General features: G+C 59.7%; 93 protein-coding genes, 4 tRNA genes and 2 pseudogenes. 49 read left to right on the forward strand and 50 right to left on the reverse strand.

The window, feature by feature from the left end; all coding sequences use genetic code 11:
• A pseudogene (locus IB248_RS24310) lies at positions 1 to 113 on the forward strand (IS110 family transposase); the annotation flags it as partial.
• Positions 114 to 136: 23 nt separating this feature from the next.
• Here the strand turns inward: IB248_RS24310 and IB248_RS24315 are convergent.
• The 4 genes from IB248_RS24315 to IB248_RS24330 form a co-directional block, all read right to left on the reverse strand.
• On the reverse strand, positions 137 to 1,063 hold the full coding sequence (locus IB248_RS24315; protein ID WP_192241812.1) for a Gfo/Idh/MocA family oxidoreductase: 927 nt from the start codon (positions 1,061 to 1,063) through the stop codon (positions 137 to 139).
• Positions 1,064 to 1,158: 95 nt separating this feature from the next.
• A complete protein-coding gene (locus IB248_RS24320; RefSeq protein WP_192241829.1) occupies positions 1,159 to 1,950 on the reverse strand; it encodes a polysaccharide deacetylase family protein in 792 nt (263 codons plus the stop codon).
• A gap of 163 nt (positions 1,951 to 2,113) precedes the next feature.
• Positions 2,114 to 3,997, reverse strand: coding sequence for an ABC-F family ATP-binding cassette domain-containing protein (locus tag IB248_RS24325; protein WP_029792495.1), 1,884 nt, complete (start codon positions 3,995 to 3,997; stop codon positions 2,114 to 2,116).
• A gap of 47 nt (positions 3,998 to 4,044) precedes the next feature.
• The gene (locus IB248_RS24330) at positions 4,045 to 5,097 is read right to left on the reverse strand and encodes a GGDEF domain-containing protein (protein WP_026372043.1); all 1,053 of its coding nucleotides are present in this window, start codon (positions 5,095 to 5,097) and stop codon (positions 4,045 to 4,047) included.
• Positions 5,098 to 5,445: 348 nt separating this feature from the next.
• Between IB248_RS24330 and ndk the strand changes: the two genes are divergently transcribed.
• Entirely contained in the window at positions 5,446 to 5,868 is a 423-nt protein-coding gene (gene ndk, locus IB248_RS24335; protein WP_192241813.1) for a nucleoside-diphosphate kinase, read from the forward strand.
• Positions 5,869 to 5,936: 68 nt separating this feature from the next.
• Here ndk and IB248_RS24340 read toward each other — a convergent pair whose 3' ends face one another.
• A complete protein-coding gene (locus tag IB248_RS24340; protein ID WP_018859163.1) occupies positions 5,937 to 6,440 on the reverse strand; it encodes a hypothetical protein in 504 nt (167 codons plus the stop codon).
• Positions 6,437 to 6,988 carry a CGNR zinc finger domain-containing protein gene (locus tag IB248_RS24345; RefSeq protein WP_029792498.1) on the reverse strand — a complete coding sequence of 184 codons (552 nt, stop codon included), beginning with the start codon at positions 6,986 to 6,988 and terminating at the stop codon, positions 6,437 to 6,439. The genes IB248_RS24340 and IB248_RS24345 overlap by 4 nt, the downstream gene beginning before the upstream one ends.
• 63 nt (positions 6,989 to 7,051) lie before the next feature.
• Between IB248_RS24345 and IB248_RS24350 the strand changes: the two genes are divergently transcribed.
• Positions 7,052 to 7,948: a branched-chain amino acid ABC transporter permease gene (locus IB248_RS24350; RefSeq protein ID WP_029792500.1), complete on the forward strand. Its 897-nt coding sequence runs from the start codon at positions 7,052 to 7,054 to the stop codon at positions 7,946 to 7,948.
• Here IB248_RS24350 and IB248_RS24355 read toward each other — a convergent pair whose 3' ends face one another.
• The 5 genes from IB248_RS24355 to IB248_RS24375 all read right to left on the reverse strand — a co-directional run bounded on the left by IB248_RS24355 (position 7,949) and on the right by IB248_RS24375 (position 12,173).
• Entirely contained in the window at positions 7,949 to 8,416 is a 468-nt protein-coding gene (locus IB248_RS24355) for a molybdenum cofactor biosynthesis protein MoaE (RefSeq protein WP_025659807.1), read from the reverse strand. It lies immediately after the preceding gene.
• Between the two features lies 1 nt (position 8,417).
• A complete protein-coding gene (gene moaD / locus IB248_RS24360; protein WP_018116862.1) occupies positions 8,418 to 8,672 on the reverse strand; it encodes a molybdopterin converting factor subunit 1 in 255 nt (84 codons plus the stop codon).
• Entirely contained in the window at positions 8,669 to 9,259 is a 591-nt protein-coding gene (gene pgsA / locus IB248_RS24365; protein WP_018116863.1) for a CDP-diacylglycerol--glycerol-3-phosphate 3-phosphatidyltransferase, read from the reverse strand. The genes moaD and pgsA overlap by 4 nt, the downstream gene beginning before the upstream one ends.
• A gap of 110 nt (positions 9,260 to 9,369) precedes the next feature.
• Positions 9,370 to 11,409 carry an excinuclease ABC subunit UvrC gene (uvrC, locus tag IB248_RS24370; protein ID WP_029792502.1) on the reverse strand — a complete coding sequence of 680 codons (2,040 nt, stop codon included), beginning with the start codon at positions 11,407 to 11,409 and terminating at the stop codon, positions 9,370 to 9,372.
• Complete coding sequence (locus IB248_RS24375) at positions 11,406 to 12,173, reverse strand: SDR family oxidoreductase (RefSeq protein WP_025659805.1); 768 nt, start codon at positions 12,171 to 12,173, stop codon at positions 11,406 to 11,408. The genes uvrC and IB248_RS24375 overlap by 4 nt, the downstream gene beginning before the upstream one ends.
• Positions 12,174 to 12,535: 362 nt before the next feature.
• Between IB248_RS24375 and IB248_RS24380 the strand changes: the two genes are divergently transcribed.
• The gene (locus IB248_RS24380; protein ID WP_018116866.1) at positions 12,536 to 13,168 is read left to right on the forward strand and encodes an outer membrane protein; all 633 of its coding nucleotides are present in this window, start codon (positions 12,536 to 12,538) and stop codon (positions 13,166 to 13,168) included.
• 72 nt (positions 13,169 to 13,240) lie between these two features.
• Here IB248_RS24380 and IB248_RS24385 read toward each other — a convergent pair whose 3' ends face one another.
• Complete coding sequence (locus tag IB248_RS24385; protein ID WP_018859169.1) at positions 13,241 to 14,074, reverse strand: oxidoreductase; 834 nt, start codon at positions 14,072 to 14,074, stop codon at positions 13,241 to 13,243.
• Between the two features lie 113 nt (positions 14,075 to 14,187).
• On the opposite strand from IB248_RS24385, the gene IB248_RS24390 reads away from it, so the two are divergent.
• On the forward strand, positions 14,188 to 15,093 hold the full coding sequence (locus IB248_RS24390; protein ID WP_192241814.1) for a LysR family transcriptional regulator: 906 nt from the start codon (positions 14,188 to 14,190) through the stop codon (positions 15,091 to 15,093).
• On the opposite strand, the gene IB248_RS24395 is transcribed toward IB248_RS24390, so the two are convergent.
• Together IB248_RS24395 and IB248_RS24400 are read right to left on the reverse strand one after the other, a co-directional pair.
• Positions 15,084 to 15,680, reverse strand: coding sequence for a glutathione S-transferase (locus IB248_RS24395; RefSeq protein WP_192241815.1), 597 nt, complete (start codon positions 15,678 to 15,680; stop codon positions 15,084 to 15,086). The two genes, IB248_RS24390 and IB248_RS24395, sit on opposite strands and share 10 nt — an antisense overlap.
• A gap of 58 nt (positions 15,681 to 15,738) precedes the next feature.
• Positions 15,739 to 16,608, reverse strand: coding sequence for a 23S rRNA (adenine(2030)-N(6))-methyltransferase RlmJ (locus IB248_RS24400; RefSeq protein ID WP_113470724.1), 870 nt, complete (start codon positions 16,606 to 16,608; stop codon positions 15,739 to 15,741).
• 83 nt (positions 16,609 to 16,691) lie between these two features.
• Here IB248_RS24400 and IB248_RS24405 point away from each other — a divergent pair, with 83 nt between their 5' ends.
• The 3 genes from IB248_RS24405 (at position 16,692) to IB248_RS24415 (ending at position 20,683) form a co-directional block, all read left to right on the forward strand.
• Positions 16,692 to 18,830 (forward strand): molybdopterin oxidoreductase family protein, encoded by a 2,139-nt coding sequence (locus tag IB248_RS24405; RefSeq protein WP_192241816.1) that lies wholly within the window; start codon positions 16,692 to 16,694, stop codon positions 18,828 to 18,830.
• Positions 18,827 to 19,420, forward strand: a complete 594-nt coding sequence (locus IB248_RS24410) for an NUDIX domain-containing protein (RefSeq protein ID WP_192241817.1) — start codon at positions 18,827 to 18,829, stop codon at positions 19,418 to 19,420. Before IB248_RS24405 ends, IB248_RS24410 begins: the two co-directional genes overlap by 4 nt.
• A gap of 99 nt (positions 19,421 to 19,519) precedes the next feature.
• Positions 19,520 to 20,683, forward strand: coding sequence for an alpha-D-ribose 1-methylphosphonate 5-triphosphate diphosphatase (locus tag IB248_RS24415; RefSeq protein WP_169681052.1), 1,164 nt, complete (start codon positions 19,520 to 19,522; stop codon positions 20,681 to 20,683).
• A gap of 106 nt (positions 20,684 to 20,789) precedes the next feature.
• Here the strand turns inward: IB248_RS24415 and purN are convergent, their stop codons facing one another.
• Entirely contained in the window at positions 20,790 to 21,464 is a 675-nt protein-coding gene (gene purN, locus IB248_RS24420; protein ID WP_169681050.1) for a phosphoribosylglycinamide formyltransferase, read from the reverse strand.
• Positions 21,461 to 22,534 (reverse strand): phosphoribosylformylglycinamidine cyclo-ligase, encoded by a 1,074-nt coding sequence (gene purM, locus IB248_RS24425; RefSeq protein ID WP_169681048.1) that lies wholly within the window; start codon positions 22,532 to 22,534, stop codon positions 21,461 to 21,463. Before purM ends, purN begins: the two co-directional genes overlap by 4 nt.
• A gap of 246 nt (positions 22,535 to 22,780) precedes the next feature.
• Between purM and IB248_RS24430 the strand changes: the two genes are divergently transcribed.
• The 5 genes from IB248_RS24430 to IB248_RS24450 all read left to right on the forward strand — a co-directional run bounded on the left by IB248_RS24430 (position 22,781) and on the right by IB248_RS24450 (position 29,271).
• A complete protein-coding gene (locus IB248_RS24430) occupies positions 22,781 to 23,905 on the forward strand; it encodes an AI-2E family transporter (protein ID WP_018859177.1) in 1,125 nt (374 codons plus the stop codon).
• Positions 23,898 to 24,611, forward strand: a complete 714-nt coding sequence (hdaA, locus tag IB248_RS24435; RefSeq protein ID WP_018859178.1) for a DnaA regulatory inactivator HdaA — start codon at positions 23,898 to 23,900, stop codon at positions 24,609 to 24,611. The genes IB248_RS24430 and hdaA overlap by 8 nt, the downstream gene beginning before the upstream one ends.
• 65 nt (positions 24,612 to 24,676) lie before the next feature.
• Positions 24,677 to 26,881, forward strand: coding sequence for an RNA degradosome polyphosphate kinase (locus IB248_RS24440; protein WP_026372047.1), 2,205 nt, complete (start codon positions 24,677 to 24,679; stop codon positions 26,879 to 26,881).
• Between the two features lie 12 nt (positions 26,882 to 26,893).
• Positions 26,894 to 28,417, forward strand: a complete 1,524-nt coding sequence (gene ppx, locus IB248_RS24445; protein ID WP_018116879.1) for an exopolyphosphatase — start codon at positions 26,894 to 26,896, stop codon at positions 28,415 to 28,417.
• 233 nt (positions 28,418 to 28,650) lie between these two features.
• Positions 28,651 to 29,271, forward strand: a complete 621-nt coding sequence (locus IB248_RS24450; RefSeq protein ID WP_192241818.1) for a YdeI/OmpD-associated family protein — start codon at positions 28,651 to 28,653, stop codon at positions 29,269 to 29,271.
• 87 nt (positions 29,272 to 29,358) lie between these two features.
• Here IB248_RS24450 and IB248_RS24455 read toward each other — a convergent pair whose 3' ends face one another.
• From IB248_RS24455 to IB248_RS24470, 4 genes are all read right to left on the reverse strand, one after another.
• Positions 29,359 to 30,717 (reverse strand): esterase-like activity of phytase family protein, encoded by a 1,359-nt coding sequence (locus IB248_RS24455; RefSeq protein WP_113470729.1) that lies wholly within the window; start codon positions 30,715 to 30,717, stop codon positions 29,359 to 29,361.
• Positions 30,718 to 30,762: 45 nt separating this feature from the next.
• Positions 30,763 to 31,830, reverse strand: a complete 1,068-nt coding sequence (locus IB248_RS24460) for an adenylate/guanylate cyclase domain-containing protein (protein ID WP_026372048.1) — start codon at positions 31,828 to 31,830, stop codon at positions 30,763 to 30,765.
• Positions 31,831 to 31,975: 145 nt separating this feature from the next.
• The gene (gene rnd / locus IB248_RS24465; protein ID WP_113470730.1) at positions 31,976 to 33,121 is read right to left on the reverse strand and encodes a ribonuclease D; all 1,146 of its coding nucleotides are present in this window, start codon (positions 33,119 to 33,121) and stop codon (positions 31,976 to 31,978) included.
• Positions 33,122 to 33,204: 83 nt separating this feature from the next.
• Complete coding sequence (locus tag IB248_RS24470) at positions 33,205 to 34,596, reverse strand: multicopper oxidase family protein (protein WP_169681046.1); 1,392 nt, start codon at positions 34,594 to 34,596, stop codon at positions 33,205 to 33,207.
• Between the two features lie 268 nt (positions 34,597 to 34,864).
• Between IB248_RS24470 and aspS the strand changes: the two genes are divergently transcribed.
• On the forward strand, positions 34,865 to 36,655 hold the full coding sequence (gene aspS, locus IB248_RS24475; protein ID WP_113470731.1) for an aspartate--tRNA ligase: 1,791 nt from the start codon (positions 34,865 to 34,867) through the stop codon (positions 36,653 to 36,655).
• A 59-nt stretch (positions 36,656 to 36,714) separates the two neighbouring features.
• Here the strand turns inward: aspS and IB248_RS24480 are convergent, their stop codons facing one another.
• On the reverse strand, positions 36,715 to 37,881 hold the full coding sequence (locus tag IB248_RS24480; protein ID WP_192241819.1) for a serine hydrolase domain-containing protein: 1,167 nt from the start codon (positions 37,879 to 37,881) through the stop codon (positions 36,715 to 36,717).
• Positions 37,882 to 37,947: 66 nt separating this feature from the next.
• On the opposite strand from IB248_RS24480, the gene IB248_RS24485 reads away from it, so the two are divergent.
• The gene (locus IB248_RS24485; protein WP_018859187.1) at positions 37,948 to 38,592 is read left to right on the forward strand and encodes a TetR/AcrR family transcriptional regulator; all 645 of its coding nucleotides are present in this window, start codon (positions 37,948 to 37,950) and stop codon (positions 38,590 to 38,592) included.
• Between the two features lie 80 nt (positions 38,593 to 38,672).
• Here the strand turns inward: IB248_RS24485 and IB248_RS24490 are convergent, their stop codons facing one another.
• The gene (locus IB248_RS24490) at positions 38,673 to 39,860 is read right to left on the reverse strand and encodes a hypothetical protein (protein ID WP_169681042.1); all 1,188 of its coding nucleotides are present in this window, start codon (positions 39,858 to 39,860) and stop codon (positions 38,673 to 38,675) included.
• A gap of 236 nt (positions 39,861 to 40,096) precedes the next feature.
• Here IB248_RS24490 and parC point away from each other — a divergent pair, with 236 nt between their 5' ends.
• Both parC and IB248_RS24500 read left to right on the forward strand, forming a co-directional pair.
• Positions 40,097 to 42,352: a DNA topoisomerase IV subunit A gene (parC, locus tag IB248_RS24495; protein WP_169681040.1), complete on the forward strand. Its 2,256-nt coding sequence runs from the start codon at positions 40,097 to 40,099 to the stop codon at positions 42,350 to 42,352.
• A gap of 132 nt (positions 42,353 to 42,484) precedes the next feature.
• Entirely contained in the window at positions 42,485 to 43,018 is a 534-nt protein-coding gene (locus IB248_RS24500; RefSeq protein WP_018116890.1) for an SRPBCC domain-containing protein, read from the forward strand.
• On the opposite strand, the gene IB248_RS24505 is transcribed toward IB248_RS24500, so the two are convergent.
• The 4 genes from IB248_RS24505 to hemB all read right to left on the reverse strand — a co-directional run bounded on the left by IB248_RS24505 (position 42,957) and on the right by hemB (position 46,348).
• Positions 42,957 to 43,844: a DMT family transporter gene (locus IB248_RS24505; RefSeq protein ID WP_018859191.1), complete on the reverse strand. Its 888-nt coding sequence runs from the start codon at positions 43,842 to 43,844 to the stop codon at positions 42,957 to 42,959. The genes IB248_RS24500 and IB248_RS24505 overlap by 62 nt on opposite strands.
• Positions 43,845 to 44,621 carry an arginyltransferase gene (locus IB248_RS24510; protein ID WP_018116892.1) on the reverse strand — a complete coding sequence of 259 codons (777 nt, stop codon included), beginning with the start codon at positions 44,619 to 44,621 and terminating at the stop codon, positions 43,845 to 43,847.
• 179 nt (positions 44,622 to 44,800) lie between these two features.
• Entirely contained in the window at positions 44,801 to 45,259 is a 459-nt protein-coding gene (locus tag IB248_RS24515; RefSeq protein ID WP_018116893.1) for an RDD family protein, read from the reverse strand.
• 75 nt (positions 45,260 to 45,334) lie between these two features.
• Positions 45,335 to 46,348 carry a porphobilinogen synthase gene (hemB, locus tag IB248_RS24520; RefSeq protein WP_018116894.1) on the reverse strand — a complete coding sequence of 338 codons (1,014 nt, stop codon included), beginning with the start codon at positions 46,346 to 46,348 and terminating at the stop codon, positions 45,335 to 45,337.
• Between the two features lie 135 nt (positions 46,349 to 46,483).
• Here hemB and IB248_RS24525 point away from each other — a divergent pair, with 135 nt between their 5' ends.
• The 7 genes from IB248_RS24525 (at position 46,484) to IB248_RS24555 (ending at position 53,191) form a co-directional block, all read left to right on the forward strand.
• A complete protein-coding gene (locus IB248_RS24525; RefSeq protein ID WP_169681039.1) occupies positions 46,484 to 46,921 on the forward strand; it encodes a DUF6163 family protein in 438 nt (145 codons plus the stop codon).
• Between the two features lie 130 nt (positions 46,922 to 47,051).
• Positions 47,052 to 47,567, forward strand: coding sequence for a MarR family winged helix-turn-helix transcriptional regulator (locus IB248_RS24530; RefSeq protein WP_018116896.1), 516 nt, complete (start codon positions 47,052 to 47,054; stop codon positions 47,565 to 47,567).
• Positions 47,568 to 48,191: 624 nt separating this feature from the next.
• Complete coding sequence (locus IB248_RS24535) at positions 48,192 to 49,496, forward strand: L,D-transpeptidase family protein (protein ID WP_018859192.1); 1,305 nt, start codon at positions 48,192 to 48,194, stop codon at positions 49,494 to 49,496.
• A gap of 177 nt (positions 49,497 to 49,673) precedes the next feature.
• Positions 49,674 to 50,972 carry a serine hydroxymethyltransferase gene (gene glyA, locus IB248_RS24540; protein ID WP_018859193.1) on the forward strand — a complete coding sequence of 433 codons (1,299 nt, stop codon included), beginning with the start codon at positions 49,674 to 49,676 and terminating at the stop codon, positions 50,970 to 50,972.
• A 9-nt stretch (positions 50,973 to 50,981) separates the two neighbouring features.
• Positions 50,982 to 51,458: a transcriptional regulator NrdR gene (gene nrdR / locus IB248_RS24545; protein ID WP_007531462.1), complete on the forward strand. Its 477-nt coding sequence runs from the start codon at positions 50,982 to 50,984 to the stop codon at positions 51,456 to 51,458.
• A gap of 3 nt (positions 51,459 to 51,461) precedes the next feature.
• A complete protein-coding gene (gene ribD, locus IB248_RS24550; RefSeq protein ID WP_169681037.1) occupies positions 51,462 to 52,571 on the forward strand; it encodes a bifunctional diaminohydroxyphosphoribosylaminopyrimidine deaminase/5-amino-6-(5-phosphoribosylamino)uracil reductase RibD in 1,110 nt (369 codons plus the stop codon).
• Positions 52,571 to 53,191, forward strand: a complete 621-nt coding sequence (locus IB248_RS24555; RefSeq protein WP_018859195.1) for a riboflavin synthase — start codon at positions 52,571 to 52,573, stop codon at positions 53,189 to 53,191. Before ribD ends, IB248_RS24555 begins: the two co-directional genes overlap by 1 nt.
• On the opposite strand, the gene IB248_RS24560 is transcribed toward IB248_RS24555, so the two are convergent.
• From IB248_RS24560 to IB248_RS24570, 3 genes are all read right to left on the reverse strand, one after another.
• On the reverse strand, positions 53,154 to 53,690 hold the full coding sequence (locus IB248_RS24560) for a GNAT family N-acetyltransferase (protein WP_169681033.1): 537 nt from the start codon (positions 53,688 to 53,690) through the stop codon (positions 53,154 to 53,156). The genes IB248_RS24555 and IB248_RS24560 overlap by 38 nt on opposite strands.
• Before the next feature lie 25 nt (positions 53,691 to 53,715).
• On the reverse strand, positions 53,716 to 54,219 hold the full coding sequence (locus IB248_RS24565) for a cupin domain-containing protein (protein ID WP_018859197.1): 504 nt from the start codon (positions 54,217 to 54,219) through the stop codon (positions 53,716 to 53,718).
• Between the two features lie 99 nt (positions 54,220 to 54,318).
• Complete coding sequence (locus IB248_RS24570; RefSeq protein WP_169681031.1) at positions 54,319 to 54,669, reverse strand: hypothetical protein; 351 nt, start codon at positions 54,667 to 54,669, stop codon at positions 54,319 to 54,321.
• A 332-nt stretch (positions 54,670 to 55,001) separates the two neighbouring features.
• Between IB248_RS24570 and IB248_RS24575 the strand changes: the two genes are divergently transcribed.
• From IB248_RS24575 to IB248_RS24585, 3 genes are all read left to right on the forward strand, one after another.
• Positions 55,002 to 55,457 (forward strand): 6,7-dimethyl-8-ribityllumazine synthase, encoded by a 456-nt coding sequence (locus IB248_RS24575; protein WP_016553506.1) that lies wholly within the window; start codon positions 55,002 to 55,004, stop codon positions 55,455 to 55,457.
• Between the two features lie 3 nt (positions 55,458 to 55,460).
• Complete coding sequence (gene nusB, locus IB248_RS24580; protein ID WP_018116902.1) at positions 55,461 to 55,943, forward strand: transcription antitermination factor NusB; 483 nt, start codon at positions 55,461 to 55,463, stop codon at positions 55,941 to 55,943.
• 207 nt (positions 55,944 to 56,150) lie between these two features.
• Positions 56,151 to 58,286, forward strand: a complete 2,136-nt coding sequence (locus IB248_RS24585) for a sodium-translocating pyrophosphatase (protein WP_018859200.1) — start codon at positions 56,151 to 56,153, stop codon at positions 58,284 to 58,286.
• A 70-nt stretch (positions 58,287 to 58,356) separates the two neighbouring features.
• Here the strand turns inward: IB248_RS24585 and IB248_RS24590 are convergent, their stop codons facing one another.
• Positions 58,357 to 58,893, reverse strand: a complete 537-nt coding sequence (locus IB248_RS24590) for an outer membrane protein assembly factor BamE (protein WP_018116900.1) — start codon at positions 58,891 to 58,893, stop codon at positions 58,357 to 58,359.
• A 179-nt stretch (positions 58,894 to 59,072) separates the two neighbouring features.
• Here IB248_RS24590 and IB248_RS24595 point away from each other — a divergent pair, with 179 nt between their 5' ends.
• The 7 genes from IB248_RS24595 to IB248_RS24625 all read left to right on the forward strand — a co-directional run bounded on the left by IB248_RS24595 (position 59,073) and on the right by IB248_RS24625 (position 64,366).
• Positions 59,073 to 59,663, forward strand: coding sequence for a ubiquinol-cytochrome C chaperone family protein (locus IB248_RS24595; RefSeq protein ID WP_192241830.1), 591 nt, complete (start codon positions 59,073 to 59,075; stop codon positions 59,661 to 59,663).
• 10 nt (positions 59,664 to 59,673) lie between these two features.
• Positions 59,674 to 60,228 carry a DUF177 domain-containing protein gene (locus IB248_RS24600; protein WP_018116898.1) on the forward strand — a complete coding sequence of 185 codons (555 nt, stop codon included), beginning with the start codon at positions 59,674 to 59,676 and terminating at the stop codon, positions 60,226 to 60,228.
• A gap of 103 nt (positions 60,229 to 60,331) precedes the next feature.
• Positions 60,332 to 61,378, forward strand: a complete 1,047-nt coding sequence (gene plsX / locus IB248_RS24605; RefSeq protein WP_025661225.1) for a phosphate acyltransferase PlsX — start codon at positions 60,332 to 60,334, stop codon at positions 61,376 to 61,378.
• Between the two features lie 19 nt (positions 61,379 to 61,397).
• A complete protein-coding gene (locus IB248_RS24610) occupies positions 61,398 to 62,369 on the forward strand; it encodes a beta-ketoacyl-ACP synthase III (protein ID WP_192241820.1) in 972 nt (323 codons plus the stop codon).
• Between the two features lie 107 nt (positions 62,370 to 62,476).
• Positions 62,477 to 62,815 (forward strand): integration host factor subunit alpha, encoded by a 339-nt coding sequence (locus IB248_RS24615; RefSeq protein WP_007531489.1) that lies wholly within the window; start codon positions 62,477 to 62,479, stop codon positions 62,813 to 62,815.
• A 217-nt stretch (positions 62,816 to 63,032) separates the two neighbouring features.
• Positions 63,033 to 63,575: a MerR family transcriptional regulator gene (locus IB248_RS24620; protein WP_018859820.1), complete on the forward strand. Its 543-nt coding sequence runs from the start codon at positions 63,033 to 63,035 to the stop codon at positions 63,573 to 63,575.
• 125 nt (positions 63,576 to 63,700) lie between these two features.
• Positions 63,701 to 64,366 carry an HAD family hydrolase gene (locus IB248_RS24625; protein WP_018859821.1) on the forward strand — a complete coding sequence of 222 codons (666 nt, stop codon included), beginning with the start codon at positions 63,701 to 63,703 and terminating at the stop codon, positions 64,364 to 64,366.
• A gap of 4 nt (positions 64,367 to 64,370) precedes the next feature.
• On the opposite strand, the gene IB248_RS24630 is transcribed toward IB248_RS24625, so the two are convergent.
• The 3 genes from IB248_RS24630 to IB248_RS24640 form a co-directional block, all read right to left on the reverse strand.
• A complete protein-coding gene (locus tag IB248_RS24630; protein WP_018116344.1) occupies positions 64,371 to 64,523 on the reverse strand; it encodes a hypothetical protein in 153 nt (50 codons plus the stop codon).
• A gap of 168 nt (positions 64,524 to 64,691) precedes the next feature.
• Positions 64,692 to 65,204 (reverse strand): CAP domain-containing protein, encoded by a 513-nt coding sequence (locus tag IB248_RS24635; RefSeq protein WP_348648622.1) that lies wholly within the window; start codon positions 65,202 to 65,204, stop codon positions 64,692 to 64,694.
• A 99-nt stretch (positions 65,205 to 65,303) separates the two neighbouring features.
• On the reverse strand, positions 65,304 to 65,681 hold the full coding sequence (locus IB248_RS24640) for a hypothetical protein (protein WP_037090569.1): 378 nt from the start codon (positions 65,679 to 65,681) through the stop codon (positions 65,304 to 65,306).
• A 469-nt stretch (positions 65,682 to 66,150) separates the two neighbouring features.
• Here IB248_RS24640 and IB248_RS24645 point away from each other — a divergent pair.
• The 3 genes from IB248_RS24645 to IB248_RS24655 all read left to right on the forward strand — a co-directional run bounded on the left by IB248_RS24645 (position 66,151) and on the right by IB248_RS24655 (position 67,050).
• A tRNA-Pro gene (locus tag IB248_RS24645) sits at positions 66,151 to 66,227 on the forward strand.
• A 217-nt stretch (positions 66,228 to 66,444) separates the two neighbouring features.
• Positions 66,445 to 66,660, forward strand: a complete 216-nt coding sequence (locus IB248_RS24650) for a hypothetical protein (RefSeq protein WP_029792597.1) — start codon at positions 66,445 to 66,447, stop codon at positions 66,658 to 66,660.
• A 177-nt stretch (positions 66,661 to 66,837) separates the two neighbouring features.
• Positions 66,838 to 67,050, forward strand: a complete 213-nt coding sequence (locus IB248_RS24655) for a hypothetical protein (protein WP_018859824.1) — start codon at positions 66,838 to 66,840, stop codon at positions 67,048 to 67,050.
• A gap of 24 nt (positions 67,051 to 67,074) precedes the next feature.
• On the opposite strand, the gene IB248_RS24660 is transcribed toward IB248_RS24655, so the two are convergent.
• Genes IB248_RS24660 through IB248_RS24680 form a run of 5 tightly spaced genes read right to left on the reverse strand, consistent with a single transcriptional unit; the run spans position 67,075 to position 72,006 of the window.
• Positions 67,075 to 67,368 (reverse strand): DNA-binding protein, encoded by a 294-nt coding sequence (locus IB248_RS24660; RefSeq protein WP_018116340.1) that lies wholly within the window; start codon positions 67,366 to 67,368, stop codon positions 67,075 to 67,077.
• Positions 67,369 to 67,378: 10 nt separating this feature from the next.
• Positions 67,379 to 68,641 (reverse strand): O-antigen ligase family protein, encoded by a 1,263-nt coding sequence (locus tag IB248_RS24665; RefSeq protein ID WP_169681029.1) that lies wholly within the window; start codon positions 68,639 to 68,641, stop codon positions 67,379 to 67,381.
• Positions 68,638 to 70,197, reverse strand: coding sequence for an undecaprenyl-phosphate glucose phosphotransferase (locus IB248_RS24670; protein WP_192241821.1), 1,560 nt, complete (start codon positions 70,195 to 70,197; stop codon positions 68,638 to 68,640). Before IB248_RS24670 ends, IB248_RS24665 begins: the two co-directional genes overlap by 4 nt.
• A 57-nt stretch (positions 70,198 to 70,254) precedes the next feature.
• The gene (locus IB248_RS24675; RefSeq protein WP_192241822.1) at positions 70,255 to 71,424 is read right to left on the reverse strand and encodes a glycosyltransferase family 4 protein; all 1,170 of its coding nucleotides are present in this window, start codon (positions 71,422 to 71,424) and stop codon (positions 70,255 to 70,257) included.
• A 6-nt stretch (positions 71,425 to 71,430) separates the two neighbouring features.
• Positions 71,431 to 72,006: a polysaccharide biosynthesis/export family protein gene (locus tag IB248_RS24680; protein WP_025661216.1), complete on the reverse strand. Its 576-nt coding sequence runs from the start codon at positions 72,004 to 72,006 to the stop codon at positions 71,431 to 71,433.
• Between the two features lie 192 nt (positions 72,007 to 72,198).
• On the opposite strand from IB248_RS24680, the gene IB248_RS24685 reads away from it, so the two are divergent.
• A complete protein-coding gene (locus tag IB248_RS24685; RefSeq protein WP_192241823.1) occupies positions 72,199 to 74,343 on the forward strand; it encodes a Wzz/FepE/Etk N-terminal domain-containing protein in 2,145 nt (714 codons plus the stop codon).
• Here IB248_RS24685 and IB248_RS24690 read toward each other — a convergent pair whose 3' ends face one another.
• Positions 74,344 to 75,579, reverse strand: coding sequence for a GNAT family N-acetyltransferase (locus IB248_RS24690; protein ID WP_192241824.1), 1,236 nt, complete (start codon positions 75,577 to 75,579; stop codon positions 74,344 to 74,346).
• 118 nt (positions 75,580 to 75,697) lie between these two features.
• On the reverse strand, positions 75,698 to 75,907 hold the full coding sequence (locus tag IB248_RS24695) for a DUF2842 domain-containing protein (RefSeq protein ID WP_018859831.1): 210 nt from the start codon (positions 75,905 to 75,907) through the stop codon (positions 75,698 to 75,700).
• 113 nt (positions 75,908 to 76,020) lie between these two features.
• On the opposite strand from IB248_RS24695, the gene IB248_RS24700 reads away from it, so the two are divergent.
• Positions 76,021 to 77,124 (forward strand): COX15/CtaA family protein, encoded by a 1,104-nt coding sequence (locus tag IB248_RS24700; RefSeq protein ID WP_029792688.1) that lies wholly within the window; start codon positions 76,021 to 76,023, stop codon positions 77,122 to 77,124.
• A 181-nt stretch (positions 77,125 to 77,305) separates the two neighbouring features.
• Positions 77,306 to 78,037 (forward strand): NYN domain-containing protein, encoded by a 732-nt coding sequence (locus IB248_RS24705; protein ID WP_029792690.1) that lies wholly within the window; start codon positions 77,306 to 77,308, stop codon positions 78,035 to 78,037.
• A gap of 57 nt (positions 78,038 to 78,094) precedes the next feature.
• Here the strand turns inward: IB248_RS24705 and IB248_RS24710 are convergent, their stop codons facing one another.
• Positions 78,095 to 80,935 carry a ribonuclease E/G gene (locus IB248_RS24710; protein ID WP_169681021.1) on the reverse strand — a complete coding sequence of 947 codons (2,841 nt, stop codon included), beginning with the start codon at positions 80,933 to 80,935 and terminating at the stop codon, positions 78,095 to 78,097.
• A gap of 746 nt (positions 80,936 to 81,681) precedes the next feature.
• Between IB248_RS24710 and IB248_RS24715 the strand changes: the two genes are divergently transcribed.
• From IB248_RS24715 to prfB, 3 genes are all read left to right on the forward strand, one after another.
• A complete protein-coding gene (locus IB248_RS24715; protein ID WP_245268031.1) occupies positions 81,682 to 82,836 on the forward strand; it encodes an N-acetylmuramoyl-L-alanine amidase in 1,155 nt (384 codons plus the stop codon).
• 241 nt (positions 82,837 to 83,077) lie between these two features.
• Positions 83,078 to 85,525: a penicillin-binding protein 1A gene (locus IB248_RS24720; protein ID WP_192241825.1), complete on the forward strand. Its 2,448-nt coding sequence runs from the start codon at positions 83,078 to 83,080 to the stop codon at positions 85,523 to 85,525.
• Positions 85,526 to 85,625: 100 nt separating this feature from the next.
• Positions 85,626 to 86,757 (forward strand): peptide chain release factor 2 gene (gene prfB, locus IB248_RS24725; RefSeq protein ID WP_100248113.1). Its coding sequence is split into 2 segments (ribosomal slippage): positions 85,626 to 85,694 and positions 85,696 to 86,757, totalling 1,131 coding nucleotides; the frame shifts between segments, so codons are not numbered across the junction.
• A gap of 109 nt (positions 86,758 to 86,866) precedes the next feature.
• Here prfB and IB248_RS24730 read toward each other — a convergent pair.
• The 4 genes from IB248_RS24730 to IB248_RS24745 all read right to left on the reverse strand — a co-directional run bounded on the left by IB248_RS24730 (position 86,867) and on the right by IB248_RS24745 (position 89,465).
• Positions 86,867 to 87,382: a hypothetical protein gene (locus IB248_RS24730; protein WP_025661208.1), complete on the reverse strand. Its 516-nt coding sequence runs from the start codon at positions 87,380 to 87,382 to the stop codon at positions 86,867 to 86,869.
• A gap of 3 nt (positions 87,383 to 87,385) precedes the next feature.
• Positions 87,386 to 88,159, reverse strand: a complete 774-nt coding sequence (locus IB248_RS24735) for an NAD kinase (protein ID WP_018859839.1) — start codon at positions 88,157 to 88,159, stop codon at positions 87,386 to 87,388.
• A 398-nt stretch (positions 88,160 to 88,557) separates the two neighbouring features.
• Positions 88,558 to 88,851, reverse strand: a complete 294-nt coding sequence (locus IB248_RS24740) for a hypothetical protein (RefSeq protein WP_018859840.1) — start codon at positions 88,849 to 88,851, stop codon at positions 88,558 to 88,560.
• A gap of 95 nt (positions 88,852 to 88,946) precedes the next feature.
• Positions 88,947 to 89,465, reverse strand: coding sequence for an Hsp20/alpha crystallin family protein (locus IB248_RS24745; protein WP_029792831.1), 519 nt, complete (start codon positions 89,463 to 89,465; stop codon positions 88,947 to 88,949).
• A 397-nt stretch (positions 89,466 to 89,862) separates the two neighbouring features.
• On the opposite strand from IB248_RS24745, the gene IB248_RS24750 reads away from it, so the two are divergent.
• Positions 89,863 to 90,315, forward strand: a complete 453-nt coding sequence (locus tag IB248_RS24750; protein ID WP_029792832.1) for a pyridoxamine 5'-phosphate oxidase family protein — start codon at positions 89,863 to 89,865, stop codon at positions 90,313 to 90,315.
• A 223-nt stretch (positions 90,316 to 90,538) separates the two neighbouring features.
• Here the strand turns inward: IB248_RS24750 and IB248_RS24755 are convergent, their stop codons facing one another.
• Positions 90,539 to 91,336, reverse strand: coding sequence for a lytic transglycosylase domain-containing protein (locus IB248_RS24755; protein ID WP_192241826.1), 798 nt, complete (start codon positions 91,334 to 91,336; stop codon positions 90,539 to 90,541).
• A 64-nt stretch (positions 91,337 to 91,400) separates the two neighbouring features.
• On the opposite strand from IB248_RS24755, the pseudogene IB248_RS24760 reads away from it, so the two are divergent.
• Positions 91,401 to 91,502, forward strand: a pseudogene (locus IB248_RS24760) (recombinase family protein); the annotation flags it as partial.
• 236 nt (positions 91,503 to 91,738) lie between these two features.
• On the forward strand, positions 91,739 to 93,412 hold the full coding sequence (gene ilvD, locus IB248_RS24765) for a dihydroxy-acid dehydratase (RefSeq protein WP_192241827.1): 1,674 nt from the start codon (positions 91,739 to 91,741) through the stop codon (positions 93,410 to 93,412).
• Between the two features lie 69 nt (positions 93,413 to 93,481).
• On the opposite strand, the gene IB248_RS24770 is transcribed toward ilvD, so the two are convergent.
• The 3 genes from IB248_RS24770 to rlmB form a co-directional block, all read right to left on the reverse strand.
• A tRNA-Thr gene (locus IB248_RS24770) sits at positions 93,482 to 93,557 on the reverse strand.
• A gap of 325 nt (positions 93,558 to 93,882) precedes the next feature.
• Complete coding sequence (locus IB248_RS24775) at positions 93,883 to 94,038, reverse strand: hypothetical protein (RefSeq protein WP_018859846.1); 156 nt, start codon at positions 94,036 to 94,038, stop codon at positions 93,883 to 93,885.
• Between the two features lie 166 nt (positions 94,039 to 94,204).
• Positions 94,205 to 95,095 (reverse strand): 23S rRNA (guanosine(2251)-2'-O)-methyltransferase RlmB, encoded by an 891-nt coding sequence (gene rlmB / locus IB248_RS24780; RefSeq protein ID WP_018859847.1) that lies wholly within the window; start codon positions 95,093 to 95,095, stop codon positions 94,205 to 94,207.
• Between the two features lie 206 nt (positions 95,096 to 95,301).
• Here rlmB and IB248_RS24785 point away from each other — a divergent pair.
• Positions 95,302 to 95,386: transfer RNA gene (locus IB248_RS24785), tRNA-Tyr, on the forward strand.
• 26 nt (positions 95,387 to 95,412) lie between these two features.
• Positions 95,413 to 95,486 (forward strand) — tRNA-Gly (locus IB248_RS24790).
• Between the two features lie 63 nt (positions 95,487 to 95,549).
• Here IB248_RS24790 and IB248_RS24795 read toward each other — a convergent pair.
• Positions 95,550 to 96,059 carry a hypothetical protein gene (locus IB248_RS24795; protein ID WP_192241828.1) on the reverse strand — a complete coding sequence of 170 codons (510 nt, stop codon included), beginning with the start codon at positions 96,057 to 96,059 and terminating at the stop codon, positions 95,550 to 95,552.
• 266 nt (positions 96,060 to 96,325) lie between these two features.
• Here IB248_RS24795 and IB248_RS24800 point away from each other — a divergent pair.
• The coding region (locus tag IB248_RS24800) for a GTP-binding protein (protein ID WP_003578655.1) at positions 96,326 to 96,449 on the forward strand (124 nt) is incomplete at its 3' end.

The following is a 96,449-nucleotide window of genomic DNA, read 5'->3' on the forward strand; positions in this document are numbered from 1 at the left end:
TGAAAGCGAAAGGAAAGCCCGGAAAGGTCGCTCTCGTCGCGGTCATGCGAAGGATGATCATAATCCTCAATGCCAAAATGAGAGACTATCGAGCAACGGTGATTGACGCCTAACACCGTTGCTTTTTCATTTGAAATCAATCGTGGAAGGCGTCGACGAACTTGCGCCTGCCGAGCATGAAGGCATCGGCAACGTGGCGAAGCGGCGCCAGATCGACGTCGGATTTGCCGGCTTTGACGATTTCCGCAAAGCGCCGGTAAAGCGCGGGGTACTCTTCCTCGGGCGCCGAAAACTTCAGCTCGCCATTGATCGACAGCTTGGAGCCGCCTTCCGCAAGCTCCACATGGCCGGCTTCGGTTTCCGCGAGGATGTCCCAGCTCTGCTTGCCGGTCTGACGCCAGTCGAATTCGGCATGAACCGGCACGCCGTCAGCGTTCTGGAAGTGCAGATCCGCGGCGATCGGCGCATCGCGATTTTCCGGGAATTCGAGCGTTGCGCCTGTCAGGAAGATGGCCTTTGGGAGGATGTGGGTAACGATCGAAAGGGCGTTGATGCCCGGGTCGAAGATGCCAAGGCCGCCGGCTTGCCAGATCCAGTCCTGGTTCGGATGCCAGTGGCGAACGTCTTCCTTCCAGATGACATGAACGCTCTTGATCGTCGTCGACGCGAGGAAGGACTTCGTGGCTTCGACAGCTGCTGCGTAGCGGGAATGCCAGCTCGCAAACAGCGAAACGCCCTTGCTGGCCGCCAGCTTTTCGAGATCGGCCACTTCGCTTAGAGTCGCGCCCGGAGGCTTTTCGAGGAACACATGCTTGGCGGCGGAAAGCGCCTTGTGCGCTGCCTCGTAGCGATACTGCGGCGGCATGCAGAGCGAAACGGCATCGATCGCCGGAACGGCGTCGAGCATTGCATCGATCGTCGTGAAGCTCTGGATGCCTTCGACGGTGCCGTGGCGACTCGCCGTTGCAACGAGCTTGAAGTCCGGATTCTTTGCAATCGAGGGGAGGTGCTGGTCGCGGACGATCTTGCCGACGCCAACGATGGCGAGGTTGATAGGTGACATGCTGGTGCTCGCGTTCGGTGTTTCGCTCAAAAGTATGATTTATTTTGCGCCTGTTTTAGCAGAAAGAAACCGGGGGGCAAGCGTCGATAGGCCCGTCAGATGGACGCCATTTCGGCCGGTGCCGTCGGCTTCTTGAACTGCAGCGTTACGACCTTATACCCCTCGGCCTCAAGGGTTGAAAGGAGCGTCGGCAGCATTGTCGCCGTGCGATTGTGGATGTCGTGCATGAGGATGATGCCGCGGCCCCGCTTGTGCAGCAGGTCCATCGTCCGCTTGGTGACGGCGGCTGGCGATGTATTGAAGTAGTCCTTGCTGTCGACGTCCACATCCATCACCACCATATCGCGCATTGCCACGGCGCCACGAAGCTTCTGGCTATCGGCAAGGTATGGAAAGCGAAAGAAGTTGACGTCGCCGCCGGTCGCCTTGGTCACGGCGGCCTCGCCGGGTGTGATTTCCTTCATGGCCATGTCGAAGGTCAGCGTCGCCAGGTTCTCGTGCTGGTAGGTGTGGCTGCCGATCGCGTTGCCTTCAGACGCGATCTTGCGGGCAAGCTCCGGATGTCGTTCCGCCATTTCGCCGACCATCATGAAGGCCCCCTTGACGCCGAAGTGGTCCAGTGTCGCGAGGACACGGTCCGTGCGGCCGGGGATCGGACCGTCATCGAAGCTGAGGATGACCTCCTTTTCCTGGAGGTGCAGGTCATGAATGGACGCGACGATGAGTGCTCGACCGGCGAGGTGATGCAGGCGGCTGTCGCTCGACATTTGGGGCAGGGCAGCATCGGTCCCCGTTGCCGGGCTGCCTTCAGGCGCGACGATGGAGGAGGTGGTCATTGTGGTGTCAGGCGCAGGATGCCTGGTGGATTGGCAGCCGGCCAGGGCCATGCTCAAGATGGCACCGGAAGGGCAAAGCGATGTATAAAAGGGCTCAACAAATCAGTAATGAAAGTTGAGGCAACCTTGATGATTATGGTTAACGATCGGTTTCGATCGCCCCGGAACGCGTCGAATCGTGCTCAACCCGACAAGCTTCCAGCCATACTTGTGGCTATCCTGCCATCGCTTCTTCGTATTCGGAGGAAAGCTCCAGCCACTGCTCCTCGGCGGCGGTGAGCTTTGCTGCAGCCTCGCCACGTTGCTTGGCCTTTTCCGCAGCCTTCGCAGGCGCCTTTTCGTAAAGCAGCGGATCCGCAAGTTCTGCATCAAGCGCCTGAATCAATTTCTCCAGCTTGCCGGTCAAGGATTCGATTTCGTTGATCTTTTTCTTGAGCGGCGCCAGCGAAGCGCGCTTCTCGGCATTGAGCTTGCGCTGGTCGGCCCTCGAGGCGGGTTCTTCAGCAAGCTGTGGTTTCTCGTCCTTCTTCTTGCCCGATGCGACAACGAGATCGCGGTACTCGTCCATATCGCCTTCGAAGGTCGTGACGGTGCCCTTGTTGACGAGCCACAGCCGATCGACGGTTGCCTCGATAAGGTGGCGGTCGTGCGAAATGAGAATGACCGCGCCCTCGTAATCGTTCAGCGCCTCGATGAGCGCCCGACGGCTGTCGATGTCGAGGTGGTTGGTCGGTTCGTCGAGGATCAGGAGGTTGGGCGCGTGGAAAGCCGCGAGCCCCATCAGCAGGCGCGCCTTCTCCCCGCCGGAAAGATCCTTGGCCGCGGTGGACATCTTTTCGGTCGCAAGACCCATCTGAGCGACTCGCGCCCGCACCTTCGCTTCCGGCGCGTCGAGCATCAAACGGCGCACGTGATCAACCGGCGACTGGTCCGGAATCAGATCGTCGAGCTGGTGCTGCGCGAAAAAGCCGATCTTCAGGTTCGGCGCGAGCTTGACCTCGCCCGCCTCCGCCGACATGCGACCGGAAATGAATTTCGCGAAGGTGGATTTGCCGTTGCCATTGGAGCCGAGCAGCGCGATGCGATCGTCATTGTCGATCCGCAGATTAAGGCCCTTCAGGATAGGTTTGCCGGGCTCGTAGCCAACAGCGCCGCCGCTGATAGCCACGATCGGGGAGGCAGGTTGCTTTTCCGGCTCGGGGAAGGTGATCGGCTGTACGTGGTCTTCGATGACGGCAGCCACCGTTCCCATGCGCTCCAACGCCTTGACGCGGCTCTGCGCCTGGCGTGCCTTGGAGGCCTTTGCCTTGAAGCGGTCGATGAAGCTCTGCAGGTGTTTGCGCGCCGCCTCGTTCTTGGCTCGCGCCTTCGTCTGCAACTCGTCCGCTTCGGCCTTCTGCCGTTCAAACTGGTCGTATCCGCCGCGATAGAAGGTCAGCTTCTTCTGATCGAGATGGACGATCGAGTTGACGGCGTTGTTCAGCAGGTCGCGGTCGTGGCTGATGACGATGACGGTGTGCGGATATCGGCGCACGTAATCCTCGAGCCACAGTGTGCCTTCGAGGTCGAGGTAGTTGGTCGGCTCGTCGAGGAGCAGCAGGTCGGGCTCGGAAAACAGCACCGCGGCGAGGGCAACACGCATCCGCCAGCCGCCCGAGAAGGACGACGCCGGACGCGATTGCGCCTCCTGGTCGAAACCGAGGCCAGCGAGGATGCTGGCAGCACGCGCTTCCGCGGAATGGGCGTCGATATCCACCAGCCGCATCTGGATTTCAGCGATGCGATGCGGATCGGTGGCGCTTTCCGCCTCCGCCAGCAAGGCTGAGCGCTCCTTGTCGGCTGCCAGTACGATTTCGATCAGCGCGTCTTCCGTTCCCGGTGCTTCCTGAGCGACCTGTCCGATGCGTGCATTCTTCGGGATCGACACGGAACCGCTTTCCGCGGCTACATCGCCGGTGATCACTCGAAACAGTGTGGATTTGCCGGCGCCATTCCGACCGACAAGACCGGCCTTCGTGCCGGCTGGCAGCGAAACGCTGGCGTGATCGAGAAGCAGGCGGCCGGCAATACGTGCGGAGATATCGGAAATCGTGATCATGGCCGGCGTTTTGGCCGAAAGCCGCGATGAGCGCAAGAGCCTCCGGCTCAGCGACCGAAGGCTTGCACGGGCTGCCGTCGATTTGACTGAGCGGCGTGAAGGGCAACGCGTGCATTTGCCTGCAGCTGCGATGCCGTCGTTGCGTCGGCGCTTAGAGCAATGCCGAGCGAAATCGTAAGGCCCGAGGGGGCAGCGTTGTCGGATGCCGCGAATGTCATGTGATCTTCTACCGACGCTCGGAGGCGATCGGCAATCGCCAGAGCTTCCTGCATCCCGACATTGGCGAACAGGAAGGCGAACTCGTCACCATCGGTGCGCGCAACAAGATCGTTCTTCTTGATCGACTTGCGCAAGAGATCCGCGAGCTTCTTCAGGAGGCGCGTGCCGATCTGTGTGCCGTAGCGGCTGTTGAATGCCTTGAAGTCGTCGACGTCGACCATGATGAGGGCGCTGCCGGCAGCACCTTCCTCCCGGTCGTAGAGATCGGCGATCGCCTTATTGAGGGCGATGCGGTTGGGGATCCCTGTGAGCTTGTCGGTGACCGACGCGGAATGAGCAGCAGCGATACCAAGCTCGATTGCTTCAAGGCGTTCGACGTCGCTCTTCAGCCGGGCCTCGATCTCCTTTTCCGAAGCGAGCACGTTTGAGAGGGAGGTCGACAGATACTCCATCTCGCTCATGAAGGAGCCGAGGCTTTGGTCAGGTTTTCCTGCAATGGATTGCAATGCTGTTTCTGCAGCGCGCAGGAATGCCTGCTTCTGGCGCAAGCTGTCCGAAAGTCGGTCCGCCGCGTCGCGCAGCATCCTGCTTGTCTCTGCATGCGAGATTTCGCTTGAGAGACCGCAATGGCTGACGAGCCGATACTTCAGGCCGATTTCATCGAGCGAGGCTTGCCGCGGGCTTGGCCCGAGCGCCGCGATGTCCTGTGCTAGGGCAGCGTTCTGGCCGATGATCGCCTCGTACAGGAGTTCGTAGTTGCGCGGCAGGCCGGCAATCGCGAGCCGTGTCATATGCTGGGCGATCCGCTGAATATCGGTGGGGGCGGCGGCCGGGCGCGGTGCGGCTTCTCGTTGTACCTGTGAGTTTGGCGCAGTTCGCATGACGTTCCCCTCGTGCCGACTGTGGCGCCGGCGGTTGGCTTCTCTATGCAACTACCGCGCTAAAAATAGCTTAAATTCGGTCGTTTGTAGTTGAATTGTGGTGCTGAACAGTGAAACGCGGTTAATGGAGCGTATCCATCTGACATTTACTGTCCTGGCGGACGTTGGATGTTGGTTGTAGCGGAACCGGTATCGTGTGGCGAAGCGCGTGTTGGAGACGTTGCTATCAGTCGACGAGGGGCAATCGTTACATGACAGGCGCGTGAAATTGCCCATGCCCACTTGTTTTCAGGCTATCGGGCGGGTAAACACCGCCCACTTTTCCCACGAAATAAAGGAATTTGACCCATGCCGATTGAACGCACTTTCTCGATGATCAAGCCGGACGCAACGAAGCGCAACCTGACGGGCGCTATTACCAAGATGCTCGAAGATGCCGGCCTGCGTGTCGTCGCCTCCAAGCGCGTCTGGATGAGCAAGCGGGAAGCTGAAGGCTTCTACGCCGTTCACAAGGAACGCCCGTTCTTCGGCGAACTCGTTGAAACCATGACCTCCGGCCCGACCGTCGTTCAGGTTCTGGAAGGCGAAGGTGCCATCCTCAAGAACCGCGAAGTCATGGGTGCGACCAACCCGGCAAACGCTGACGAAGGCACGATCCGTAAGGTTCACGCCCTTTCGATCGGCGAAAACTCGGTTCACGGCTCGGACGCTCCGGAAACCGCTGCCCAGGAAATCAAGTACTGGTTCTCCGACACCGAAATCGTCGGCTGATTCAGGCTCTCAGCGAAACCGCTGAAGCTTTTGAATTGACTGAAAGCCGGGGCTTTGCTCCGGCTTTTCTACGTTGAAGGACAGGTTGCGGCAGTATCGTAGTCCACGGTGCCGTCAGGTTTGAAAACCTCGGGGTTCTTCGTATAGAGCGGCCCAACGACGAGGGGCTTGCCGGGCATGACCGACTGATCGAGGCTGGAGATCACCTCGGTCTTCAGGCTCTGCAAGGTTTCGCCCCTGGCATCGACGAGGCGAACGTTCACCGCGTAAGGCTTATCCTTCTTGACGCAATGAAGTGCGGGGCTCTGCAGCGTGATCTTGTCCCAGAACGGATAGATCTTTTCGTTTGTGACCAGCACGTCACCGCCCGCCGGGTTCTCGAACTCCGCGATGGCGACGGTGCCTTCCGGTATCGGCGCCTTCTTGTTCAGGGTCACGACATAGGTCGCGACCGCGATCCTGTAGTTGAAAACGAAGACGCGACCGCTGATCTCGACCAGCTTGTCGGTCTCTCGCTGGCATCCCGTCAGCATTGCGGCTGCAACGGAAACGGCCATCAACAGCGCTTTCATGGCGCTTCCTCCTCTTTCCTGCGGCGATAGTGGCGGCTCGCCTTGGCGCGATTGCCGCACACCGCCATGTCGCACCAGGCGCGACTTCTGTTCTTGCTCCGGTCGATGAAGAGCCAGCCGCAGTTGCGGCAGATCTTCATGCGCTCGGGATCCGGCATCGCGATCAGCCGCAACACCGAATGCGCTGTTGCCGCATCAAGGCCGTTTGCTCCATTGGCGCCACGCAACGTGCGCGCCAGCGCTTCCAGAAGATCGGCGAGCAGCCGGTCATCGGTTTCGCCTGAAACACGAGTCCGGAAATACCTGTCCGTCGCCTCGCGCAACTCCAGAAAGTTTCTTTTGTTCTGTGGGGCCGGAGCGGCCATGTCGCCGAAGAGCGCCCGCTCAGCGCAGAATTCCGCCGCTGCCTGCGGAAAGGCTTCCAGTTGAGCGGGTGCTTCGAAACGGTCGATCCGTCGCGCCCCGTCATGGCGAAGCACGACGCTGTTGGCGACATCCAGCGCCAATGCGCCTCCGGAAAAGCGGTGTGGGGTCCAGGCAAAGCTCATGATGAAAATATAACTGGTAAAATAAGTTTTGCTAGTTATGATTTATGCAATCAGGAGCTTTTGATGGCCTATCTGCTGCAGCAATTGGCGAACGCGGTACCGCTGGCTGCGCTCTATGGTGCGCTTGCCTTTGGCTACGCCGTCGCCTTCGGGGTCACTAAGCGTGCGGACATCACCTATGGCGCGATCTTCGCGTTCTCGGGCCAGATTCTCCTGCTTTTCACGGATCTTGGCTACAACAGGCTCTGGTTGATCCTGCCGGCTGCGCTGGCGCTGGGGGCTCTGTTCTCGCTCATCTATTCGATGCTGGCCGCGGTCTGGATTGGCCGTTCCATCATGCTGCCGCTGGTTCGCCAGTCGTCGAACACCGTGATCGTCGCGGCGCTCGGCATCACCATCGTGCTGATGGAGACGGCGAGGCTCGCATCCGACACCAAGAGCCTATGGCTTTCGCCGTTCCTGAACAGCGTCGTCGTCTTCTGGAATGACGGGGCGTTTAAGGTGACGCTCACTGAGATCCAGCTGATCAATACCGCATTGATGTGCGCCATGATCGCGCTCGGCGTTGCCGTCATGAGGCTGACCTCCTGGGGCCGCGTCTGGCGGGCCGTGACCGACGATCCCCTGGCCGCAGAATTATGTGGCACCAGCGCCGATCGTGTCTTTCTCGTCGCCTACGCGGCGGCTGCCCTGATCGCCACGGCATGCGGCATTCTTGCGACCTTCTATTACGGCACGATGGATTTCGGTGCTGGCCTGATGTTCGGCCTCAAGGTGCTGATGGTGGCAGCCGTCGGCGGATATTCAGATCCGTTGAAGTCGGCCGGCGGTGCCGCCGGTCTCGGTGTCGCGGAGACGATGTGGAGCGCTTACGGCCCTTATCTCTGGCGTGACCTTGTGGTGTTCTCGCTGCTCGTGCTTCTTCTCGTCCTCAGCCGGAGGGAGCGGGCGATACCCTGACTATTTCCATTTGTCGCGGGCAGCGTCATCCGCATCCTTGGCCGCGACCCATCCGCCGGTCGAACCATCCTTGCCGTGCTCCTTCTTCCAGAAGGGAGCGGCTGTCTTCAGATAGTCCATCACGAAGTTCGCGCCATCGAACGCGGCCTGCCGATGCGGCGCCGCGGCGATGACAAGCACGATATTCTCCCGTGCGGCGATCTTGCCGTAACGGTGGATGGCGGTCAGCCCGAGGAGCCCGAAGCGCTCGATCGCAAGGCTGGCGATCCGGCTCATCTCGGCCTCGGCCATGCCCGGATAGTGTTCGAGTTCGAGTGCTGCAAGCTTGCCGCCTTCGTCACGGCACAGGCCCGAGAATGTGACGATCGCGCCGATGCCGCTGGTTTGCGTACTGAGCCGATCGACTTCCGCCTGAAGGTCGAAGTCCTCGCGTTGGACGCGAATATAAGGCTCGACCTTGCTGCTCACTTCAGCCTCCGGTCATCGGCGGGAAGATGCCGATCTCCCTGGCGTTGCCGATCGGTTCGTCATGCTCGACGTGCTCCTGGTCGACCGCGACGCGGATGACGTCTGGAAACTGAAGCGCGGTCTCATATTCTTCGCCCATCGTCTTCAAATGATTCAGAAGGTCGGCAACGGAAACGACGGAAGAGGGCAAGGTCATTTCTTCTTCGGCCTTGCCGATCCGTTCGCGCACCCAGGCGAAATAGACGAGCTTTGTCATTCTTCATCATCCACGATGTGCTTGAGGCCCGCTCGGAAATAGTCATAGCCGGTATAGATCGTCAGCAGTGCTGCGATCCAGAGAAGGCCGATGCCGGTCTTCGTTGTGTAAGGGAAGATTTCGTCGCCAGCAGGGCCAGCGAGCAGGAACGCGATCGCAACCAGCTGCACCGTCGTCTTCCACTTGGCAATCCGTGTCACGGGCACGCTGACCTTCAGGGCCGCCAGATATTCGCGCAGACCGGAGACCAGGATCTCGCGGCAGAGAATGGTGATTGCAGCCCAGATCGACCAACCGGCAATCGTCTGGTCGGCCGCTACCAGGAGAAGAATGGAGGCGACCAGCAGCTTGTCGGCGATCGGATCGAGCATTCGGCCGATGTTCGACGTCTGGTTCCATATGCGGGCGAGATAGCCGTCGAGAAAGTCGGTGATCGACGCGATGATGAAGATCCACAGCGCCACCCATCGTGCCGTATTGCTGATCGCCAGCTTTCCTTCGAGGAAAAAGCACAGCACGATCAACGGTACTGCCAGAATGCGGCCATAGGTCAGCAGGTTCGGTATATTATATGCGCGCGATGCCATGAAACATGTCTCTGAAGTTATGTGCTCGTAGATGACGGCTTTGAGCGTAAAGCGTCAACATTCTTTCTATTTTTTCGCTGCCTTTGCGTGGAATTTGCGACTGACGCCACCTATTTCGCGGCGTCATCATGAAAATGATTATAAACCTGCTTGGCGACGGTCTCCGAAATGCCTTCGACGGTCATCAGATCGGACAAAGCGGCGCGGGAGACCGCTTTCGCGGTTCCGAAGTGCTGCAACAGGGCGCGCTTGCGCGACGGTCCGATCCCGCCGATCTCATCAAGCGGGTTCTTGACCATCTCCTTCTTGCGCCGGGCGCGATGCGAGCCGATGGCGAAGCGGTGCGCTTCGTCGCGCATGCGCTGGATAAAATAGAGTACGGGATCGCGCGGCGGCAGCGTGAAGCTCTCGCGTCCCGGTGGGAAGAAGCGCTCGCGCCCGGCGTCGCGGTCGACGCCCTTGGCAACGCCGATGGCGATCACACTGTCGGTGATCCCCAATTCCTCAAGGATCGCACGCACGGCCGTCATCTGTCCCTGGCCGCCGTCGATCAGGATGACGTCGGGCCAAGCGGGGAAGGGCATGTCGGCGGCATCCGCCGGCGATGCCGGTTGGCTGCGATCGGGAATGCCTTCTTCTTTCAGCAGACGCGAGAAGCGTCGTGTCATCACCTCGCGCATCATGCCGAAGTCGTCGCCCGGCGTGATGTCGGTCGATTTGATGTTGAACTTCCGGTACTGGCTCTTCACGAAGCCTTCCTGTCCCGCGACGACCATGCCGCCGACCGCATTGGTGCCCATGATGTGCGAGTTGTCGTAGATCTCGACGCGCTGTGGCACATAGGGAAGCTTGAAGGTCGCCTTGAACCCCTCGAGCAACCGCGATTGCGACGCGGTTTCAGCGAGTTTGCGGCCATGCGCCTCGCGGGCATTGGCAATCACGTGCTCCACGAGGTCACGTTTCTCTCCGCGCTGCGGAATGAGGATCGATACTTTGTGTCCGGCCTTTTCGCCGAGCGCGGCAGCGAGCAGTTCGAGTTCCTCGACGGTCTCCGACAGCAGGATTTGCTTCGGTACCGGCTTGTCGTCGTAGAACTGCGCGAGGAAGGCGTTCAACACCTCGGCAGCCGAGAGCTGCGGGTCAGCCTTCGGGAAATAGGCGCGGTTGCCCCAGTTCTGCCCAGTGCGGAAGAAGAACACCTGGATACAGGAGATCCCGCCCTCATGATGGATCGCAAAGACATCCGCCTCTTCCACGCCCGCGGGGTTGATGCCCTGGTGACTGGAAACATGCGACAGCGAAGCCAGGCGGTCGCGGTAGACGGCGGCGCGTTCGAAGTCGAGATCCTCGGCAGCGACATTCATCGCCTCGGCCATATGCTCCTTGATTTTCTGGCTCTTGCCGGAGAGGAAATCCTTGGCCTCCTGCACGAGCTCGGCGTAGCCCTCGTCACTGATCTCATGCGTGCATGGCGCCGAACAGCGCTTGATCTGGTAGAGAAGGCAGGGGCGGGTGCGCGTCTCGAAGACGCTGTCGGTACAAGTCCTGATGAGGAAGGCGCGCTGCAGCGAGTTGATCGTCCGACCGACGGCGCCGGCTGACGCGAAGGGACCGAAATAGTCGCCCTTGCGAGCGCGGGCGCCGCGGTGCTTGAAGATGGCCGGGGCGCGGTGGTCCCCCGTGATCAGAATGTAGGGAAACGACTTATCGTCACGTAAGAGCACATTAAAACGAGGCCGCAAGCGCTTGATAAGATTCGCTTCAAGCAGCAGCGCTTCCGTCTCGGTGCGGGTCGTCACGAACTCCATGTTCGCCGTCAGCCGTACCATCTGGGCGATCCGGTTGGAGTGCACGCGCCCGAGCGCGTAGTTGCTGACGCGCTTCTTCAGGCTGCGGGCCTTGCCGACGTAAAGCACGTCGCCGGCTTCGTTGAACATGCGGTAGACGCCAGGGCTGTTGGGCAGTCGCTTGACGAATTCGGCGATCAGGTCGGCGCCGACGAGGCCGGTTTCGTTCACCCCGCCTTCGTTCCAATCGATCGCAGTCGTGGTGGGCGCAGCAGAGACGTCGCTCTCCACTTCGATTTCGTCGTCTGCGTCGTCCGTTTCGTCGTAAAGAACGCCGCCATCCGGCAGCTTTCTTGAATTCATTCCGTAATCTCCGCCACATCGGGCGTCTGCCAGGCAAGATGCTGGCCGCCATCCAGGGCAATCATTTGACCGGTGATCGAGGGCGTTTCGTAGAGGAAGCGAATCGTTTTGCCGAATTCCCCGAGCTGCGGCCCTCGTTTGAGGATAAGCGCTGAAACCTGCGCTTGGAAGTCTTCTTGCGACTGTCGCTCGCTCGGCATCGAGGGGCCGGGACCGATCGCATTGACACGGATACGCGGCGCGAGCGCCTGCGCCATGGTCTGCGTCGCCGTCCACAGGGCGGACTTAGACAGTGTGTAGGAATAGAAGCTCGGCCGCAGCGCCCAAACGCGCTGGTCGATGATGTTGACGACGAGACCATCCGTCTCGTCGGGCAATTGCGCCGCAAAGCCGGCCGACAGAATCGAGGGGGCGCGAACATGGACCGCGAAGTGCTCGTCCCAGGCGTCGGCATCGATGTGGCGGACGGAGTCCTCGTGGAAAACAGAGGCGTTGTTGACGAGGAGATCGATTGGCCCGATCGCTTCCGATGCCCTTTTTATCAGGTCGCTCGTCTCGCCAACTTCCGTAAGGTCTGCCCTTACGGCAATCGCCCGGGAACCGTTTTGCCGCAATTCCGCCGCGAAATTCTCGGCCTCCTCAATCGAGCGGCTGGCATGGATTGCGACCGCAAAGCCATTCGCAGCCAAATCCACAGCGATTGCCCGGCCTATTCTTTTCGCCGCCCCCGTCACCAGCGCCGTTCGAAGTCTTTTCTTGTTCAAAATAATGCCTTTTCGCCGCGCAACTCTGTTCGCTGCTTATATAGGCGCGGGAGAAGATGAGATAAATAGCCGTTTTCATTGCGATGTTGCCGGAATTACTGTATGTATTATTTAAGAATATAATTCCGTAAAATAAGTATTCATGATTTAACCATTCATTATGGTTAACAAATAGTCTGTTGCGGCAAAGCAACATCGAATTTCAGCCGCCCCCGCGCCACAATCAAATCACAATTTGGCTCTTTCAAATCCTCAATTGGGCATCAATTTCCCTTCCGAACCGCAAGGGACATTTGTAATAACCCGCGAATGCTTCGCTGTAGGACAGTTGACGAAGGGCGCGGGTCTGAAAGGAGACGAGTATGCGTACGTTTATTGCTAGCCTGTTGGTTTCGACCGTTGCCCTTGGTGGGTTTTCCGCCGCTTATGCAGCCGATGCCGTTGATCAGATCCCGGAAGCTCCGGTTGCACAGAATGAGCCGGCTCCCGCTGCCAACTGGCAGGGCTTCTACCTCGGTGGTGCCGGCACCTACAACATGGGCGGCTTTGGCAACAAGTACAACGCGCGTGCGCTCGGCGGCCAAGTCTACACCGGCTACAACTGGCAGGCTGGCCAGATCGTTTACGGTGCCGAAGCCGACATCGGCTATTCCGGTGCTGACGGCGCTGCTGGCGGCGGCGAAGGCAAGAACGAAGTCAACGGCTCGATCCGCGGCCGTATCGGCTACGACCTGAATCCGTTCCTGCTGTACGGCACGGCCGGTCTCGCTGCGACCAAGAACAAGTTCAGCAACGCCGCTGGCTCCGACACTGACACGTCGCTCGGCTACACGGTTGGTGCAGGAGCGGAAACCTTCGTCACCAACAACATCACGGCCCGTGTCGAGTACCGCTACACCAACTACGCTGACAGCGACTTCCACGTCGGCGGCGCGAACATTTCGCGTGGCTACGACGAGCACAGCGTCAAGGTCGGTATCGGCGTCAAGTTCTAAGCCGAACATCGAATGCGGAAAAGCCGGGTTCCCATCCCGGCTTTTTTGTTTCTGCGATGAACTGCTTGCGGCCTATTTGGGAAAGTCAGTCGAGACGGCAAGCTCACGCCATGCAGCGAGTTCTTTGGCGACATGGGCGTTCTTGGCTTCGATCACCGCCACGGTATCGCTCCCGAAGGGCATGCGCAGCGGAGGATTGTCCGAATGCGCCAGCGTGACCATCGCCTTGGCAAATCGAGCAGGGTCGCCGGGCTGCTGGTGGTTATGGCCGGCTGCGAATTCGCGCATCGCGCCGACCGGCGTCTCCTTGTAGTCGGCAATCGAGCTGGGACTAACGGCCAGTGAGCTCTCGTCGAGGAAGTCGGTGCGGAAGAAGCCGGGCTCGACGACCGTCACCTTGATGCCGAGTGGGGCCACTTCAGCAGCGAGAGCCTCGGAGATACCTTCGACCGCGAACTTGGTCGAGCAATAGATACCCCAGCCGGCATGCGACTCGTAGCCGCCGATGGACGAGATATTCAGCACCTGCCCCGAGCGCTGGCGACGCATGTGCGGCAGGACCGCGCGGGTGACCTTCAGCAGGCCGAAGACGTTTGTTGCGTAGAGCTTTTCGATCTCCTCAGTGGTTGCTTCTTCCACGGCGCCGAGCAGGCCGAAACCGGCATTGTTGAGCAGGATGTCGATCTTGCCGAAGCGCTTGACGGCTGCTTCAGTTGCCTTGTGCGCCGAGGCTTCGTCCGTCACGTCAAGCGACACGGCGAGCAGATTGGGATGATTGCCGAATTTCTCTTCAAGACCCTTCGGGTTACGCGCCGTAGCGACAACGGCGTCGCCGGCATTGAGAGCTTCCTGGGCGATGAGGGCGCCGAAACCACGCGACGCCCCTGTAATGAACCAAACACGCATGACGATCTCCTTTGTCCGTTGCGCTGCGATTTGCTTACGGAGTGAAGGTAGCGTATTGGCATAACTGAGAGAATTTACGTTGTGTTTCATAGGGTGCTGAGAAAAATTCATCAATGAAACGTGTCCGTTCGACCGATCTTGCGATTTTCCTGGCGATCGCCAACCACCGAAGCTTCAGGAAGGCATCGGTCGAACTGGGTGTCACGGCGTCTGCCCTCAGTCACGCGCTGCGGGTAATCGAGGAACGGTTGGCAGTCCGCCTCGTCAACCGGACGACCCGTGGCGTAGCTCTGACCGAGGCCGGCGAGCGACTGTACGACCGCATCCGACCGGCATTCCTCGACATCGATGCAGCCCTCGACGATCTCAACAGCTTCCGCGGCCAACCGCATGGCAAGCTGCGCATCAATGCGGCGCGGGTCTCCACCAAGCTTGTGCTGTTGCCGATCGTCTCTCGTTTCCTGAAGGCCTATCCATCCGTCGAGGTCGAGATTGTCATCGATGACGGACTGATCGATATGGTGTCATCGGGCTTCGATGCCGGTGTGCGCTTTGGCGAAAGCATCGAGGCCGATATGATTGCGGTGCCGATCGGTCCGCGCCACCGTTTTGCGGTAGTTGCCGCGCCGAGCTACTTCGAGAGCCGGAACCGTCCGTTGACGCCGCACGATCTGCGTGACCACGAATGCGTGCGCTACCGCTTTGCCGGTGGCGCCTTCTATCGATGGGAGTTCGAGCGCGGCGGCATCGAACTGGAGATCGAAGTCAGTGGTCCCCTGACATTGGGCGATCAGGACATTATCCAGGATGCCGTGCTGCGCGGTTGCGGTCTCGGATACCTTTTCGAAGAGCAGGCGCAAGCGGCGATCGCAGAGGGCAGGCTGATACGCGTGCTGGAAGATTGGTGCCCTTTCTATCCGAGCTTCTTCCTCTATTATCCGAGCCGCCGGCAATTGCCGACGGCGCTCCGGGCCTTCATCGATTTCGTCAGGGCCGACAAGGGAACGTCTCAGGTCTGAGGTTTCAGTTCGCCGTAGGCGGCAAACTTCTTTTCGAATTCGCGGCCCCAGCCGATCAGTTCGGCATGATCGGCTTCCCATTGTTCCTTGAAGCGCAGATCGAGATACCCGAGCGTGGCGGCAAGCGCGAAGTGGCCGCCGTGCAGCCGCTTGCCGATCTTTGGCAGGTGCACACTGAGATGGTTCAAGCCGCTGACGGCCTTCTTCCACTGCCGGTCGATCCACGGCTGGTGGACCGTTTCCTCGTCGCGGAAGCGCCGCTCATAAACGATCGCCAGCAGGCAATCGCAGATACCGTCGCATAGTGCCTCGAGGATTTCCGCCTCGGTCCGCTTGCCGTTCTTGGCAGGGTAGAGCTTCTTGCCTTTCAGCCGGTCGAAATAGTGCATGATCGCGACGCTGTCGAAGATTGACAGCCCATCGTCGGTTAGCAGTGTCGGGATTTTGCCGAGCGGATTGTTATCGACCAGGATCGCCGGGCCGGCATTGGTATCCACTCGGATTTCGATGGCGTCGAGCTCCAGATAGCGCGCCGCCATGCGCACCTTGCTGGAATAGGGAGACGTCGGTGCGCAAAGGATCTTCATGGTCATTCTTCCATACGGTCATGTCTTGGCGCGACTATTTCGCGCCAGCTAGAGTCGGTCAATCGTCCTTTGCCGCCTTGGTTTCGCCGCGCAGCCAAAACGCTCGATGCGACGCGTAGCGATCCTGTGCAAGATGGTCCTTGAGCGCGGGTAGAAGCGCATGCAACTCGTCCTTCAGCGTGAAGGGCGGATTGACGATGATCAGGCCGGAGCCGGTCAATCCGTTGATCCCCCGGTCGCTGCGGACGATGAGCTCGGCGCAGAGAATCTTCGGAATGTCGAGGGCCTGCAGCGCCTCGTGGAATTCCTTGATCGGCGCCCCCTTCTTCAGCGGATACCACAGGCAATAGGTGCCGCCGGGGAAGCGGCGATAGGCTTTCGCCAAACCATCCACAAGGCGTTCGTATTCGCCATCTTCCTCGAACGGCGGATCGACCAGGACGATGCCGCGTTTCTCCTTCGGCGGCAGGTGTGCGCCGAGCGAGAGCCAGCCGTTGAGCTCGGTGATCCGCACCTGATGATCGCCCTCGAAAAGCCGATGCAGCCGGGCAAAGTCCTCCGGATGCAATTCCATCGCGGAGAGCCGGTCCTGCGGTCGAAACAGCATGCGGGCGAGCTTTGGAGAGCCGGGATAAAGGCGGATGCCGCCCTCCGCGTTTAGCTCACGCACGGCGGATAGATAGGGCTCCAGCAACTCGGCGACCTGTGGAGCAAGCTCTGTGTCCAGGAGCTTGCCGATGCCCTCGCTCCATTCACCGGTCTTTTGAGCCTCCTCGGAGGAGAGGTCGTAAAGCCCGATGCCGGCATGCGTGTCGAGCACGCGAAAGGCCGCATCCTTCTTCTGCATGTAGCGGATCAGTCGCGCCAGGACGGCGTGCTTGAGCACATCGGCAAAATTGCCCGCGTGGTAGATATGGCGGTAGTTCATTTTCGCTGATGCCCGTGATGAATTCACCTGATCGACGACATTTGTGGCTTTTGGCCGGTTTCCGGTTCGAATATAGAAAAGCCATGAACATTGCGACCCCCATTCACGCCAAATCCGCCAAGTCGAATGTTAGGCTCGGTCACACCGCCTGTCCGCACGACTGTCCCTCCACTTGCGCGCTGGAGGTGGAGATCGGCGACGATGGCCGCATGGGCCGTGTGCGCGGAGCAAACAATCACAGCTACACCTCGGGAGTGATCTGCGCGAAGGTCGCGCGCTACGCCGAGCGCCTCTATCATCCGGACCGGCTGATGCACCCGCTGCGCCGAACAGGCGCCAAGGGGGCAGGGCAGTGGCAGCAGATTTCCTGGGACGATGCGCTGGATGAAATCGCCGAAGCCTTCGTCAAGGCGGAAGCCAGGGACGGCAGCGAAGCGATCTGGCCCTATTTCTACGCCGGAACGATGGGCTGGGTTCAGCGCGACTCGATCGAGCGCCTGCGCCACGCCAAGCGCTATTCCGGCTTCTTCTCGTCGATCTGCACCAACCCGGCCTGGACCGGTTTCACCATGGCGACGGGAACGCTGCGCGGACCCGACCCGCGTGAGATGGGCGGCACCGATTGCGTCGTGATCTGGGGCACGAATGCGGTGTCCACCCAGGTCAACGTGATGACCCACGCGATCAAGTCCCGCAAGGAGCGCGGCGCCAAGATCGTCGTGGTCGACATCTACGACAATCCGACGATGAAGCAGGCCGACATGGCGCTGATCGTCAAGCCGGGTACGGATGCCGCGCTGGCATGCGCCGTCATGCACATCGCCTTCCGCGACGGCTATGCCGATCGCGAGTACATGGCAAAGTATGCCGACGATCCTGCCGGCCTTGAAGCGCATCTGAGGACGAAGACGCCCGAGTGGGCCGCCGCCATCACCGGCCTTTCCGTCGATGAGATCGAAGCCTTCGCGCGCCTCGTCGGCATAACGAAGAAGACCTATTTCCGCCTCGGCTACGGCTTTACCCGCCAGCGCAATGGCGCGGTTGCCATGCATGCGGCGGCCTCGATCGCGACGGTGCTCGGCTCCTGGCAATACGAAGGCGGCGGTGCCTTCCATTCCAACAGCGATATCTTCCGCATGAACAATGCGGAACTGACCGGCAAGGCGATGAAGGATGCGGATATCCGCATGATCGACCAGTCGCAGATCGGCCGCGCGTTGACTGGCGATGCCGTGGCGCTCCGCCATCGCGGCCCGGTGACGGCAATGCTGATCCAGAACACCAATCCGGTGAACATCGCCCCCGAACAACGGCTGGTGAAACGCGGCTTCGCTCGCGAGGACCTCTTCGTCGCGGTGCACGAGCAGTTCATGACGGAGACGGCCGAGATGGCCGACATCGTCATTCCAGCAACGATGTTCGTCGAGCATGACGATATCTATCGCGCCGGGGGCCAGAACCACATTTTGCTCGGCCCTAAGCTGGTTGAGCCGCCGGAGACCGTCCGGACGAACCTGTTCGTGATCGAAGAACTGGCAAAGCGTCTCGGTGTCGCCGATCGCCCCGGTTTCGGTTTCACGGCCCGCGAAATGATCGATCGGCTTCTCGAAGCCAGCAACCTGCCGGGATACGACCATTTCCTCGAACACAAATGGTTCGACCGTCAGCCGGATTTCGAGGATGCGCATTTCCTCAAGGGCTTCGCGCATCCTGACGGCAAGTTCCATTTCCGCCCGGACTGGGTCGACGGCCCTGCGCCGAACAAGCCGCCGGCCGCTGTCGGTGCTCTCGGACCATACAAGCAGCTGCCGGCGTTTCCGGATCAGGTCGATGTTATCGAGCTTGCCGATAGCAAGCATCCGTTCCGCTTGGCAACGTCGCCGGCGCGCAACTTCCTGAATTCCAGCTTCTCCGAGACGAAGACCTCGCGCCAGAAGGAAGGGCGGCCGGAACTGATGATGAACCCCGCCGATGCGACGGCAGGCGGCATCGAGCATGGCGACCTCGTGCGGATCGGAAACAACCGTGGCGACCTTCGGATCCATGTGCGCGTCACCGAGGAGGTCAAGCCGGGCGTGTTGATTGCCGAAGGCCTCTGGCCGAACAAGGCGCATATCGACGGTGAAGGGATCAACGTGCTGACCGGCGCCGATCCGGTCGCGCCCTATGGCGGCGCGGCGGTCCACGACAACAAGGTCTGGCTCCGCAGGGATGTTGCATGACGAAATTTGACAAGGCAAAAGCCGAGATCGTTAATGAAAAGACGCTCTCGAACGGCTGGACGCGCCTGAGCGACTTCCAGATCGACTATACGGATTCCGACGGCGAGACGCATCGGTTGCAGCGCGAGGTCTACCATCGCACGCCGGCGGCGACGATCCTGCTATACGATCCGAAGCGAGACACCGTTGTCCTCGTGCGGCAGTTCCGGCTGCCGGTCTTCCTGCATGGTGAGCCGGCCTGGGTCATCGAAGCCCCGGCAGGGCTGTTGGATGGTGATGCCCCGGAAGTGGCGATCCGCCGCGAAGCTGAAGAAGAAACCGGCTTTCGCGTCCGCGATGTGCGCTTCCCTTTCAAGGCCTACAGTTCGCCGGGCTCGAGCATGGAACTGCTGCATTTCTTCGCCGCGACGTTCGACACCACCGATCGGGTATCGGATGGCGGCGGCCTTACTCACGAGCACGAAGATATCGAAGTTCTGGAAGTGCAGCTCGACAAGGCGATGGCGATGATCGAGCGTGGGGAAATTGTTGATCTGAAGACGGTTGCGTTGCTGCAATGGGCCACATTGAACCGCGGGTCGCTGCGATAGCCGCAGGTTCAATCATGCGCGGTTCGTCGTTCACACCGATGTCATGAATCAGCGCTATGCGCTCCGCCTTGTCATAAATACGCGCTTGGAGAAAAACCGATGTGGCTCAGCAATTTTACTCTCGTCCTTCCAGATGAGATCGTGAGCCGCGGCTCGGTGCGCGTCGAGGACGGCGTAATCGCTGAAATCAGGCCGGAACCGGTCGCCAACACCGCAATCGATGGTGGTGGGCGCTTGCTGATGCCGGGCTTCGTGGACCTTCACGGCGACATGGTGGAGCGCGAGATCGCGCCGCGCCCGAATGCGCCGATGCCGATCGATTTCAGCATCCATGAACTGGATAAGAAGCTGGCCGCTGCAGGCGTCACGACGGCGTTTGCCGCCGTCTCCTTCGCAACGGAAAGCGTCTACGGCCATGTCCGCTCGCTTGAGACCACCTCGGCCGTCATCGAGGGTATCAACCGACTCCAGGATGATTTGCTTATCGATCACCGCGTCCATGCGCGCTATGAGATCACCAACCTCGGTGCCGCGCCGGCGCTCGAGAAGCTGCTTGAAGCCGGCCACGTCGACATGGTCTCGCTGACCGACCATACACCGGGGCAGGGGCAGTATAACAACATCCAGAGCTACATCCTGAGCATTGCCGAGCGCCGGGCCATTTCCGAGGAGATGGCCGCCGAGATGGTCGCCAAGCGCATCGAGATGCGCAACAATCCGGAGATCGAGATCAAGCTGAAACAGGTCGTCGATCTCGCCCTGAAACACAAGCTGTCGCTCGCCTCCCACGATGACGATAGCGCCGAGAAAGTCGCGCAAATGCACGATCTCGGTGTCACGATCAGCGAATTTCCGGTGACGCTTCCGGCGGCGGAAGAAGCGCGGCATCGCGGTCTCTGGACGCTGATGGGGGCTCCGAACGCCCTGCGCGGCCAGTCCATGTCCGGCAATCTCAGTGCGATCGATGCAGCCGCCGCTGGCCTGCTGACCGTCATCGCTGCCGATTATCATCCCGCGGCCTTCGTGCCCGGCATCTTCAAGATTGCCGACCGCACGAGCCTGCCTTACGCCGTTGCCATGGCGACCCGTAATGCGGCGCGTTCCGCAGGTCTTCTGGATCGCGGCGAGATCGCCGTTGGGCAGCAGGCGGATCTCGTGGTTGTTGAAGCCGGCGACGTGCACCGCATCCGCGCGACGTTCCGCAAAGGCCGTTTCGTTTACAGCGACGGCACCCTGCACCAGCCTCGGGCGCTTGCCGCCTGAGGCCAAGAGCATGTCTCCGAAAGTGGGAACCGCTTTCAGGACAAACACATGCGTGAAAGCAAAAAACTAAGGTAGGGCAAGCGAAACCAAAAGATCGCGCCGTGCTTTAGGCCCCTTCGCCGATCAGCGAGATAACGCTGCTACGTTCCGCCGGCGCTGCCGCAGCGCCGGTGCTGACGGCCTTGCCGCCCTCCATCTTCACCTTGCCGTGGGCAAGGAGCCGCAGCGCTTGCGGGTAGAGTTGATGCTCCACGGTGAGCACACGGGCGGCCAAGCTTTCTGCACTGTCGTTGGAGAGGATCGGAACGGCGGCCTGGCCGATAACCGGGCCCTCGTCCATGCCTTCGGTCACGAAGTGCACGGTGCAGCCGGCGATCCGCATGCCGGCGTCGATCGCTCGCTGGTGGGTATGCAGACCCGTGAACAGCGGCAGCAGGGAAGGGTGGATATTTATCATCCGGCCCTCGTAGCGCTGGATGAAGGTGCCGCTCAGAAGCCGCATATATCCCGCAAGGCAGAGGATGTCAGGCGATAGCTCATCGAGCGCGGCAAAGATCGCTCCTTCGTGCGCTTCCTTGCTGGCATAATCCTTGCGAACGAAGGCAAAGCTCGGAATGCCCTCGGCTGCCGCCTTGGCAAGCCCTCCGGCATCGGCCCTGTCGGAGATCACCCCGACGATTTCCGCCGGATAGTCGGCAGCCTTGGCAGCGGTGACCAGCGCCATCATGTTGGAACCGCCGCCGGAGATGAAGACGACGGCGCGTTTGCGTGACGTCGTCATATGGCGAGCGTACCCTTGTAGAGCGTGCCGGCCGCGCCCTCGGCGCGGGCAATCATCCGGCCGAGCGTTACGACCGTCTCGCCTTCAGCTTCAAGAGCGGCAGTGACGGTTGCGACGTTCTCAGCCGAAACGACTGCGATCATGCCGACGCCGCAGTTGAAGGTGCGCAGCATTTCATTGGCTTCAACGCCGCCGGTCTTCGACAGCCAGGAGAAGACGGCCGGAACTTTCACGGACGTAAGGTCGATCTCGGCTGCAAGGTGCTTCGGCAGGACGCGCGGAATATTCTCCGGGAAGCCGCCGCCGGTGATGTGCGCCAGTGCCTTGATGGCCTTGGTTTCGCGGATCGCCTTCAGCAGCGGCTTTACATAGATGCGGGTCGGCGTCAGCAGCGCTTCGCCGAGGCTCTTGTCTTCCGCGAACGGAGCCGGGGCATCCCAGGCGAGGCCCGAAATCCCGACGATCTTGCGCACCAGCGAAAAGCCGTTGGAGTGAACGCCTGAGGAGGCAAGGCCGAGGATCACATCGCCTTCGGCGATGTCGCCTGACGGCAGCAGCTGGCCACGCTCGGCAGCGCCGACGGCAAAGCCTGCAAGATCGTAGTCGCCGGAGGAGTACATGCCCGGCATTTCGGCAGTCTCGCCGCCGATCAACGCGCAACCCGCGTCGCGGCAGCCGGCAGCAATGCCCTCGACGATCGCCGCACCCTGGTCGGGATCGAGCTTGCCTGTCGCAAAGTAGTCGAGGAAGAACAGCGGCTCTGCGCCCTGGACCACAAGATCGTTGACGCACATGGCGACAAGATCGATGCCGACGGTATCATGATAATCGGCGTCGATGGCGATCTTCAGCTTGGTGCCGACGCCGTCATTGGCGGCAACGAGAACCGGATCCGTGAAGCCGGCAGCCTTGAGGTCGAACAAACCGCCGAAGCCGCCGATCTCGCCGTCCGCGCCCGGACGGCGCGTCGAGCGCACAGCCGGCTTGATCTTCTCCACCAGAAGGTTTCCGGCATCGATGTCGACGCCTGCGTCGCTATAGGTCAGGCCGTTTTTTCCAGACTGGCTCATACTGCTCTCCGATGGCTGCGCGGGGGCGGGAAATGTCACCGCCTCAATATTTGGGTCGCCATTGCATGACACGGGCCTACATGCAAGGGATTGCATGGAAAAAGCCCCAATTTCCCGCTCTTTTGACGCAGGCCCTCTGGATTTTTAGCGCCGGGGTTGACCATTCTCTCGGCCACATCCTATGTGCTCGAAAGGTTGCATCTGTATGGTGCGAAAGATCGAGACAGTCGATCAGCGGGGAATGTGATGCCACAGCAGGTTAGCGGGGCAGGTCTGAAGCGCCAGGTGATCTTCTGGCTGATCGTTCTTGCCTTCTTCATCGGCTTCCTTTTCATCTTCAGCTCGATCTTGTTGCCGTTCCTGGCCGGGATGGCACTGGCCTATTTCCTCGATCCGGTCGCGGACCGGTTGGAACGCCTTGGGCTGAGCCGCCTCATGTCGACGATCGTCATACTGATCGCCTTCATCATCATGATCGTGCTGGCCCTGATGATTTTGATACCGGTCTTGGCGAGCCAGTTCAGCGACTTTGCTGGTCGCCTGCCGGGCTACATCGAGCAGTTGCAGACATTTATCACGAACTCGCAGAACTCCCTCATGCCGGATTGGGTGAGGAACCAGCTCGGGACGATCAAGAACAACTTCTCCGAAATCCTGTCGCAGGGATTTGGATTGCTCACCGGTCTCTTCGGCCAGGTCTGGAGTTCCGGCCTTGCCGTCGTCAACGTGATCTCGCTGATGATCGTTACGCCCGTCGTGGCCTTCTACATGCTGCTTGATTGGGACCGCATGATCGCCAAGGTCGATCAGTACATTCCCCGCGACTACGTGGCGAACGTCCACCAGATCATGCGTGAAATCGATCAGGCGATCGCCGGGTTCATCCGCGGGCAGGGCTCGCTCTGCCTGATCCTGGGCGTCTGGTATGCGGTTGGCCTGTCGTTGGTCGGTTTGAACTTCGGCCTGTTGATCGGCCTGTTTGCGGGCATGATCAGCTTCATTCCCTATGTGGGGTCCTTGGTGGGGCTTGTTCTTGCCGTCGGCGTTGCCATCGTTCAGTTCTGGCCGGACTACATCTGGGTCGGCGCGGTGCTCGCGGTCTTCTTCAGTGGCCAATTCATGGAAGGCAACATCCTGCAGCCGAAGCTGGTAGGCCACAGTGTCGGGCTGCATCCGGTGTGGCTGATGTTCGCCCTGTTTGCCTTTGGTGCGTTGTTCGGCTTTGTCGGTCTGCTGGTTGCCGTCCCGGCGGCAGCGGCCGTTGGCGTGCTTGTCCGCTTTGCCCTTTCGCGCTACCTTCAGAGCGATCTTTATGCCGGCCACTCGAAAGAGGGCCAGGTCGGCAAGACAAAAGCTGATCCCAATGACTGATGTGAAAAACGCTGGTCCAAGGCGCACCGCCGTCGAGCAGCTTCCCTTGGCTTTTTCGCACGATGCTGCGACCGGGCGCGATGATCTCTTGATCTCGGAACGGCTTGCCGCTGCAGTCTCCATCGTTGATGCCTGGCCGAATTGGCCTTCTCCCGTGGTGATCCTCGCCGGTCCGGTGGGCTCGGGAAAATCGCATCTCGCGAATATCTGGAAGGACCATAGCGGCGCCGTAGAGATCCATCCGAAGGCCGGCGCCAACGCGGCTATTGATGCGGCGAACGGTCCCGTGCTTTTCGAGGATGTCGATCGGGTAGGGTTCGATGACAACGAACTCTTCCATGTCATCAACAGCGTGCGGGAGAACGGCCACAGCCTTCTGATGACAAGCCGCCTCTGGCCCATGTCGTGGCCGGTGGAGCTGCCGGATTTGCGCTCGCGCCTCAAGGCCGCGACCGTCGTCGAGATTGGCGAGCCGGACGAGGAACTGCTGTCGCAGGTCATGGTAAAGTTGTTTGCAGACCGCCAGCTTTATATTGATGACAAACTGGTCCTCTATATCGTTGTCAGGATGGAACGATCGCTGAATACGGCTCAGACGATCGTCGACAGGCTGGACCGGCTCGCCCTCTCTCGCGGCACAAAGATTACCCGAGCTCTGGCCGCTGAAGTGTTGAATGAATTGGGTAATTCGGAACCGTCGGATTGACTGTCACAGTTCCGTCGTGAAACTGATATAATTCGCTTGGCCGAATGAAACGGGACAATCAGACCATGGACAGCGCAGTCACGGAGCATCACGAACCCACTCCGGAAACCGATGAGACTGCGCCTTCGCTAGAAGAACTGCTGGCTAGCCCCGAGCGCTTCATCAACCGCGAGTTCTCATGGTTGCAGTTCAATCGCCGTGTTCTCGAGGAAACGCTGAACACTGAGCATCCCCTGCTCGAGCGGGTCCGCTTCCTGTCGATCTCGGCCGCAAACCTCGACGAATTCTTCATGGTGCGCGTTGCCGGTCTGGAAGGGCAGGTACGTCAGAATATTATGATGCGCTCGCCGGACGGCAAGACGCCGGCCGAACAGCTCGATGCTATCCTCCAGGAGATCGACAATCTGCAGATGGAGCAGCAGGCATCGCTTGCCGTGCTCCAGCAGTACCTCGCCAAGGAAGACATCCTGATCGTGCGTCCGGGAGCTCTCAGCGAATCCGATCGCGCGTGGCTCGCGACAGAATTCGAGCAGGCGATCTTCCCGGTGTTGACGCCGCTGTCCATCGACCCGGCGCATCCGTTCCCCTTCATCCCGAACCTCGGCTTCTCGATCGGCCTGCAGCTTGTCAGCAAGAGCGGCCGCGAACCGATGACAGCGCTGCTGCGCCTGCCTCCGGCTCTCGACCGCTTCGTTCGCCTGCCGGATGATCGCAATACGATCCGCTACGTCACGCTTGAGGACGTGACGAACGTCTTCATTCACCGGCTCTATCCTGGCTACGAAGTGCAGGGCTCGGGTACGTTCCGGATCATCCGCGACAGCGATATCGAAGTCGAGGAAGAGGCCGAAGACCTCGTGCGCTTCTTCGAAACCGCGCTGAAGCGCCGCCGCCGTGGATCGGTGATCCGCATCGAGACCGATTCCGAAATGCCGGCGTCGTTGCGCCAGTTCGTCGTGCAGGCGCTGAACGTTCCCGACAATCGCGTCGCGGTTTTGCCGGGCCTCCTTGCGTTGAACACTCTCTCCGAGATCACCAAGGCACCGCGCGACGACCTTCGATTTCCCCCCTACAATGCGCGATTTCCCGAACGCGTCCGCGAGCACGCCGGCGACTGCTTCGCTGCCATCCGTGAAAAGGACATGGTGGTTCACCATCCCTACGAGTCTTTCGACGTGGTGGTCCAGTTCCTGCTCCAGGCTGCGCGCGATCCTGACGTCCTGGCGATAAAGCAGACGCTCTACCGCACGTCGAACGACAGCCCGATTGTGCGTGCGCTGATCGACGCGGCCGAATCCGGGAAGTCTGTCACCGCTCTGGTGGAGCTGAAGGCACGGTTCGACGAAGAGGCAAATATTCGCTGGGCCCGCGATCTGGAGCGCGCCGGCGTACAGGTCGTTTTCGGTTTCATCGAGCTCAAGACCCACGCCAAGATGTCGCTGATCGTCCGGCGGGAAGAGGGCAAGCTGCGCAGCTACTGCCATCTCGGCACCGGTAACTATCATCCGGTCACCGCGAAGATCTATACCGACCTGTCGTTCTTCACGTGCAATCCGGTGGTCGCCCACGACATGGCGAACATCTTCAACTTCATTACCGGCTATGGCGAACCGGAAGAAAGCATGAAGCTTGCGGTCTCGCCTTACACGCTACGCACCCGAATCCTTCGTCACATCGACGAGGAGATCAAACACGCCAAGGGTGGTGCGCCGGCGGCGATCTGGATGAAGATGAATTCGCTTGTCGACCCGGAGATCATCGACGCGCTCTACACGGCAAGCCGCGCCGGCGTTGAGATCGATCTCGTGATCCGCGGCATCTGCTGCCTGCGTCCACAAGTTGCCGGTCTCTCTGAAAATATCCGCGTGAAATCGATCGTAGGCCGTTTCCTGGAGCATAGCCGCATCTTCTGCTTCGGCAATGGTCACGGGCTGCCGTCGGACAAGGCGCTGGTCTATATCGGCTCGGCCGACATGATGCCGCGTAACCTCGATCGCCGGGTCGAAACGCTGGTACCCTTGAAGAATCCGACGGTTCACGAGCAGGTCCTGTCACAGATTATGCTCGGCAATATCATTGACAACCAGCAAAGCTACGAGATATTGCCCGACGGAACGTCAAGGCGCATGGAAGTGCGCAAGGGCGAAGAGCCGTTCAATGCGCAGCAGTATTTCATGACCAACCCCAGCCTGTCCGGCCGTGGCGAAGCCTTGAAATCCAGTGCACCCAAGCTGATCGCCGGTCTGCTTTCTGGCCGAAACAACAAGTAATATTGGACCTGCATGGTTGAATCAGAAGCCCAGGGGCGCCTTCCCGGTATTGCCCCGGTCTCCGTCGTCGACATCGGGTCGAACTCGATCCGTGTGGTCATCTATGAAGGCATGTCCCGATCGCCGACGATCCTTTTCAACGAAAAGGTGTTGTGCGGCCTCGGACGGGGCATCGCGCTGACCGGAAAGATGGACGAGGCAAGCGTCGAGCGCGCTCTGGCGGCTTTGCACCGGTTCAAGGCTTTGTCCGATCAGGCGCGCGCTGCCACCATGTACGTTCTCGCGACCGCGGCTGCCCGCGAAGCATCGAACGGCCCCGACTTCATCCATCAGGCCGAGACCATTCTTCAGCGCAAGGTCCGCGTTCTCTCCGGCGAGGAAGAGGCGAAATTCTCCGCCCTCGGCATTGTCAGCGGCTTCTATGCGCCAGACGGTATTGCCGGTGACCTCGGCGGCGGTTCGTTGGAATTGATTGACATCAAGGGCAAGGAAGTCGGCAAGGGGGTTACCTTGCCGCTCGGTGGGCTTCGTCTGTCCGAATATGCCGGCGGCTCGATGGAGAAGGCCAGGACGTTTGCTCGCAAGCATGTGAAAACAAGTTCGAAGCTGCTGGCGAAGGGGGCTGGGCGCACTTTCTATGCCGTTGGCGGTACCTGGCGAAACATCGCGAAGCTGCACATGGAAATGACGGAATATCCGCTGCACATGATGCAGGGTTATGAGGTTCCGTTCGATGCGATGATGCAATTCCTCGATCAGGTGGAGATTGCCAAGGACTCGAAGGATCCTGCGTGGATGGCCGTTTCGAAGCATCGCCGTGCGCTGCTTCCCTTCGGCGCGGTTGCCATGAAGGAAGTCCTGAGCGCGATGAAACCCTCTGTCATCTCGTTCTCGGGGCAGGGCGTGCGCGAAGGCTACCTCTATTCATTGCTCTCCGAGAGCGAGCGCCGCAGCGATCCACTGCTGGCGGCCGCTGGCGAACTCGCCATTCTGCGCGCCCGTTCGCCGGAACACGCCAGGGAGCTGGCGGACTGGACAGGCCGCATGATGCCCTATTTCGGCATCACGGAGACGGAAGAGGAGGCGCGCTATCGCCAGGCTGCGTGTCTGCTTGCCGACATCAGCTGGCGCGCGCATCCCGATTACCGCGGCCTGCAGGCGCTGAACATTATCGCTCACTCATCCTTTGTCGGCATCAGCCATCCTGGCCGCGCCTTCATTGCGCTGACGAACTACTACAGGTTCGAAGGGCCTTATGACGACGGCGCCACGGGGCCTCTTGGTACGATCGCAACGCCGCGATTTATCGAGCGCGCCAAGCTCCTCGGCGGCCTGCTGCGTGTCGTCTATCTCTTTTCGGCATCGATGCCCGGCGTCGTGCGCAATCTCACCTTCCAGAAATCGTCCAAACCCGATCTCGACCTGGAGTTCGTAGTGCCGGCGGAATATCACGACTTTGCAGGTGAGCGTCTCGATGGCCGGCTGCAGCAGCTTGCCAAGCTGGCGGACAAGCGTCTGGCTTTCCGCTTCGAATAGCACTCGGCGCGGAACTGACGTTCCGCGAAAGCCGACCAACGGATGGCCCATCGACGTCCGGTGATCCGAAGGCTGGCGCTGCGGATAGCGGGAGACCGCATGCCCCGATGCCTGGCCCGCCAATATTGCCGATGCATGCAGCGTAGCGCAGTCCGGCGGCTATCGGCGAGGTTGACGTATCTGTTTGACATGCTTCAACTGGCCAATGACACAAACGAAATGCGGGCAGAGACATGATCACAGATATCGAGGACTTCTTCACGAAGGGATGCGGACGCTGCGAGCGCTTTGCGACTCCGGACTGTTCGACGCGGCAATGGATCGACGGCCTGAACGACCTTCGCCGAATTTGCCTCGAGGTCGGGCTCGTCGAGACGGTGAAATGGGCGCATCCCTGCTACATGCACGAAGGCCGCAATATCGTGATTCTCGGTGCCTTTCGCAGCGACTTTCGCGCCACGTTCTTCAACGCAGCGCTCATGAAGGATTCCGAAGGCGTTCTCGAGAAGCAGGGGCCGAATACCCGGCATCCCGACATGATCCGCTTTGTGGACAACGCCCTAGTGGCAAAGATGGAACCTGTCATCCTGTCCTACCTTAAGGAGGCGATGGGATATGCAGAGGCAGGCATTAAACCGCCAAAGGAAGAAAGCGAACTCGAATTGCCTGACGAGTTGGTCGAGGCATTGGACTCCGACCCTGAACTTGCAGAAGCCTTTCACGAATTGACGCCCGGGCGACAGAAGAGTTACGTGATCAATCTCAACGGGGCGAAGACGTCCGTTACGCGCACGTCACGCATTGTGAAGTTTCGCGATCACATTATTGCCGGAAAGGGCGCGACCGAGCGCTGAGCCGAACTTTCGAACGTCCGTAGATCGAGCATTCCAGTCAAAGAAGCCCCGCTCTTCCGAGCGGGGCTTCTTGGCGAAGCCCGAGACTTACTTCGCGTTCAGAAGTTCGCCGACTTCAAGCAGGCTGAACTCGTTGTTGTCGGCCTTATCGACGGCGCGGCCGGCCGAGAAGGGCAGGTTGTTGTCGTTGCCGACGATTATGTGCGTGGCATCGACGCGATCGACGTTCTCAATCGTCACGAACGGCATGTCGTAGACGCCATCCTTGCTGCCAGCTTTCTTCTTGTTGTCGGGGTCCTTGATGTTCAGGAGGTCGATGTAGCCGATCTTGCGAACAGCCTTGCCGACGTTGGCGTCGTTGAATTCGATCTTGTAGATGCGCTTGAGTTCGGCTGGGGCTTCAAAGCAATCCGGCTTCGGCTGCTTGGAATCGGCGCAGGCTTTGTCCTTGGTGCCGGCGCCGTTGTCGCGCTCGATCACGAGTGCGGTCGAGCCATCGAGCATGTTGAAGTCGCCGATCGAAACGCCCTTGTCTTCGAAGGGGTAGAACCACGTACGACCGGTCCAGCTTTTGGAAGCAGTGTCAAATTCGATGACGCGGATGGCGGTGTGGCCGTCAACCGATTCCATCTTGCCGTCGTCCTGATAAAGCGCGCCTTCCAGCAGGCCATAGAGCTTGCTGCCGTCCTTGGACATAGCAAGACCTTCAAAGCCGCCCGAGCGCTTCAGGTTGAAGATCGGCGTCTTCGCGGTCGGGTTTGCCTGGATGGAAAGCACCGGATTGTCGGGCGACATGACCGGCTTACCATCGACCGTGGTCGCAGTAACGTCGGTCAGGCGGCCTTCGGTGTCGAACTTGAGAAGGTACGGTCCGAATTCTTCGCCGATCCAGAAGCCGTCTGCGACGGGCTGCACGGATTCGATGTCGAAGTCCGCACCCGTAAGATAGCGGTTTTCGGCGCCTTCGAGCACGATCGGGAAGGGTGCCTTCTTGTCCGGATCGGAGAGGAAGAGGTTCTTGACGACATCGACCTTGCCGGCCTGCCAGTCGAACTTGACCTGATGCAGGGAGAGCATCGCGTCGCTGGAGTTGGCCTTGGCGCCGAAGCCGTTATCCGAGAGCGTCCAGAACGTGCCGTCCGGCATGCTCTTGATGCCGGAGAAGCCCTGGATCGGCTGCCCATCGAAGGGCAGTTTCAGATCGGTGACGCGTGCGCCGTCCTTGCCGGGAACGCTGTTGAGCGCTTCGGTGCGCTTGCGGTCAGCAGTGGTGAATTTGCCGGAATGCTTGAGGAACTCTGGCGCATCGGCGGGAGCCGCCACGAGCGTGTTGGCGGGTAGGATGGCCTGGCTTGCAAGCTTTGCCGGAAATTCCTGCTGGTCAGCGGCGGCTGAACCGGCGATCAAAAAAAGAAATGAAACAGAAGCAAGAAGAGTATTTTTCATCGAAACCCCCAGGGATTGGAATGCGGGTCTCGAATAGCAAGGCTTTCATGTCGGGGCGTTGACGCTTGCATGAAGCTTTGGTGACGTCTTGTGGTTGTCCGCTTTGGCGAGCGCGATGACACCGAGGCTCTGGCCCCGGCCCTTGACGGCGTGGCTTCCAAGGTCCTCGACCGAGACGGTCTCCGGCATCTTGATCCGCTGGGCAAGGTCGCTCGAGATCAGGACTGATCGGTTCAGCGTCTTGGAGAGCGATTCAAGTCGGGAGGCGGTGTTTACGGTGTCGCCGAAATAGGTGATCTTATGGTGGTCGACCCCGATTTCGGCGGTGATCACCGTACCGCCGTGGAGAGCGGCGCGCAGGCGAGGGACTTGGCCGTATGTCTTCAGCCAGTTCTCGGCATCCGCCTCTATCGATCCGATGATGTCGAAGATGCAGTTCACGCATCGCGCGAACTTGATCCCGCGCTCCAATGGCCAGCTGATGATGGCGGCGTCGCCCACGTAGTCGTCGATGGTGCCCCTGTACTTTCTCACCGGCTCCGCAAAGGTGGCAAACAGCGAGCTCAGCATCTGTTGCGCGCGGAGATCGCCATGCTTCTCGGCGAAGGACGTCGAATCCACCAGGTCGATGAACAGGAAAACCCGCTCCTCACTGATTGGCTTCCTGTAGCGGCTGAAAAGCATGCTCGTGAAGATGTCTCGGCCCAGCAATTCGCGGATGCGCAGCACGAAGATGATAAGCGCACACACCGCAAGTGCATAGAGGAAGGCATCGAAAGGCAGGACAACGGCATTGACCCAAGATGCCGGACTAAAGACGCCGAGCCACCACATGGAGAGGCCGGCGATCGCGAACCCGATGCTCATCAGGATTTCGTAGGCGAAGATCTTGGCGAGGAAGAACGTTACCGTCGGCAACGCCTGCATGCGCCGGTAAAGACCACGCAGGATCACCTTGCGCTCAAAGGCCATGATCGGCATGCCGATGAACAGCGCAAAGGTTGCGCCCACGAAGGGATGGCCGCCATAGAAGCGCATGTCGTAGAGAACGCCGCTCGCAGCGATAACAAGCGCGATCAACAACCAGTTCTGAACTGGAGATATTTCCCTCATGTCGTCCTTTTCGCGGTCGCTTCGCCGGCGGTGCTCAAGCCATATAGGAACACTACTGCGCTTCCGAAAGGCGCGCCAAGCCGGCGTTCTTGGATCAAATCGATCTGGCGATGACTATGCGCGAAAAAAGTCCGCTTGATGGCGCTTAGAGCGCCACCGTCTCCACTTTCTTGCCGACGAAGCGAAGAGCGACCTGGCCCTGGATAAGCTGCAGCGCCGGCTCGCCGAAAAGCTCCCGGCGCCAGCCGTGCAGCGCCGCGACTTCTGCCATTTCGCCTTCCGCTGCGATCCTGTCGAGATCCTCGCTGTTGGCAATGACCTTCGGCGCGACGCCATGTTTTTCCGAGATCAGCTTCAAAAGGACCTTCAGAAGTTCGGCGGCAGCGGCAGCACCTTCCGGCTGCTGCGTCTGCCGCGGGGCGTGCGGCATGTCGGCCTTTGGCAAGGCAAGGGCCGCATTGACGGCGTCGATGACAGCTACGCCGGCAGCCGATCGCTCCCAACCCTTGGGGATCGTTCGCAAGCGACCGAGCCCTTCGGCGTCCTTCGGCTGCTGCTGGGCGATCTCGTAAATCGCGTCATCCTTCAATACGCGTGAGCGCGGCACGTTGCGGGAGCGGGCCTCGCGCTCGCGCCAGGCGGCGACATATTTCAGGATGGCAAGCTCCTGCGGCTTGCGCAGGCGCATTTTCAGGCGCTGCCACGCATCATCAGGATGCATGTCATAGGTCTCGCGGGCCTCAAGGATATCCATCTCCTCCCGCAGCCAGGAGGAGCGGCCTTCGCGTTCCAGCTCGGCTTTGAGATAGCGGTAGACGTCGCGCAGATGCGTCACGTCGGCAAGCGCATAGTCCAGCTGCTTTTCAGAAAGCGGCCGGCGGCTCCAGTCGGTGAAGCGCGAAGACTTGTCGATCTGAACGCCCTTGGTGCGGCTGACCAGCTGATCATAGGAGACCGAGTCGCCGAAGCCACATACCATCGCGGCAACCTGCGTATCGAAGATCGGATGCGGGATCAGTCCGCCGCGGTTGTAGATGATTTCGATATCCTGGCGCGCGGCATGGAAGACCTTTAGGACGGCCGGATTGGCCATCAACTCGAAGAACGGTCGGAGGTCGAGACCCTTGGCGAGCGGGTCGACCAGCACCTCGGTCGTCGGGCTTGCCATCTGGATCAGGCAGAGTTCCGGCCAGAACGTCGTCTCTCGGAGAAACTCGGTGTCGATGGTAATGAATTCTGACTTGGCCAGCTCTTTGCAGGCCGCCTCCAAATCGGCGGTAGTTTCGATCATCTCAATTCATTCGCAGGATAGACATAGTTGAACCTTCCTTCTCCTTTCGGCCGGATATGTCAACTAGAACCCGCAAAGACCTATCAAACAACTCTAACATAACTGGTCATACCGGTCTTTTGATGTTCGATGATGTGGCAATGCAGCACCCAGTCGCCGAGATTGTCGGCCACGAAGGCGAGCTGCACCTTTTCGTCAGGCTGGACGAGATAAGTGTCGCTGACAAGGGGCGTGACATCCCGCGTCGATGACGACAGAACCGTAAAACTCATGCCGTGCAGGTGGATGGGGTGCGTGTGCGGCGTCACGTTTTCGAGCTGCAGGATGTAGCTTTTGCCAAGTTTCAGTTCTGCCAGGGGCGCAGTCGGGTCTGGCCCGTCACCCGGCCACGGCACTTTGTTGATGGCCCAGAAGTTGTAGCCCAGCGTGCCACAGATGCTGTCGGCCGCTCCGCTTTCTGCCGTGGCGCTGAGGACGAGCGGGATCTTCTCTGCGGAAGACAGGTCGGCTTTGGCCACAGGGTTCTCGCCGAGCGCGGCGAGATCGCCGACATTGCGCTTCAGCGATGTTCCGACGGCTCGAAGCTTGGCGATCGTCTTCGGTGTTGTACCGCGGATGTCTTCAAGCGCGGCAATGGCGCCTTCGCTATCCGGCATCCGCACGGCGAGATCGAGACGCTGGCCGGGGCCGATCAGCAGCAGATCGAGCGAGAAACGTTTTGGCACCGGATTGCCGTCGATCGCGATGATCGTCGCCTCGGCCCCTTGCATCCTCAACGAAAAGATGCGGGTGACGTCGGTCGCGGCGATCCGCAGCCGAACGAGGCCGCCGGCGGGCGCATCATACTGGGGCTCCTGACGCCAATTGGCTGTCCTGACAGTGCCGTAGGTGCCGCTCTTTGCCGCGTCGCGCGGGCGGAAAGCCGCAATGAACTGGCCATCGCCGCCGAGGCGCCAGTCGCGCAAGTTGAGCAATACCTCTGCGTCGAATTTGGGGTCGTCAGGATCCTCCACCACGAGAAGGCCTGTCATGCCGTGACCCATTTGCGTCAGCGTGTTGCAATGCGGGTGGTACCAGAAGGTGCCGGCATCCGGCGGGGTGAAGGCGTAGTCGAAGCTGTCGCCGGTATAGACGTAGGGCTGTGTCAGGAAGGGCACCCCGTCCATCTTGTTGGCGATTCTCAGACCGTGCCAGTGGATCGTAGTCGGCTCGTCGAGCGTATTCGTGAGCCTGGCAGCAAAAGGCTTCCCCTTCGTCATTCGCAAGATGGGCGGCATGCCGCCATCGCCCCAGGTCAGGATGTCCTTCGTGATGCCTGCGTCGGTGATACCAGCGGTCGTCCTCACGGCCTTCAGCACCTGCGGCGCGGGTGCAGCCTCCGCCAGCCCGAACTTGCCCGCGATCCCGATCCCTACGCCGTAGGCACCTGCGACTGCAGACGTTTTCAGCAGATTGCGGCGAGTGAGAAGAGGCATTTCGAGGCTCCACACGAACGATATCGCTCCTCTTTAAAGTTGACCGAGAGTTTCAGCAATATGGTGCGAGGCTGCTAAACTGCCGCACGGCTGTTCACCAGCACGGGGTTGCACCACGCTATAACCGCTCGCAAAGCGCAGGCTCGGTGCGCCAACCCTTGACAAATCAGACCGTCCATGCGCTTTTCCGCCCGATTTTCTTGTCGGTACGGGAGAGCCATCAGAGCCCCTTGCTGCCGTCTTAAGCCAAATACCGGGAATTGAGATTATGCATCGCTATCGCAGCCACACATGTGCAGCCCTCCGCAAGTCGGATGTCGGCGCGAACGTCCGGATTTCCGGCTGGGTCCATCGTGTTCGCGACCATGGCGGCGTTCTCTTCATCGATCTTCGCGACCACTACGGCATTACACAGGTCGTCGCCGATCCGGACTCTCCGGCCTTCAGGCAGGCTGAACTGGTTCGTGGCGAGTGGGTCATCCGCATCGACGGTCTCGTGAAGGCGCGCACCGAAGACACCGTCAACAAGAACATGGCAACCGGTGAGATCGAACTCTATGCGCAGGAGATCGAAGTTCTCTCCGCCGCCAAGGAACTGCCGCTGCCCGTTTTCGGCGAGCCTGATTATCCCGAAGACGTGCGCCTGAAGTACCGTTTCCTCGACCTGCGCCGCGAAACGCTGCACAAGAACATCGTCAAGCGCACGCAGGTGATCTCTGCCATGCGTCGCGAGATGGGCAATATCGGCTTCACCGAATACACGACGCCGATCCTGACGGCCTCCTCGCCGGAAGGTGCGCGCGACTTCTTGGTGCCATCACGCATTCATCCCGGCACCTTCTATGCCCTGCCGCAGGCGCCGCAGCAGTACAAGCAGCTGCTGATGGTTGCCGGCTTCGACCGCTACTTCCAGATCGCGCCGTGCTTCCGTGACGAAGACCCGCGCGCCGACCGCCTGCCGGGCGAGTTCTACCAGCTCGACCTCGAAATGAGCTTCGTCGAGCAGGAAGACATCTGGAACACCATGGGTCCGATGATGACCTCGATCTTCGAGGAATTTGCCGAAGGCAAGCCAGTCACCAAGGAATGGCCGCGTATTCCTTACGACGAAGCGATCCGCAAGTACGGTTCCGACAAGCCGGATCTGCGCAACCCGATCGTCATGGAAGCCGTCACCGATCACTTCGCCGGCTCTGGCTTCAAGGTCTTCGCGGGCATGATCGCCTCGAACCCGAAGGTCGAGATCTGGGCGATCCCGGCAAAGACCGGCGGCTCGCGCGCATTCTGCGACCGCATGAACGCCTGGGCGCAGAGCCAGGGCCAGCCCGGCCTTGGCTACATCTTCTGGAAGGAAGAAGACGGTAAGATCGGCGGCTCCGGCCCGCTCGCCAAGAACATCGGCGAGGAACGCACCGAAGCGATCCGCACGCAGCTTGGCCTTGATGCGGGCGACGCCTGCTTCTTCGTCGCCGGCGAGCCGTCCAAGTTCTACAAGTTTGCAGGCGAAGCCCGTACCCGCGCCGCCGACGAGCTGAACCTCATCGACCGCGACCGCTTCGAGCTGTGCTGGATCGTCGACTTCCCGTTCTTCGAATACAACGAGGAAGAAAAGAAGATCGACTTCGCCCACAACCCGTTCTCGATGCCGCAGGGCGGCCTCGACGCGCTGATGAACCAGGATCCGCTTGGCATCAAGGCCTATCAGTACGACGCGGTCTGCAACGGCTTCGAAATCGCTTCGGGCTCGATCCGTAACCAGTCGCCGGAAACTATGGTCGCCGCCTTCGAAAAGATCGGCCTCAGCCAGCAGGACGTGGAAGATCGTTTCGGCGGCCTCTACCGCGCCTTCCAGTACGGTGCGCCTCCGCACGGTGGTGCCGCATTCGGCATCGATCGCATCGTCATGCTGCTCGTCGGCGCCAAGAACCTGCGCGAGATCTCGCTGTTCCCGATGAACCAGCAGGCGCAGGACCTTCTGATGGGCGCGCCGACCCCGGCAACGCCGACGCAGCTGCGCGAACTTGCGATCCGCCCGATCCCGCCGGTCAAGAAGGACTGAGGCAGAGTACATGATTGAAAAGAAGCCCGGCGCGCGTCGGGCTTCTTTTGTTTCTGGCTTCAGAGCGCTGTGTAGATCGCGTCGCGCAGATCCACCGTAAACTGCCCCCACATCCCCTCCAGTGCCGTATTCGTCAGCGCCACGACACTCAGGTTCTTTGTGGGATCGACAAACCAGCTGTGGCCGTAGGCGCCGCCCCAGCGGATCGTCCCCTTCGACCACGGCACCTGTGCGGCGACCGGATCGGTCACCACCGCCCAGCCGAAGCCGAAGCCGACGCCCGGATCGAGAGGCTGGCGCACGCCGTTCGCCTGATCCGCCATCATGGTCTTGACCGTCTCGGACGAGAGAAGCGGCGCGCCACCCTTGCGGATCGTCTCCAGAACCGCCAACACCTCGCCTGCCGTTCCCGCCATGCCGGCGCCGCCGGAATGATAGGAGTTCGGATCGAAGATGCGGTCCGGCGCGAAACGCACGAAACCGGTCAGCGCCCGCACGGACGCTTCCTTGCCCATCCGCTCCGGCTGCGGCGAGGCACTCATATAGGCGGCGGCCAGCCGATCCCGGTCGCGCACCGCAAAGGCGGTGTCAGCCAGGCCGAGTGGCTCGGTCACCAGTCTTGCCACCGCCTCGCCGAGCGAACTGCCGGTCTCTTTCTCGATGACGCCGCCGATGACATCGATGGCGAGCGAATATTGCCAGTTCGAACCGGGCGCGAAGAGAAGAGGGGCGCTCGCAAGCCGCTTCAGGTTTTCGCCAATCGGCAGGCCGGGCTGATCGAGGCCGTCGGAAATGCCGGCCCGGGCATAGGGGCCGTCTTCCTCGGTGAAGCCATAGCTGAGGCCGGATGTATGGGTGAGCAGATGCTGGATGACAATGACCGATTCCGTGCCGTCGGCAAGACGCGGGCGGAAATCCGGCAGCCATTTCGTCACTGGGTCGTCGAGGCCGATGCGGCCTTCCTCGACAAGCCGCATGGCGGCGATCGTGACGATCGGCTTGGTGATCGAGGCGAGCCGGAAGATCGTGTCCTCGGCCATGGCCTGTCCCCTTTCGCGGTCGGCCAGGCCGGCGGTGCGGCTATAGACGATATCACCGTCTTGGGCGATCAGGACCACCGCACCGACGAGGCGCTTTACGGCGATGGTGCGGTCGATCACCGCATCGAGCGCGTTCGCGAAGCCGACTGTCTGCTGTGCATCCTGGGGTTCAAGGGGAAGACTCATCGGATCGAACCTCCTATAATCACAATGACCGTTCCTGAATAAACCGGATCGAGAAATATTTCTAGAGTGACCATTGTGAAAAATAATGACGGCACACAAGATAGCGGACAAAGAAAGCGCGGCCGCCCGCCGGCCTTCGATCGCGAAACGGTTCTTTCGGCCGCGCGCGACGTCTTCTGGGAGCACGGCTATGACGGCAGCTCGATTGCCGATCTGACCGCCTCGATGGGGATCACCCCGCAAAGCCTCTATGCGGCGTTCCGCTCGAAGGCGGAACTCTATCGCGAGGCGTTGAATCAGTACCGGCGCATGCCGCGGCCGAATCCCGGCAATCCGTTTGAAGAAAAGATCGATACGGTGTCGACGTTCAGGCGCTTCCTCGAGACATCGGCTGCCCTATTCACCGCCCCGGAACATCCCAAGGGGTGCATGATCTCCACTGCAGTTCTGAACTGTGCTTCCGAGAGCGGGGACATTGCGCACCACGTCTCGTCGTTGCGATTGCAGACGCTTGGCCTGTTCACCGCTCGCATCGAGCGCGGCATGAAGGAAGGGGATATCAGGCAGGATGCGAACGCCGGATCGCTTGCGCGCTTCCTCGGTGCGATCGTCCAGGGCATGTCGGTACAGGCGCGTGACGGTGCCACGACTGCAGAACTGCTGGAGATGGTCGGGCACGCTATGAACGAGCTACGCCGCTACGCCGCCTAACCGGCAGCGACCACCTTGCAAAAACAAAGAAACCCGGCGGGCAACTGCACGCCGGGTTTCAAAAACTCGAGCTCGGCGCATCAGTCGTTCGCCGAAACCTTGACCCCAAGCACCTGCGGCAGCGTGTTCGGTGCGCCCATGGCAGCGCCCATGATCATCGGGAACGGAACGGGCTTCGCCGGTGCGGCGGCAAGCGTCAGGCTCTTCGGGTTGTCGAGGAAGGTGTTGACGGCTGCCGATATGGCGTTCTGCAGCTCCGGAATGTTGAGCTGTGCCAGCATGATCGGCGTCATTGCCTTCAGCGAGTCCGCCATCTGCTGGCCGGAAATGTTCTGCTGGCCACCGGCGTAGTCGAGCGCACGCTTGGTGATGGAAGCGTCGTCGAAGCGGATCCGGGCGCTCTCGAACGACAGCTGCTGCATTAGCCCGAGCATCGAGAGACCGAGGGCCTGCTGCGCCTCTTCCTTGTTCTGGTTCGCTTCGGCCTGCTTGGCGGCTTCCTGCAGAGACTTCACGAAGGGCATCGTATAGCCGGAGATCTTGAAGGCCAGGTTCAGCTTGCCGACGTTGTTGAAGTCGAAGGCGAACTCGGAAACGTCGATCGTGCCGGGCGTCAGGTCCCAGGCGCCCTTCATCGTGATGTCGCCCTGGATATGCTGGAGGGCAAGCTTCTCGATTGCTTCCTTGCTCTGTGCGTCGCTTGCCTTGCTGATATCGGCCTTCAAGCCCTTGAAGGCACCATCGAAATCGAAGCCGGAGTCATCTTCGCGAAGCGTCAGATTGAGGTCGCTTTCGGCGAGAGAGAACAATTCCTCTCCATTCTGGACAACCTTCACGGGGCCGCTGTGGGCATTTTCGTAGAGGAGCATTGCGTCGAGCCCTTCGCCCTTCGGATCCGCGGGGATCGAAATGCCGCTCAGGGTCAGGTCGGATGCCGTGAAGGTGGAGCCTTCACTCGTGGCGCTGACGTTCGGGAAGGATGCTTCCTCGACATAGTAGCTGCCATCCTCGTCTGCTTCTACGCCGGTCATGGTGATGTCGCCGATGGACACCGCTTCGCCGCTGTTTGGTTTGAAGCTTGCCTTCTTCAGCGTCACGGTGGTTCCGTTGACATCGACGCCGTCGGCAACGATCGTACCGCCCTGCTGGCTATAGGCTGCGTTGATCTTCTTCAGCAGATCCTGGCCGTCGAGCGCGAAAGCCGAGCCGGCGAGAGAAAGAAAGGCGACGCTCGAAAGCATCAGCCGTGTCGTCCGGTAAAAAGTCATTTGGGTCCTCTGGTGGCGGCGTTGTGCGGCGAGCGAGAATTCGCCGTCGGTCTATTGTGGTTGGGTCGTGGTTTATATTTGCGGATTTCTAAATTTGTGTTGAAGGGAAAACGAAACAACGACGAAATTCAGGCAAAGCGTCTCGGGTCATTCTTTTCTCGTACGCCAAGACTTCATCCACAGCCGGAATGCCCGGATTCCTTGCTCAAAACAACCATCTCGGCTAGTCAGGACATATGGGACAAGAGATTTTGCCGCCCTCTGGCGGAGACGACGACAGTATCCTTCCGGTCGATTTGAAGGCGGCGCTTGAAGAGCGTTACTTGGCCTATGCGCTATCGACGATCATGCATCGTGCGCTCCCTGACGTGCGCGACGGCCTGAAGCCGGTGCATCGCCGCATCATTCACGCCATGAGCGAAATGGGCATTCGGCCCAATTCCGCGTTCAAGAAATGTGCTCGTATCGTCGGCGATGTCATCGGTAAGTTCCATCCGCATGGCGACCAGTCTGTCTACGATGCGCTCGTGCGTCTCGCGCAGGATTTCTCACAGCGTTACCCTGTCGTCGACGGGCAGGGAAATTTCGGCAATATCGACGGCGACAGCGCTGCCGCCTATCGATACACCGAAGCGCGCATGACGGATGTGGCCGGCCTCTTGCTTGAGGGTATCGATCAGGACGCGGTCGATTTCCGCCCGACCTACAACGAGGAAGACGAAGAACCGGTCGTCCTGCCGGGCGCCTTTCCGAACCTGCTGGCGAATGGCTCGTCGGGCATTGCAGTCGGCATGGCGACGTCCATTCCGTCGCACAATGTCCACGAACTCTGCGACGCGGCCCTCCATCTCATCAAGCATCCCGATGCTACCGTCGAGAAGCTGGTCGAGTTTATTCCCGGTCCGGATTTCCCGACCGGCGGCATCATCATCGATGGCCGTGAAAGCATCATCGAGGCCTATAAGACTGGCCGTGGCGGTTTCCGTACACGCGCCAAGTGGGAGACCGAGGATCTTGGCCGCGGCGGTTATCAGATCGTCGTCACCGAAATCCCGTTCCAGGTACAGAAGTCCCGCCTGATCGAAAAGATCGCCGAACTTCTCTTGGCGCGCAAGCTGCCCTTGCTCGAGGACATTCGCGACGAGTCCGCCGAAGATGTCCGCGTCGTGCTGGTGCCGAAGAACCGGACGGTCGATCCGACGATCCTCATGGAATCGATGTTCAAGCTGACGGAACTGGAAAGCCGCTTCCCGCTGAACATGAACGTTCTCTCCATGGGCCGCATCCCGCGCGTCATGGCGTTGAACGAGGTCCTGAAGGAGTGGCTCGACCATCTCCGCGAAGTGCTGCAGCGCCGCTCGCGCTTCCGCCTGGCGGCCATTGACCGCCGCTTGGAAATCCTCGGCGGCTTGCTGATCGCCTACCTCAACATCGATGAGGTCATTCGCATCATCCGCGAAGAGGACGAGCCGAAGCCGGTGATGATCGCGCGCTGGTCCCTGACCGACAATCAGGTCGAAGCGATCCTCAACATGCGGCTGCGGTCGTTGCGCAAGCTCGAGGAGTTCGAGATTCGCACCGAGTTCGACGAACTCACCAAGGAGAAGGGCGAGATCGAGGCACTGCTGGCATCGGAAGAAAAGCAGTGGCAGACCGTCGCCTGGGAAATCGGCGAAGTGAAGAAGAAGTTCGCCAAGGCGACCGAGCTCGGTCGTCGCCGCACCCAGTTCGCCGACGCGCCGGAAGCCGACGAGCAGGCTATCCAGCAGGCGATGATCGAGAAGGAGCCGATCACCGTCGTCGTCTCCGAAAAGGGCTGGATACGCGCTCTGAAGGGGCACATCTCCGACACCGCGACCCTGACCTTCAAGGAAGGCGACGCGCTGAAGGTTGCCTTCCCTGCGCAGACGACCGACAAGATCCTGATCATCACCACCGGTGGCAAGGCCTACACACTTGGCGGCGACAAGCTGCCCGGCGGTCGAGGTCATGGCGAACCGCTGCGCATCATGATCGATATGGACAACGATCAGGACGTCCTGACCGCCTTCGTTCACGATCCTGCCCGCAAGCAGATGATCGTCTCGACGGCGGGCAACGGCTTCGTTGTTGCCGAGACCGACATGGTCGCCAATACCCGCAAGGGCAAGCAGATAATGAATGTCTCCATGCCTGATGAGACGAAGCTGATCGTTCCCGTCAGTGGCGACTATATCGCTGTCGTCGGCGACAATCGCAAACTGCTCGTCTTCCCGCTGTCGCAGGTCCCGGAAATGGGTCGCGGCAAGGGCGTCCGCCTGCAGCGCTACAAGGATGGCGGCATTTCCGACGTACGCTGCTTCGCAATATCAGACGGCCTCGTCTGGGAAGACAGCGCGGGCCGCACCTTCACGAAGAACAAGGACGAGCTTGCCGAATGGCTTGGCGATCGTGCCACCGCTGGTCGGACCGTTCCGAAAGGCTTCCCGCGCAGCGGTAAGTTTGCCGGCTAAGCGAAAATAATTCTGCGCCTCGCTCTTGGCGAGCGGGGCAACTCCTCTACTTCTGGCCAGTAATCACAACATGGACAGACGTCATTCCGCAGGCGGACGGAATGATCGAGTGTGGTGCTCCTGGAGAGTGCCATGTCCGATCACGGAGGATTGTTGATGAGTGCTTGCAATACCATCACTTTGAACGTTGCGCATACATTCAATGCCTCGCCCTGCGCCGTCTACGACGCATGGCTGAACCCTCAGATCGCCAAACGCTTCCTTTTCGCAAGCGACGAAGGCCGCGTTATCCGAGCCGACATCGATCCAAAGGTCGGCGGACATTTTCTCGTCATCGACCGACGTCCGACAGGCGATGCGGTGCATTACGGCGTATTTCTCGAATTGCGCCGACCGCGGCGGATGGTCTTCTGCTTCTCGGCAGCCGAGCATGATCACAATGCGGATCGAATACAGATCGACATCGAACCGCTCGCCGAAGGCACGCGGTTGACGCTCTCGCACGAAATGTGCGCCCAATGGGGCCAGTTCGAAGAAGAGACGCGGAAGGGCTGGGTCCACGTCATGCAGGGGCTCGAGCGCGAACTCGATGCGATGCAGGTGGTCAGTGTGCCAGAGATTGTCGCGCAGGCTTCCGCCGAACCATCCAAAGCGAGTGCAGCATAATCGCGCAGACCAGGATCGTGCCGCCTACGAGCGTCATCGTCGGTGGGGCTTCCGCGAAGATCAGCCATATCCAGATCGGAGCCAGGATGGTTTCGAGCAGATAGAACATGCCGACTTCGGGCGCGGAGAGATAGCGTGGTCCGGTAGCTAGGCACCAAAAGGCGACCGGCATCAGAAGCGTACCGTTGAGGATGATCCAGGCGGGATGCTCTATGGCTAGCCCGACCGGCAGGGCCTTTGCAAAGCCGAGGGCCGCCGGCAGGGCGGCGGCAAGCAAGGGCACGAAGCCCATTTCCCGACGCGACGCCCGGGCAATGGTTATCGCCGATGCGAGGATAAAGGCGCTGAGAAGTGCCATGGCATCGCCGAAGAGATGGCCGCCGGCCAATCCATCATGCACGATCAGGCCAACACCGAACACCATGACCGCCATGGTGACGAGCGTGGATGCCGTAGGACGTTCCTTGAGAAAAATCCATGACAAGAGAGCGCCGAACATCGGATTGAACGCGACGATAAAAACCACATTGGCCGTCGCCGTGTTGAAGACGGCAAGCAGGAAGGTCAGCGTCGAGCAGCCGTAGAGCAGTCCCGTCGCAAGGCCGTGCCTGCCGGGCACGAGCACGGGCCATGCTCCCTTGGCGTATCTGATAAGACAGATCACCAGCAGCGCGGCGGCGACCGTCGTGATGCTGCGCATGCCCAGGATCGACCACATGTCGCCGTGAGCAAGCCGCACCAGTGGAATGTCCATGGAAAGAGCCAAGCCGCCGATTGCCGTCAGCAGCAGGCCTTTCCGATGATCGGAAAGGGAGGGGAGGAGCATTTAGTAGCGCGGGCTTTCGGGCAATACGGAGGGATCGAAACGTTCCCAGCCGCGCGAAGTCAGATGCTCCTGCGGCTGGAAGCGAGTCTTGTAGTCCATTTTCCTCGACCCTTGAACCCAGTAGCCAAGGTAGACGTGTGGAAGACCCAAGGCCTTTGTGCGCCTGATGTGATCAAGGATCATGAACGTGCCAAGGGAGCGGCGATCCATGTCAGGGTTGAAGTAGGAATAAACCATGGACAGGCCATCGCTCATGGTATCGGTCAGGGCGGCGGCCAAGAGCTCGCCGGTCGGGCGCTCTTCCAGGCCCGTCCCTTCCTTTCGAAGCCGATACTCGATGATTTTGGTGTTCACATGGGTGTCTTCGACCATGATGGCATAGTCGAGCACCGTCATGTCGGACATTCCGCCCTGCTGGTGGCGAAAATCGAGATAGCGTCGGAACAGCGAATATTGTTCGCTGGAAGGTTGGGCAGGGAATTCCGTGGAGATGATGTCGGCGTTCGTTGCCAGCACGCGCTTCATCGACTTCGTCGGCAGGAATTCCTGTGCGAGGATGCGCACGGAAATGCAGGCGCGGCAGGCCTCGCAGGCCGGACGATAGGCGATGTTCTGCGACCGGCGAAAGCCGCCCTGTGTCAGGATATCGTTCATCTCCGCTGCGCGGGGACCGACGAGATGCGTGAAGACCTTACGTTCCATCTCGTTGGCCAGATAGGGGCACGCAGCCGGAGCAGTCAGGTAGAACTGCGGTGATGGCGTCGTCTGCGTATTCATCTGTTGCGGAGATTTCCTTTGGTTCGCTGCTTATCTGACAGGATGACTTAAGAATAAAAAACGTCAACAGCGGGGCCGTTCTCCTGCCCGATGTCGCGCGTCATACTTTTGGATATGGCGTCGAAAGGCTCCCGGCAAAGGTCGGGAGCAGCGTTTATTTTAGCTTGTGGCGAGCCTGATCAGGCGGTGCGTACCGTGACGGTGCCAACCAGAAAATCGTGGATCAACCGGCTGCGTTCGGTGAACAGGCCAACCAGCAGAATCAGCGGCGTCAGGACTGAGTTCAGGATCCAGAAAAGCGCCAGGTGAACGATGGCCGTCAGGAAGTCCATCGGCTGCCCGTCGACGCGGATGATGGCAATGCCCATTGCGCGCATGCCGAATGAGGCCTGCTGGGAACCGCCCACCGTAAAGCCGAAATACAGGCCTGCAACGATCACGAACAGCGCCGGGTAGAGAAAGAATCCGAGCCCCAGTGTGACGATCGACAGGAAGAAAAGAATGACCGCCGCCGGTATGCAGAGCAGCAGAATGATCACGTAGTCGAGGATGAATGCGAAGACACGACGGCTCAGCGTGCCGCTATAGGCGCGCCAGTCGTCCGGTGCAGCATAGAGCGGATTGGGCGTGAGCGTCATCGTTACGGTCTCCTTTCGAGAAAGCGATGCCGCTGATATGGTATCGCTTCCCTCAAATGCAATATTGGCGCGCAATCAGCGCCTGGCTAGGATTCTTGCCACCTCGACTGCAAAGTAGGTGAGGACGCCGTCGCAGCCCGCACGCTTGAACGAGAGCAGGGTTTCCAGCATGGCGCGCTCGCCGTCGATCCAGCCGTTCATCGCGGCCGCCTTGATCTGCGTGTACTCCCCCGAAACCTGATAGGCGAAGGTCGGCAGACCGAAGGCTTCCTTCATGCGCCAGCAGATGTCGAGATAGGGCAGGCCCGGCTTGACCATCAGCATGTCGGCACCTTCCTCCACGTCAAGCGCGGCGTCGCGGATGGCTTCGGTGCCGTTTGCCGGATCAATGTAGTAAGTCTTCTTGTCACCCTTGAGCAGACCGCCGGTGGAGATCGCCTCGCGGTAGGGGCCATAGAATGCCGAGGCGAATTTGGTGGCGTAGCTCATAATACCAACATTCTGGTGCCCGGCAGCGTCAAGGGCGCGGCGGATGGCGCCGATTCTGCCGTCCATCATCTCCGACGGCGAAATGATGTCAGAGCCGGCATCGGCCTGCATGACGGCCGCGCGCGCAACCTGATCGACCGTCTCGTCGTTGACGATCTCGCCCTGTCGCAGGATCCCGTCGTGGCCATGGCTCGTGAAGGGGTCAAGCGCGACGTCGGTGATGACACCGATATTGGGCACCGCCTTCTTGATTGCGATTGTCGCTTGGTTGATCAGATTGTTGGTTTCAAGACTGTTCGAGCCTGTTTCGTCGCGCAGTTCCATTTCGATGTTCGGGAAGGTCGCGATCGCAGGGATGCCGAGATCGGCCGCTTCCTTGGTGGCTTCGACCAGCCTATCCACGCTCATGCGGTTGACGCCGGGCATCGCCGGGATCGCTTCGACGATGCCCGTGCCGGGAACGACGAAAACCGGCCAGATCAGGTCGTCGACCGTCAGGCGGTTCTCCTGCACGAGGCGCCGCGTCCAATCGGCCTTGCGATTGCGGCGCATGCGCCGATGGCCGGTAATCTCGTCGACGAGATGGGTCTTGTCCTGCATGGTGGTTTCCAGCTTTCTGCCATTCCAATTGTCGAAGCGCTCATTATCATGGCGTGGCCGAAATCCAAACCGGACGATTGGCCGCAATGGAGGAGGCGCTGGCGAAGTCGCAACGGCAACCCTATTGTTTGAGACATGGACGCTGATTCTCCGACGATACCTAAGCGGACGCTGACCAGCGTTCTCTTCATCCTGTTCCTGCGGCTTGTCGCCGTTTCCTGCTTCTGGTTCGGATTGCAGTATTGGGCGATGCTCGTCGGCTATTCGCTGGTCGGGGCAGGGCGCTTCGATCTGCTCAGCCTTCCGTGGAAGGTCGCAAGCACCAGCCTCGCCGTTCTCTTCCCCGTCGCCTCTCTCGGTCTATGGCTGGCCGTCTCCTGGGGGCCGGTTATCTGGGTGCTCGCGGCAGGCGGACAGATCATCATGTACGCCTTCATGCCGGAGGTTTTCGGGTCCAACCGGCTGATCGTTTTGCTGCATGCCGCGGTCGTCCTGGTCTACCTGGGATTCCGTGTTGCGCTCTGGTACGAAAAGCGCAAGCGGCGCCGGCAGGTAAGCGTTGATTTACCCTGATACATCTAGGGTTTCCGGTAAGGCACTGTTAAGCCTGCGGTTTAAGTAGAATTTTATTTGTATTCGATAGGGTCTGTCTCAAGGCGGGAAGAAAACCAACACCGCCAAACAAAACAGTGAGGCAGTCATCATGAACACGAAAATCAAGCCGCAGGCGGTATCGAACTTCCGTGACCAGCAGGAACAAGGCATCCGTGATCTTTACATGGAATCCCTTCATCTTGTTGAACGTCTTCACCGCCGTCTCCTCGACGTCATCAAGGACGAGTTCGACCGCCAGGGTCGCAGCGACGTCAATGCCGTCCAGGCACTTCTTCTCTTCAACATCGGCAACTCCGAGCTCACCGCCGGCGAACTTCGCTCCCGCGGTTACTACCTGGGTTCCAACGTTTCCTACAACGTCAAGAAGCTTGTCGATCTCGGCTTCATCAACCATCAGCGCTCGCGCATCGACCGTCGCTCGGTCCGCATCAGCCTGACGGAAGCGGGTCAGGACATCGCTGAAACCGTCGCCAAGCTCTATGAACGTCACGTCGGCTCGATCGACAAGGTTGGCGGCATCGGCTCCGACGAATTCACGCAGATGAACAAGCTGCTTACCCGTCTGGACCGCTTCTGGAACGACCAGATCCTCTATCGCCTGTAATCTCGTAAGCCAACTTCCCTGCTGGCTTATCGGACCTCCAAGGCACGAAAGGGCGCAACGGTATTCCGTAGCGCCTTTTCGCCGTTAGCAGCGTCTAGCTGCCGGGCTGCGTACTCGGTCGCCGACTTGGACAATGACCTCCGCGACGAGCTTGGGGTTTCCCGGGAATCACGCGACGCGGTCGCGACGTCAGCTCTATTTGTTGCAGGCAGTGGGCGGACCGGACGCGCGTAATCCGCGCCTTGTCTGCGAGGTCGTGACATCTTTGCAACGCATGGCAGGCAAGCATAATCGACTGTATTCAAGCCGTTTTTTAGCCGCTATTAACCGCCACATTTCTGTGGATGGATATGGTTCTTTGCGCATCGCCCGCGACCGACGGTTGAGTGTGGTGCAGGGCGACACGAATTGGCCATATTAGCATGTCAGCGGAAATACACGGCAAAGGGCGCTTCCCAAATTGAGGTCTGACAACCTCGCGCTCCCTGCTCGCAATCATGTGATCGCCGGCAGAGAGATTGTGCGATGCGCCGTAGCGACGGGTTGATAGAGAGATCTGCGTTCTCGCAGGGATAGCGAAGGCTGCCGGTCTCTCAAGCGGCGGCAATTTAGTGGTTGGGATGAATGTCGAAGAAAATCGGTACTGAAGCTTTCTCTCGTCGGGCGTTTCTGACGTCTGCGGCAATGGTTGGCGCGGGCGCATTGGCGGCCCCCGCACTCGCGCAATCGGCGATCGACTCGCTCATTAATGCTCCACAACGCGGCGATTGGGACGATCAGTTCGATGCGAAGGCTGCGTCCCGCACCGCAACGGCTGTCGTTTCCAACACGCCGATTCTCGGGCCGCAGTCGGTGCCGAGCATCCAGCAGGCAATCGCCCAGTATCAGCAGATCGCTTCGGCTGGCGGTTGGCCCGAAGTCAGCCCAAGCCAGCAGCGCTTGCAGATCGGCGTGACCGACCCGGCCGTCCAGAGCCTTCGCCAGCGTCTTGCCATCACAGGCGACCTACCGCGCGAGGCTGGCATGTCTTCGGCGTTTGATTCCTATGTCGACGGCGCCGTCAAGCGCTTCCAGGCGCGCCACGGCCTTCCGGCCGACGGCGTCATCGGCGAGTTCACCTTGAAGGCCATGAACATTCCGGCCGATGTTCGTCTGCAGCAGCTGAACACCAACCTCATCCGCATCCAGACCTTCCCGGAAGAGCTCGGACGCCGCCACGTGATGGTTAACATTCCGGCCGCCTACGTCGAGGCCGTGGAAGACGGCAGCGTTGCGACGCGCCACGCTGCGGTCGTTGGCCGTCTCAGCCGTCCGACGCATCTCGTCAACTCGAAGATCTACGAAGTTATCCTCAATCCTTATTGGACGGCACCGCGCTCGATCGTCGAAAAAGACATCGTACCGCTGATGCGCAAGGACCCGACCTATCTCGAGAAGAATGCCATTCGCCTGATCGACGGAAAGGGCAACGAGGTGGCGCCGGAAACGGTGGACTGGAATGCCGAGAAGGCTCCGAATTTCATGTTCCGTCAGGACCCGGGCAAGATCAACGCCATGGCGTCCACGAAGATCAACTTCTACAACAAGAACGGCGAGTATATGCATGACACGCCGCAGCAGGGTCTCTTCAACAAGCTGATGCGCTTTGAGTCCTCGGGCTGTGTTCGCGTCCAGAACGTTCGCGATCTGACGACGTGGCTGCTGCGCGAGACCCCGCCGTGGTCGCGTCAGCAGATGGAGCAGGTCATCACGACCCGCGTCAACACGCCGATCAAGCTCGCCGAAGAAGTGCCGGTTTACTTCGTCTACATTTCCGCCTGGGGCATGCCGGATGGCGTCGTGCAGTTCCGCGACGATATCTATCAGCTCGACGGCAACGCCGAGCTTGCGCTCGACACGACCGCAACCACGGAGCAGCCGGTTCAATAAGTCAATTGGATCGCGTTTGATTTTGAAGAAACCGCGCCTCTCTGGCGCGGTTTTTTGTTGTCCTGTCGGGCATAGAACGCGCGGCGCGTAGATTGCCTAGCAAATGTCGTTCTCCGTATTGCCCTTGAAAGGGCGGGGCGCTAATACCTTCGCGCATTCCAGTTGAGGAGCCCGCTCATGACCAATGCCTCCACCCAGACCTTCTTCAATCGCTCGCTTGCCGATACCGATCCGGAAATCTTCAGCGCGATTGGCAAGGAACTCGGCCGCCAGCGGCACGAGATCGAACTCATCGCCTCGGAAAACATCGTTTCCCGCGCGGTGCTGGAAGCCCAGGGCTCCATCATGACGAACAAGTATGCCGAAGGCTATCCGGGCAAGCGCTACTATGGCGGCTGCCAGTTCGTCGATATCGCTGAAGAACTGGCGATCGAACGCGCCAAGAAGCTCTTCGGTGTCAACTTCGCCAACGTTCAGCCGAACTCCGGTTCGCAGATGAACCAGGCCGTGTTCCTTGCACTGCTGCAGCCGGGCGACACCTTCATGGGCCTCGACCTCAACTCGGGCGGTCACCTGACGCACGGTTCCCCGGTCAACATGTCCGGCAAGTGGTTCAACGTCGTGTCCTATGGCGTGCGCGAAGGCGACAACCTGCTCGACATGGACGAAGTTGCCCGCAAGGCCGAAGAGCATAAGCCGAAGCTGATCATCGCCGGCGGCACCGCTTACTCCCGCATCTGGGACTGGAAGCGCTTCCGCGAGATCGCTGACTCGGTCGGCGCCTACCTGATGGTCGACATGGCGCACATCGCCGGTCTCGTCGCCGGTGGCCAGCATCCGTCGCCGTTCCCGCACTGCCACGTTGCCACGACGACGACCCACAAATCGCTGCGTGGTCCCCGCGGTGGCGTGATCCTGACGAACGACGAAGATCTGGCGAAGAAGTTCAACTCGGCCGTATTCCCCGGTCTGCAGGGTGGTCCGCTGATGCACATCATCGCCGCCAAGGCCGTCGCCTTCGGTGAAGCGCTGGAGCCGGAGTTCAAGGACTACGCCGCGCAGGTCGTCAAGAACGCCAAGGCGCTTGCGGAAACCCTGATCGCCGGCGGCCTCGATGTCGTCTCCGGCGGCACCGACAACCACCTGATGCTCGTCGATCTTCGCAAGAAGAACGCGACCGGCAAGCGTGCCGAAGCAGCCCTCGGCCGCGCCTACATCACCTGCAACAAGAACGGCATCCCGTTCGACCCTGAGAAGCCATTCGTAACTTCGGGTGTGCGCCTCGGCGCGCCAGCCGGCACGACGCGTGGCTTCAAGGAAGCGGAATTCAAGGAAATCGGCAACCTCATCGTTGAGGTTCTCGACGGCTTGAAGGTCGCCAACTCCGACGAGGGGAACGCAGCCGTGGAAGCAGCCGTTCGCGGCAAGGTGGTCGAGCTGACCAACCGCTTCCCAATGTATGATTACATGGGCTAAGGATAGCGCATGCGCTGCCCATTCTGCGGATCGGAAGACACACAGGTCAAGGATTCACGCCCGGCGGAGGACAATACGTCCATCCGCCGCAGGCGTATTTGTCCCGATTGCGGCGGTCGTTTCACGACCTTCGAGCGCGTGCAGCTGCGCGAGCTGATGGTGTCGAAGAAGACCGGCCGCAAGGTACCGTTCGACCGCGACAAGTTGGTGCGATCTTTCGAGATCGCACTGCGCAAGCGTCCCGTCGACCGCGACCGCATCGAACGTGCGGTATCCGGCATCGTTCGACGGCTTGAAAGCTCCGGCGAAGTCGAGATCAGCTCCGAGCAGATCGGCCTTCAGGTGTTGGAAGCATTGAAGAGCCTAGATGATGTTGGCTTCGTTCGCTATGCCTCTGTCTATCGGGATTTTTCGCATGCCGAGGATTTCGAGAAAGTCATTTCCGAGATCAACGCCAAGATCGCCCGCGATCCCCTGGACAACTAGCTCATGAGCGCTTCGGAAGACGACGCGCGTTTCATGGAAGAGGCGATCCGCCTGGGTCTCCTGCATCTCGGCCAGACATCTACCAATCCTTCCGTCGGCTGCGTGATCGTGCGTGACGGTCAGATCGTCGGCCGTGCAGTGACGGCAGTCGGCGGGCGTCCCCATGCCGAACCGCAGGCCCTGGCCGAAGCCGGCGAACTGGCGCGCGGCGCCACCGCCTATGTCACGCTCGAACCCTGCTCGCATTACGGCAAGACACCACCCTGCGCGGAGGCGCTGATTGCCTACGGCATTGGTCGTGTGGTGATAAGCGTCACCGATCCGGATCCGCGTGTCTCGGGCAGGGGCATTGCCATGCTGCGCGATGAGGGGATCGAGGTCGAGTCAGGAATTCTCGAAAAGGAAGGCAAGCGTTCGCTTGCTGCTTACCTCACACGGCAGACGAAGAACCGGCCCTATGTGACTCTCAAGCTTGCGGTTTCCGCTGACGGCATGATCGGAAAAAAGGGCGAGGGGCAGATTGCGATCACCGGGCCTGCGGCACGGGTAGAGGTGCAGAAGCTGCGCGCCGAAACCGATGCGATTCTGGTTGGGATCGGGACTGCGATCGCCGATGATCCCTTGCTCACCGTTCGCACGCCTGGACTTGAGGCCCGCTCACCGGTTCGTGTCGTGCTCGATGAAGATCTCTCTTTGCCCTTGGACAGCAAGCTGGTCGCTACGGCCAAGCAGGTGCCATTGATCGTCGTCGCGGCCGAACCGCCCCGCTTCGACAATAGCGAGGACGAGGCCTTTCTCGCACGACGAGACGCTTTGGATCAGGCTGGCGTCGAAGTGGTCCAATGCAGTCCCTACCGGCCCGACCAACTGCTGCCTGCACTAGCATCGCGCGGAATTTCTTCGCTTGTCATCGAAGGCGGCGCGCGGACGGCGAAGCTTTTCCTGGATGCCGGTTACATCGACCGCATCCTCCTCTATCAAGGCCCTGCGGTGATCGGGCAGGACGGTATTGAATCGCCGGTCCAGAAGACCGATATGCCATCGGGATTCCTGCACAGGGGCACCTTCATGTTTGGCGACGATCGCCTGGACGAATACGAAAGAGAGCTTTGATGTTTACCGGAATTGTCACCGACGTCGGCAAGATCGAATCTGTTTCCCCATTGAAGGAAGGCATCAAGCTGCGTGTCGCCACTGCCTATGATCCGGCGACCATCGACATGGGCGCCTCGATCTCGCACTCCGGTATCTGCCTGACGGTGACCGGCCTGCCCGGCGAGGGCAGCAACGGCCGCTGGTTCGAGGTCGAAGCTTGGGAAGAGGCTCTGCGCCTGACGACGATCGGGACGTGGAAGGAAGGTACCCGCATCAATCTCGAGCGCTCGCTGAAGATCGGCGACGAACTCGGCGGCCACATCGTTTCCGGTCATGTTGATGGCAAGGCCGAGATCCTCTCGGTGACGGAAGAGGGCGATGCGACGCGCTTTCGCCTGCGTGCGCCTGAGCATCTCGCCAAGTTCGTTGCACCTAAGGGCTCCATCGCTCTGGATGGCACGTCGCTCACCGTCAACGCGGTGGACGGTACCGATTTCGACGTCCTGCTGATCCGTCACACGCTTGAGGTCACGACCTGGGGCGAACGCAAGGCAGGCGACTTCGTCAATTTCGAAGTCGATACCATGGCGCGCTATGCCGCTAGGCTGGCGGAGTTCCCGACCGCGAAAGCAGAATAACCTCTCCATTATAGTTGCATCGCTGGACTTCGCGAAAGCCGAGCTTGTGCGCCAGGCGCAGCGAGGGATCGTTCCCCGGGTCGATAATGCAGGTCATTGGCTTGGAGGGGAACCGCTCTTCCGCCCAGGCGATCAGCGCCGTGAGCGCTTCGCTGGCGTAGCCGTGCCCTTGCGCGAAGGGCATCAGTCCCCAACCGGTCTCCAGAGTGCCTTCCGTGGAAACGGGGTGCATATCCCGTTTCATATCGAGGAAGCCTGCTTCCCCGATGAAACGCCCTGACTGCTTTTCCTCGATCGCCAGAAATCCGAAACCTATGTGATGCCACATGCCGGCGACACGCAGCATGCGTGCCCAGGCCTGTTCGCGGGTGGAGGGGACACCTCCGATGAAGCGCACCACCGCTTCGTCGCTCCACATCGTCATATAGTCAGAAAAATCGTCAACGGTGTGCGGACGTAGCAGCAGTCGCGCCGTCTCGATGGTAGGAATGCTGGTCATCTTGAAGTGTTCCCTCGGATGGAGGTCAAGCACCCGGCTCGCCGTCCCAGTAGTCCAGCTTGCCATGCTCGCTGCCGATAAAGCGAAAGCGGTTCGCTTGTCCCTCGTCGCGATTGGTCTTGGCGAGAAACTTTCCGGAATCGGGATATTCGACAATCTCGGTTTTCGCCATTGTCGAAATGCCGAGGTAGATCAGAGGCGTCGAACCAGTGTTGATGATCTGGTGGGCGGTCTCTTGTCCCCCGGCTGGAGCGCCGAGCGTGTCACCCTTCCGGATCGGATAGCGATCAGGACCGAAACGATATTCGCCGGTGCCTTCGATGACGAAAAACAGCTCATCCTCCACGTGATGGTTGTGGAATGGACAGCTGGATTTGCCGGGCGGGACCTCGTTGTAGCTTATGCCGAGACCTGCAAGGCCGAGAAGCGAGCCGAATGAGACATCCGTCCCTTCGTACAGATCCCCTTGCTTCCAGTGCTCAAGCTTCAAATCAGCGACGTTGATGACGGGCTTCGATACGCCGGACATTGTCTTCTCCTGTTTCCGGAGAAAAGGCATCATCCTGCGAGAAAATACAACCCGCAAAGCATCGTGACGGGCGACAGTCTTCCGCTGTCGCCCTTGACCTTATCGATAGTAGACCGTGATACCGCCGTTCGCGGCCTGATCAGCGTTGACGATGTTCCCGAGCAGCACACCTCTGGCGTTGAGCTGATGCATAAGGGGTTTGTTGACGGCAATGGCCGCACGGATCACTTGGATGTCGTGGACACTGTGTGCGGCAAATGAATTGGGCGCTCCGATATTTTTCGAACTGCCGTGGTCGGCCACCTGCCGAATATCGAGATTTGCGCCGCTGAAGCTGCGGAGCGTTCGTTCGATGCCCGACGGGGTCGTCATGTCGAGACTTTCGGCACGGCTGGCATCTGCAAAGGCAAGGGTAGCGACTGCGGAGGCGATGGCTGCAATGCGATTCATGGGGTATCCTTTCATCTGCTCTGACGATCGACCGTCGGCAGTGGATCGTCAGCGTTACGCAGATGAAATTGGTAATCGGGTCATCCGCCTTCAATTCATAAGTATCTGGAATTTAGTCACATATTGTTCATGCGAATTGCCCTTCATTTGCCATCTTCGAGGCGCCGGTCCGACGCCGGCACAAAATGACGCAAGAATTGCCCGCTCCGCCGTTGCCGGGATTCCGGATTCGGCATCCAACCATGGTCGGAATTTGCTTGCCATTCGGGTCGCGGCGTGTTTTGACCGCGGCCTGCCGAATGGTGAAGTCCTCTAGCTACTGAAGGTGAAGCATGGCGCGAGAAACCGCTCCCCACATTTTGATCGTCGAAGCACGCTTCTACGACGACATGGCCGATGCCCTGCTTGAAGGCGCGACCTTCGCCTTGAAAGAGGCGGGCGCGACCTATGAGGTCGTCACCGTTCCGGGCGCTCTCGAGATTCCGGCGGCGATTGCCATGGCGCTCGACGGAGCAGATAATGAGGGCACGCAGTATGATGGGTACGTCGCCCTCGGTATGGTCATCCGCGGCGAGACCTACCATTTCGATATCGTGTCGAACGAATCCTCTCGCGCGCTGATGGATCTGGCCGTGAGCGAATCCCTTGCCATTGGTAATGGCATTCTGACTGTTGAGAATGACGATCAGGCCTGGGCTCGCGCCCGCCGTTCGGACAAGGACAAGGGCGGATTTGCCGCCCGCGCAGCTCTTACGATGATAGAGCTGAAGAAGAAGTTGGGTGCATAACGAATGAACAACGAGAACTCGGAGCGTCCGGTCAAGGCTGCAAACCAGCGAGGTGCTGCGCGCCTTGCTGCCGTTCAGGCGCTCTACCAGATGGATATTGGCGGCACCGGCGTGCTGGAGATCGTGGCTGAATACGAGGCGCATCGCCTGGGCCAGGAACTTGACGGTGAGACCTATTTGAAGGCCGACCCCTCCTGGTTCCGCTCGATCGTATCAGGCGTCGTGCGGGAGCAGCGTCGCCTTGACCCAATGATTGCGTCCGCCTTACAGGACGACTGGGCGCTGTCGCGTCTCGATAGCACGGTCCGCGCGATCCTCCGTGCCGGCGTCTTCGAGATTCTCGAACGCAAGGATGTTCCCGTTGCGGTCATCGTGACGGAATACGTCGAAATCGCTCAGGCCTTCTTCAGCGACGATGAGCCGAAGCTCGTCAACGCCGTGCTTGACCGCATCGCAAAGCAGGTGCGCGGCGAAGCCAAGAAGTAGCGTTCTGCCGGGTCGGCAGGCCCGACCTCCAAGAATCCTCCGTTCCCATTGTGCTGCAAGGGCTTTTGGCTCTTACGGGCTTGACGCGCCGTTTTCCTCCACGCAATCTCCGCCCGGCGTTGCAGCATTTCTGTGGGAGGAAATCGAGTCGGCGTATTCGCAGCCGGAGAGGGAGTGAGCTCCGGCTCTTTTGGAGGAAAGAGCGAAATGAGCATTCTTTTATGGGTAATAGCATGCGGTCTGCTCTCGGTGGTCTATGCCATCTGGGCAACCCGGTCGGTGCTTGCCGCCGATCAGGGTAACAAGCGCATGCAGGAAATTGCAGGCTATATTCGTGAGGGTGCGCAGGCCTATCTGACGCGCCAGTATAAGACCATCGCAATCGTCGGCATCGTCGTTTTCATTGCAGCCTGGCTGCTGCTCTCCGGCACGGCTGCAATCGGCTTCCTCATCGGCGCTGTTCTGTCAGGCGCTGCTGGCTTCATCGGCATGCATGTCTCGGTGCGCGCCAATGTTCGCACGGCGCAGGCGGCATCCCAGAGCCTGGCCGCCGGACTTGAGATTGCATTCAAGTCGGGTGCCATCACCGGGCTTCTGGTGGCCGGTCTCGCGCTCCTTGGCGTGTCGATCTACTACTACGTGCTGACTGTCGTGCTTGGGCACGAAGGCAGCTCTCGCGAAGTCATCGATTCCCTCGTCGCGCTTGGCTTCGGTGCGTCGCTGATTTCGATCTTCGCCCGTCTCGGCGGTGGCATCTTCACCAAGGGCGCTGACGTCGGCGGTGACCTCGTCGGCAAGGTCGAAGCGGGTATCCCGGAAGATGATCCGCGCAACCCCGCGACAATTGCCGATAACGTCGGCGACAACGTCGGCGATTGCGCTGGCATGGCAGCTGACCTTTTCGAAACCTACGCCGTATCCGTCGTCGCGACCATGGTTCTCGCCGCAATCTTCTTTGCCGGCGCACCCGTTCTTGAATCGGCGATGCTCTACCCGCTTGCGATCTGCGGCGCCTGCATCATCACCTCGATCATTGGTACGTTCTTTGTCAAGCTCGGCAGCAATGGCTCGATCATGGGCGCCCTTTACAAGGGTCTCATCGTCACCGGCCTGCTGTCGATCATCGGCCTTGGCGCAGCGACATCACTAACCATCGGCTGGGGTTCGATTGGCTCGGTCGGTGGCGAGGACATTACCGGCACGCATCTCTTTGTCTGCGGTCTGATCGGCCTGCTCGTCACAGCACTGATTGTTGTCATCACCGAATATTACACCGGCACCAACAAGCGCCCAGTCAATTCGATCGCCCAGGCCTCTGTGACCGGCCATGGCACGAACGTCATCCAGGGTCTTGCGGTGTCGCTGGAATCGACAGCCCTCCCGGCGATTGTCATCGTCGGCGGCATCCTGGCGACTTATCAGCTCGGCGGCCTTTTCGGCACCGGCATCGCGGTTACCGCCATGCTCGGCATTGCCGGCATGATCGTTGCTCTCGACGCTTTCGGTCCGGTGACGGACAATGCCGGTGGCATTGCGGAAATGTCCCACCTGCCGCCGGAAGTACGCAAGTCGACCGACGCGCTCGACGCAGTCGGCAATACGACGAAGGCCGTTACCAAGGGCTATGCGATCGGTTCCGCTGGCCTCGGCGCCCTGGTTCTGTTTGCGGCCTATTCCTACGACCTCAAATACTTTGCCGCCAACGGCGACAAGTACCCTTATTTTGCAGGTATTGGCGACATCTCCTTCGATCTTTCCAATCCTTACGTCGTTGCCGGACTGATCTTCGGTGGTCTCATTCCTTATCTCTTCGGTGGCATCGCGATGACCGCCGTCGGCCGCGCGGCCGGCGCAATTGTCGAAGAGGTTCGCCGTCAATTCAAGCAGAAGCCCGGCATTATGGCAGGGACCGAGCGTCCAGACTATGGCAGGGCGGTTGACCTGCTGACCAAGGCAGCCATCCGCGAGATGGTCATTCCTTCGCTTCTGCCGGTTCTTGCCCCGATCGTCGTCTACTTTGGCGTATTGATCATCTCGGGCTCGAAGGCTTCCGCTTTCGCGGCGCTGGGCGCATCGCTGCTCGGTGTTATTATCAACGGCCTGTTCGTCGCGATCTCGATGACCTCGGGTGGTGGCGCGTGGGACAATGCCAAGAAATCCTTCGAGGACGGCTTCGTCGACAAGGACGGCGTTCGCCATATGAAGGGCTCCGACGCGCATAAGGCATCGGTGACCGGCGACACGGTCGGCGACCCCTACAAGGATACGGCTGGTCCTGCCGTTAACCCGGCGATCAAGATCACCAACATCGTCGCTCTTCTGCTTCTCGCCGTCCTGGCTTGAGGCACATCGCCGAAACTAAAAACCCGCCGGAGCGATCCGGCGGGTTTTTCTTTGAGAGTTCGCTCCCGCTTTAGCGGAGGCTGGCCGGGTTCTGCGGCGAGGCCGGCTGCGAGGTGCCGCCACCGAAGAGGCCCTTCGCAGCGTTCGCCGCGCTGCCGCCCGATAGCAGCTGTTGTAGGAAGGTGAAGTCCTTGCCGCCCGTCGGGGTGACGCGGGTAATCGTATCGAAAATCTTGCCGTCCTTGAGGGTGTAGTTCGCACGGCGCGTAACGATGCCGTCCTTGTCGAAATAGATCGCCAGCACGCTCTGATCGACCACCTTCAGCTTCTGGAAGGCCATGGAGCGCTCGCGGCGCTGCGAGATGTAGTAGAAGACTTCGCCATCGAACGTCGCCGTCGTGGACGGGGTGCCGAGGGATAGGAGAACCTGCTCGCGGCTCGATCCTACTGGGACGAGATTCAGCGACTGCTCGTCGGCGACATATCCACCGTTGAGGACGGTTTGTGTCTGGCAGCCTGAAAGTCCGGCGGAGGCGATCATGATGGCAATAGCGGCATTGCTGAGGAATTTTTTGTCAGACTTGAAATACCGTTTCGTCAACGACATCTACTCCCTAAAATTATGAATGGCAGCCACCGGCCTCAGATCGCTGATGCAAAACCATTGTGGCCATTCCGGGGAGAGACATCCCGTTGGCTCATGCGGACAGAAGGGGTGCTGTCCCGAAAGTGGCCACCTTCGGCATTGCAATTCGCGCCTGCTTCGGTAAACCAGCTTTCGAAATCATGCAACAAGGCCGGACGCCGCTTGGCGCCCAGAATGAGGCCTTTCCGGAAAAAACGATGATCTTCGGGCTCTTTGGCAAGAAAAACAACAACCAGGTAATCGTAGATCGGCAATATCAGGCACTGACGTCGGCCGCACGGATGCCGGAATTCTATGAGCGCTTGAATGTCCCGGATACGGTGATGGGGCGTTTCGAGATGCTTTCGGCGGTGATGATCCTCTTCTTCCGGCGCACACGAACCTCCGGGACGAGCGGCCAGGAGATCGCGCAGGAAATCGTCGACGCCTTCTTCCAGGATATCGACTACTCCATCCGTGAATTGGGGATCGGTGACAACACGGTTCCCAAACGCATGAAGAAGCTGGCCGGCATGTTCTATGGCCGCCTGGAGGCCTACGCCAAGGCGATGGACACCGGGGATGCCGAAGGACTCGCTGCGGCGCTCGTGCGAAACATTCATCCGAAGGCGAATGAGCCGGTGGATATGCGCGGTCTCGCGGACTGGATGTTTGTTGCCGAAGACCATCTTTTGTCTCAGTCGGAGGACGTCATAGCGACAGGCTCGGCGACACTTCCGAAGGTAGCGTGAGGAAGAGACGATGAAAAACAAAAGAGACGACGTTCCGTTCTCCTACCTCGTAAATGTAGGTCATATATCGGCCAATCCTGTCGAGGTGCATCTGGAGGCCGACAAGCGCGAATTGGCAGCCCTTGCGGACAGTTGGAGTGTCCTATCGGTGGACAGCTTTGGTGCTGACCTCCAGATCGGTCGGTGGAAGCGGGATGGTGTGCGCATCAAGGGCAGGGTGCGTGCCAACATCGTCCAGTCCTGCGTCGTGACCCTCGATCCGGTCCCATCGGAGATCGACGAGAGCTTCGAGCAGATCTTCGTGCCGGAGAATTCCAAGCTTGCGCGCCGGCCCGCCAATGATGCCGGCGAAATGGTGCTGGACCCCGATGGCCCGGACCTTCCCGAAAGCTTCACCGGCGATACGATTGACGCAGGTGAGGTGGTTACGGAATTCGCAGCTCTTGCGATCGATCCCTATCCGCGCAAGCCCGGTGTGGAGTTCTCCGGTCACATAGAAGACACTGGAGAGAACGATAAAAAGCCGTCTGCCTTCGCCGTGCTGAAGGATTGGAAAAAGGACTGAGCCCCGTTGGGGATTTGACACAATTCAGTTGTAAGCGACGGGAAAACCGGTATTTTGGCCGAAATTTCGCCCGCCGGAGGCGAAAAACAAGGATCAGGGACGCGTGATCAGAATTTCTATCGACCTCATGGGTGGCGACTTTGGTCCCCAGGTTGTCATCCCCGGCGCCGCCAAGGCACTGGAAAGACATCCCGATATTTTCTTCGTGATGTATGGATTGAAGGAACAGTGCGAGCCGGTTCTCGACAGGTTTCCGAAGCTCAAGGAAAAGACCGTTTTCCACGACTGCGAGCTGGCCGTCCGCATGGACGAGAAGCCGAGCCAGGCGCTCCGTCGCGGTCGCTATATCTCCACCATGTGGCGGACGATCGAAGCGGTGAAGACGAAGGAAGCCGACGTCGCGGTGTCGGCCGGCAATACCGGCGCGCTCATGGCGATGGCCAAGTTCTGTCTGCGTACGATGGCCAATATCGAGCGGCCGGCGATCGCTGCCATCTGGCCCACCTTGAAGGGCGAGAGCATCGTTCTCGACGTGGGCGCGACGATCGGCGCGGATTCGCAGCAGTTGATGGATTTCGCGCTCATGGGCGGGGCAATGGCCCGTGCGCTGTTCGAGATCGAGCGTCCGTCGATTGGCCTGCTGAATGTCGGGGTCGAAGAGATCAAGGGCCAGGAAGAGGTGAAGGAAGCGGGGCGCCTGCTCCGTGAGGCCAACATCGACTCGCTCGAGTACTATGGCTTCGTCGAAGGCAACGACCTGGGGAAGGGTACCGTCGACGTCGTCGTGACCGAAGGCTTCTCTGGCAATATTGCTTTGAAGGCGGCCGAAGGTACAGCGCGGCAGATCGGTGAGTATCTGCGCGCTGCAATGTCGCGCACGCTGCTTGCCAAGATCGGCTACTTCTTCGCCAAGGGCGCCTTCGACATGCTGCGCGAAAAGATGGATCCGAGCCGTGTGAACGGCGGCGTCTTCCTCGGCCTCAACGGCGTCGTCATCAAGAGCCATGGCGGCGCCAATGCCGAAGGCATCGCTGCCGCCATCGAGGTCGGCTACGACATGGCCAAGAATGGCCTCAATCAGAAAATAGAAAACGATCTTCAAAAGTATCATGCCAAGCGGCTGCCCCCGATCGGGCCGGAAGCCGCATGAGCGACGGGGTTTAAGCAATATGATCCGTTCAGTTGTTCGCGGGTTCGGAGCCGCACTTCCGAAACGCGTTATGACCAATCGCGACATGGAAGATGTCGTGGACACATCGGACGAATGGATTGTCCAGCGTACGGGCATTCGCCAACGCTACATCGCGGGCGAGGGCGAGACGACATCGTCGCTCGGCGAAGCTGCGGCGCGTGCTGCGCTCGACAAGGCAAGCCTGACGCCAGCTGATATCGATCTTATCATCTGTGCCACCTCGACGCCCGACAACACATTCCCGGCGACTGCCGTCAATATCCAGAACCGCCTGGGCATGCACCATGGCTTTGCGTTCGACGTACAGGCCGTCTGCACAGGCTTCGTCTATGCTGTGACAACGGCCGACGCCTTTATCAGGGGCGGTCTCGCCAGGCGCGTGCTGGTAATCGGCGCCGAGACCTTCTCGCGCATTCTCGACTGGAACGATCGCACGACCTGTGTCCTCTTTGGCGATGGCGCCGGGGCGATCGTGCTGGAGGCTGCCGAGGGCAAGGGCACGACCGCTGATCGTGGCGTGCTGACGGCGCACCTGCGTTCCGATGGCTCCCACAAGGAGAAGCTCTATGTGGATGGCGGTCCCTCGACGACTGGCACGGTTGGCAAGCTGCGCATGGAGGGCCGCGAAGTCTTCAAATATGCAGTCGGCATGATCACTGACGTCATTCAGGCCGCCTTCGACGCCACGGGAACGACCGCCGACGATCTCGACTGGCTCGTGCCACACCAGGCCAATCGCCGTATCATCGACGGTTCCGCCAAGAAGTTGCATATTGCACCTGAGAAAGTAGTCATTACGGTTGATCTCCACGGCAACACGTCTGCCGCGTCGATTCCGCTCGCGCTGGCCACGGCCGCTGGCGACGGCCGGATCAAGGAAGGCGATCTGGTGATGTTGGAAGCGATGGGCGGCGGCTTCACCTGGGGCGCAGTACTCCTGCGCTGGTAACCCGAAAATCCAAAAAACTACCGACGAACAAGAGCTTGACCGTGAGGCGCAAGACAAATACTCTTTGTCCGCTTTCATAATATAATTGGCAAATGGGCGGGGAAACCATGACCGGAAAGACAGTGACGCGAGCAGACCTGGCGGAATCAGTTTTTCGTAAGGTCGGTCTTTCAAGAACCGAATCTGCTGAGCTCGTGGAAACTGTCATTGACGAGATTTGTAACGCGATTGTTCGCGGCGAAACCGTCAAGCTCTCGTCTTTTGCGACGTTCCAGGTGCGCGACAAGAATGAGCGCATCGGCCGCAATCCGAAGACTGGCGAGGAAGTACCGATTTCTCCCCGACGCGTCATGACCTTCAAGGCCTCCAATGTCTTGAAGACGCGGATCCTCAAGGCGCATACTCTGCGCAAGACCAAGCAGAAGGCCGCAAATCCGGCTTCCTGATTGGGCTGAGGAGAGGGAGGTCCCTCTCGCTCGACGACAACAACCTGCAATCTTCCCTGAACGATCTGTGCGGTATTCAAGAGGTGACTTGAATTCGCGGCGTCAAACCGTTGAAATATGATGAGTCGCGGCTCGGTTCTGACGTTCGTGAGACACAGCTGCGCCTTGTCAGCCGAACAGACGCGCGGCGCACCCCGAGACCGCGTAGGGAGTAAGGATGTTGGATAAGAGCCCCGATGCGTTCCGCACCATCAGCGAGGTGGCGGACGACCTAGACCTTCCACAGCATGTCCTGCGCTTCTGGGAGACTCGGTTTCCTCAGATCAAACCGATGAAACGCGGCGGCGGCCGCCGCTACTACAGGCCCGAGGATATTGATCTTCTGAAGGGCATTCGCCACCTGCTCTATGATCACGGCTACACCATCAAGGGCGTGCAGAAACTTCTGAAGACCAACGGCAACAAGTTTGTCATCTCCATCGGGCATGGCGATCTCGCCAGCGTCCAGGCGCTGACGGGCGGCCCGCCGGAGGGCGGTGATGCGGCCGAGCCACGGGTCGGAATGTCCGAGGAGGATCAGGTGGTTGGCCGCGCGAAGCCGCCGATCACACGCCGCTTCTTCAATTTCGGCGGTGGCGATGAAGAATCCCCGGAAATCTCGATCGGCAAGTCGAGCGTCGGCAAGGAGGATCGAGCGCTGCTTCAGGAAGCACTCTACGATCTCCTCGAATGCAAGCGCCTGTTGGATCAAGTTCGCTGATCCAATTTACCGGAGCGCCTCGATGGCTTAGTTAGTGAAGCATCGCCCGCGCGTTCGGACGGCCTCTGCCAAACGCATCGTAGTCGGCGGCGAGCGTAATTCCAGTCAGTACCAAGGAAACCTTCGTGACCGCGTCTCATTCCGTTCCCGGCAAATTCTATGACGCCTTCCTGTTCGATATGGATGGCACGCTCTTGAACTCGATCGCGGTGGTCGAACGCGTCTGGACGGAATGGGCTATGCGGCATGGCCTCGAGCCAGAGGTTTTCCTCAAGACGATCCATGGCATTCGCGCCTCCGACGTCATTCGCCAGCTGGCGTTGCCAGGCGTCGATCCGGAGTATGAGGCAAAGCAGCTACTGAAGGAGGAGATGGAGGACGTTGGAGGTATCGTCTCGATCCCCGGCGCGATCGATTTCCTGAACAGCATTCCACCGGCAAAGTGGGCGATCGTAACCTCGGCACCGATCGAACTCGCCCGGCGGCGCATGGCCGCCGCAGGCATTCCGACGCCCGTGGCGATGGTGAGCGGTGAAGAAGTGGTAGCCGGGAAACCGAGCCCGGAGTGCTACCTGCTGGGGGCCAAGCGCCTCGGAGTCGATCCGACGAAATGCCTGGTGTTCGAAGATGCCGTTGCCGGAATTCTCGCAGGCGAAGCGGCGGGCGCGGATGTGACAGTCATCACCGAGACGCATACGACGCCGTTCGCAACGCCGCACTTTTCGATCTCCGACTATCGGGAGTGGCGTGTCGACACCGGCCCAGACGGGCGCGTTGCGCTGGTCAGATAGCGCGCTAGTGCTTGCGCTGTTGCTGCGCCTGCTTCTTCATGCGCTCGAAAGCAGCAATCATTTTTGCCTTTACCGAACCCAGCGTTCCCAATTCATGTCCGCAGGTGAAGCAGGTAAGGATATCGGTGTCGAGCGGTTCGGGCCGCTCGAATTTCATTCGGGTGTTCCTGCATTTGGGGCAGGGGATCTCAATCTGCATGGTCTTATCCAAAGTCTCGCGTTTCCGAGGTTTCTTATTCGCGGAGGGCCGATCGAGCAAGCGTTTTCGACCACGACCGAGCACTGACACTTCCCGGCGTTGGCAAAAATCAAAATCGAGATGATGCTACTGGCAAGCGAAGAAAGTCGAGTAGCCTCCGACAGTGGCCACTCCCGCGTATCGCAGATTAGGTCGAAGCAGATTCGTGTTATGGCCCCAGGAGCGCCTCCAGCCAGCAAAAAGCTGCTGCGGTGTCGTATACCCCATCGCGACATTCTCTGAACATACCACACTGAGCCCAGCGGCTCTGGCTTGAGCCGATCTCTGGCGGAAACCATAGTGGCTCATGCTTCGCCGAGCTGCCTGGTAGCGGCTATGCTGCTGCGCCAGGGCTTTCAAAGTGCCATTTGCGGCGAGGGGAGACAGGCCACGGCTCGCCCTATACGAATTGATGAGAGCGAGCGTCTGGGAGCCAAAATCGCCTGTCATCGTTGGTGGTTGCGCTGCGCTAATGCATGCCGAACTCAGAACCACAATTGCTATTGTCTGTAGCGTCTTCATTGTCGGATTTTCCATCTTGGCAAGAATTCGCCTTTGGCGGGCCTGAGCAGACACAAAGCAAACGATCCAGGCAACCATAAACGGGCATGACGCCTCGATTTTCGATGTCGAGCCGAAATGTAGATTCCAACGAGCTGGCCAGCTGGGTGATGTCAGGAGACGCTCAGAGGACAAGCGTCAGCTGACGACCCCATTCTGCCGGCACATATTGTTGAAGTTTGTTTGTGCGCTGCCTTGGGCCGTCAGGGTAAACGAAAAGGCCGCTCTTCCCGTCGCACTTGTGTTTCTCAAAACACCGGCGAAGGGCTCTCCGCCAGTAAAGGCACCGCCCTTGTTCTTGGAGTCCACTATGCCGCAAACATAGACGATCCCGGGCTGTCTCTGTGCCGCCATCATGCTCTTGAACGTCGCACTGGAGGGATCTTTGAGGTAGCTTCGAACTGTGTTCTGAATGGCAGAAACCTCGCCCTCCGAGAGGGTATACGGGATTGTCTGCTGAGTGACGCTTCCGCAGGAACTAAGCAACAAAAGGCCGGCGATCATGATTCTCTTCATGTGCTCCCCCATGAGGGCGTCAAACGACAGGCCCCCCGCCAAGAAAATCTCTTCTAGCAGTTGCTAAATCAAGCCAGTATTTCGACGTATCTCGATGGGAACTATGAGCCGGGGTCCGAAACAGGCTACTTACAATTCAGAAGTTTGTGACTCTCTTTGCCTCTAGTCAAGCCTCGCGTTCAAAGCCTTTCGTCACTGCCGGCAAGCGTTTCGATTGCGATCGCCACTCTGAGTGCGCGCATCTTTTATCGGAGGGACCGCACATATTTGATTGCCGACATGCAAAAGACGCTCGCTGGCCTGATTTGCTGTGAGACGCAGGTCTCACGGACGGCAGCGGAACTGCCGTGGAACTTCTGTTGCAACCCCACCTATCCCCGGCTTTCGTTCCTTTTTATTCCTCATGCATGATTTTTCCCTTGCGCCGGAAATTCCAAAATACTAACAGGATCAGGCCGTTTCGGCAGGTCGGGGCGTAGCGCAGCCCGGTAGCGCACTTGACTGGGGGTCAAGGGGTCGCTGGTTCGAGTCCAGTCGCCCCGACCATTTACATAGTAACCTTCGGCACCCCCAGCAGCCGATGGTGATCTCTCTCTCATGGCTAGCCTTGCCGAAAATCAACTGCGACGCAGTTGCCCTTTTCCCGTCAGTGTTTCTGATGTCGGGGCAGCACGGATATATCGCTGATAGAAAAATTTCTTAATCACTCGAATAATTATTAGTTTCATGTAATATATGTTCGACAACTGTTGGTGGACGACCTATGGCCAACCGCGAGGCAAGCGAAACATGCCGGGAAGCTCTGGCGGAGTCCTTCGAGGCTCTGGTCGAGAAGGCCATATCGTCGGGCTGGTCGGAACAGGAAGTCGCACTGGCACTGACGGACCTCGCCGAGACCTATCTGGTCAAGGTCGGCGCAACGGTCATCATCGAGGACTCAATCTATTCGCAGCTTGCCTTTGAGCGGCTGAAAAATTGAGGCGGAAGTCGCCCATCAGACCGGCCTGAAACACGCCGTTCACATATATGTTTCCGTTGGAAATGTTCGGTTGATAAATCACCGGCTCGGGCGCATAGTGCCCGCATCGTCGGCTATGGATGGGCGGTCGACGTCAATGCTAGTGGTGTCATTAGCCCTCATGGAACCTGTGGCGTGATGCTTAAATCCCCAGTTCTTCCACGTGACCTGCCACTTTTCTCGGATGATCTAGACCTCCTGTCCGGAGTACTTGACGATGTCTGCCGGGACAGGGGACTTGCGCGCGATACACCGGCTGCCGAAGTCATCGGCGCGCTCCTGATCCAGCTCTACCGACAGGGCGTTAGGGACAAGGGCAAGCTTGCCGCCCTCGCAAGGGCTTATTTGTAATTTCGGAACCTGAAGAGCGCCCGACTAGTCGTCGTTTGCCGCGTTGAGATTTTCCGGGCGGATCCCTTCGTCGATCCCGGTACGTGCTCGCAGCCTGACGCCCGGTCCGCCTTCGTCATGGTTGCCGCTGGCGATGAAGATGATGCCCGCCGCCTCCAGCGCTTGTTTGACCGCGAGCAGCGCATGCGGCTCGCCTTCCCGCTCATCGCGCTCCATTATTTCGATGGTGGCAGCGGGCAGACCTGAGGCGGTTGCCAGTTGCTCGATGCTCATTCCGGTCATCGCGCGGGCGCCGCGCATTTGTGTCGCTGTGATCATGAATCAAAGACTAGCGCGTCGGCGCTCGTTCGCAAGCCCGATGTGAAGCGCCATTGCGTCTATGGCGCTGTTCCAGCGCGGCGCAGCCCCAGACCACACCGAAAAGCAGATAGACATGTCGCCAGTGATCGATGTCGATGACGTTTCCGATTGCCACATGCCCTAGCACTCCGATCCACGCGATCATCAGATAGGGCTGCCAAGGCCGATCCTTCAGCAGGTTCCTGAACCCGAGATAGATTGTCCAGCAGAGCATGGTGACGTAACTGACAAAGCCAAGCCAGCCGTAGCTCGTCAGCGACTTCAGCCAGACATTGTGCTCATCCTCCGGAAACATCGTGCCGAAGACCAGCGGACCGATTCCGAGCGGTCGTTCCATCATCATCGTGAAGCCGATGCGGTGGCGCTCGAAGCGACCGAGGTGCTCACCGTCATACTGCTGCACGAGCTGGGCGCGCGTCGAAAAGAGCGCACTGACCTTCGGGAACTGCAACGCGACGACCAGCGACGCAACCAGCAACATGATCGCCGCAAGCGACAGAATCAGGATGCGCAGTCGAAACGCGCCGCTGCGTTCCTTGAGTAGCATGCAGAAGATCAGCAGGAGAATCCCGGCGGCAAAGAGGCCCCAGGCCGCGCGCGAGAACGACAAGAAAACGCCCAGTGCCAGGATCAAGAGCGCTACCGCTTTGATCGGCGACGTCCTCAGATTGCTGACAAGAATGGCGTGGACAAGGTAGAGCGATGGCGGGATCAGGAATGGGCCAAATACGTTCGGGTCCTGGAAGGCGCCTTTGGCACGATCGTAGAGCGTGAAGACCTCTGCGCCGGGGAAGGCGTGAAAATAGCCGAGTATCCCGAGCAGGGAGGTGATAACGGCGGCGAACGCCCAGGCATTGAAGATGAGCGGCAGGCGCCGAGGGCTGTCCTCGACGATCGCGGCATAGAAGATCGCAGTCAATGCGAGGAACGTCGAGACCGCGACATACATTGGCCCGGTCCCGAGGTCCTTCATCTGGGTCAGCGAGAGCATGCCGCCGATGTTGAAGGCAAGCAGCAGGGCAAGCAGCGGCGCTGTGAAGCGTGAAATCCTGAGACCGAGGATGAACCAGATGCCGAGAAGGGCGGCCATCCACAGCTCGTAGGGCGCCGGCTCATCGATAACGAAGCCGGAGAGAAAGACACCAAAGGCAACCATCGCCGAACCGATCAGCCGCACCGTTGCTCGTTGCGGTTGAGCAACGCGAAGATGTGTCGCCGAGGCCGCGTTCAATAGGCGTTTTCCGTATTGAACAACCGGAAGGGCGTGAGGAACAGGATTTTCAGATCGAACCAGAGCGACCAGTTCTCGATATAGTAGAGATCGTAGGCGGTCCGGAACTTGATTTTGTCGTCGTGATCGACCTCGCCGCGCCAGCCGTTGATCTGCGCCCAACCCGTCACCCCGGGCTTCACGCGATGACGCGCGAAATAGCCTTCCACGACGTCGCCGAAGAGGCGGTCCTTCGCCTGGGCCAGAATGGCATGTGGGCGCGGGCCAACCAGCGAAATGTCACCCTTCAACACGTTGAAAAGCTGCGGCAGTTCATCGATCGAACTCTTGCGGATGAAGCGTCCGACGGGTGTGACGCGTGGATCGCCTTTGGTGACCGCGGCACGTCCGGTGGGGTCACCCTTGTCGGCATACATTGAGCGAAACTTGAAGATCCTGATGATCTCGTTGTTGAAGCCATGACGGTTCTGCATGAAGAAGACCGGCCCCTTCGAGGTGACCTTGATGGCGATTGCCGTTGCAAGCATGATCGGCCAGAGGAGCGCCAGGGCGAGCAGCGTAAAGACAATGTCGAAACAGCGCTTGGCAACCGAGTCCCAGTCCCTGATCGGCTTGTTGAAGATATCGAGCATCGGGACAGACCCGATGTGCGAATAGGCACGCGGGCGAAAGCGCAGGCGATTTGCGTGCGCAGCAAGGCGAATGTCGACCGGCAGCACCCAAAGCTTCTTCAGCAGCTGCAGGATGCGGGCCTCCGCGCTAAGCGGCAGTGAAATGATCAGCATATCGATACGGGTAATGCGTACAAACTCGACCAGTTCGGCGACCGTTCCGAGCTTCGGATAGCCGGCGACCATGATCGGCGACCGTTTCTCGCCGCGGTCGTCGAAAATGCCACAGATCCGGATGTCGTTGTCGGGTTGCTGTTCGAGAATGCGGATCAACTCCTTGGCCGGTGCCCCGCCACCGACGATCACCGCGCGGCGCTCCATGATGCCATTGCGTGACCAGTTGCGGATACCGTAGGCCGTCAACAAGCGAGCGGCGAGGAGGACGATTGCGCCGGCAATGAACCACGCAAAATGTGCTTGCGGCTGTGCCCGGCCGATGTTGCCGGAGAGTACGCTTGCAGCCGTGACAATCAGGAAGACGGATGCCCACACGGCAAGGACTCGCGGCAGCAGGCGCATGCGGGCGCGGAGCGCTGGGATGGAGTAGGTGTCGGCCGTCTGGAGCGCACTGACGAGGAGTGCCGCAACAACGGTGGCAGCGATCGCCCGCCCTGCAAGGGTTTCGCCCCCGTTCCCGGGCCAGAAGAGGAATGCAAGCAACCCGACGAGAAACTGTGAGGCGAATTCAAAAAGTCGGAACTGACCGATAATGATGGCCGGCGAGCGGTTTCCGGTGCTGAATTGCTCGGCGATCTGACGGGCATAGGCGTTGATCGGCTCCGGTTGAACCGTTCCATCCGCGCCTTCGTCGCGTCGATGGATGTCGGAAACCTGCTTCCGCAGCGCTTCCAGGTCAAACTGCTCGCTTTTCTCTGCCTTGTTCATGAGGCTACCGCCGCTGGTTATCACGCCGGCAATAACAGAAAGCCCCTAAGAAAACTTTTACGAAGCAAGAGCCATAGCTTGCTTCGATTGGGGATCCAGGAGGTCGTGGTACAATTTCAGGACATCGTTGGCCATGATCGAGGCCGAGAAGACCGACCTCACCTGTTCCATCGACGGCATCGCCGCATCATGCCAGCCCGGGATGCGGATCGCGTCCGCCATGGCGCGTGCGAGATCGTCGGTATCCTCGGGGTTGGCGAGTGCAGGGCTGTCTTTGCCCAGCGCCTCTGGAATTCCGCCGACGCGAGTTGCGATGATGGTCTTCCCGGCGCCGAGACCCTCGAGCACGATGTAGGGCATGGCTTCAGCGCGCGACGGAACGACCAGGTTCTGTGACATCGCGAACGCCTGCTGAACGCGCATCGCCGGCAGCATGCTGATGCGCTTGCCCAAACCACGCTCGATCATCATGTCTCGGTATTTGTCGCGCTCGGGCCCGTCGCCGACCATCACGGCCGAAAGTGGGCGTCCGAGAATGCGCTCCGCCTTCGCGAAGGCCTCCACAAAGAGATCGGGACCCTTTAGGTCCCGCAGCATGCCGACGTAGATGTAATGCACGGCATCCGAACGCGTTGGGATGAGCTCGAAATCGCGCTCCGCAAGGCCATTGTAGATCAGCCGCGTTTCCGTTCGCGGCCGCCCGACCTTCCTCGTATAGGCTTCGCGCTCGTACTCGCAGATGAAGACGAGGGCGTCCGTGAAGTACTCCTGCAGACGCTCCATGCGGAGCACGAATTGCCCTACGAGCGACCTCGGAGAATAATGCAGGCTTCCACCATGCGCAGTATAGAGGCGGGCTACGCGATACCTGTTTACCCGCAAGGCCGAGCCGGCAAGCCGCGCGAGCACACCGCCTTTGGCGCCGTGACCGTGCAGCACATCCGGCCGCAAACTTTTAATATTCTTGTACGTATCCCAGATCACTCCGATGTCGGAGAGGCTGACGTGCCGCCGCATGGGCATGCGGGTCAATCCCATCGCCAGGTAGGGACGAATCTCGTCGAACAAGCGGTCTTCATGCTCGCCGCCCGTTGAGCTGTCGCAAAGAATGCCGACTTCGTGCCCCGCCTTGCTGTGCTCCAACACCAGATCGCGGACATGGCGGAAAATTCCGCCGACCGGTGATCTGAAGCAATGGAGGATGCGGAGGGGGGGCTGTTCGGTCATCGAGGATCAGAACAGTCGTTCGCGAACGTAGATCGTGTCGCCGGCGACGATCGCCGAAGAGATGTTGACGCGACCTGTGATCACTTGCCCATTGACCTTCCGGGTTACGTCGACAGCGCCCTGGTTTGCGCGCGACGTAAAGCCGCCGGCAATGGCAACGGCATTCTGCACCGTCATTCCCGGAACGTAGGCGTATTGGCCGGATTGACCGACTTCGCCCATGACGAAGATCGAGCGATAGCGGTCGACATCGATCGTGACATCAGGGTCCCGCAGGTAGCCCTGTCTCAGCTTCTGCGCGATCTGGCCCGACAACTGCTGCAGCGTCCGTCCACGAGCCGGCACCTGCCCGATGAGCGGGAAGGCGATATAGCCGGCCTGGTCGATCGTATAAGTGTTGGTCATGCTTGGCTGGTCGAACACGGTAATGCGCAGCCGGTCGCCGCTATCAAGCGAATAGGGCTGGATCGTCGCCTGATTGAAAGCCTGGGGGGCAGGCTTGTAGCTATTGCAGCCGCTCACGACCGCAGTCATGGCGGCGAGGCTCAGAGCCATCAAGAACTTGGGCTGTGCGAAAGGCATCGCGTCTGCTCATCGGAAAACGAAATAGGTCTCAGCCGTTATCAATCCGTTAGGGTTAATGGTCGGTAAAAAGCGCCGATTTTTTTGGCTTCGGCCAGTCGACGTGTCGCCGGGATTGCCCGAGCAAGCATTAACCGTTGGGTTACTATAGTCATTTACCCTCGCGGCCACGTTTGTTCTCGGAGTACCAGCATGTCCGGTGTATCGGGTAATCAGGATGTGGACATCGATCTCGGACAATTGGTCCGCGCCGTCTGGGCGCGCCGGCTAAAGGCTTTGGCGATTATTGCGTTGGGGGCAGGGGTCGCCTTCACGGGCGCCAAGATGATCTCCCCCAAATACCGAAGCGAAACGCGCATCCTGATCGAGCCGCGTGCTCCTGCTTTCGCCAATGCGCAGGTGAACGACACCAATGCTGGTCCGTTGCTGGACGAGCTCAACATTGCAAGCCAGGTGCAGCTGCTGCAGTCCGCGGATCTCATCAAGCAGGTCATCAACGGCCAGAAGCTCTACGATTTGCCGGAATTCGACGCTGCCGCGAATGGCTCGGCGCTCACCGACATCCTGGTCGCCCTTCACCTCAAGAAGAATCCATATGAAAATCCCCCCGAAGAGCGCGTGATCGACGCTTTCACCGAGCGGCTGCAAGTCTATCAGGTGCCGGGATCGCGGGTGATCGGCATTACCTTTACGTCGAAGGATCCCAAGCTCGCGGCGACAATCCCGAACGCGATGGCGGCGGTCTATCTCGCCACGCAGAGCGGCGCCAAGCTGGACTCGAATTCCGAGGCAACGCGCTGGCTGGAGCCCGAGATCGAAAACCTCCGCCAGAAGGTCAATGACGCCGAGCAGAAGGTGGCGGAATACCGTGCTGAGCACGGACTGCTTCCGACCAACGGCGGCTCGAATTTCGCGACACAGCAATTGAACGACATTTCGGCTGAGCTCACCCGGGTCCGGGGAGATCGCGCAAACGCCGAGGCGCGTGCCCAGTCCGTCCGCAATGCTCTCTCGTCAGGTGAGCCGTCCGACACGCTGCAGGACATCATGTCGTCTCAGTCGATCCAGCGACTGAAGAGCACGGAGTCGGGGCTGCAGTCGCAGATATCCGACCTGCAGACGTCGTTGCTCAACAACCATCCCCGCCTCAAAAGCCTCCGCGCGCAGCTTTCGGATATCAAGGTCCAGATTCGCCAGGAGACGCAGAAGATCCTTGCAAGCATCGAAAACGAAGCGAAGGTCGCTGCTGTTCGCCAAAAGGAACTGGAGCAGCAGGTCGACAGTCTGAAGGCGAACAGCGCCCAGGCCGGCGAGGACGAGGTTGGCCTCAACGCCTTGACGCGTGAAGCGACCGCGCAGCGCCAGCTTCTGGAGACCTATCTCTCTCGCTACCGGGAGGCCGCCTCGCGCGCCGACAAGAACTCAAGCCCGGCCGACGCCCGCATCGTGTCGAGGGCCATACAGCCCGTCGATCCCTATTTCCCGAAGGTTCTGCCGATCGTCATCGTTGCGGCCTTCGCAACTTTCATCATGACGTCCATTGTGATCATGCTCGCCGAACTCTTCAGCGGCCGGGCGCTCCGCCCGGTTGGGATAAGCGAAGAGGAAGAGCGCGAGGATGGGGAACCTCAATCAGCGACCACCGGCTCCGTCAATCGCGTGGGCACACCGAGCCTGTTGGCCACGCCCGCAGACGACGAGCCGGTGGCCGAACAGGCTGAGGACGAGAAAATCGTTGAAACAAACGAATTCTCGATTGCATCCGTCTCGGACTACCTTCGAGGTAGCAGGGCGCCTCTGGCTATCGCCATTTCTCCAACCGGCGACGACGGCTCGGCGGCGACCGTGTCCCTTGTGCGCAAGTTGGCTGAGGACGGCTCGCGGGTCATTCTGGTCGACATGACCGGTTCCGGTCTGCCGACAAACCTCATGGCTGAGGACCGCAAGATGCTCGGCATAACCGATCTGCTCTGCGGCGATGCAGCCTTTGGCGATACGATCCACGGCGACAGCCGCTCAGACGCGCATTTCATTCCGCAGGGCATCAGCGATCCGCGCCGGGCAATGCGCGGTGCCGATCGCTTGTCTCTGCTGCTGGACGCTTTGATCTCGGCCTATGATTTGGTGATGGTGGAATGCGGCGCCGCCGACGTGGCCGGCGTTTCCAGGCTGACCCAAAGCAAGGATGTCGAGATCATTCTCTCGATGCCTGAGATCGTCGAGCAGGAGTTCGTGACTGTCATGACCGAGTTCGAAGCCGCCGGTTATGAACGCGTCGTTCTGATGTCCGATAGCAACGAGTCCATCGAGAACCCAATCTCGCGGCGTGCCGCGTAATCAAACGCCGATAACGCGGCGCAGGCGCTGGGCCACGGCGTAGAGCCTCTGTTGAGACTTGATGAAGCCTTTGCCGCGCGTGATGGCCCGGTGCATTGCGGCACCCACGGTGCCGCGGAGCGAAAGCGGCAGAACGACGTCATGATGCTCAGTCTCTACAGGCGCCCATGAGCGTTTGTATCGCTGGTCGCCAAGGCCGAAATCGAACAGTCTTACGCCCTTGCCGTGCTGGCCGGCTACCATCTGCCAAAACAGAAATTCGCCAGGGCTCGTCTCCGGCGCCGCGCTTTCATCGAAGGCGGTGAACTGGCAGATGATGTGGTCGCCTTTGCGAGAAAGACCGGCGAGCGCGGCGATGCGGCCGTCATGTTCGCCCTTCAGGCGGATTGCGTGCATTTCCAGTCCCACCATCCCGCGGTCGCGGATGTCGATGGCGCCGTGCAGGAACGCTTTGGTCTCCGGGTCTGCAAATACGTCAGGCGACCCGAGCGCCTTGAGACGCTCACGTTTCTGTTCGAAGAAGCGATCGAGCAACTGGTGTTGTTCATCCGGGGTGCCGCTGGAGATGTAGTCGAAGCCACCGAGCGCCTCAAAACGCCGCAGCTGCGCCCGGAACCTCTTGCGTCGGCCCTTGGCATTCACCTGTTGAAGCGTCGACTCCATCTTGTCGAGAAGTGGAAGCTGGTAGGCGTGATTCTGGTTCTGGACCATCGGCAATAATGCCAGGGGATTGCGTCGGCCGCGCCATTCCAACGGAACATTCTGCAGCAGCAGAAGATCGGCGCGTCCGGCCAGAGCACGGCGCAGAGACATCGCAAGCTTTTGAGGCTCCAGATTGTCGGCAAGTTCAATGAAGCGCGTTGAGAGGAGGCCGGTGTTGATGTTGCTGTGATCGGCGCCGATAAATCTGGCGGTCCGGAAGCCATGAAAGCTGGTTATCTCTAGCGGTAGAATGAATGCAGTCTCTCCGCCAATCCTGCCCCAGACGATCGACAGTTGGTGTCCGAAGGCCTTGGTCCACGCCATGCACCAGTCATAGCCTTGGTGAAGAGAATTCAGGTTGTCGCAATCGAGCGCGCGCCAAACGGTCTCCAGCGGCGCCAAGCTATCCAGGACGGCGATGTCGAGTTCTGCCGCCCCAAGCTGCGCATCCGGCGCCAGCCATTCGGAAATACCGGCGTCGGGTTCCGTTGAATGGTGTGCCCTATCTGAAACAGGAAGCTTCTGCGCCTGCACTGATTTTCTCCGGACTGACTTGCAGGCGCGAAGAATAGTCCAACGGAACGTCCATTTGGTTTATGAGCGGCGCTAAACCTTGCTTTCCATCGATCACGGTTATCCCGTCGTTAACGGATCACTGCTGCTTCGGCCCGGCCATCCATTTGATGATGACCATCGCGGGCAGCACCCACAGCAGGCCGGTCAATAAAAAGTACAGGAGCTGGCCCCACCATGGCGCGTCACCGAGCGTGGCGACCGCAATCGTGTTTGCGAGCAGCGCATAGGCGAGCACGAGCACGACGATCAGGATCGTACCGATGAATTTGCGGAGGCGGACAGGCATCAAATATCTTTCAAACTGGTGTTCCGATTGCCGCGACGGCATGCCGCAAAGGTTCGGGGCTTGTTTTGCATGAGCCGCTCAGGCAAATCAACTACCGGACGTAAGGAGCAGCCATGGCGATCGCGAACTTGACCACCCAACAGCAAATACTGCGTGAGATACGCCGGCAGGATGGCAATCGCCGGGCCGTTCGCATCTGGCTGGGCTTTGTGCTCCTGGCGCTGTTCTGTCTTGTGATCATCGGCGGAGCCACCCGGCTCACGAATTCGGGGCTTTCGATCACCGAATGGAAGCCGATCCATGGTGTCATTCCGCCTCTCGGCGCCGCGCAGTGGGACGAGGAGTTCAGGCTCTATCAGCGCATTCCCGAATATCAGCAGATGAACAGCGGAATGACGGTCGACGAGTTCAAGGGCATCTTTTGGTGGGAATGGGCCCATCGCCTGATCGCACGTGGCATTGGTGTCATCTTCGCGCTGCCGCTGCTCTATTTCTGGTTGGCGGGAAAGGTGGAGAGACGGTTGCGTTGGCCGCTCTTCGGAATTCTCATGCTGGGTGGACTGCAGGGTGCGATCGGCTGGTGGATGGTGTCGTCAGGACTCTCCGTCCGAACCGACGTCAGCCAATACAGGTTGGCAACGCACCTGATCATGGCCTGTCTTATCTTCGCGTCCTGTATGTGGATCATGCGAGGGCTTTCCCCTCACTCCGATGACAAGGCGCCCACACAAGGCTCGCATGTCTGGGCGGGCGCAATCGCGGCGTTTGCGCTTTTCCAGATCTACCTCGGAGCGCTCGTCGCAGGCCTCGACGCCGGCTTCACCTATAATACCTGGCCATTGATGGATGGCGCCGTCGTGCCCTCGGATCTGCTGATCCAGCAGCCGGCCTGGATCAATTTCTTCGAGAACCCCAAGACCGTGCAGTTCGTTCATCGGCTGGGCGCCTACACCCTTTTTGCGCTGACGCTGATCAACATGATCATAGCTCTGACCGCAGCGCCCTCCACGACGCATGCCCGGCGCGCCGTCGTCCTGTTTGTTCTGGTGACAATACAGGCGGCGATTGGTATCGCGACCTTGCTGCTGCAGGTCCCTCTTCATTGGGGGCTGCTGCATCAGGCGGGAGCGCTGGTGGTCTTTGGCTTCGCCATCGCCAATTGGCGGGGGTTCTATGGAGAGTATCCGCGCGAGACCATGATTGCCGAGCGGGACTAAGGCGCGTCGCTGGGATCAGCGAAAGTCCCGTTCGAACGTCAAGCATCAGATGGCAAATGCCGCCAGCCTCATTTGAGGCCGTCGACGTGTTGTTTACCGGTTTAATTACTACTGGTTGCAAGAAATGGTCGGTTCGTTGATGGTGGACGTTGGGTCTATCAAGAGGGACTGGAGCCGTTGAATGCCCGAACCCCGCTCGCCACGACTGGCCGTACTTATCGATGCTGACAACACTTCCGCAAGAATCGCTGCTGGCTTATTCGAGGAGATAGCCAAGATCGGCGAGGCAAGCGTTCGGCGCATTTATGGCGACTTCACCAGTTCCTGTTCAAAAGCATGGAACGACGTGCTGGCGCGACACGCGATAGTCCCTCAGCAGCAATTCGCGTACACGACCGGCAAGAATGCTTCCGACATCACTCTTGTCATTGATGCCATGGACCTGCTGCACAGTGGCCGTTTCGACGGCTTTTGTCTTGTATCCTCGGACAGCGATTTTACGCGACTTGCCTCGCGAATCCGTGAGCAGGGCATCGATGTTTTCGGATTTGGCGAGCAGAAGACACCGGAGAGTTTCCGGCAGGCATGCCGTCGATTCATCTATACCGAAAACCTGGTGCCCACGGTCACATCAAACGGCAGGGAGGTTACGCAAGCGCCCTCCCTACGCCAGCCGAGCGCAGCGACGCCCGTCATCAAGAAGGTCATCGCTCAGATGGAGAGTGAAGATGGATGGGTATCGCTCGGTGCGGTTGGAGCGCAGCTCGCAAATCTGGCGTCGGACTTCGATCCTCGGACATATGGCTTCCGGAAGCTAAGCGACCTCGTCAAGAAGACGAACGCGTTCGACATGAACACTGTCGAAGGCAAGCCGCTCCGTATCCGGGTGAAACAGCCATCGCCAAAAGCATAAAAAAATCCGGCTGCGTCACCGCAGTCGGATCCTGTTACTTATCACCGAAAATCAGTCTTAGAAAAAACCGCGGCGCTGCCACCAGCCAGCTTTTTTCGGCTTGCCGTCACCTTCGGTCTCGGCAGCATCGCTGCGCGTCGATTTAACCGTTGGTTCAGACGAGGAGATGTTCGACTCCCTGTTGGCGCGCACAGGCTTCGATTCTTCGACTGCGGGCGTAGCCAGGTCTGCGGATACAGCCTCGACTTCGGCTTCCGCGGCCGGTGCTGCCTCCGTCGATGCTTCTTCGACGACAGGCTCTTCGACCGGCGATGCCTTGCGGCTGCGACGTGCACGCTTCGGCTTTACGTCTTCCGTAACCGACGCGCCCGTTTCAACAGCGGCCATCGCCGGCTGAGCTTCGACTGCTTCCTCGGCGGCGGCTTCGATCACCTCGACGGTGGTCACTTCCGTCTCACCATCTTCGGCATCGTCATCTGCCGCTTCCGCTGCAGAAGCCTCCTGCTCGCCGCCTTCCTCGCGGTTGCGGCGGCCGCCGCGCTTGCCGCGACGGCGGCGCTTGCGGCGCTGGCTCTCATCACCTTCGTCACGCGTTTCCGAGGTGGCGGCAACGCCTTCGTCACCTTCTTCCTCGTCATCGCTGTCGATCTGGTCGCCTTCCACCGCATCAGCCGAAACGCTGTCGGGAGCAACCGCCTCGCCATTGCCGTTGCGGCCGCGACGACGACGGCGACGCTTGCGCTTGCGGCCCTCGCCATCGCCTTCGGCGCGCTGAGCCGGACGTTCGGCTGCGGCCGGCTTGGCCCCCAGTTCCTCTTCTTCCTCCTCGTCGACTTCGACCACGATATCGTCGTCTTCGTCATCGGGGATGGCAGCAAAGTTGAACAGGGTCTCGATCTTGACCGGGTTCTCGACCGGCTCGCCGCGGTCGATCGCAAAGTGCTGCGAGCCGACCGAGCCATCCGCGTCGATAATGATCGACACACCGAAGCGGGCTTCGTAGTCGACGATCGTCTGCCGCTTGTGGTTGAGCAGGTACAGCGCAATATCAGGCGTCGTGCGAACCGTGATGTTGTGCGTGGTGTTCTTGAGCAGGTACTCCTCGATGCCGCGCAGGACATGCAGAGCAACGGAGGACTGCGAACGGACGTGGCCGGTACCGCCGCAATGCGAGCAGACCTGCGTCGTCGATTCAAGAACGGATGCGCGGATGCGCTGGCGCGACATTTCCAGAAGACCGAAATGCGAGATACGGCCGACCTGAATGCGCGCGCGATCGTTCTTCAGGCATTCCTTCAGCTTCTTCTCGACAGCGCGGTTGTTGCGCTTTTCTTCCATGTCGATGAAGTCGATGACGATCAGGCCGGCAAGGTCGCGCAGACGAAGCTGGCGAGCGATTTCTTCCGCCGCTTCGAGGTTGGTCTGCAGAGCAGTGTCCTCGATCGAGTGCTCGCGCGTCGAGCGGCCGGAGTTGACGTCAATCGAAACCAGCGCTTCGGTCTGGTTCATGATCAGGTAGCCGCCCGACTTCAGCGTTACCTGCGGCTGCAGCATGCGGTCGAGCTGAGCCTCAATGCCGGAGCGCGAGAAGATCGGGTGGATGTCGCGATAGGGCTGAACCACCTTGGCGTGGCTCGGCATCAACATCTTCATGAAGTCTTTCGCTTCACGATAGCCTTCCTCGCCGGCAACGATGATCTCGCCGATATCCTTGTTGTAGAGGTCACGGATCGAGCGCTTGATGAGCGAGCCTTCCTCATACACGAGGCAGGGAGCGGTCGACTGCAGCGTCAGCGTGCGGACGTTCTCCCACAGGCGCATCAGATATTCGAAGTCGCGCTTGACCTCGACCTTGGTTCGATTCGCGCCGGCGGTGCGCAGGATGACGCCCATGCCCTGCGGGACTTCGAGCATACGCGCGATTTCCTTCAGGCGCTTGCGGTCCTGCGGATTGGTGATCTTGCGGGAGATGCCGCCGCCACGCGCCGTGTTCGGCATGAGGACGGAGTAGCGACCGGCCAGCGAAAGATAGGTCGTCAGGGCAGCGCCCTTGTTGCCACGCTCTTCCTTTGCCACCTGCACCAGCAGGATCTGGCGGCGCTTGATGACTTCCTGGATACGATATTGCTTGCGCGGCTTGCGCTGGACGCGATCGGGAACCTCCTCCATGGCGTCTTCGGCGCCGACGGATTCGATCACTTCCTCTTCGTGGTCGTGATCGTCGTCATCGTCGTCATCGCTGCGGCGGCGGGCGTCGACCTCTTCGGAGATCGAGTCGGTCTCGACCATTGCGGCCATCTCGTTGCCCGACGAGCCTTCATCGTCGTTGTCGGCGGTGGCTTCGCTGGCAGCCTCGTCGCTGGCAGGCGCTTCAGCAGCCGGCGCCACCTTCTTGCGGCTGCGGCGGGGCTTTGCCTTCTTGACGGGTGCTTCCTCGGCGACTTCCGCAACGGCCTCGACCGTTTCGGTTGCTACGGCACCGTCTTCTTCGGGAGCGGCTTCCGCTGCCGGCGCTTCGGCAGTTGCGGCTACGCCAACCTCGGGCTGTTCCTGGGTGGAGAGATCGACCGGCGCCGTCTCGACGTGTTCGACGTCGTCGTCGCGGCGATGCTCTTCAGCTTCGGCGCGAAGCAGGGCCTGACGATCGGCAAGCGGGATCTGGTAGTAGTCGGGGTGAATTTCGGCAAAGGCCAAAAAGCCGTGCCGGTTGCCGCCGTAATCAACGAACGCGGCCTGCAGCGAGGGTTCAACCCTCGTTACCTTTGCGAGGTAGATGTTGCCGCGGATCTGCTTCTTGTGCTGTGACTCGAAGTCAAATTCTTCTATGCGGTTTCCGCGAACGACAACAACGCGCGTCTCTTCCTCGTGAGACGCGTCGATAAGCATCTTGTCTGCCATGTAAGCTGTGCTCCTCGGCGCGGCCGAACGTCGGCATCCCCTTGTGTCGAAGAGACAGAGGAGAGGCGGCTCGTCGTTGCAGCGCCGGATAATGAAAGTCGCGATTGGTGCGGTGTGGAAGGCAGCAGCCAGACAGCAGCGGGGGAGATGTTCTCCCGGGGCCTGTAGACTTCAGATAAAACCTGCTGCGACACCATCAAAGACCAAGCGAGATCGACAAAACTAAGACCTTGTTCAGGTCCGATGAGTTTGCTCTCTCTGTAAAGAGCGGTTGGTGGCTATCCACCGATGAAGTTCCCGCATACGCCGGAAAATTCAGGATCCAATTTCGAGTGGAAACACATAAGACGGCGGACGATTGCCGGTTGTGGCGCCAGTTCCCTTGCGGTTTGGCTGCCGTGCAGGCGACTCTATCCCGTCAGCACTTCTACCCTAAAAATCCTTGTATGTTTTCTCTGTCACAATAGCAAGGGAAAAGCCAAATGTGCCATAATATTGATGGATTTTGGAAGGCATACAAAGTCGGGGATTAAGGGCGCCGATTCGGCTCCGTGGCCGCGAACGTCGCTGATACCGGCGATCTCGCGTTTGCCGGGAGAAGTTGATCGGAATGATATTTAAGGTGTGGCGGTCGATTGTTTAAGAGGGTACGACCCGCGACGGTAATATCCGGATGGCGGAAAATAAGGTTTACCGGCGTGGTGGCCGTTGCCGCGGCCGCGACGGCTTTTGCATTTCTTCCTGAGGTGCGAGCAGACGAAGCAGCGAAGGCCGACCCCTTGCTCGCCTATGGCGCCCGAATCATCGGCGACGATGCACGTACGCGCATTGTCATCGACTTCGATCGGGCTCCCGATTTTTCCGTCCACTATATCGCCAATCCCGAACGCATCGTCGTCGACCTGCCTGCGACAGCCTTCGGCTTCCCAGCTGCGGATCTCGCGGCGAGGGGTCTCTTCAAGGACATACGCTACGGCAAGATGGACGAGGACAGCGCCCGTATCGTGCTGACCGCCAAGAAGCCGGTGAAGATGGAAGTCGCCAAGGTCCAGGAAGATGAGGACGGCAAGGGGCACCGTCTCGTCCTGGATGCGGCAATGACGGACAACGAGAAGTTTGCCGAACTGGTCAAGGCCCAGTCCTGGAGCGATCCTTCGTCCCAACAGACGACGAGCGCCATTCCTGCGCCGGAGAAACCGGCTGATGGAGATTTCATCATCGCTGTCGATGCTGGTCACGGCGGTATCGACACTGGTGCGATCGGCGTCGATACCAAGACGCAGGAGAAGGACGTAACGCTCGCCTTCGCCAAGGCGCTCGCCGATCGCCTCAACCGCGAGTCCGGCATCAAGGCGTTCCTGACGCGAAAGGATGACTCGTTCCTGTCGCTCTCCGAGCGTGTGGAGATTGCCCGCCAGAACCATGCGGGCCTCTTCATTTCGATGCATGCGGACACCCTGAAGCAAAAGGATATTCGCGGCGCGACAGTCTACACGATTTCCGACAGGGCCTCCGACAAGCTCGCCGCCGATCTCGCCGACCGCGAAAACCTCTCCGACCAGATTGCCGGCAAGGAGACCGTGGCTGAGCCTCCCGAAGTCGCCGATATTCTGCTCGACCTGACGCGCCGCGAAACGCAGGCTTTTTCTATTTCGCTTGCTGAAAGCGTGCTTACATCCTTCAAGGATCAGGTAGGGACGATCAACAATCCACACCGCCATGCGGGCTTCCGCGTTCTGCAGGCACCGGATGTGCCGTCTATCCTGTTGGAACTGGGCTTCCTTTCCAACAAGGACGACGAAAAGCTCCTGCTTGATGACGGATGGCGGGGAAGGATGGCCGACCTGCTGACGGAGGCCGTCAAGCACTACCGCACGGCGATGGTTGCAAATGGGGGCTGATTGCAGCCGTGGCGCAGATGTGACACTTTCTGGTGTAACACGATCGCAATGTGGGAATAGCGCTTCAAGGCCCTATTTTACTCACATTCACGCCGTTACTCAGCCTTGTGTTTCCATAGATGAAACGGAATCGGCTTGTGGCGAAAACGCTCATGGAGTAAGTCGCCCGACATGCAAGATGCCCCGATCCTGCGATTGTTATGTCGCGCTGATCGATGATTGAGATACCGGTAGCTTAAATATGATTAGACTTCTTGGATATTTCTTCGGAGTGGCTTGCGTCCTGTTCTTGGGCGTGGCGGCTGTTGTTGCCGTTTACTTGGCAACCGTCACGAAGGACCTTCCGGACTACGCAGTGCTGAACAGCTACGAGCCGCCGGTGACGACCCGCGTTCATGCAGGCAACGGTGCGCTAATGGCGGAGTATGCAAAGGAACGCAGACTTTTCCTGCCGATCCAGGCTGTTCCCGACCGCGTCAAGGCGGCCTTCCTGTCTGCTGAAGACAAGAACTTTTATCAGCACCCCGGCATCGATGTTACCGGCTTTGCGCGCGCACTGGTTGCTTATCTGACCGGCGGTCCGACGCAGGGCGGTTCGACGATCACGCAGCAGGTTGCCAAGAACTTCCTGCTTTCCAGCGAACAGACGATGGAGCGCAAGGCGAAGGAAGCGATCCTTTCCTTCCGTATCGAACAAGCCTACAGCAAGGACAAGATCCTTGAGCTGTACCTGAACGAGATCTTCTTCGGCCTGAATTCCTACGGTATCGCGAGCGCCTCGCTCACCTATTTCAACAAGTCGGTGAACGAACTGACGGTCGCCGACGCTGCCTATCTTGCCTCCCTGCCGAAGGGTCCCGCCAACTATCATCCCTTCCGCCATCCCGAAGCAGCGATCACCCGCCGCAATTGGGTCATCGATCGCATGGTCGAGAATGGCTATGTCAGTCAGTCCGATGGTGCCGAGGCCAAGAAACAGCCGCTCGGTGTCACCGGTCGCAGCAGCGGGCCCTCGCTTTTTGCATCCGGCTATTTCGCCGAGGCGGTCCGCCGTCAGTTGATCGACCAGTACGGCGAGAAGATGCTGTACGAAGGCGGATTGTCCGTTCGTACCTCTTTTGACCCCGCGTTGCAGGTCTTTGCGCGCAAGGCCCTTCAGGATGGTCTGACCAACTACGATGAGCGTCGTGGCTTCCACGGTCCGATCAAGCAGATCGACACGGTTGCTGACTGGGGTAAGGCGCTGGCCGATATTCCGGCTTTGACGGACGTGCCAGAATGGCGACTGGCTGTCGTGCTGGCCGTATCGGCCGACGGCGTCGACATCGGGCTGCAGCCCCCGAAGGATGGCGCGGGCAAGATCCCTTCCGAGCGCGAGCGTGGAGCCATCGAGGCCAAGAATATGCAGTGGGCATATCGCTCGGCTTCCGGCCGGAAGACAGCAAAGTCGCCCGACGGCGTTCTGTCAGCCGGGGATGTCGTCTACGTCGAGCGGTTGGGGGACGAAGGTTCCAAGTCCTACCGGCTTCGCCAGCCGCCGAAGGTCGAAGGCGGTCTCGTCGCGATGGACCCGAAGACCGGTCGCGTGCTTGCGATGGTCGGCGGCTTCTCCTACGCGCAGTCGGAATTCAACCGTGCGACCCAGGCGATGCGCCAGCCGGGTTCGTCCTTCAAGCCGTTCGTCTATGCGGCGGCCATGGACAATGGATATACGCCGGCGTCGGTTGTCAGCGACGATCCGCTGTCGATCCAGACGGGCAATGGCCAGGTATGGGCACCGGATAACTATGAAGGCGAGGGTGGTGGCGCCAACACGCTTCGCTTCGCGATCGAGCACTCGCGCAACCGCATGACGGTGCGCCTTGCCAACGATCTCGGCATGAATGTCGTCGCCGAATATGCAGAACGCTTCGGGATCTACGATCACATGATGCCGGTTCTCGCCATGTCGCTCGGTTCCGGCGAAACCACGGTCTTGCGCATGGTATCGGCTTATTCGGTCATCGCCAATGGCGGCAAGCAGATCAAGCCGACCCTGGTTGACCGGATCCAGGACCGCTATGGCCGTACGATCTTCAAGCACGAGGAGCGCGTCTGCGAGGGCTGCAATGCGAGCGACTGGCATAACCAGGACGAGCCCAACGTCGTCGACAATCGCGAAACCGTTCTCGACCCGATGACCTCCTACCAGATCACCTCGATGCTGCAGGGGGTCATCCAGCGCGGCACGGCCGCCGGCAAGGTCGATCTCGGCGGGCGTGACGTTGCTGGCAAGACGGGTACGACCAACGATGAAAAAGATGCGTGGTTCGTCGGCTTCACGCCAGATCTTGTCGCCGGCCTTTACATCGGCTTCGACTCGCCGTCGACTCTTGGACGCGGCGGCACAGGCGGCTCGCTTTCTGCGCCGATCTTTAACGAGTTTATGCAGGTTGCTGTGAAGGACATGCCGGAATCTAAGTTTGTCATTCCGGCGGGCATGAACCTCATTCCGATCGACCGCAAGACCGGCATGGCTGCGGTTCAGGGCGACCCGAACACGATTATCGAGGCCTTCAAGCCAGGTACCGGTCCTGCCGACAGCCTCTCTGTTATCGGCATGGACAATGCGATGGCGCCCGAAGAAATTCTGCGGACGTCGCCGCAGGCCAACCAGGCCGTCCAGTCCGGCGCCGGCGGCCTCTACTAACCTTTTCCCTGACCCGTTGTGGCGGTTGCGGCCCTTTACATCCGCAGCCGCCACAATTATTTGACGGGCAACTTTTCAAGCAACGCGAAGAAGCAGGAAAATGCGAGCGGAAATCCAGAACGTAGTCGATGAAACCAAGCAGGCTATCACCCTGCTGAGGAGGCATCTTTGACTGGGACCAGGCGATAAGACGACTGGACTGGTTGAACAACAAGGCAGAGGATCCGACCCTCTGGAACGATGCTTCGGAAGCACAGAAGCTGATGCGCGAGCGTCAGCAGCTAGATGACGGCATCAACGGCGTGAAGCAGCTCGAGCAGCAGCTCAACGACAACGTCGAACTGATCGAGATGGGCGAGGAAGAGGGCGACGAGAGTGTCGTCAAGGACGCCGAAGACGCGCTCAAGAGCCTGAAGGCTGAAGCCGCCCGCCGCCAGGTGGAGGCGATGCTATCGGGCGAGGCCGACAGCAACGATACCTATCTCGAAGTCCACTCCGGCGCAGGCGGAACGGAAAGCCAGGACTGGGCCAACATGCTGCTGCGCATGTATACCCGCTGGGCGGAGCGTCAGCGCTTCAAGGTAGAGCTTCTTGAAGTGCACGATGGTGAAGAAGCAGGCATCAAGTCGGCAACCCTGCTGGTCAAAGGCCACAACGCCTATGGCTGGCTGAAGACGGAGTCGGGCGTGCATCGCCTGGTGCGTATTTCGCCCTACGACAGCAACGCGCGGCGCCACACCTCGTTCTCCTCGATCTGGGTCTATCCCGTGGTCGACGACTCGATCAACATCGAGGTCAACGAGAGCGACTGCCGCATCGACACCTACCGCGCCTCGGGAGCGGGCGGTCAGCACATCAACACGACCGACTCGGCCGTGCGCATCACGCATATCCCGACCGGCATCGTGGTTTCCTGCCAGCAGGAACGCTCGCAGCACAAGAACCGGGCCAAGGCTTGGGACATGCTGCGTGCTCGTATGTACGAAGCCGAGTTGAAGAAGCGCGAAGAAGCGGCGAACGCCGAGGCAGCCTCGAAGACCGACATCGGCTGGGGTCACCAGATTCGCTCCTACGTGCTGCAGCCCTACCAGCTGGTCAAGGACCTGCGGACGGGCGTGGCGAGCACGGCGCCGGGCGACGTGCTGGATGGCGAGCTCAACGAGTTCATGGAAGCCGCTCTCGCTCACCGCATCAGCGGCAAGCCGGACGCTGTCGTCGACGACGTCGAGTAACCGCTCAAACGTATGAACATAGAGAAGGCCCCGAATGGGGCTCGAATGAGGCCTTTTCGATTCAAGCGGGAAAACCGGAAGTTCTCCAGCGACAAATCAACGGCTTCGACTAGTTGCTGGCTTTGCCGACGGTAACCTCACCAAATTCGTCGATGACGACAGTCCAAGTCTCCGATTCCGCATCCGGATCGGTCTTCAGGTAGACCATTGCAAAAAGGCCGGGCTCCTTGAGCATGCCGGAGGAGTTTTCGGGCCTGATGTCGGTGACATACGGCTTCAGATCGCTGAGTTCCTGCAACTCCACCGTCGAGGTGATGGACGGCTCAGCGTCGCTCTGCTCGATTTGCTGCAAATATATCTTGGCGGTGCGGTCCGCCTGCCTGACGGCAAACAGCTTGTAGTAGCCGTGGCGCGGTTTTGCGGGAGCGGGAACGGCAGCCGCAGTTTGGGGCGCCGAAGGTGATCGTTGAATGGCCGGCGCCGCACCGTCGTCTTCCCAGTAACCGGTGCTGGTCGCGAAGATGACTGAAGCCGGTAGGATCGCGTCTTCTGCCTCAACGCCTCGCGCGCAGAGGGTGGACGCGGCTAGCAGCAAGGTACAAAGCGTCGTTCGTCGCAAGCTCATGTCTCAGTCCTCGAACTGCTCCGCAAGAATACGATCGGACCATGATCGATCGGGATCGGAGAGAATGCGCGCGGTCGTAAGTTCCGATTGCGCGATGCGAATATGCAGCACCGATTTCACTTCCGTGTTGTCAGCGACCGCGTTGACCGGCCGCTTCTCCGCCTCGAGTATGTGTATATCGACCGTCACCTTGTTGGGCAGAAGGGCGCCGCGCCAGCGCCGCGGCCGGAACGCGCTGACCGGAGTCATCGCCAACAGAGGGGCGTCAAGCGGCAGGATCGGTCCATGCGCGGAGAGGTTATAGGCCGTCGAACCCGCGGGCGTGGCCACCATCAGGCCGTCGCAGATAAGCTCGTCGAGTCGCACGACACCGTCCACTTCGACCCGCAGTTTGGCGGCTTGATAGGATTGCCGGAACAGCGAGACTTCGTTGATGGCAAGTGCTGTCGAATTCGTGCCGTCGGAATTCGCCGTTGTCATCTGCAAAGGGTGAAAGGCATTTTCGACTGCTGTGCAGATTCGATCCTGCAGATCTTCCGTTCGATAGTCGTTCATGAGGAAGCCGATGGAGCCGCGATTCATGCCGTAGACCAGCTTGCCCGAGTTCATCGTGCCATGCAGCGTCTGCAGCATGAAACCGTCGCCGCCGAGGGCGACGATCACGTCGGCCTCTTCAGGGGGCACGTCACCATAAATGCCTATCAACTCTTCCCGAGCCGCCAGCGCCTCTGTCGCCGAGGAGGCAAGGAAGGAAAGCGTCTGAAACGAACGGCCCATGTAATTCCTTTTACGTATTCAACGAACGATAACATAGTCTTGGCGTCTAGGCGCCAATAAAAGCCGATTTTGTCAAGTGCATCTGCAGCGCCGGCTGGAGCCATCGTCAATTCTTCGCTGCTCGATTTCAGGCGTATGCTGTGGAAGGCCCGGAACTCGAGCCGGGCAAGCCTCGGATCATCTTTCGTCGACAAGGCAGATGGCGTCAATCCTGGCGTGGGGCGGCACTGCGTACTCTCCGTCGATAGCGAGACCGTACGCGCAGGCTTGCCGAGGCATTCGTAGTGACAATGGATACAGAACGTTTTGAAACGTGCTCCAATGCCAAGTTGGCGTCTATAACCGCCCTTCTTTGCGGTAGCGTGCCACGCATGTATCGAGGCTCGTATCTGGAGGCGTTAGCGACAGCCGCCTGCTTCTGCCACAGCGCACTTTAACACCTGCTCCGCATATTCGACGACGGCTCTTTCGTCGGTGACACATAACTTCAGGACTTGGCATTTCTCCTTGAGTTCGTGCAGGACGCGTCGGTGAACCCTTGCAATCGCGGCAGTATTCTTGAGCTTCATGAGCTCCTGGAGACAAGCCACTGCTACGATCTCTGAAACCAGCAGCTTGCCTTCGACTTCTCCCTGCGTTGGAATGGCAAAACGCTCACCGCCGGGTTTGAAATCTCTATCGGGCGACAGCATGACAAACCTCCCATGGCCTTGATCGACGAAACGATGAAGAAATACGCCAGAGGGGCCGCCCAGGGTCGACAGCCGCCCCTTCGCACGCTCCAAGGCTATGTGGCTTTGACCTCGATCTTGCGGTCGTTCGTCCCGGTGTTGGCAGCCTTTGGAAGCGTGACCTTCAGGACGCCTTTCGCGAAAGCGGCGGCGATCTTATCTGCCTCGATGTAGTCAGGAAGCCGAAACGAGCGCTGGAAGGAGCCGTATCGGCGCTCCGAAAGGTGGTAGGCCTCGTCCTTCGATTCCTTTTCCTCCGTCTTTTCGCCCCGAATGGTCAGCACGCCGTTCGAAAGCCTGATGTCTATGTTGCTCTCGTCGAGGCCGGGAACTTCCGCGGTGATCTCGAATGCGTTGTCTTTCTCGACGACATCCACCGCGGGAGACACGACCCAGTCGGCAGCAGAAGTCGTGCGTCCGAGGAGCTGACCTGAGAGCGGACGCCATGAGGAAGGGCCGAAGTCGTCGAACAGCCGGTCGATTTCGGTACGAAGTGAGTCGAATGGAGACCACATCCCGCCGGGAGCCGGCGTCGTGGTCTTCTGTTCTTTCTTAATGGGGAACATATCGGGCATGATCATCTCCTGTTGGCCAAGAGGTCCGGAAGCCGGATCTAATCATTGCGTTTCGCTCGACATCGAGCGCAGTCATTAAAGCACGCGGGTGGGCAAGTGACTTTGATCAATGTCAAGAACACAGGAAATTAATTGGCGCGCGGACTCAGTCTAACGCAGTATCGGTCGAACCGTCCGCCGGAGAACGCACATTTAGAACATCGGTCGAAGACGCGGTTCGGTACCATCCGTTTTGCAGTGCGCCGAGCGATATTCTCTGCCCTATCCGTACACGTTTCAGGATTGGAAATTGATCCAGCACAATGCAGATCCAGCAAAAAAGGAGGATGATTTATGTAAGCGGTGTCCTCGTTTTGCGGCCCGTCGAGTATTCCTCGGAGGAATGGGAGAGACAGACATGTCAACGACACTCAGGAGTATGAGCCATGTAGAATGCTTGGAAATGCTGGAACGGGCGCATTTTGGTCATCTGGCTTGCAGTAACGAAGGCCGGCCTTACGTGGTCCCAATCTACTTTGCGTTCCAATCACGAGTAGCCTACAGTTTTTCGATGCCAGGACGAAAAGTGGAGTGGATGCGGCTGAATCCAAGAGTCTGCCTCCAGGTGGAGGAGCAGTGGGGGAAGGGCGGATGGAGGAGCGTCGTGCTGAACGGCCACTTCCAGGAACTGCCGGACGATGATGTCTGGCACGAGGAGCGCCTGCACGCGTGGTCACTTTTGCAGAGACACTTGGACTGGTGGGAGATCGGCTCGCTTGAGCCTCGCGAACTACCGACTGCGTCTGCATCTGCCCACCTATTCTACTGCATCTACACGGACGATGTCTCCGGTCGGGTCGTGGCCCTTTAGTGACAACGCCTCGGCCCTCGAGGTTTCCGCAATGTCTGCGCACCCTTTGACGGAGGAAGCCAATCGACTGTATCGGCGATCACGTGCCCATTACACGAGCCCAACCGAGTCGCTGGTAGCCTGAGAGATTAGCCACAGACCGAGCATTCTCGTCCTCCGCACCCCTTCCACGCAAATAACATTCTGACTCGGCGCATGGCGGCTTTGTAACTGGAGGCAGGATCTAACCGCCGTCGATCGCCTCGCCGATGCGGGCGATCGCCTGCTGATACACACTCGCGGAGTTCCAGCCGGCGATGGCGCCGATATTGCCCTGATAGTCCCCGCCGGCGCCCCAGCCGTGCGCCCTGAGGAAGTTGGCCGTGGACATCAGCGCCGTGCTCTTGTCGCGCATGTTCCTGTTTCCGACGCCGTATTTCAGGACATTCCCAGGCAGGAACCCTGTGTGGCCGATCTCGCCGTGCATGGCGCCGACCGAGCCGGCACTCAGCACGCCGCTGTCGACTAGCTTGAGCGCCGCGATAGCATGGGGCGCGAAGAATTGCGGGCGGCGACAATCGTACGCGAGCGTGACGATTGCCGAAACTGTGTTCTGGTTGCCCATAGAGGCGCCGAAGTTGGTCTCCATACCCCAGATGGCGAGAAGCACGCCGGCGGGCACGCCGTAGTTGCGCTCGATGCTGTCGAAGAGCGCTGCATTCGCCGTCTTAAGCGAACGGCCCTTGGAAATAATCGCGGACCCACCGCGTCGTCTCATAAAGTCGGCGACCGAGCCGCTGAAAGCCTTGTTGACGGAGCGGTCGGCCTGAATGGTTCCTACGGCGTATTTCGCACCGGCAAGCGCTGCAAGACCCTTCCCCTTGACGCCTGCAGCCTTTGCCGTCTCGGCAAACTCTACTTTCCACTGTTCAAACCCGGCAGCGCTTTTGCCGCACGATGCCGCCTGCGCAACGCACGCCAGAAGGCAGAAGGCGATGGCGCCCGCCGCAGCAAGCAAAACTCCCTTAGCAAAGAATGCCATGTCGCTCTCCTCGTGGGTCTGAACCATCATGCATCCGGCCGCATGACGTCACTCGTTCACTTACGAAACCGGCTTGACCGGGAAGCGAAAGGAACTGAGAAGGTGCCTCTACTATGCACGTGAGGGCGATACGGTGCTAGTGACGAAACTGGACCGCCTGGCGCGATGAACGCGGACCTGATGGCGACTCTGGCGAAGCGGAAGACCGGCGGTTGCTGACCGAGTCCAAGACGCCGAGGAAATTGCAGCTTCTCGTCGACGGCGACAAATTTGGCAGATCTGTCTCAGTTCCATCGGCAGCCTTTGATATGTGCGGCGACTTAGTTGGAGGCAAAAAGCATATTTCACAGCGTATTTGGTTTCCAATAGAGTACGGTTCCGTTTGGCTAGCGGGAGGCGCATATGGCTCACAACGACCGTTCACGGCATATCACCCAAGGCATTGCTCGCTCGCCCAATCGCGCGATGTACTATGCGTTGGGCTATACCAAAGGGGACTTCGACAAGCCGATGATCGGCATCGCCAACGGGCACTCGACGATCACGCCATGTAATGCCGGCCTCCAGCCGCTTGCCGACGCGGCGATAGCCGCCATCAAGGCGGCCGGAGCCAATCCGCAGATATTCGGCACGCCTACCATCTCGGACGGCATGGCCATGGGAACGGAGGGCATGAAATATTCTCTCGTCTCGCGCGAGGTTATCGCCGATTGTGTGGAGACCTCGGTGCAGGGCCAATGGATGGATGGCGTTCTAGTGCTCGGCGGGTGCGACAAGAACATGCCGGGCGGTATGATCGGCATTCTCCGCGCTAACGTTCCGGCCGTCTATGTCTATGGCGGCACCATCAAGCCGGGTCGCTGGAAGGGCGAGAGCCTCTCCATCGTGTCCGCGTTCGAGGCCGTCGGCGCTTACATGGCCGGAAAGATGAGCGCTGAGGATTTCGAGGGCATTGAGCGCAATGCCTGCCCGACGACCGGCTCTTGCGGCGGCATGTACACCGCGAACTCCATGAGTTCGTCCTTCGAGGCGATCGGCATGTCGCTGCTCTACTCCTCCAACATGGCCAATCCCGACCAAGAAAAGATCGATAGCACGGTCGAGTCCGCGCGCGTTTTGGTGGAAGCGGTGAAGGCCGGCATTCGACCACGCGACATCGTCACGCGGAAGTCGATTGAAAATGCCGTGGCGCTCATCATGGCCACTGGAGGTTCAACGAATGCGGTGCTGCACTATCTCGCCATTGCGCATGCGGCCGAGGTGGAATGGACGCTGGAGGATTTCGAGCGGATACGCCGTAGGGTACCAGTAATCTGCGATCTCAAGCCATCCGGCCGTTATATGGCTGTTGATCTCCACGCTGCCGGCGGCATTCCTCAAGTCCTAAAGCTACTGTTGAATGCGGGCCTTCTGCACGGCGATTGTCTCACGATCACCGGCAAGACGATCGCTGACGAACTCTCGGCCGTGCCCGACGAGCCTCGTGCGGACCAGGACGTTATCCGGTCGCTCTCAGCGCCACTGTATCGCGAGGGACATCTCGCCATACTCACAGGCAATCTGGCAGAGGGTGGGGCGGTGGCAAAGATCAGCGGGCTCAAGAGCCCGGTGATTGCTGGCCCGGCGCGCGTCTTCGAAGACGAGCAATCCGCAATGGATGCTATTCTCTCGGACAAAATCAAGGCCGGCGACATTCTGGTCCTGCGTTACCTCGGGCCGAAGGGTGGTCCGGGAATGCCGGAAATGCTTGCCCCGACCTCCGCTATCATCGGACGTGGCCTTGGAGAGAGCGTCGGCCTCATCACAGATGGGCGGTTCTCCGGCGGCACATGGGGTATGGTGGTCGGGCATGTCACGCCCGAAGCCTTCGAGGGGGGGGCAATCGCACTTGTCAAGGACGGCGACCAAATCACCATCGACGCCCATCAGCTACTTCTGCAGCTCGACGTCCCAGATGAAGAGATTGCGAGACGCCGAAGCCTTTGGAGCCAGCCTCCGCCGCGCTACAGGCACGGCGTCCTCGCCAAGTTTGCGGCCTTGGTCCGACCAGCGAACGAGGGAGCCGTGACGGGTTGAGGTCACATGAAAAAAACGCGCCAACTGAGGCGAATTAGTTATCAAGTCACTGATTTCGTGCAAAATTAGTGGTGCCCCCGGCAGGGTTCGAACCCGCGACCCCCTGATTACAAATCAGGTGCTCTACCAACTGAGCTACAAGGGCGATGCCTGCCAAGTACCAGATTCTGCCGTCCTGTAAAGAAGAAATCCGCGCGATCGTGATTTCGTTCGTCCGACCTTGCATCGGAGTTTGCGTTGCGAACGCCGCAGACCCGACTTTGCTAGTTCCGAGGCGCAGTCTGCCGCACGCTCGTTTGCAAGGCGTCACCGGTCTCTCCGGCACCCAACGGCGACATGATTGCAATGCTCAGCACCGAAGCAACCATGAAAACGATAATAGCGATCATTACCCGCACATTTCTCTCCTAAATCGTGCGAAGCCAACGCGCGGGGCCGACCGTCGGTTCCCCTAATGATAGCTACACGATCTACTGTACGGGTGCTGGAATAGGGCGTTCAGGGGCGGGCGCCAGCGGAGCGAGTTCGTGAATCGGCTGCGACTTGTCGATCCAGACGATGCTGAGAATGATGGCAACAAATACGCCGACGAACAGAGTGCCGATGACGAGGGAGCGGATGGCCATATGGAAATATGTTCCTCCTGTTCGAATGCGGGGCAGCATGGAAAAGAGCAGAGTCAAAACCGAGACGAGCAGCAGTTTGCTGGCTTCCTAGTTGCTTTGCGGCGCTGCTATCATCCCGCATATGGAAGAGAAAGATCGCGCCTTTCGCCGCGATCCCCCAACTCTATCAAATTTTCAAATGCTGCCTCGCCGCATAGAGAGCGATCGCCGCAGCATTAGATACATTGAGTGACTTGATCGCACCCGGCATGTCTAGCCTGGCAAGCGCGCTGACAGTTTCGCGCGTCTTCTGGCGTAGCCCCTTACCTTCGGAACCCAGCACGAGCGCCACCTTGTCACCCGAGAATGTGCCCTCGAGTGGCGCCGGTCCTTCCGAATCGAGGCCGATCGTGAAGAAGCCGAGCTTGTGCAGTTCTCCAAGAGCGTCGGCAAGATTCGTGATCTGGATATAGGGGATGAGTTCCAGTGCACCTGAGGCTGATTTCGCCAGCACGCCTGATTCGGTCGGGCTGTGGCGCTGTGTGGTAATGACGGCACCTGCATTGAAGGCCACGGCGGAACGCATGATGGCGCCGACATTGTGCGGATCGGTTACCTGGTCGAGCACGAGAAGCAGTGGGCTGTCCTTCAGTGCTTCCAGCCGGCGGACGGGCAGGGGGCGCGTTTCCAGCATGACACCCTGATGGATGGCATCCGGGCCGAGGACCTTGTCGATATCGTGCGGAGCGACGATTTCGACCGGAATGCCGAGCGCGTCGGCAGCGATCTCCAGACGCGCAAGCGCGTTCTGGGTCACCGACAACTTGACGTTCCGGCGCTCCTTGTTGTCAAGCGCGGCACGAACCGTATGAAGGCCGTAGAGATAGACCTGCTCGGGCGCGAGTGCAGGAGGCTTCCAGTCCTCGGCACCGCGCCGGCGCTTCTGTGGCGGCGGTGTCGGAATCTCACCGCGTTCGCGTTTGCTATCACGATGCGCGCGGCGCAGGGTTGCGTAATGCGTGTCCTTGGCGGATTTTTCGTCAGTGGGCTTGCCACCGGTTTTCTTGTCTTTGCTCATGCGGCTTTATAGCGAGCGTGCTTCTTTCCGCATAGGATTTCTTTCAGGACCCCGGCTTTCCACGGTCGATGAAATTTTTCACATTTTTTCCGTCGTCATCGTGTTGACATGCGTAAATCGTCCGGTCATATACGCGGCGCAGACCGAGGGGCGGCAACGCTTCGAAAGTCTGACGAGCTTGGTCTCACGATCCGGACGAAAAGACTGGAGAGATGCCCGAGTGGTTAAAGGGGACGGACTGTAAATCCGTTGGCTCAGCCTACGTTGGTTCAAATCCAACTCTCTCCACCATTCGTCATTGGATCGGATACCACCCCGCGGGTATAGCTCAATGGTAGAGCAGCAGCCTTCCAAGCTGAATACGCGGGTTCGATTCCCGCTACCCGCTCCAGATTTTCGCAGTGTCCTGTTGTTGCTGTAACGCTTTGCGCGAGCCGGGTCGCTATGCGTACCTCTAGCCCCAGAGCAGCACGAAAGGCGAGGCCAGCGCGATGATGCCGGCGATCGTCCATCGCTTTTGGGTGTTGGTGCTGAGATCCTCTCTCGACAGCCATATGCGGACAGCAACGAAGCCGATGGCGATGAGGGCGCTGTAGATCACGGCGCGCAACAGGATCGACCAGCCGCCACCGAAGAGACCGATCGCGATGCCGAAGCCGGTGAGGGCGCCGAGAATACCGTATCCCACGTCGAACATCAGCGTCGTGGTGGCCGAAAGTGGCGTCAGCATCTTTGGGAAGGCGATGGCAAATGCCGCTGTGAGCAGCCATATTGCGACGATCGCTTGCAGCGTCGAAGAGCTGACGATCGATGTCGCCAGAGCCGGGAGCCGCTCGGGCGAGGAGAGGCGTGCAAGCTGCGCGACCCAGTCGATCGCAGCGGCAAGAACCCACAATATGAATGCGCAAGCGGCAAAGATCAGAAAGTTGCCTGCGGATCGTTTTGCAATTTCCTTTGGTTCCATTGCGGTGTCTCCGAGCAGTGCTTCCGCGTAAGGGCTGCAAACGATGTACTATCATATCCTTGGCGCCGTCGCGCCCGTTCTTCGCGAATATATCTTCGCTGCCATCTCCGGTGGATATTGCCGATCGGGCGCTTCCTTCCCATATGCGCCCGCAGGCTAGGAATACGGTCCGCAAATAGGTCTTGCGCAATTTCCCCGAAAGCCTTAAACGGCGGCACTAAACCGGTTCGCCGGGGTCATCCATTTCGTTCACAGGAAGCATTCAAATGGCAAAGAGTAAGTTTGAGCGCAACAAGCCGCACGTTAACATCGGCACGATCGGCCACGTTGACCACGGCAAGACGTCTCTGACGGCAGCGATCACGAAGTACTTCGGCGAGTTCAAGGCGT

Source organism: Rhizobium sp. RHZ01 (genome assembly GCF_014851595.1).
Taxonomy (GTDB): Bacteria; Pseudomonadota; Alphaproteobacteria; order Rhizobiales; family Rhizobiaceae; genus Rhizobium; species Rhizobium altiplani.

Excerpts from the sequence above, each read along its gene's own strand:
- IB248_RS24315 (WP_192241812.1), bottom strand. The coding sequence starts at position 1,063 with ATGTCACCTATCAACCTCGCCATCGTTGGCGTCGGCAAGATCGTCCGC.
- IB248_RS24320 (WP_192241829.1), bottom strand. The coding sequence starts at position 1,950 with ATGGCCCTGGCCGGCTGCCAATCCACCAGGCATCCTGCGCCTGACACC.
- IB248_RS24325 (WP_029792495.1), bottom strand. The coding sequence starts at position 3,997 with ATGATCACGATTTCCGATATCTCCGCACGTATTGCCGGCCGCCTGCTT.
- IB248_RS24330 (WP_026372043.1), bottom strand. The coding sequence starts at position 5,097 with ATGCGAACTGCGCCAAACTCACAGGTACAACGAGAAGCCGCACCGCGC.
- ndk (WP_192241813.1), top strand. The coding sequence starts at position 5,446 with ATGCCGATTGAACGCACTTTCTCGATGATCAAGCCGGACGCAACGAAG.
- IB248_RS24340 (WP_018859163.1), bottom strand. The coding sequence starts at position 6,440 with ATGAAAGCGCTGTTGATGGCCGTTTCCGTTGCAGCCGCAATGCTGACG.
- IB248_RS24345 (WP_029792498.1), bottom strand. The coding sequence starts at position 6,988 with ATGAGCTTTGCCTGGACCCCACACCGCTTTTCCGGAGGCGCATTGGCG.
- IB248_RS24350 (WP_029792500.1), top strand. The coding sequence starts at position 7,052 with ATGGCCTATCTGCTGCAGCAATTGGCGAACGCGGTACCGCTGGCTGCG.
- moaD (WP_018116862.1), bottom strand. The coding sequence starts at position 8,672 with ATGACAAAGCTCGTCTATTTCGCCTGGGTGCGCGAACGGATCGGCAAG.
- pgsA (WP_018116863.1), bottom strand. The coding sequence starts at position 9,259 with ATGGCATCGCGCGCATATAATATACCGAACCTGCTGACCTATGGCCGC.
- uvrC (WP_029792502.1), bottom strand. The coding sequence starts at position 11,409 with ATGAATTCAAGAAAGCTGCCGGATGGCGGCGTTCTTTACGACGAAACG.
- IB248_RS24380 (WP_018116866.1), top strand. The coding sequence starts at position 12,536 with ATGCGTACGTTTATTGCTAGCCTGTTGGTTTCGACCGTTGCCCTTGGT.
- IB248_RS24385 (WP_018859169.1), bottom strand. The coding sequence starts at position 14,074 with ATGCGTGTTTGGTTCATTACAGGGGCGTCGCGTGGTTTCGGCGCCCTC.
- IB248_RS24390 (WP_192241814.1), top strand. The coding sequence starts at position 14,188 with ATGAAACGTGTCCGTTCGACCGATCTTGCGATTTTCCTGGCGATCGCC.
- IB248_RS24395 (WP_192241815.1), bottom strand. The coding sequence starts at position 15,680 with ATGAAGATCCTTTGCGCACCGACGTCTCCCTATTCCAGCAAGGTGCGC.
- IB248_RS24400 (WP_113470724.1), bottom strand. The coding sequence starts at position 16,608 with ATGAACTACCGCCATATCTACCACGCGGGCAATTTTGCCGATGTGCTC.
- IB248_RS24405 (WP_192241816.1), top strand. The coding sequence starts at position 16,692 with ATGAACATTGCGACCCCCATTCACGCCAAATCCGCCAAGTCGAATGTT.
- IB248_RS24410 (WP_192241817.1), top strand. The coding sequence starts at position 18,827 with ATGACGAAATTTGACAAGGCAAAAGCCGAGATCGTTAATGAAAAGACG.
- IB248_RS24415 (WP_169681052.1), top strand. The coding sequence starts at position 19,520 with ATGTGGCTCAGCAATTTTACTCTCGTCCTTCCAGATGAGATCGTGAGC.
- purN (WP_169681050.1), bottom strand. The coding sequence starts at position 21,464 with ATGACGACGTCACGCAAACGCGCCGTCGTCTTCATCTCCGGCGGCGGT.
- purM (WP_169681048.1), bottom strand. The coding sequence starts at position 22,534 with ATGAGCCAGTCTGGAAAAAACGGCCTGACCTATAGCGACGCAGGCGTC.
- IB248_RS24430 (WP_018859177.1), top strand. The coding sequence starts at position 22,781 with ATGCCACAGCAGGTTAGCGGGGCAGGTCTGAAGCGCCAGGTGATCTTC.
- hdaA (WP_018859178.1), top strand. The coding sequence starts at position 23,898 with ATGACTGATGTGAAAAACGCTGGTCCAAGGCGCACCGCCGTCGAGCAG.
- IB248_RS24440 (WP_026372047.1), top strand. The coding sequence starts at position 24,677 with ATGGACAGCGCAGTCACGGAGCATCACGAACCCACTCCGGAAACCGAT.
- ppx (WP_018116879.1), top strand. The coding sequence starts at position 26,894 with ATGGTTGAATCAGAAGCCCAGGGGCGCCTTCCCGGTATTGCCCCGGTC.
- IB248_RS24450 (WP_192241818.1), top strand. The coding sequence starts at position 28,651 with ATGATCACAGATATCGAGGACTTCTTCACGAAGGGATGCGGACGCTGC.
- IB248_RS24455 (WP_113470729.1), bottom strand. The coding sequence starts at position 30,717 with ATGAAAAATACTCTTCTTGCTTCTGTTTCATTTCTTTTTTTGATCGCC.
- IB248_RS24460 (WP_026372048.1), bottom strand. The coding sequence starts at position 31,830 with ATGAGGGAAATATCTCCAGTTCAGAACTGGTTGTTGATCGCGCTTGTT.
- rnd (WP_113470730.1), bottom strand. The coding sequence starts at position 33,121 with ATGATCGAAACTACCGCCGATTTGGAGGCGGCCTGCAAAGAGCTGGCC.
- IB248_RS24470 (WP_169681046.1), bottom strand. The coding sequence starts at position 34,596 with ATGCCTCTTCTCACTCGCCGCAATCTGCTGAAAACGTCTGCAGTCGCA.
- aspS (WP_113470731.1), top strand. The coding sequence starts at position 34,865 with ATGCATCGCTATCGCAGCCACACATGTGCAGCCCTCCGCAAGTCGGAT.
- IB248_RS24480 (WP_192241819.1), bottom strand. The coding sequence starts at position 37,881 with ATGAGTCTTCCCCTTGAACCCCAGGATGCACAGCAGACAGTCGGCTTC.
- IB248_RS24490 (WP_169681042.1), bottom strand. The coding sequence starts at position 39,860 with ATGACTTTTTACCGGACGACACGGCTGATGCTTTCGAGCGTCGCCTTT.
- parC (WP_169681040.1), top strand. The coding sequence starts at position 40,097 with ATGGGACAAGAGATTTTGCCGCCCTCTGGCGGAGACGACGACAGTATC.
- IB248_RS24500 (WP_018116890.1), top strand. The coding sequence starts at position 42,485 with ATGTCCGATCACGGAGGATTGTTGATGAGTGCTTGCAATACCATCACT.
- IB248_RS24505 (WP_018859191.1), bottom strand. The coding sequence starts at position 43,844 with ATGCTCCTCCCCTCCCTTTCCGATCATCGGAAAGGCCTGCTGCTGACG.
- IB248_RS24510 (WP_018116892.1), bottom strand. The coding sequence starts at position 44,621 with ATGAATACGCAGACGACGCCATCACCGCAGTTCTACCTGACTGCTCCG.
- IB248_RS24515 (WP_018116893.1), bottom strand. The coding sequence starts at position 45,259 with ATGACGCTCACGCCCAATCCGCTCTATGCTGCACCGGACGACTGGCGC.
- hemB (WP_018116894.1), bottom strand. The coding sequence starts at position 46,348 with ATGCAGGACAAGACCCATCTCGTCGACGAGATTACCGGCCATCGGCGC.
- IB248_RS24525 (WP_169681039.1), top strand. The coding sequence starts at position 46,484 with ATGGACGCTGATTCTCCGACGATACCTAAGCGGACGCTGACCAGCGTT.
- IB248_RS24530 (WP_018116896.1), top strand. The coding sequence starts at position 47,052 with ATGAACACGAAAATCAAGCCGCAGGCGGTATCGAACTTCCGTGACCAG.
- IB248_RS24535 (WP_018859192.1), top strand. The coding sequence starts at position 48,192 with ATGTCGAAGAAAATCGGTACTGAAGCTTTCTCTCGTCGGGCGTTTCTG.
- glyA (WP_018859193.1), top strand. The coding sequence starts at position 49,674 with ATGACCAATGCCTCCACCCAGACCTTCTTCAATCGCTCGCTTGCCGAT.
- nrdR (WP_007531462.1), top strand. The coding sequence starts at position 50,982 with ATGCGCTGCCCATTCTGCGGATCGGAAGACACACAGGTCAAGGATTCA.
- ribD (WP_169681037.1), top strand. The coding sequence starts at position 51,462 with ATGAGCGCTTCGGAAGACGACGCGCGTTTCATGGAAGAGGCGATCCGC.
- IB248_RS24555 (WP_018859195.1), top strand. The coding sequence starts at position 52,571 with ATGTTTACCGGAATTGTCACCGACGTCGGCAAGATCGAATCTGTTTCC.
- IB248_RS24560 (WP_169681033.1), bottom strand. The coding sequence starts at position 53,690 with ATGACCAGCATTCCTACCATCGAGACGGCGCGACTGCTGCTACGTCCG.
- IB248_RS24565 (WP_018859197.1), bottom strand. The coding sequence starts at position 54,219 with ATGTCCGGCGTATCGAAGCCCGTCATCAACGTCGCTGATTTGAAGCTT.
- IB248_RS24570 (WP_169681031.1), bottom strand. The coding sequence starts at position 54,669 with ATGAATCGCATTGCAGCCATCGCCTCCGCAGTCGCTACCCTTGCCTTT.
- IB248_RS24575 (WP_016553506.1), top strand. The coding sequence starts at position 55,002 with ATGGCGCGAGAAACCGCTCCCCACATTTTGATCGTCGAAGCACGCTTC.
- nusB (WP_018116902.1), top strand. The coding sequence starts at position 55,461 with ATGAACAACGAGAACTCGGAGCGTCCGGTCAAGGCTGCAAACCAGCGA.
- IB248_RS24585 (WP_018859200.1), top strand. The coding sequence starts at position 56,151 with ATGAGCATTCTTTTATGGGTAATAGCATGCGGTCTGCTCTCGGTGGTC.
- IB248_RS24590 (WP_018116900.1), bottom strand. The coding sequence starts at position 58,893 with ATGTCGTTGACGAAACGGTATTTCAAGTCTGACAAAAAATTCCTCAGC.
- IB248_RS24595 (WP_192241830.1), top strand. The coding sequence starts at position 59,073 with ATGCAACAAGGCCGGACGCCGCTTGGCGCCCAGAATGAGGCCTTTCCG.
- IB248_RS24600 (WP_018116898.1), top strand. The coding sequence starts at position 59,674 with ATGAAAAACAAAAGAGACGACGTTCCGTTCTCCTACCTCGTAAATGTA.
- IB248_RS24610 (WP_192241820.1), top strand. The coding sequence starts at position 61,398 with ATGATCCGTTCAGTTGTTCGCGGGTTCGGAGCCGCACTTCCGAAACGC.
- IB248_RS24615 (WP_007531489.1), top strand. The coding sequence starts at position 62,477 with ATGACCGGAAAGACAGTGACGCGAGCAGACCTGGCGGAATCAGTTTTT.
- IB248_RS24620 (WP_018859820.1), top strand. The coding sequence starts at position 63,033 with ATGTTGGATAAGAGCCCCGATGCGTTCCGCACCATCAGCGAGGTGGCG.
- IB248_RS24630 (WP_018116344.1), bottom strand. The coding sequence starts at position 64,523 with ATGAAATTCGAGCGGCCCGAACCGCTCGACACCGATATCCTTACCTGC.
- IB248_RS24635 (WP_348648622.1), bottom strand. The coding sequence starts at position 65,204 with ATGGTTGCCTGGATCGTTTGCTTTGTGTCTGCTCAGGCCCGCCAAAGG.
- IB248_RS24640 (WP_037090569.1), bottom strand. The coding sequence starts at position 65,681 with ATGAAGAGAATCATGATCGCCGGCCTTTTGTTGCTTAGTTCCTGCGGA.
- IB248_RS24650 (WP_029792597.1), top strand. The coding sequence starts at position 66,445 with ATGGCCAACCGCGAGGCAAGCGAAACATGCCGGGAAGCTCTGGCGGAG.
- IB248_RS24655 (WP_018859824.1), top strand. The coding sequence starts at position 66,838 with ATGCTTAAATCCCCAGTTCTTCCACGTGACCTGCCACTTTTCTCGGAT.
- IB248_RS24660 (WP_018116340.1), bottom strand. The coding sequence starts at position 67,368 with ATGATCACAGCGACACAAATGCGCGGCGCCCGCGCGATGACCGGAATG.
- IB248_RS24670 (WP_192241821.1), bottom strand. The coding sequence starts at position 70,197 with ATGAACAAGGCAGAGAAAAGCGAGCAGTTTGACCTGGAAGCGCTGCGG.
- IB248_RS24675 (WP_192241822.1), bottom strand. The coding sequence starts at position 71,424 with ATGACCGAACAGCCCCCCCTCCGCATCCTCCATTGCTTCAGATCACCG.
- IB248_RS24680 (WP_025661216.1), bottom strand. The coding sequence starts at position 72,006 with ATGCCTTTCGCACAGCCCAAGTTCTTGATGGCTCTGAGCCTCGCCGCC.
- IB248_RS24685 (WP_192241823.1), top strand. The coding sequence starts at position 72,199 with ATGTCCGGTGTATCGGGTAATCAGGATGTGGACATCGATCTCGGACAA.
- IB248_RS24695 (WP_018859831.1), bottom strand. The coding sequence starts at position 75,907 with ATGCCTGTCCGCCTCCGCAAATTCATCGGTACGATCCTGATCGTCGTG.
- IB248_RS24700 (WP_029792688.1), top strand. The coding sequence starts at position 76,021 with ATGGCGATCGCGAACTTGACCACCCAACAGCAAATACTGCGTGAGATA.
- IB248_RS24705 (WP_029792690.1), top strand. The coding sequence starts at position 77,306 with ATGCCCGAACCCCGCTCGCCACGACTGGCCGTACTTATCGATGCTGAC.
- IB248_RS24710 (WP_169681021.1), bottom strand. The coding sequence starts at position 80,935 with ATGGCAGACAAGATGCTTATCGACGCGTCTCACGAGGAAGAGACGCGC.
- IB248_RS24720 (WP_192241825.1), top strand. The coding sequence starts at position 83,078 with ATGATTAGACTTCTTGGATATTTCTTCGGAGTGGCTTGCGTCCTGTTC.
- IB248_RS24730 (WP_025661208.1), bottom strand. The coding sequence starts at position 87,382 with ATGAGCTTGCGACGAACGACGCTTTGTACCTTGCTGCTAGCCGCGTCC.
- IB248_RS24735 (WP_018859839.1), bottom strand. The coding sequence starts at position 88,159 with ATGGGCCGTTCGTTTCAGACGCTTTCCTTCCTTGCCTCCTCGGCGACA.
- IB248_RS24740 (WP_018859840.1), bottom strand. The coding sequence starts at position 88,851 with ATGCTGTCGCCCGATAGAGATTTCAAACCCGGCGGTGAGCGTTTTGCC.
- IB248_RS24745 (WP_029792831.1), bottom strand. The coding sequence starts at position 89,465 with ATGCCCGATATGTTCCCCATTAAGAAAGAACAGAAGACCACGACGCCG.
- IB248_RS24750 (WP_029792832.1), top strand. The coding sequence starts at position 89,863 with ATGTCAACGACACTCAGGAGTATGAGCCATGTAGAATGCTTGGAAATG.
- IB248_RS24755 (WP_192241826.1), bottom strand. The coding sequence starts at position 91,336 with ATGGCATTCTTTGCTAAGGGAGTTTTGCTTGCTGCGGCGGGCGCCATC.
- ilvD (WP_192241827.1), top strand. The coding sequence starts at position 91,739 with ATGGCTCACAACGACCGTTCACGGCATATCACCCAAGGCATTGCTCGC.
- IB248_RS24775 (WP_018859846.1), bottom strand. The coding sequence starts at position 94,038 with ATGGCCATCCGCTCCCTCGTCATCGGCACTCTGTTCGTCGGCGTATTT.
- rlmB (WP_018859847.1), bottom strand. The coding sequence starts at position 95,095 with ATGAGCAAAGACAAGAAAACCGGTGGCAAGCCCACTGACGAAAAATCC.
- IB248_RS24795 (WP_192241828.1), bottom strand. The coding sequence starts at position 96,059 with ATGGAACCAAAGGAAATTGCAAAACGATCCGCAGGCAACTTTCTGATC.